We start from the raw sequence: 111689 nt of genomic DNA on the forward strand, positions 1-111689 counted from the left end.
CTGATCCGCCTCGATGCGTACACGGAACGGGTAGCCACCGGCCTCGATCTCAAATGTTTCGCCTGCATACATGTTTCACCTCACCCAATACGTCATGCCGCCAAGTTCCACGGCACACCAGTCCAGACGTGCCACCTCTGCTGCGCGAACCCAGTTAACGCCGGAGAGAACCCAAGGCGTATTACAGTTCTCCTCGGCAAGCGTCCTGATATGACCCACGAACACGCTGTCCTGTACAAGGACTTCGGTTGTCCATGCCCGCGCCAGTACCTTGCACACGTCACAATCCAGTTGCTTGAAAAGCATGAACTCCGACAGCAGCACTTTTTTCTGCTCGTCGCAGTTGGCGGCATCAAGCGCCCTGAGCGCCGCGTCAAGCTTGACTAACTGTGCCCTGACGTCTTCACCCGTGATATAGCAATCTGTTTTCTCTAACAACATTGTTCGCACTCAAAATTACAAAGATCGAAAAAATCACACCCTGTGATTTCCATCGAACATGTCGATGGTGTAGCGGCAGCGTGGCGTCGTCGGCACAAAACCCGGCTCAAGCGCCACACGTTTTTCCTCGCGCAACTCATCCGCGCGCCACTCCAGACGCTTCCAGTCCACACAGTCCGAGTACGCCCGCGCAATGTCCTCGTCCATCCGTGTGCACAACACCGCGTCCCAATCCTCCATGCCCTGCTGCTTCATCACCGCCAGCAGCAGCGTTCCCAGCTCGTTGTGGTCCCAATCCTTCAGGGGCTTGGCCTTCCAGTCGTCCAGGTCGTTCGGGTAGAACGAAATGAATCCCGAGCACGACGTATGGCGCACGCGGATCATGTCCGCCAGTACGGCACCGTCCACGCGGTGATACAGCTCGCGCACGCTTGACCGGTTGATGTATGCAAAGATGCGGTCGGTTTCGAAGTTGTACTCGCGCGGGCTGACCATCTTCTCGAATGCGAGACCGCGCAGCGTGAAGTCCGCTTCCTCGGTGAACCAGTTGTCGAACGCATCGACATACGCATGGGCAATGGCAGCGTGTGCCTTGCCGTAGTCGGCACACTCGTTCAGCAGTTCGCAGAACGCAGAACGCAGTCTGATCGAGCCGCAGTTCGAGCGGCACGCATTCTTCCGCTTCGCGCTCGGTCAGGTTTTCGGCCTCAAGCTTCTCCACGCCGTCCAGTGCATCGTCGTACCACGACTCATAGAAGCCGCCGAACGGCAACTGGATGATGGTCTTTCGCTTGCTCATCACTCGCCTCCGTAGTTGTTCACCAGATACTGCTGCGCCGCATCCTCCGTCCTGTGGTGCGTCCAGCCCGTACAGTCCATGTAGCTCGGCGCGCTCATGCGGGCCAGCCAGCCGTCGCAGCGGTCAATCGTGACGCCGCCATACAGGGGCGAACCTTCGAGAAAATCCGTGAGTTCCGCCACGCTTCGCACCTCGCCACAGACGGATACCGGCACAACCTCCATGCCGCACGTCGTCTCAATCTCGAAGTAACCACCGTGATAAATCTGCGGCTTCATGAAGGATTCCTGAAAATCTGCATTAAATTCCTCCGCGCTCATGTGCTGCCCCTTACCAGAATTGAATTTCCGCGCCGTCCAGCTTGTGGATACGGCACTGCTCCGTAACCCACGCTTCAACCTGCTCAATCGTCCAGTCGCGTGGTTGCGGCTCGCGGCAATAGTCCAGGCCCTTGAGCTTGAACACCACCTGCCACTTCGCGGTCCTGCGCCATTCGGCTGTGAGGTCTGCCTCGTCAAAGCGTCGGGTGATGACGGGTCCTTGTGCGTCGTCCAACGACTGTGTAGCCCGCTCGTGAACCGCCCGTGCATTTGCGATGGTCTGCGGATTCGCGATGGCGTCGTCATGCCAGTCGTCCAGGGCGAGCATGTCCCCAAGCGCGCCTGACAGATCCGAAATCAGGACACGCTGCCCGCGCTGTTTCTCGTCCAGCCGATCGAGCTTCTCTGCCAGCGCCAGCAATTCCTTCTCTGCCTGTCTGCGGCCTTCGTCGGTTCCATCGACCAGCACAGCCATGAGCGCACGCATGGCGTGCTTCCAGTCGATCCTGATCTGTATGGCTTCCATAAATCACACCCCATGATTTTTTAAAGTGACTTGTTACCTGCAAGCTGCCGCACGACGCCTTCGGCCTGTGCCACGGACAACCCGGACAGATGAAGCGCGACACGATCCTCAGACTGCACATCCACCATCAGCGCCACGCGCCGCTCACCCATGAGCAGGCTGATAAAACGCTTCGGGCCGCGCACCATCGGCTCGCTCCCGCACGCTGTCACCAGGCGCTCCAGCGTGTCATCCTGCTTTGGCGCGCGCAGCGCCACGCGCACCAGCTTGAGCGATTGCAGGTAAGGCGGGAGCAGCCGTTCGCGTATCTGCTGCACGATGTCATCCGCCGATGCCTCACACCCGGCCATGAGTGCATAGAAGCGATGCACACCCGCCAGTTCGGCCACCTCGTCATACGGCATGGGCCATTCGCCGTTGCGGGCATGGAACGGAAAGACGCCATACACCGCAACGACGACCAGCCCCTGTTCCTCGAACTGCTGTAATTCCAGATGTGCGTCCATATCAACCTTCCGCAGCGAGAGAAGGAACACCGGCTTCGACGGTGAGGCGGTACTGCCGAACTCCAGTTCGCCTTCCAGTCCCGATGCAATCTCACGTACCTTCGTTTCAAACCCTGCGTTCATGACGTTCTCCAGAGAAAATCACACCCTGTGATTTTTCAGAATGCCCGCAGCCAGCAACGCATGCGGCCACCAGCGCCGTGCGCGTTCGTTGGCGGGATGCAGCGAACAGTTACGGAACTCACCCGTGCGGAAATTGCGCTCGGCATAGCTCGTAATCCAGCGGGGCACACCACGACTCTCGCTCGGCTCGGCCCCGCAATAGTTGTCCTTCAGCCACCGGACCAGCTCACGGAAGCCGAACGGCTCGGCGTCCAGGTCGATACCGCGTTCCGCCGCGTCGCCCAGCTCGGCGCTTTCATCCGTGACGATTTCATACGTCTCGGTGAATTTCATCGGCCATGCGTTACGCTCCCATCGCGGCGTTTTTGTGGTGATAGGGGCGTTCGCGTTTTACGGGTTCGCCCGTCACGCGCGCCATGGCCGCCGATGTTGAGCGCGCGGCAAAGCCCTGCCAGTAGTCCTCAGTCAGCACACCCGAAATGACCGGCACGCAATCGAAATCGCGGTCGAGTGGGGGGCGACAATGACTACGTCCGGTGTTGCGACATTCATCTTGGCCGGTAGTGAGGAGTCGGAGGCGGCGTAGCCGCCGGAGACGACGAACTGCCGGCGGCGCCGGATCGGCGAGGCTTAGGATGGCTGACTGAACCTAAAAAGAGGCGGTCAGCCCATGTCTGGAAGCCGCATCACCGACCAGCAGGTCCGCCTCTACATGAACCATCGCAAACACCATCCACAGAAGCTCGCTGCGGCGAAGTCAGGCATGAGCGAGCGCACGGCGCGGCGTGTCGAACACGAAGCCGGACTACCGTCACAGCAGCCCCGGCGCTACTGGCGCTCGCGCCCTGATCCGTTCGCCGGTGTCTGGGAGAGCGAAGTGGTCCCATTGCTACGCGCTGCGCCAAAGCTGAAGGCGATCACCCTGTTGCGCAAATTGCAGGAGGACCATCCCGAGCGCTTTCCGGACAGCATGCGGCGCACGTTTGAGCGACATGTCAGCCAGTGGCGCGCGCTCGAAGGCCCGAACCAGGAAGTGTTCTTCCCTCAAACGTATCAGCCAGGCGCGCGAGGCCTGTCGGACTTCACGCACATGGACAAGTTGTGCGTAACGATTGGCGGCGTCCCGTTTGACCATCTGCTGTATCACTTTGTGCTGGCGTTCTCGCGCTGGGAGTACGCCAGCGTGGTCGATGGCGGGGAGAGCTTCCTGGCCCTCGCGACCGGCTTGCAGAACGCGCTGTGGCAGGCCGGCGGTTGCCCCCGGGAACATCGCTCCGACAGCCTGTCGGCGGCCTTCAGAAACCTGCAGGAAGAGCAAGACTTCACGGTTCGCTATGCAGCGCTGCTCGAGCATTACGGGATGGAAGGCACGCGCAACAACCGTGGCATGGGTCATGAGTATGGTGTGGTAAAAAAAATGTCGCGGTGCCTCTTAATGACCCTGTATTGCCTGTCAGGTTGACGCGTCTATGGCGACATAATTTCAGGCTGATACTGATATTCCACTGATCAACATTGGGGGAATATCATGTTTGAGACTCTCTTTACGCGTCCGCATGTTCTTGCTGCCCACACGCTCGCACCCTGCGTGGAATCCAGGAAACGCTTCCTCGTACATTGTCAGGAACTGGGTTATCCGCCTAAGTCGATCCGCAAGATCGCGTGGGTCCTGCTGGTTTTTTCGCAGAGCATGGATCTGTCCCGCCCGCGGTTAATAACGCACGAGGAAATCGCGTTTGCGGTTGACCACCGGATTCGTCTCGTTCGAAGTGAGCGCACGAACGAGTCCCGCAGCTCGCGGCTTCTGTTCATCCATACCGCCACGGCCTGGCTGTGTTTTCTGGGGCGTCTGGAGGAACGGCATCCCACGAGAGAACCATTTGTTTGCTATGTCGAACACTACGTCGATTTCATGCGCGACCAGCGAGGACTCTCTCCTGCTACGATTTCAAACTGTCGTGATGAGATCGGTCATTTTTCTGGCGATGGTCTGCCGCCCTGACAGGGCAATTGATGCTCTCACTATCCACGACGTCGACACCTACCTCGCGTACCAGGGCAACCATGGCTGGTCCAGAGTGTCATTGCACGCGCTTGCGAGCACGCTGCGCAATTTCTTCCGGTATGCAGAAGGACAAGGCTGGGCCACCAACGTTGCGTGCGGCATTGAAGCACCCGTGGTGTATAGGGAGGAGGGTTTGCCGCTCGGGCCAGATTGGGATGACGTGCAAAGATTCGTCGCCAGTTTTGTCGGCGACAGTGCGATCGATCTACGCAACCGTGCGATGATCATGCTGCTGGTTGTCTACGGACTGAGGCGCGGCGAGGTGGTACTGCTCCGTCTGGAGGATATAGACTGGTGCGGCGAGATCCTTCATGTCCATCGTCCCAAGCAGCGTTGCACACAGCAATATCCGCTGGTGGCAACAGTTGGGAATGCCATTCTGCGTTACTTGAAGGAGGCGCGTCCACGAAGCGCTCATCGTGAGCTGTTCCTGTCGGTTGAGGCGCCGATCCGACCGTTGTCACCTGCGCGCGTAAGCGACATTGTCCGATCGCGTCTCGCAGTGCTTGGCATCGACATCCCGCGGCGTGGCGCACATTGCCTGAGGCATGCCAATGCCCGGCACTTACTCGATGCTGGTTTTGCCCTGAAGGAGATCGGCGATCATCTCGGCCATCGCAGCGCTTCGTCGACGAGAACCTATGCGAAGGTTGACCTGAGCGGACTGAGGCGTGTGGCCGAAATCGATCTGGGGAGTTTGCTATGACGCTCTCCGAAGTTGTCGCCCAATACGTGAGCCACAAACGGGCGTTGGGCATGCGCTTTGATTCCGAAGCGGCCACGCTTGCCTCATTCTGCCGCCGGGTTGATGGCAACATTGATGTGACGTCGGTCACGCTCAGGCATGTACATGACTTCCTGACTGGCAACAGGCCGCTGACTAACCATTGGCGCAAGAGAAGGTCGGTACTTGACTGCCTGTTTCGTTTTGCCCTCTCGCGTGGGCATGTCTCGGCTTCTCCACTTTCTCCCTACAGTCCGGAATTGCCGCCACCGCTGATACCCTATATCTATTCGCAGCAGGAATTAAAGCACCTGCTCGACGTGGCTCCGGCGGCATGCAGTCCATACGGTCTGCTGGATGCATATGTTTTGCGTGCACTCATTCTGATTCTGTATGGCGCTTGCCTGCGCCATGGCGAAGCCTTGCGGCTAACCATGCAGGACGTCAATCTCGACGAAGCCGTCCTGCATGTGCACGAGAGCAAATTCTATAAATCGAGGCTGGTTCCGCTAGGCGCAGATCTGAATAGTGCGATGCGAACCTATGCCCGGCAACGCAACCAGAGATTTGGGCAGGCACCGGCTGCGCCGTTCTTCTGTTTCCGCGATGGTCGCCCTGTGACCCAGAAAGCTGTGTGCAAGGCCTTTCAGCGACAGCGCGCCCTGGCAAACATCCAACGCGAAGGCTGTGCGTCCTGCCAGCCGAGGCTGCATGATTTGCGGCACTCAGGCGCAGTGCACCGGCTAATCGCCTGGTATCGCGGTGGCGTGGAGTTGCAACTGTTGTTACCGCAACTGGCCACCTATCTCGGCCACATCGATCTCGCGAGCACCCAGCGCTACCTCACTCTGACGCCCGAGTTGCTGAATGAAGCGGGCACGCGCTTTGAAACTTACTTCCTTGAGGTGCATCATGAATAACTCATCTCTGCTGGGTCCGTGGATCCGGCGGTTCCTGATCGAGTATCTGGTGGGCGAACGTAACCTTGCCATCAATACGCAAAAAAGTTACCGCGACATGCTCATGCTGTTGCTTCCGTATCTGGCCGCCAAGGTCGACAAACGGATCGACCGCCTGAGCGTTGATGATCTCTCCGCGCAAATGGTCCGCCTGTTCCTGACGCACATGGAAGAACAGCGCCACTGTATGGTCAGCACACGAAATCAGCGGCTCGGCGGCATCCATGCGCTGGCTCGTTTCATCGGCGAACATGCACCGGAATACGTCGAATGGTGGGCACAGATTCATCTGATTCCCGTCAAGAGAACCAGTCGGCCGGAGATCAGCTACCTTAGCAGGCAGGAAATGGACGCCCTGCTCGCAGCCTCTGACATGAATACAGCACAGGGGCAGCGCGAACATGCGTTACTGCTCTTCATGTTTAATTCAGGAGCGCGTGCAAGCGAAGCCGCGCAGCTCAGGATTGGCGACATTGACTGGCACACGCGTTCGGCCAGCATCGTCGGCAAGGGGAACAAACATCGCCGCTGCCCGCTCTGGAAATCCACAATCGAGGCGTTGCGCTCACAGACTGAAGGCAGGGCCGCCGCCGAACCTGTGTTCCTCAACCGGTTCCACCAGACGATGACGCGCTCCGGCATTCATGCTCTGGTGAAGCGCTGCGCTATTCGTGCTGCAGCCAGCGCGCCGTCACTCGCCGGCAAGAATGTGCACCCACATGTGATTCGGCATACAACCGCTTCGCTACTACTGCAGGCCGGTGTCGACATCAATACGATACGCGGCTGGCTTGGGCACGTGTCGTTGGAGACGACCAACATCTATGCCGAGATCAACCTGGAAACAAAGGCGCGGGCGCTGGCGACATGCGAAGTGCAAGGCAATGCCGAAGTACAAAAACAATGGCGTGATCAGCCCGACCTGATGGCCTTCCTCCGCACCCTGTAGCCGAATAATATGTGCTGTTCGATTTCCGCAAAGACGCTGCCTTGGCCTCGTTGGTTATCGACCAGCACATTTTTTTTACCACACCATACTCGTTTTTATGGGCTCGAGCCCATAATCACGAGAATGGCAGCGTCGAATCCTCGCATCGCTATCTGAAGGATCAGGTCGATCAGGCACTGGAGTTGCGCGGTCACCGCGATTTCGCGGACCGGGCCGCGTACGACGAGTTCGTGCGCGGAGTGGTGATGCGCCGCAACCGGCGCAATGCTGCAGCGTTCCAGATCGAGCGCGAACACCTGCTGGATCTGCCTGAGCACCGCACCACCGACTTCGCCGAGGAAGAGGCACGCGTGACACGCTGCGGCACGTTCACCGTACGTTGTGTCCTGTACAGCGCCCCGTCGCGGCTGATCGGTCATCGCCTGAAGGTACGCCTCTACAGTGACCGGCTCGATTGCTATCTGTCCGGCGCGCTCGTGCACAGCACGGCAAGAGCCACGCGCACGAGCAAACGGCGCGGTCGCGGCATCGACTACCGGCACTTCATCGATTCGCTCAAACGCAAGCCGCAGGCCTTCAGGGGCCTCGCGTTCCGTGACGATCTGTTTCCGCGTGAAGCCTACCGCCGCACTTGGGAGCGCCTGGAGGAGGCGCTGACGCCGCGCCGCGCATGCAAGACCATGGTGGGCCTGCTTGAGCTGGCAGGAAACCACGGCGTCGAGGCGCAACTGGCGCTGAGGCTCGATGCATTGCTCGAACTCGGTGAACTGCCCGATCTGAAGGCGTTGTTCGATGAGTTCCTGCCGCCCCTGCTCATGGATGGCGCGTACTTCTCCGTGTGGGACGAATTCAAACGCAATCTCGGCGGCATCCTCCTGCTCGCGATCGGCGCAGTCGCCTTCACGACGCTGGCGGTCGGCCTCGTCGCACATTGGGTTGTCCCCGCCTTGCCGTGGGGCGCATGCTTCGCGCTCGGCGCGATCGTCTCGCCACCTGACGCGGTCGCCGCCAAGGCGGTGCTGGAGCGCGTCGCGCTGCCGCGCCGGCTGATGGTGCTCCTCGAAGGCGAGAGCCTGCTCAACGACGCCGCCGGCATCGTGCTGTTCCGCTTCGCGGTCGCGGCGGCATTGACCGGCACCTTCAGCGCGCAACACGCGATCGGACGCTTTGCGGTGCTTGGACTGGGCGGCGTCGCGATTGGCGTCGCGGTCGGCTTCGCAGTCGTGAAACTGCTGCGCTTTCTCGATGACGCTTACCTGATCATCACCGCGGCCACGCTCTCCGCCTGGGTCAGCTATATCGTCGGCGACGCGCTCGACATGTCCGGCGTCATCGCTACCGTCAGTTGCGGGATGGTGCTCGGCTGGCATCAGCACGAAATCTTTTCGGCCTCGGTACGCATGCGCGGCATGGCCTTCTGGCAGGTCATCATCTTTCTGATGGAAGCGCTGGTCTTCATTCTGATTGGATTGTCGCTGCGCGGCGTGATCGTGCGGCTAGGCGGTGTCGGCGATACTTTGAGCGCATTGGCGCCTGCTATCGGCGCCGTGATCGCAGCCGTTGTGCTGTCGCGCTTCGCGTGGGTGTTTGCCGTCGAATCGTTGAACGGATTGCTGTGCAAGCTGACACGACGCGCGGGTGGTGCGCCTGACTGGCGCTCGGCCACGGTGACGAGTTGGGCCGGAATGCGCGGCGTGGTGACGCTTGCCATTGCGCTTTCGTTACCCGAGGCGATGCCCGGGCGCGATCTGATTCTGGTCGCGTCGTTCGCGGTCATTCTCGTGACCGTGCTGGGACAGGGGATCACGATTGGTCCGTTGATTCGCTGGGTGAAGCCGGATGACACCTCGGAGCACAACGCCGAGCATCTGACGGAGCCGCAGGCCTGGGCACGGCTCGAGGCGGCGCAGTTTGTCGCGATTCAGCCATTGGTGCATGGCCCGGACGGGAGCGTGATTCATCCACGATTGCTCGAGCAATATAGCTATCGTGCACGCATTACCGAGGAGTATCAAAGCGAAGCCGCTTTTCCTCCCGATGCCCGCAACGCGCATTATGACGTCGTGTTGGGCGCCGTCTCTGCGGGACGTGCGGAGTTGTTGCGGATGCATCGGGCGGGGTTGATTCATGATGAATTGCTGACACTTCTCGAGCGTGATCTGGATTTGCAGGAGATCACGGCTTTACATGGGAGAGGGTGATGGTTTTGCCTTTGGCGGCGGCATTATTTGGTTTGCCTTCGGTGTTGGTTTTTTTCTTAGCGGCCTATTGGCGTTCCTCCTGCTGATTGCCTACGGCGTTTGGTGTCTCTTTTCTTATTGGTTTATTAGCGTTCCCCCTGTGCGGGGGGCACCTACTTTTCTTTGCCTGCCGCAAAGAAAAGTAGGCAAAAGAAAGCGGCTCCAACCGCCAACATTTAAGTGTATTAGCCTGGACTTGATCTGACAGGTAGTCGGGGAAGCGAAGCAAAAACTGAGTTAGTGAGGGATCAGTTTCTCCCTGGCTAGTTCGAGTGAATCGAGGAAGGTGCGCATGGGCGTCTTGCCATAGCACCATCGCCCCTGATGTTCGCGCTCATTGTTGTACTGGTCAAGCCATGCGTCCAGATCGGTCTGCAGGGCAGCGATCGTGTCATAGATCTTCCTGCGGAAGGCGATGCGGTAGAACTCGTTGAGCATGGTCTTGTGAAGCCGCTCGACGATACCATTGGTTTGTGGAGAACGGGCTTTGGTACGGGTATGGTCGATGTTCTCCACAGCCAGATAAAGCTCGTATTCATGGTGTTCCGGGTTGCCACAATACTCGGTGCCGCGGTCTGTTAGCACCCGTGCGAGCGGGATGCCGTAGCTGTCGAAGAACGGTACGACGCGATCGTTGAGCAGGTCGGCGGCTGGCAGCGGCGTCTTACGGTCATAGAGCTTTGCAAATGCCACCTTCGAGTAGGTATCGACAAAGGTCTGCTGATAGACGCGGCCCACGCCCTTGAGCGTGCCGACGTAGAACGTGTCCTGGGCGCCACAGTAGCCGGGGCATTCGGATTCGAATTCCCCATGTGTTTCCTTTTCCAGCTTGGCGCGCTCGAGCGCTGCCAGCTGCGATTCAGTCAGCACCAGTCCTTCCTGGGCGGATTTGGCCTCCAGCGCCTTGAGACGCTTGTTCATGGTCTGGAGGTCATGACGCAACCAGACGCCGCGTACACCCTGTGGCGACACGCTCAGGGCATGGCGTTTGAGCACTTCATTAGCGATACGGATCTGGCCGTAGGCGGGCAGTTCCAGCGACAGTTCGAGCACGGCGGCCTCGACCTGCGGATCCACGCGGTTCTTTGGCACCGGGCGATGGCGGGAGATTTCCTGCAGGGCCGCTTCACCGCCCTTATCGTACAGTTCCTTGAATCGGTAGAAGCTGTCGCGCGAATAACCCATTACACGGCAGGCCTGACTGACGTTGCCCAGTTGCCGGGCCAACTCCAGCATCCCGACCTTGACGCGGATGACTTTCTGTTCCTGAGTCATGGTGGACTCCTTGCGGTTCGCCGCGCGCGTTGACGCTTCGGGCTACGCCCTTCGCGACCACGCGCAACAGCACGAGAAACCGACCACTGTCAGATTTAGTCTAGTTCACTACAATTTAAGCGACTCCCCTGGCTTGGAGGGGATCGTGGCCCCGTAGAGATTGAGCCTGCGCACATCCCCGCGTGAGTGACCAGGCCGTCATGCTTCCGGCGGCGCTGCGCGCGCCGCGGCGGTACTTCATCAAACCGTCCGCCGGGTTCCAAAATTCTCGGTGTGTTTCGACGCCTCGCCGAGGCGAAGCCGATGGCCCCCACCGCGCACAAACGAAGCCCCCGGTTTCCCTGGCAGACCCATCCGCGACGCACGTAGTGTGGAGTGGGAGCGGATGACGGCTGTGTCACAGGCGGTTACCGGCTGCGGCGTGATCCGTTTATCGCACCACAATCCCCTCCAAGCCAGGAGACCCGCTTAAATGTTGGCGGTTTGAGCCGCTTTCTTTTGCCTACTTTTCTTTGCGGCGGCAAAGAAAAGTAGGTGCCCCCCCGCACAGGGGGAACACTAATAAACCAGTAAGAAAACAAGGAAAGGCCAACGCCGTAGGCACACAGCAAATAGTGCCACCGCCAAAGGCAAAAAAACGATCACCCTTTCACCACATCCCTCTCCCTCAACCCCGCCGGCAGGCCCCAAATCACGATGACGCCACAAACCAGAGTCATTACCCCAATCGCATACAAAGCCGGCGTCGTGCTGCCGGTCAAATCCCTGATTCGCCCCACCATAACGGGGCTAACAATCCCCCCAAGTTGCCCGAGCGTATTGATCAAGGCAATCCCACCAGCCGCGCCGGCGCCCGTGACAAGCTTCGGCGGCAACGCCCAGAACGCCGGAATCGAAGCTACCACGCCCGCGCCCATCACAGCCAGCGCGACGACCAACAACGTCGTCTGCTTGTCGAAGAACCCAGCAGCAAAAAATCCAACCGACGCCATCATCAGCAACCCGAATACAAACTTGCGCCGCTCGCCAGTCGCGTCCGACAACCGCCCCACCACCACCATGCAAATCGCGCCGCACACATAAGGCACCGCCGTCAGCAATCCAATCACCGTTGGATTGTGCGTCCCCGCCACGCGAATCAAATGCGGCGCCCAGAAATTCAACCCGTACGACGCCACCTGAATCAGAAAGTACACGAGCCCCAGCGTCAAAAATCCCGGTGTCCTGATCGCGCCCAGCAACGAATGCCCCGTGCCCGGATGACGGCTTTGCTGCGCTATCTGTGCCGACAGGTACGTCTTCTCCGACGACGACAACCAGTCAGCATCTTCAATGCGGTCCTTCAACACCTTCAGCACGAGAAGTCCCAGCACGATGCACGGTAACCCACCGAGCAAAAACAGCCAGTGCCATCCAGGCATGCCAAGCACACCGTTCATATGCCCAATCACCAGACCGGCAAGCGGCGCACCGACCAGACCCGAAAACGCAGACGCCAGAAACAGCATCGACGTAATGCGTCCGCGATAGCTCGGTGGAAACCACAACGTCAGGTAATACAGCACGCCCGGCGCAAAGCCGGCTTCCATCGCGCCGATCAGAAAGCGCAAGCCGTAAAACTGCCATTCGTTGTTGACGAACACCATGGCCGCCGTCGCCAGCCCCCAGGAAATCATGATCCGTGCAATCCAGCGACGCGCGCCGACCTTGTACAGAAACAGATTGCTCGGTACTTCGAACAATACGTAGCCGATCACGAACAGGCTCGCTCCGAGACCATAGGCGGTATCGGACAGCCCAAGATCGCTCTGCAACTGGAACTTCGCGAAGCTGATGTTGATGCGATCAAAAAATGCGAACAGATAGCAGATCATGATCAGCGGCATCAACCGCCACGCGACTTTGCGGATGATTGCCGCGGCGTCGTGTCCGCCAAACTCACGGCTGCCGGTTGCGACTGCGCCCAGGTCACTCATGCTTGTCTCCAATGCCGGCTTCGGCCATGCCGTCCGGTCGTTTAATCGATTAAGGAAAAGTCAGATCTGCAGAACGTATTCAGGCACGGGATGCAGGTCGCAATTGCGGCCCGACTTCGCCAGTTGTCCCGGCACGTCGTGGCCAAGTAACGCAGGCAACGTGCGCGACAACGCAAGCAGCTTTTCCAGCTCGACCGCTGTCGGAATGCCCATCTCGTCGCACATATTGACGAGGTCTTCCGTGCAGATGTTGCCGGACGCCCCCGGTGCGAACGGGCAGCCGCCAAGGCCTCCGAGCGCGGCATCGAAGCGGCGTGCGCCGGCTTCATAAGCGGCCAGCACATTGGCGAGGCCGAGGCCGCGCGTGTTGTGAAAGTGAAGCGTCAGCGCGGCTGCGGGCAGGCGTTCGAGCACCCGCGTGACGAGCCGCGCGACCTGGCGCGGATTCGCCATGCCGGTCGTATCGGCCAGCGTAATACCCTCAATGCCCATCTCGCGATACGTATCGACAATCCCAATCACGCGGTCTTCGTCGATCGTCCCTTCGAACGGGCAGCCGAACGCCGTCGCCACAGAGGCGTTGAGCAGGACGCCCGAATCCTTCACATGCCGCACGATGTCGCCGAATGCAATCAACGAAGATTCGCAACTCATCCGCATGTTGGCGCGGTTGTGCGTCTGGCTCGCCGACATCACCAGGTTCAGTTCATCGGCCCGCGAGGCCAGCGCGCGCTCAGCGCCCTTCAGGTTCGGCACCAGCGCAACGTAAATCACGCCCGGATGACGCTCGATCTGCTGGAACACCGCTTCGCCGTCGCGCAACGCCGGAATCGCTTTCGGCGAAACGAACGAGCCCGCCTCGATGCGTGTAAAGCCCGCAGTCGAGAGCGCGTTGATCAGCGCGATCTTGTCGGCGGTGTCCACCCACGTGGGTTCGATCTGCAGGCCGTCGCGCGGCGCGACTTCCTGCACGATCAGCCTGTCGAAGTTCGTCTGGCTCAGGTTCATTGCACGGCTCCTTCGCGGCGCAGCCGCTCGATATCTTCACTGGCGAAACCCAGTTCGCTCAGCACGCTGCCGGTATGCTCGCCCAGCGCGGGTCCTTGCCAGCGTACTTCGCCGGGTGTATCGGACAGCTTCGGGACGATGCCAGGCATCTTCACCGACGCACCGCCCGGCAGTTCCGCCTGCAACAACATCTCGCGCGCCTGGTAGTGCGGATCGGTGACGATATCGGCAACGGAATAGATGCGCCCCGCGGGCACCTCGGCGCGTTCGAGCGCGGCCAGCACGTCTTCGGTGGAATGGTGCGAGGTCCATGCGGCAATCGCCTGATCGAGCATCGCGCAGTGCTTCACGCGACCGTCGTTGCGAGCGAGGGCGGGGTCGTCGGCGAGATCCGCGCGGCCGATCAATTGCATGAGGCGCTTGAAAATCGGATCGCTATTGCCGGCAATCACGACGTAGCCGTCGTCTTCCGTCGGATAGGTGTTCGATGGCGCGATGCCCGGCAGCGCGCCGCCGCTACGCTCGCGCACATGGCCGAGCAGATCGTATTCGGGTACGAGGCTCTCCATCAGATTGAAAACGCTCTCGACCAGCGAGACATCGACCACCTGCCCTTCGCCCTGTCCCGTTTTCACGCGCAACAGCGACATCAAGGCGCCGATCACACCGTGCAACGACGCAAGCGAATCGCCAAGGCTCACACCGACGCGCGCCGGTGCGCCGTCCACCTCCCCGGTCGTATAGCGGATGCCGCCCATCGCCTCGCCGATCGCGCCGAAGCCCGGACGATCGCGATACGGACCTGACTGACCGTAGCCGGAGATGCGGACCATCGTCAGTTTCGGGTTGATCGCATGCAACGTCTCCCAGCCGAGGCCGAGCTTTTCGAGCGCGCCGGGGCGGAGATTTTCGATCACGACATCGGCGTCGGCCGCGAGCCGTTTAACGATGTCCACCCCATCGGCCGACTTCAGATTCACGCAGATGGATTTCTTGTTACGCGACTGGAGATACCACCAGAGTGACGTGCCCTCGTGCAGCTTGCGCCATTTACGAAGGGGATCGCCGGTCTCGGGGGCTTCGATCTTGATGACCTCCGCCCCGAATTCGGCCATGAGGCGCGCGGCGAACGGCGCGGCGATAAGGGTTCCGATCTCGACGACGCGAATACCCTGAAGGGGTCCACTCATGATGCTGTCTCCGAAGCTGGTTTCGTGTTGAGAGACAGCTTAGAAGCGGCACTGCGGTGGCGTCCAACCGCAATCCGGCAACGACCGTTCGCGAACGGCGAACGCTCAGGCGCCGGCCGCAGCCGGCACGCTTTCCGACGCCTCGATCGAGCGAAGGTGATCGAACAGCAGACGGCTCACCGGCGACAATGCGTCGATATCGCGCACCACCAGCAGCAGACTGCGCTCAGACCAGTCGTCTTCCAGTGCAACACCGGCGAGGCCGAGCGGGCGGCCCATCAACTCATACACCTTGCGTGGCAGGACACCGACGCCCATGCCGGCCTGCACCATCCGGCAAACGGCGTCGAATCCCGGCACATGGATGCGCAGGCGCAAGGGCTTGCCAGCCTGGCGCGCGGCCATATGCGTGCGCGCGTTGATCGAGCTGGCGGAATGGAGGCCGACGTGGTCGCCGTCGAGCGTTTCCGCGAAGGCGACGCTGGCGCGCCCGGCCAGCGGATGATCGTCGCGCGTGACGAGCACGAGCGAATCGTGCCGATAGTGCGCAACGTGCAGGTCGCGGGTGTCGGCGTCGCCGGAACAGATGCCGAGATCGGCAAGACTGTCGTCGACCGCTTCCACCACGCCGCCGCTTGGCCGCTCCTCAAGATCGAGTTTCACGCGCTCGTTCTGCAATTGAAACGCGCGCAGGTCTTCAGGAAGAAATTCGACGATCGCCGACAGGTTGGCCATCATCCGCACATAACCGCGCACGCCGCTCGCATGGCCGGCCAGTTCGATGCCGATGTTTTCGATGTCCCGCATCACCCGGCGCGCGTGATGCAGCAACGTTTCGCCGGCGGGCGTCAACGTCATGCCGCGCGCGTTGCGCTGGAACAGCGTGGCGCCGACGGCCTGTTCGAGTTCAAGCAAACGCTTGCTCGCCGCCGATACGGCGATCGCCTCGCGCTCGGCGGCACGCGTGAGCGTGCCCTCTTCGTAGACGGCGAGGAAGAGCTGGAGCGTGGTGAGGTCGAGTCTTCGCAGGAGGTTTTTGATTACCATGGCCGGGCGCCGCGTGGTTGTGCGATGTGCCTATTCTGACGCGTGACGCGAAAAATAGCTGCGGCGCCCGGCCAATGGCGCGCGTCCTGGGTCAGTCAGGGTCGACTGATAGCGTGTTTTGGTATGCTGGTTCGCCATGCATTTCTAGCGGCCGATTCACCTCATCGTCAGAGGAAATTCATTTAATGCCTACCGTCGCAATCGCGATCTTTCCGGGCGTGCAGGCGCTCGATGTGGCCGGTCCGGTCGATGTGTTTGCCGAAGCAAACCGCTTCATTGCGCCGCCAGAGCGCTACGGTGTCACGCTGCTCAGCGCGGAGCACGGTCCGCTGCGCGCTTCCAATGGCATGGCGCTGATCGCGGACGACACCTTCGAACAGGCGCGCGGCCCTTTCGATCTGGCGCTGATCGCGGGCGGTCCGGCATTGCCCGAGGCTGCGCCCGACGCGCGATTGGTGGAATGGCTCACGAACGTCGCCGCGCAGTGCGGGCGCTATGGCTCGATCTGCACCGGCGCCTTCGCGCTCGGCCACGCCGGCCTGCTCGATGGGCGCAACGTCACGACTCACTGGCAACACGCGGCGCAACTGGCCACGCAATTCCCGCAAGCGCGCGTCGATTTCGACCGGATCTATCTGCGTGACGGCAAGCTCGTCACGTCCGCGGGCGTTACTGCAGGCATCGACCTCTCGCTTGCGCTGGTGGCGGAAGACCACGGACCGCATACGGCGCTTGCCGTCGCCAAACGGCTGGTCGTGTTCGCACAGCGGCAAGGCGGCCAGTCGCAGTTCAGTCCCTACCTGACCGCGCCCGCCGACGACACCTCGCCGGTCGCCAAAGTCCAGGCGCACGTCATGGAGCGGATCCGCGAACGCTTCACCGTCAAGCAGCTGGCGGATGTGGCGGGAATGAGCGCGCGCAACTTCGCGCGCGTCTTCGTGCAGGAGACCTCCGTCACGCCACACGAGTTCATCGAACGCGCACGGGTCGACGCCGCGCGCAAGTGGCTCGAAAGCAGCGATGCGGTGCTCAAGGCGATTGCTTACGACTGCGGCTTCGGTTCCGCGGACCAGATGCGTATCGTGTTCACGAGACGCATCGGCGCGACACCGACGCAGTATCGCGAACGTTTTCGCTCGACGTGAAAAGGGCGCGCGAGCGGGTACCGCTGCGGGCATGAAACATTGCGTGAGAAAATGGCGCTCTTTCCCCAGCCACGGATCACCACGACATGACCTCCTCTTCCCCGATCCGCGCGATCGTCACCGGCCATAACCGCGGCCTCGGCGAGGCGCTCGCCGAGCAACTGCTTGCGCGCAACGTTGCAGTGCTGGGCTTGTCCCGTTCGCGTCACGCCACGCTCAAGCAGCGCTTTCCGGCGTTGCTCGAAGAAATCGAACTGGAGCTCGCCGACCCGGCAAGCGTCGCGCAATGGGTGGCGAGCGATGCACTGCGCAGCTTTGTCAGTGGCGCACAGAGCGTCCTGCTGATCAATAACGCGGGCATGGTGCAGCCCATCGGTCCGATCGAAGGACAGAGCGCCGCTGACATCGCGGCCGCCGTGAGTTTGAATGTGGCCACGCCCCTCATGCTCGCGAGCGCGCTCGCTGCAGCGAGCGCCGATGCGAGCGATCGGCGCATCGTCCATATTTCGAGCGGCGCGGCCCGCAATGCATACCCTGGCTGGAGCATCTACTGCGCGACCAAAGCTGCGCTCGATCATCACGCGCGCGCCGTGGCGCTCGATACGAATCGCGCACTGCGAATCTGCAGTCTCGCGCCGGGTGTCATCGATACGAATATGCAGGCGGAGATTCGCGGCAGTGGTGAAGAACAGTTCCCGCTGCGCGAGAAATTCGAAGACCTCAAACGCAATGGTCAGCTTGCGACGCCAGCGCAATGCGCCACCCAGTTGCTCGACTACGCCTTTAGCGATGCGTTTGGCCAAACGCCCGTGGCCGACATTCGCGAGGTCGCGAAACAGGCCTGAACTGCGCGCTCTATGCTCCCGTAAAACCTCACCTTTCGGCTGACGTGCCGGGAATTCACACGCCGGGTGCCGCCATTGAGCCGCGCCCGGCGGCTTCAATCTCGCCGTGCGGCGCGAACACATCGCTTAAACGTGAGATGAAACAGCGTGCGCGGCACGGTCGCACAATACACAGACCGGCTCCCGCAAAACCTCACCTTTGGCCCGATGCCGTCGAGGTCCGGCGGGCATTGAGTATCCGATAGCTCCCGAAAAGTCTCACCTTTCACGTCTGGGGGCAGGCCGCAAAGGCATGCTGGGCGGGGTGCCGATGGTTCAGAACGGGCTACTCCCGCAAACCCTCACCTTTCGATGGGCTCGGGTAATCTGCATACCCAGGTAAGAGACGGTGCGGGAATTGGCGTCGGAATGACGGCAAGGTGAAGCGAAATGATCGGGCCGACGCACGTATTCGTTCGCACGCGGGCTCCCGAAAATGCTCACCTTTACGAGGATGATCGCAGGATATCGCTCGTACCGGGAAATCAAATAGCCCGGTACGTATGCATCAAAACCGCAAAAGCAGCGGCGGAAACGAGCCCTTGCGGCCGGCTCCCGAAAAACCTCACCTTTGCCGGAAACCGCTTGCGGCCGGCGCTTAGCTCGCCAGCTTGCGGAACGTTTCCAGTACCGCGTCGCCCTTGAACGGCTTGACGATCCAGCCTTTGACACCGGCCGCCTTGCCGCGCTCTTTCATCGCCGGGCTGCTTTCGGTGGTCAGCATGATGACGTTGACGGTCTTGTTCGCGAGTTCGCCGCGGATCTTCTCGACCATCGTCAGGCCGTCCATATTCGGCATGTTGACGTCGCTGATCACCAGCTTGATGCCAGGGCTCGCCTTCAGTTTCGCGAGACCGTCCTTGCCATCCACAGCCGTGTCGACGTCCAGACCGTTCTTCTTCAGAAAGCCGGCGACTTCGTCGCGTACCGTGCTCGAATCATCCACCACCAGAATTTTTGACATGTTTTTTCCTATGACACCATTCAGAACAACTCCAGCTCGCCGCTGGTTTCTTCGATGACACTCGTGTCCGCCACGAAATCGATCGGTGCGTGGGCGCAGACGCAAACGGTCGCGGCCAGCTGCACCGACGTGCCGAGCGTGATCGAATACGACGACAGCAGCGCCGGCTTCAACTCTTTCAGATGCGGCAGACAGCGAGCGCTCAGCACGTAAGGCGTCGACATGCCCAGGTCCGGAAAATAGCGCAGCAGTTCCTGGTTCATCGCGCCGCAACACAGATTGCAGATTTCCAGAAAGGCTTCCTGGAACGGCCGCTCATCGTCGTCTTTCAGATAGTAGGCACGCGTGCTGTCGTTTTCGTCGAAGTGAAGGATCAGCAGCAGCCTGAACAGAATCGACGAGATGGTCAGCACGACGACCTGAGTGTCTCTGGTTGCGCCCGCGCCGGCGTTGGCATCGGCGAGCGGCACGATCTCGCACGAGTCGCCTGAATCCAATGGCAAACGCGCCTGTGCCGCCTTGCGGAAAATGCGCTCGAAGCTTTCCTTCGCGTGGACCGTGATCACGTGCGGCCCCTAGTGCAGTTTCGAGTGAAACTGATTGGCTAGCGACTCCACGCTGCTCAGCGACGCCGCGATCATCTTGCCGCCAGCCTGGATGTCCTGGAAGGTCGAGGTCGTGGTTAGATCGTTGCGGTGCAGGCTGTCGCGATAGCTCTTCGACAACTCTTCGGAGCGCGCGGCCAGCGCGCGCACCTCGCTCGCCACCACCGCGAAACCGCGTCCGGCCGGACCCGCGCGCGCTGCTTCAATCGAGGCGTTCAGCGAGACGATCACCACATGCCGAACAATCGACGACAGCTCCTGGTTCTTCGCATGCATGTCGTGGTTCTGCGTCATGAGCGAGATCATCTGCTCGTGCCAACGCTCGAAGGTCGCACCGAGGCTCTTCAGGCGCGCGGCTTCGCCGGCGAGCTGTTGCGCCTGATGCGCCCACTGATCCTTGTCCTCGGTCGCCGCTTTCAGTGCGGCGCGAAGTTCGTCCGCGGCGGCTTCCTGCTGCGCGAGCTGCTCACGCAGTTGCGCGAGCGATGCGTCCCGTTCCTGCGCCACTTGCGCGTGTTCGCTCATCGCTTCGCTGTGAGCCGCCTGCTGCGCGGCCAATGCCTCGATCCGGGCATCGGCTTCGGCGCGTAGCCGTGCCGTCATCTTCGCGCTCTGCAGTTTGTGCGCAACAAAAGCCAACAGCGCGGTCACCGCGCTGCCTGCCACCACTGCCAATCCATACTGTTGAATCACAACCCATCCTTCCGAAGTCCACCGCGAGGCCTGTCAGTCCGCGCTTAATTTGCCATTGTGTCGAGTTGCAATTCGCCCGCATCGCCGCGCGCCTCGACACCGAGCGTATCGACCGCGACGCTATCCGGCAGGCAGACGATGGTCTGAAACTGGCGGAATGGCGCGCCCTTGTGATCGTCGGTAAAGCGCAGTTCGATGCTGCCGTGTTCGCGCCTGAGAAAATCGCGCACTGCGTCCATGCCGACGCCGCGACCCGACACTTCCGTGACCGTTTCCGCGGTCGAAAAACCCGGCCGGAAGATAAACTCGGCAATGGCTTCGTCGCTGAGAGATTCGTCGCTGCCGATCCAGCCACGCTCCGCGGCGATATCGCGAATCCGTTCCAGCGCGAGGCCGCGGCCATCGTCGCTCAGCGTGATCTGCAGCGCACCGCTGTCCACGCCTACTTCGATATCGATCGTGCCGGCCCCGGTCTTGCCGTGCACGCTGCGTGCCTGTGCGGTCTCGATGCCGTGGTCGATCGAATTGCGCAGCAGATGCACGAACACATTGCTCAAGGCGACTCCCGCCTGCCCGCGCAACCGGTAGCCGTTGTCGTCGATACGAACGTGGGGCGCTTCCTTGCCAAGTTCTTGCGCGAGCGACGGCAGCGAATCGAGCACGCCTGACAGTGCGTCGCGCACGCTTTCGCTACCCAACGCCAGCAAGGACTTGCGCAGCGCATGGCGCATGGACTGCAATTCGCCCAGTTCGCCCGCGTTGGTCCTATCCAGCATGCTCAGGGTCTGCTGAATGTGCTCCTTTTCGACCGTCACGTAGCGGCCGGTCTCGCCCGTCTGGTTTGCGCGGTGTTTCGTCTTGCGGCCGAGGCTCTGTTCGTTGATCTTCGCGTAGCTCTCGATCGCCTCGCGCACGCGCGTCAACTCCTGCATCAGATGGTCCTGATCCCACGAGCGATCGGCGTCGGGTTGGCGCAGCTCGTGATAGCTCTGTTCAGTTTCGTGGACCACGTTGGTCAGATGCTGCAGGTTATAGGTTCGCGCGTTGCCCTTGATCGTGTGCATGTTGCGGAACAATTCAGCGATCGCCGCGTGATCGGCTTCCGAATGCTTGCGAATGATCCGCTCGTTCTCGCTGACAAAGCCTGCCGAGCTTTCGATGAAGTGATGGAACTTCTCTTCGCTGACCGCAAGAATTTCGCCGATCATATCGAGGCGGCGGCGCTGTTCGCTGGCTTCGGCTGCGAGCTTGCGCAGTTCCGTGACGTCGCGCACGCACAGCATCAGGCGCACGACGGTGTCGCTTTCGTCGGTGATCGCCGACCAGCTCAGGTCGAGAATTTTCACGCGGCCATCGGGCATGCGCTTTGAAATCTCGCCCACCAGCAGATGCTGATTGAAGGCGAAGTTGATGCAGTCTTCGCCCAGACATGCGTGGGCTGCCGCATCGATTTGCGAGAGGACATCCGAGCCGAGATCGGTCTCCGAGAACACCAGATCCATCAGACCGCGCCCGGCGATGTCCTTCGTTTCGAAGATATCTTCCAGATAGGCCGAGTATTCCGCGTGAATCACCGCGCCGTCGATGACGGTCAGAATGCCTTGCTGCATGTTCTGCAGCATTGCCTGGATGTCGGCGGTTTTCTGTTTGAGCTGCGCCGAGCTTTCCTGAATCTTTTCGATCATGCCGTTGAAGGCGACGATCGAATGGCCGATCTCATCGAGCCGGCCCACGGGTACGCGGCGCGTGAAGTCCTGGCTCGACGCGATCTCGCTCATCATCGCCTGCATGCGGCTGAGCGGCCGGGTGATCTGGCGATAGAGGAGCGCGCCGATCGAGGTCAGCAGAATGATGGCGATACCGGTGACGGCGGCGATGGCTGTTGTAGTGGTGGCGAGTGTGGCGTTCAGCGTGCTGATCGCCTCGTCTTTCTCGCGGTTCTTCTCGACGCGCAGGGTTTCGACGATGCCTTCGAGTTCGTCGCGATACTGTGCGACGTTGGCGAACAGATAGGCCTGGGCGAGTTCATTCTTGCCGGCGGCTTTCATTTTCGCCGTCTCGGCGATGGCGGAGAAGTAGTTTTCGAGGCTGTCGTTGGCCTGGGAGACGAGGCCCTTCTGGGCATGGCTTGCGGCGTCTTTGGCTTGCAGCGCGAGGGCCTGCTGCAGGGAGAGCTTTTTCTTCTTCAGCTCGTCTTGTGCCTGGGCGACCATGTTGTCGTCCGGCGCGTAGACCAGCGTCATGGTGGCTAGTTGTACGTCTTTGACCTGTGACACGAGGTCGGCGGAAGCGAGCGCGCTGGGGACGACGCCTTCGGTTACCTTTCGGACTTCGGCCGCGCTACCACGCGTTTGGTAGACGGCGTAGCCGCCGATTGCCGATAAGGCGACGAACATCAAGACAACCAATAGCGTAATGCGATGACGGATGGTCATTTGTTACCCCCGAGGGTGTGGCCTGGCGGCCCTCGTGGTGGGGTCGCTGTTTTTTTTACCGCGGTGCGGTGGTCTGTTCTGTTGTGCTGCGTTTTGTGGCTGGTCGTGCCCGCAGTGGTCGGGATTGTTGCTCACGCATGTTACTGACGGATGACGGTTTGGGTTTTTTGGTTTTGGGGGTGTTGGGATGTTTTGCCTACGGCGTTGGGGTTTGCTTGGGCTGTTTTGCCTACGGCGTTGGCCTTTCCTTGTTTTCTTATTGGTTTATTAGCGTTCCCCCTGTGCGGGGGGGCACCTACTTTTCTTTGCCGCCGCAAAGAAAAGTAGGCAAAAGAAAGCGGCTCAAATGAACTGACCCCGCAAAGTTGGACAGTTTGCGTTCAGGTTTGAGAGGGCTGGGTTCTGTACATCACAGGACTCAGCCCGTTTAGTTTCAGCTTGATGCGTGTGTGGTTGTAGTAGTGAATGTATTGTCTGATGCCAGCCTTCAACTCGTCGATACTTTCAAACCTGCTCAGCCGGAAGAACTCCGCCTTGAGCGTGCCAAAGAAGCTTTCCATTGCCGCATTGTCGTAGCAGTTTGCCTTGCGCGACATGCTCTGCGTCAGGCCGTGTTGATCCAGCAGCCGTCGATAAGCAGGCATCTGGTACTGCCAGCCTTGGTCCGAATGCAGCAGCGGGGTCTCCTGAGGACCAAGCTTTGCCAGCGCTTTTTTCAGCATGCCGCTGACCAGATCGAAGACCGGTCGCGTGTTCATCTGATAAGCCACGATCTCGCCGTTATACAGATCCATGACCGGTGACAGATACAGCTTCTGCCCCAGCACGTTGAACTCCGTCACGTCCGTCACCCACTTCTGATTGGGCTGCTGTGCGCTGAACTCGCGGTTTAACAGGTTCGGCGCAATACGCCCGACTTCGCCGCGCCATGAGCGGTATTTCTTTGCGCGCACCAGCGATTTCAGTTTCAGTTGTCCCATCAGACGTTGCACCGTCTTGTGGTTCACGCTCTGGCCCGCCTGCCGGATCGCCGCCGTGATGCGCCGGTAGCCATAACGGCCCTTGTGGCGTTCATACACAGTCTTGATGCGGGTTTTGAGGTCCTTGTGCCGCTCACCGGCATCCGGCACGCTCAACTGGTAGTAGAACGTGCTGCGCGCCAGACCCGCTGCCTTGAGCAAAGCGGGCATCGGATGGTGCTGCCGGAGCTCCTGCACTATTTGCGCTTTTTCTTTTGCGCGCCCTGCTTCTTCGCCTGAAGCAGGGCATCGAGCTTTTTTAGATAGGCCACCTCCGCGCGCAGGTACTCGTTTTCCTTGAGCAACTGCTCACGCGTGCGCTTATCTGGCGCACTGACTTCGGTTGGCTTTTCAGGAACTGGCTGGGTCATTGTTTTGCGGCGCCCTCGTGGACGAGGCGCCAGTGCGTCGATACCGCCATCATGATACCGGCGTTCCCATTGCGCTATGCAGCCCGGACTGCGGATGTCGAACACCGCAGCCACCTGCCGGTATGGCAAATTCTTCTGCCACATGTGCATGAGTACCGACATCCTGAACTGCGCGTCATAGTGACTGAATTTCTTGCGCAGTCCGTCCCGTCCATGTTGCTCGTAGGCCGCAATCCAGAGCTGCAAAACCGAGCGGCTCACTCCGTACCGCTTTGCAAGTACCTCGACACCAGCCGAACCGGTCACGTACTGCTTCACCAGTTTCAGCTTTAACTGCTCACTGTACTTGGCCATGAAAAACACCCCAAAGGTTGGATCGGTGTCCAACTTTTGGGGTGCAGTTCAAAACCGCCAACATTTAAGTGGGTCCCCTGGCTTGGAGGGGCTGGTGGTCCGATTAACGGATCACACCTCGGTCCATAACGGTCTGTGACACAGCCGTCATCCGCTCCCACTCCGCACTACGTGCGTCGCGGATGGGTCTGCCAGGGAAACCGAGCGCTTCGGTTGCGCTCGGTGGGGGCCATCGGCTTCGCCTCGGCGAGGCGTCGAAACACACCGAGAATTTTGGAACCCGGCGGACGGTTTGATGAAGTACCGCGTCGGCGCGCGCAGCGCCGCCGGAAGCATGACGGCCTGGTCACTCACGCGGGGATGTGCGCAGGGTCAATCTCTACGGGGCCACGATCCCCTCCAAGCCAGGGGAGCCGCTTAAATGTTGGCGGTTGGAGCCGCTTTCTTTTGCCTACTTTTCTTTGCGGCAGGCGCCCCGAAGGAAGTCCACTTGGTGGGCAAAGAAAAGTAGGTGCCCCCCCGCACAGGGGGAACGCTAATAAACCAATAAGAAAAGAGACACCAAACGCCGTAGGCAATCAGCAGGAGGAACGCCAATAGGCCGCTAAGAAAAAAACCACCGCCGCAGGCAAAACAGCAGGAAAAACGGGAGGCCCTCCTGATCTCCCGAATCTCCTCACCATTAAATCTGCAGTGCGTCGACAGGTAGCACTATTTTCACCACACCCGCTCCCGAATATTCTCACCTAACGACTATTCAACTGATTTTTTGCCCACGGCCCAACATCCATATCAACTCACAAAACCGGTCTGTCGACGCGCCGACCGCGCCGAACGCACCGTACAGCTGTACATCGAGTAACGACCTCATCTCACATCGGTACACAACACGGTGAGGCCCCGATCGATCAACGCGTCACCATCAACAGCGATGGCAGACTGCCTGGAAATCCTCACCTTATTGTCGGTGCGCATTCTCCGTGACCATTACTCACCTCCTGGAATGCCTCACCTTTCATGGGTCGAACTCCTGGAACGCCTCACCTTTGCGTGCTTTTCTCTCGTCAACGGCGCGGTTCAGCTCCTGGAACAGCTCACCACTCTCCTGCAGAGCACCATCTCCTGGAATTCCTCACCATCCTGGAATGGCTCACCTTTGACAGGTGCGCTTTGCCCTCAGACCTAAAACGACTGAATCGATCGACAACCGCCCAATCGCCGTTGGCGGGTTAATCCCGGGGCCGCTGTCGAGGATAGGTCTGGGAATGACCGTTGCTCGCGTTGGGTGTGTGAAAACGCGCCGATCGCCTACACTAAATCAATCCAGTCACCGGCCGGTACATGATGTTTTCCCGTCTCGCGAGGTATCAACCATGACCACACCGTGCATTATTTCCGTCGCTATCACCGGTTCGCTGCCGCGCAAGAAAGACAATCAGGCGGTGCCGATCAGCGCGGACGAACAGATCGAATCCACCCAGGCGGCGTTCGAAGCCGGCGCGACGCTCGTGCATCTGCACGTGCGCAACGACGACGAGACGCCAACCTCGGATCCGGAGCGGTTTGCACGCGTCCTGGAAGGGATCCGCAAACACGCACCGGGAATCATCACGCAGGTGTCCACCGGCGGTCGCTCGGGCGCGGGCCGTGAACGCGGCGGCATGCTGTCGTTGCGACCGGACATGGCGTCGCTCGCATCCGGTTCGGTCAATTTTCCCACCCGCGTCTACGAGAACTCGCCGGATCTGATCGAGTGGCTCGCGGCAGAAATGAAAACCTACGGCATCAAGCCCGAGATCGAGGCATTCGATCTGTCGATGATTTTCCAGGCCGTTGCAATGCAGCAAGCCGGCAAGATCGTCGGTCCGCTACACATCCAATTTGTCATGGGCATCAAAAACGCCATGCCGGTGGACCGCGAAGTGTTCGAGTTCTATGTGCGCACACTGCACCGGCTCGCGCCCGACGCCACCTGGACCGGCGCGGGCATCGGACGCGATCAGCTCACGCTGGTGCGCTGGTCGCTCGAACTCGGCGGTCACTGTCGAACGGGTCTCGAGGACAATGTGCGACTCGACAAAAACACGCTCGCACCGTCCAACGCCGCGCTCGTGCAACAGGTCGCTGAACTTTGCCAGGAACATGGGCGTACCGTCGCAACGCCGGCGCAGGCTCGTGCGCTGTTGGGGCTAGCCGCGCACTAGTCGTCGAGTGTGAGGCGAGAAGGTGAGACGCCAACCGTTTTGGCGTCTCACCTTCATACCTGTCTGCTTTAATCGTTACTGAATATCTGTCGTTGCTCGATGCGGATATCGACCGGCGTGAGCGCCGCGCCCTCGCACGGCCCGTCGATGCACACGCCGTCCTCGAAGCGAAACATCGCGCTGTGGTGCGCGCACATCAGCAATTCGGCGTCGTAGGCCCAGAACGTGTTCGGCTCATAGTTCAGGGGAATCGAGAAATGCGGGCACACGTTGCGGTACGCCCACGCGTCTTCGCCACGGCGCAGAACCACGATGCCTGGTGCGCCGGCCTGGTCGGCGGGGATTTCAAGCGCGCCGCCGTCGGGAATGTCGTCGAGCGTGCAGAGAAAGCCCTGGCGGGGTTCGGGACTGGCCGCGTTCATTGCCTCGCCTCCTCATGCCTGCCGAGTGGACAGCACGAAGTCGCGCTGCACTTCGTAGAACGGACTCGGCAAATGCCACTCTTTGGCCGCGGCCGCGTCATGGTTCGGCACGTAGTCGATCACGAGCGACGGCTTCGAGCCGAACACCGCGTCGGAGTGCACATAGGGATCGCCCTCGGAGTAAAGCGCGGTGGTCAACGTCTCGTAGCCGGGTGCCACGATCAGGAAATGGATGTGGGCAGGCCGCATCGGATGGCGACCGGTCGCGGTCAGCATCCGTCCGACCGGGCCGTCGGTCGGAATCGGATAGCTGGTCGGTTTGATGGTCCTGAACGCGTATTCGCCGTTCGGCCCCGAGCGGAATTTACCGCGCAGGTTGCTCTCGGGCTGATCGGGGTCCTGGCCTTCGTACATGCCGTTATTCGCCGTCTCCCACACCTCGATCAATGCGCCTGCCACCGGCGTGCCGCGCTCGTCGACGAGGCGGCCATGAATTAGCGTCGGCTCGCCTTCGGTACGCGCGATGTTGGCGCCGAATTCTTCATCCTTGGCGCCTTCGCGATAGAACGGGCCGAGCAGGCTGCTCTCGGTGGTGACACCACCGCGTCCCTGATTGATCGCATCAACCATGATCGACAGGCCGAGTGTGTCCGATAGGAGAATGAACTCCTGGCGAATGCCCTGGCACATCTTGCCGGTGGCGGTCAGGAACTCGATGCCGCGAAGCCATTCGTCGCCGGTCAATTCGACTTCGTTGGCGAATGCATGCAGGTGTTTGACCAGCGCGGTCATGATCTGCTTCAGGCGCGGATCGGTGCAATCGGCAAACGTGTTGAGCACGTTTTGCGTTAGTGGATGAATGGTTGAGTTGTTCATGGCCGGCCTCATGCGCGGTGTGCCGCCGAGGGCGCGTCGAGCGAATCGGTCGCGCCGTCTGGCGAATGTTGTTGAGACGGGCCGGCGTCGCGAAACACGACGCGCCGGCCCACTGGGAATAATTGCAAGCCGTAGCGGTGCGATACGAAGCCCCACAGGCCTTGCGGAAAGAACATCGTCACGACGATCGCCAGCGCGCCGAGGCCGATCAGATACCAGGTGCCGAAATCGGACAGAAAGCGGTTCAGCAGGAAGAAAATCAACGCGCCGACGATCGGTCCTTCGAGCGTGCCCAGACCGCCGATCATCACGATAAAAATGCCGAACGCGCTCCAGTTCACCGAGAACGCGGCGTCGGGCGAAATGCGCAGATTGCCGACGAAGTACAGGCCGCCCGCCAACGCGGTACCGCACGCCGACACCAGATAGACGATCAGGCGCGCACGCTTCACATCGACGCCCTGGCTGCTCGCCGCCACCGCGTTGTCGCGCATCGCGGTCAGCGCGAGACCGGCTTTCGAGCGCAGAAACAGATACAACAGTCCGATCGCCGCCGCGACGATGGCGAGCGCAAGCCACAGCGTCAGCGATTCGCGCAGCGCACGCGGCACGTCCTGCAATGCGGTCAGGCTGGTGCCCGAACCGCCGCCGAGTACCGACACGTTCGCCACCGTCAGCCGGAACACCTCCGCGATCACCCAGGTGCCGATCGCGAAGTAGCCGCCTTCGAGCCGGAACGCCACCATCGAGACCGGAATCGCCACCGCGGTCGCAATCACTGCCGCAATCGGCACCGCGATGAAGGGCGAGATCCCGCAATAGTTCGCGAGAATCAGCATGCCGTAGCCGCCGATGCCGAAAAATGCCTGCTGGCCGATCGACACCATCCCGCCATAGCCCGCCAGCAGGTTCCACATCAACGCGAATACCAGGTAGGACGCCAGTTGCACGAAGTCGCGCATGGCATCGCGTCCGGCCCACCATGGCGCGCTCGCCACCGCCAGCGCAACAATCAACAGCACGATCACCGCCACGCGGCTCGCACGGGTCGCGCGCCGCACCTCGAAGCCCGCTGCGGGCTGATTCAAAAGCGTTGTCATGTCGAAGCCTCTATGCGGTTTTCGGCAGCAGGCCCTGCGGCCGCGCCACCAGCACGCCGAGAAACACCACGTGGCCGAGCCAGATGCCCCAGCCGGGGTCGAAGTAAAAGCCCACCTGCTGCGCAATGCCGAGCGCCATGCCGCCAACGAAGGTGCCCCAGAAAGACCCCATTCCGCCGATGATCACCGCCTCGAACGCATACAGAAGCAGTGCGGGGCCATCGCTCGGCGACACTGCCGTGCGCATCGAATAGAGTGCCGCGGCTACCGCGATCAGCACGAAGGCGATGCCCATCGCCAGCGCATAGGTGCGGCGATACGAGACGCCCATCAGTTGCACGATCTCGCGATCGTCCGAGGTGGCGCGAAACGCGCGGCCGAGCGGCGTGCGACCGAACAGCCACTGCATCGCGAAGGCGAGTGCCACCGTCGCCACCAGTGTGACGAGCGGCAGATAGCCGAGCGTGATGCCGTCCGCGAGCGTGATGCTCCGCGATTCGAAACTGCCGGTGGCGATCGAACGCGGGTCCGCGGAAAACACCTGCTGCAGCACGTTCTGGATCACGATCGACAGGCCGAACGTGACGATCAGCGACGGCAACGGATCACGGCTACTGACGCGATTGAGCAGCACGAACTGCACGGCGTAACCGGCTCCGAACGCAATCACGAGCAACAGCACGAGCGCGACAGCGAGCGGCAGATGAGCGAAGCTCGTCAATGCGAACAACACGAAGACCAGCAGCACGATGAAGTCGCCATGCGCGGTATTGGTGAGCCGCATCACGCCGAACACCAGTGACTGGCCCATCGCGAAGAGCCCATAAAGCGCGCCCAACAGCACGCCCTGCACGATGAGATTGATGAACGTGTTCATGCGACTGCTCCAAAATAGGCCTGCGTGATCGCCTCGTCCGACACCTCGGCCGACACGCCCGTCAGCGACACGCGCCCTTCCTGCAAGCAATAGAAACGCGACGACACGCGGCGTGCCAGTTGCACGTCCTGTTCGACGACGATCGCGCTCATGCCATGCGCGACGATCGCGGGCAAGGCCGCGTAAATCTCGCGGACGATCACTGGCGCGAGGCCGAGCGAGAGTTCGTCGCACATCAGCAGATCGGGGTTGCTCATCAGCGCGCGGCCGATCGCCACCATCTGCTGCTGACCGCCCGACAATGCCGTGGCCGCGTGATGACGGCGCGTCTGTAACGCCGGAAACAGCGCATAGACGCTTTGCAGATTCCAGCGTCCTGGCCGCTTGCTGAAGGCGCCGAGCAGCAGGTTTTCTTCGACGGTCAAACTCGCGAACAGACGCCGCCCTTCCGGCACCAGTGCAATGCCCTTGCCGACGATGCTCGCAGCCGCCGCACCGCCGATCGGCTCGTTGCGATAAAGAATTTGCTCGGCGGTGCGGGGGCGCAACAGGCCCGCCACCGATTTCAGAAAGGTCGACTTCCCCGCGCCGTTCGACCCGATCAGCGCGATCACCTCGCCCGGCGCCACGGTCACGTCGATGCCGAATAGCGCCTGAAAGTCACCGTAAAACGCGCTCAGCGCGCGTGTCTCCAACAATGCCGACATGGTCAAGCCTCCAGTCCGAGATACACGCGCCGCACTTCGGGGTCGTCCATCACAGCGGCGGGCAAGCCCTCCGCGAGCCGCTTGCCGAAGTTGATGACCAGCAGACGATCGGCCACCGCGAGCAGCGCATGCACGACATGTTCGATCCACACGATCGTCACGCCACGCTCCTTGACGCGGCGAATCTCGTCGACGAGTGCGTGCGTTTCGGGCTCGGTAAGGCCGCCGGCGATCTCATCGAGCAGCAGCAGTTGCGGCTGCGTCGCGAGCGCGCGGGCCAGTTCGAGGCGCTTGCGGTCGAGCAATCCCAGCGTGCCGGCCAACTGATTGGCGCGGGCTTTGAGGCCGGTGCGTTCGAGCACGTCGATGCAAACGTCGTACGCAGCGTGCTCGTTCAGTTCACCGCCGAAGGTCGCGCCGACCAGCAGGTTTTCGAACACCGTCATTCCGCCAAACGGCCGCGGCACCTGATACGAGCGGCCGATCCCCGCCACGCACCGGCGATGGGGCGGCAGGTGATTCACGTCCGCGCCGTCGAATTCGACGCTGCCCTGATCGGGCCGCACGTCGCCGCTGACGAGGTTGAACAACGTGGTCTTGCCCGCGCCGTTCGGGCCGAGGATGCCGTACGTTTCGCCGCGTTCGACCGCAAAGCTGATGTCGTCGGTCACCTGCAGCGCGCCATAGCGCTTCGATACGCCGGTTAGTCTGAGCACTGGGTTCATCACTGCTCTCCGCGTTGAATTCAGGCGATCAGCTTGAGCGGGCCGGACAGCGGCACGCCCGGCGCGAGCTGGTTGTTGACGATGGCGAGGTCGAAGGGATGCTTCTGCCCCGATCCTTGTGCACGGCGCCATTGCCCGCCCACCAGCGGTGTCTTCGCGACGTTCTTCACCGGACCGCCGCCCCAGGCGACGTGACCGACCAGCGTATCGAGCTTCGTCGACGCCACCGCGTCACGGATGGCCTCGTTCGAGTCGACGTCTTTCGCGCGCTTGAGGGAATCGACGGCGATTTCGAACAGCGCGTGGGCAAAGCCGATCGGTTGGGTCCATTGCTTCGAGGTGACGCGCTCGTAGTCGTCGGCGACTTGCCGCGCGCTTTGCCCCGTCAACGACGACTTGAACGGATGCGACGGCGACCACCACACTTCGGTGGACAGTCCATCGCCGAGATCGCCGAGTGCTTCGATCGAGGTCGGAAACAGCAGCGCCTTGCCGATCGAAATGACTTTGGGTTTCAGACCTTGCTGACGCGCCTGAACGAGGAAGTTCTTTGCATCGGGCGGGATCACGACGCCGGTGACGATCTGCGCGTTCGACTGCTTGAACGACGAAATCTGCGCGGAGAAGTCCTGCGTCATGCTCTGGAAGCGGCCCGGGTCCTTCAGCGTGAAGCCCTTTTGGGCGAGCACCGGCGGAAAGCCGAGCTTCGCGTCGCCCCATGCGTTGCCGTCGCCATCGTTAGGGAACAGGCCGCCGACGCTGTGATTGGTCTGCACCGACTGCCACATCCCGGTGTAGACGGCGATCACATCCTCCAGTCCCCAGAAGAAGTGATAGGTGAAGCGGAATCCCTTCTTCGGATCGCCCTTTCTGCCGAAGAACCACGGCTGCCACGGCACCACCGTGGACACGCACGGCATCTCGTTCAGCTCACATGCATCGCTGACGGGATTAGCAGTCTCCGGCGTACCGGACACCAGCATGATGTCGACCTTGTCCTTCAGGATCAGATCATTGGCGACTTCACCGGCGCGATTCGGATTCGATTGGCTGTCCTTGACGACAATCGACACGGGATACGTTTTGCCGCCGATCACGATGCCGTTTTTCAGCGCCGCCTGCATCTGCTGGATCGTGAAGCGATCCGCTTCGCCGAACGGCGCGAGCGGTCCGGTTTGCGGCGATACGTAGCCGATTTTCAGCGTGCGCGAGCCGGCAGCGAAGACGAACGGCGAAAACGCCGAAGTCGATGCGGCGAGCGCACCGCCTGCCGCGAGGCTGACGAAGCGGCGGCGCCTCGCATCGAAAGAATGTGAGTCCATGGTTGTCTCCGGAATGTATTTATAGGTGTGAGGTGCCGCGCTAATCAGGTCGTCGCCCGTCGAAGGCGGCTTCGAGCAGCGCGCGTAGCGGTATTCGTTCGACTGGCCGCGGATTCCAGTAAGGGTTCTTCAATGCGAGATCGAGTGCGACATCGAGATCCGCTTCGGTCAGGCCGATGTCTTTCAGCGCAGTCGGCGCACCGTGATCGCGAGCGAGATCGAAGACGGCTTGCGCGGCATCGTCGGCGTGCAATGCGCGAGCGATGCGTTTCATCGCATCGGGCGCAGCCTCGCGGTTATAGGCGAGCACATGCGGCAGTACGATCGTGTGCGTCTGCGCGTGCGGCAGATTGAAGGTACCGCCGAGCGTATGGCATAGCTTGTGATGCAGCGCCATGCCAACGCTCCCGAGCACCCCGCCGCACAGCCATGCGCCATACAGGCAGTCGCCACGGGCTGCAAGATCGTCCGGTTGCCGCATCACGTGAGGCAAGCCTTGACCGAGCGCGCGGATACCCTCCTCCGCCATCAACGTGATGATCGGATTCGTGTCCTGTGCGTAGAGTCCTTCCGCTGCGTGGGCGATTGCGTTGATCCCGCTCGTCAATGACAAGGCGGGCGGCAGCGACGTGGTCAACGCCGGGTCGTAGATCACCGTCTTCGGCAGCACGCGCAGATCGCGGCCGGTCTTTTTGACACCGCCCTCGGTGAGGCCGTAAATCGGCGTCATCTCCGAGCCCGCGTAAGTGGTCGGAATCGCGATGATCGGCAGCGAGGTTTCGAGCGCAATCGCCTTGCCGAGTCCGGTCGTGGAACCGCCGCCTAGCGCGATCGCGCAATCGGCGCCAAGCTGTTTGGCAAAGTCACGCGCCGCACGAGCGGTTTCGACCGGCACATGCATCACGGCTTCTGCATAGACGCCAGCCGCTCGCGAGCCCAGGCTTGCAGCCAGCGCCTCGGCCTGGGTGCGCTGTTGCGGCGTGGACAGCACGATCGCCCGTGTCGCGCCGAGCAAATCGATCTCACGATCGAGCTGGTCGAGACTGCCCGCGCCGAAAATCACGCGCGACGGCAGGCCGTTGTAGATGAACGGTTCCATGGCGGTTCAGCGCGGGTAGTAAGGCGGGATCTGCGCATCGACGTTGACCCAGACCGACTTGGGCTGCGTGTATTCGCGCATCGCTTCGAATCCCATTTCGCGGCCGTAGCCGCTCGCTCCAACGCCGCCAAATGGGGACGCGGGGCTCACGCGCTTGTAGCAGTTGATCCACACCATGCCGGCGCGAATCTCGCGCGCCACGAGATGCGCGCGTTGCAGATCGCGCGTCCAGAGACCTGCGCCGAGACCGTACTCGGTGCCGTTCGCGATCGCGAGCGCTTCCTCGTCGGTGCGGAACTTCGTGACGGTCATGAACGGACCGAACACCTCTTCCTGCGACACCCGATGTTCCGGCAATGCTTCGACGATGGTCGGCTCGACATAGCAGCCGTTTGCCAGCGCGGCATTGTCCGGCGCCTTGCCGCCTGCCAGCACGCGGCCGCCCTGTTCGCGCGCGACATCGACGAACGAGAGCACGCGGTCGCGATGCTGACGCGAGGTGAGCGGCCCCATCTCGGTCGACGGATCGAGCGGATCACCGATCTTGATCGTGCGGCTCAGCGCAACGAACTTCTCGAGCACTTCGTCGGCGATCGACTCATGCACGATCATCCGCGAGCCGGCGATGCACGCCTGCCCCTGGTTATGAAAGATCGCGAACGCGGACCCTTGCACGACGGCATCGATATTCGCGTCGCCGAATACGATGTTCGCGCCCTTGCCGCCGAGTTCGAGTTGCACCTTCTTCAGGTTGCCGCTCGACGCCTGCACGATCTTGCGGCCCACCGCGGTCGAACCGGTGAAGGCGACCTTGCTGATCTCCGGATGCTCGGCGATGTACTGACCGGCCACATGTCCCAACCCCGGCAGAATATTGACGACACCGTCCGGAAAACCCACTTCCGCCATCAGCTCGGCAATCGCGAGACTCGACAGCGGTGTGAGTTCGGCGGGCTTCATGATCACGCAGTTACCTGCGGCGAGCGCGGGCGCCATCTTCCAGCTCGTGAACATCAGCGGGAAATTCCACGGCACCACCTGGCCGACGATGCCAACCGGCTCGCGCGTGAGGTAGTTCAGGAAGCCCTGCTCGACTGGAATCACCGAGCCTTCGAACTTGTCGGCCATGCCGCCGAAATAGCGGAACGTGGCCGCGGTGCGCGGCACGTCGAGGTTGCGCGTATCGCGAATCGGGTGGCCCGTATCCAGCGATTCGAGGCGCGCGAGGCGGTCGGCATTCGCTTCGATTGCGTCGGCGAGTTTGAGCAGCAGGCGCCCCCGCTCCATCGCGGCGAGATTGCTCCACTTCGGAAAGGCCGCCTTCGCCGCCGCGACGGCGCGATCGACATCGGCGGGGCCCGCCATCGCGACATCGGCGATCACCGAGTTGTCGTGCGGATTGAGGGAGGCGAGTGTTTCGCCGTTTGCAGCCGGTACAAAGCGGCCGCCGATGAAGAGTTGCGTTTGCATGTCAGTCCTGTGCAAGTAAAACCTGGACGCGACATCCCCCGCGGCGCCAGCGGTCTGGCGCCGTTCGATCGACGATCGGAGGGAAGGCCGGAAAATTACATCTGGATCGGATACGGCGGCAGTTCACCGCTTTCGTAGCGCTTCGGCAGATCGGGAGTGGTGTTCTCCCACACCAGCAGCATCGAACGCTTCTGCGAGTAGCCCTTGTGGCGGATGTCAGCCGGCATGGCGGCGATATCGCCCGCGTTCATCGTGATGCGTGCGCGCGGCTCGCCGCTGTCTTTGTCGGCGACGTCCCAGATGATCTGGTCGGACAATTGCAGGAACCACTCGACGCGGTCATTGCCATGGAACACCGGCAGCACGAATTCCTCAGTGGTCGGGCAGAACAGGCTTTGCTGACACACTGACGTGACCGACGGATTCCACGTCACGTCCGAGCGCGACAGGTACTTGAAGAGGCTGAACGCGTGCAGCGCGCCTTCAAAGCCGGGCTCCGCGTGAATCTCCGGTTCGTCCTGGCCGACGTCGGCAAACTGGCGATTGACCGGCAAATCGTCGCGCAACGGCGAGTCGCCTTCGAGGCCCGGCATGCGCCTGGTGGCGATCCGCGTGCGCTCGATCGCGGCAATGTTGTCGCCGTGCTTGGTGCCGAACGCGGAGCCGGTTTCTTCCGGCGCTGCGAACGGGTCGAAGCCTTCGTTGACCCAGTCTTTCAGGATCGCCTTGAAGGTCGCCATGATGAGCGGCGTGTCGAACTGCTGTGTATGGTCGATGCCCGCTTCCCTGAAGCTGGCGTTGTACGCGCCGGCGTACATGTCGACCTTGCCGTAGTGATTGCGCGTGCCGATCACTTCGTCGAAGTTGACCCAGCCGTAGAAGAAGCCCCACGCCACGTCGCGCATCATTGCGCGCAGGAAGTCGTCGGCATGCATCTGGTGCGAGCGGGTCTGGCCTTTGGCCGGCCACCTGACGGTGGCGAAATAAGCGTCGCGGCTGAATTCGAAATCACCGAGGCTGAAGGTGCGATAACCGGTCACCGCGTCGGCTTCGCTCGCGGTGATGTTTTGCAGGGTGCTGGCTTTGTCCATGATGGGCTCCAGAAGGATCGATCGTGTAGAGGGATTCAGTGGATGCAGATGTCGGCCCACTTCTCGACCGAATTGCGTCCGAGGATCGTCTGCACGAGCAGCACGCCCTTCGTCCTTGCTTCAAAGCGATACGCGGCGCCTGCGGGCAGCAGTGCCTGATGGCCGCGGCGCAGCCGCACATAGCCCATCGACTGGCCCGAGGGCTGGCCTTCGAGCCGCACGCTGCCTTCGGTCTGCGCGTCGACCAGCGGGCCGTCCGACGGCTTGATGAAATAGATGTCGATCTCGCCGTCCAACGCAACCGCGAATTCATCGTGCGACGCAGCAAACCACGGCGACGAACCTTCCGCGCGCAGCGTCTCGATCACGTACTTGAGGTTCTTGCCGACCACGACTTTCTCGTAAGGCTCGGCGCGGCTCGCTACGTCGAACACGTTCGACATCGCGTAATGCTCCGGTTTGCCCTTGATGATTTCGATGGAGCCTTTCCGAAAGTTGTCCAGGCTGCCGAACCAGGTTTGTTGCATGTCTGCCTCCAGTTGATCGACGAATGCGTTGCTTGCATCGAAGATTAAGTGGCAGCAGGCGCTACAGCAATGTTCTGAGGGTCGGAAAACGCGAACACTCGGTGCTTCGAATTCCCGCCAGGGAAACTACCTGGTGGCGAACCCTCGCGGGCTCGGGCGGGTGGACCTCAGTCTTCGGACAGTTCCTCGCCGACGCTCTTCGTCTCGTCGTCCGGCGGCGCAATGCCGAGCGCCCTGTCCCACTGGGGCTCGCGCAGATAGCGCGAGCGCAGGAAGTCGACGAAGGCCTTGACCTTGGTGGTGGAGCGGTGCGAGGCAGGATAGACCGCCGACAGCCACAACGGCGGGGCCGCGTACTCCGGCAGTACGCGTTCGAGACGCCGTTCGAGCAGATCGGCGGCGGCGACCATTGTCGGCAGATAGACGACGCCCGCGCCGGCTCGCGCGAATTCCAGCAACAGATGCACGCTATTGGTTTTGAGCACCGGATTCAGCGCGATTTCGAAGCACTCGTTGCCGCGCATCAACGGCCACTTGTCGCCCCACGGGTAGTACGAATAACGGGCAAAATCGTGCCGCAGCAAATCGAGCGGCGTCTCGATCAGGGGTTCTTCCTTCAGATAACCGGGCGCCGCACACAGCACGCCGCGCACCGGAAAAAGACGCCGCTCGACCAGCAGGTTCGACGCCGGCGGATAGATCTGCAAGGCCAGATCGAAGCCTTCCTGGACCGGATCGATGACCCGGTCGTTGACGGTCACGACGAACTCCACGCGCGGATATGCGGCGCGGAATTCGATCAGCGTCTGCGAAAAATGGCCAAGCGCGAAGCCCGGCAAAACATGGATATTGAGCGTGCCCGCGAGGGCCTGGGGATCGCCGCGCGAACGGCCCGACAGGTCGTGAACCTTGTTGACCAGTTCGGCGCACTCGCGGTAGTACGTTTCGCCGAGCTCCGACAGGCGCACCGCCCGCGTTGAACGATGAAACAACGGCACGCCGAAATGGTCTTCGAGCTGCTTGACGCGCGAAGTCACCACCGATTTGGCGACGCCCAACTGGCGCGCGGCGCCAGCAAAGCTCTGCGCTTCCGCGGCCCGCACGAAGGCTTCCATCGACGTGAAAATATCCATGGCTTTTCCTGGGGTCTCCTGATCCGAAGCCGGTTGTACTGGCTAGTGTAGCCGCTTCGGCCGGTCGCTGTGCCGGCGGTCCGGGCGGTCAGCGTCGATCGTGGCCACCCGTGCCGTCAGCCGAAGCGTTCCCGAAAAGTCTCACCTAGCCGGGGTGGCGACAGAACCGCCAACGTGACAAACAACGGCCGCGAAATCTGGTGTACGAAGAACATTCCGAACCATTCGTTAGGATGGCTATAATTTTTTATTTTCGTACTCACGAAACGCCGAACCAGAAGGGCGTGGACTAGACATAGTGCCGTGATTACCCGCGTGAATCAGGCGTACCAAGCGAGAGCGAAACACGCTGCCCCGTGCGATCCGATTCGGCGATCTGATCCATCAGCTCATGCATGCGAACCGCGTCGGCGAAAGTGGGCGCGAGCGTCGAACCCGTCTCGACATCACGCGCATGGGCGGAGTACAGGTTCGCCAGTTCGAGAACGCTCGCCCCGAGTTCATTTGGCGGCAGCCATTCATATTCCGCCGGAATGGCCAGTGCGGTCAGCGGCTGGCCGTCACCCCGAGCGATTTCGATGCGGTTGAACGCGTCGCCGAAACTGGTGGAGTTCGAGATTTTCAGGTCGCCCTTGCTGCCTGTGATGTCCAACTGCACGCCGAAGTTATTGCGCTTTCCCGCTTCAAGATGAACCGTCAGCACAGCACCGTTGGCGAAAGTCCCTGCCAGCACGACCTGGTCGGCGTTGGTGTGCGGCAGCGTTTCACCGGTTTCTACCAGCGTGACTTCCTTGAACTGATTGACCGTCAGTGCCGACAAGCTCTGCGGATAGCCAACCATCGTCGTAAACAAGGCGTCGAGGAAATGGCCACCGTAGATCGAAAGCAGGCTGGAGAAGTTCTCTTCGGGAATCGTGTAGTAAAGCGAAGCAGGTCGTTCCCGCTGGAAGTACTCCACACTCACGTGCAGACGCACCGAGCGTATTTCGCCAATCTCGCCTTGCTCCAGCAGATCACGCACATAACGGTAGCCCGGATTGAGGCGCCGTTGCAGACCGACGATGGTGCGCACGCCCGCCTTGCCGGCCAGGTCAAGCAACTCCCGGGACAATGCTGTGCTGGGCGTCAGGGGCCATTCGCAGTAGACGTCCTTACCTGCCTGGATGGCCGCGCGGATGCCCTCCTCGTGCTGGAACGCAGGCGTCAATACGAGCACGAGATCCACTTCCGGATGCGATACCAGTTCCTGCAGCGAGTTGGCCGCGTATTTGAATCCATGACGCGCGACCAGCGATGCCGCCTTTTCAGCGCTGCGGCTATACACCGCCGTCAACTCATATTCCGGCAGCAGTTTTAGCGAAGGCAGGTGCCCATATTCCGACCAATGGCCCAGCCCGACGATGCCCACTCTGATTTTGCCGGAGCCTTTAGGGTGCCTGACGATACTGTTCACAAGAACTCTTCAGTTTGACGCTGTGCAGCGTATCTGCGCAGCGACAGGGCAATACTAGAGTTCAGGAGACTGGAGATAAACAGGCTGAGATTCCGATCATTTCGGACACTTCAGTCCTATGTGCGCAGAGCGGCAACCTGCCCGCGCTAGATTTGCAAATGCTGGCTGACGTAGTCGATGAAAACACGCAGTTTCGGCGACGCGTACCGGCTTGTCGGCCACAGGATCCAGAAGGTGACGGTCTGATCGATGAAATCGTCGAGTACGATCTGTAACGCGCCGCTCGCCAGTGCGTCGCGCACGAGGAAGGTCGGCAGGAAGGCAATGCCCCTGTTCTGAAGCGCCAGAAAGCCCAGCACTTCAATGGTGTTGGCAACGAACGATTGCGGCAACTCCGGCTCCGCTTCCGACGCGCCGAGCTGAAACGGCCATCGCTCCAGCTTGCCGCTGACGGGAAATTTATGCAGCAGACAGGCGTATCGAACGAGTTCGGAAGGATGCGCGGGTACGCCATGCTGCTCGAGATAACCGGGCGAAGCGACCAGCACCTGTCCGCATGATCCGAGGCGCCGCGACACCAGCCTCGAATCGTGCTGCTCGCCGGTGCGTATGACCGCATCGAAGCCTTCTTCGATGATGTCCACCATGCGATCGGAGAAATCGACGTCGAGTTCGATGTCCGGGTACTGCAACATGAAGCCGTCGAGCGCCGGCATGATCAGCCCCGATAGTTGCGGCGTGCTGATCCGCAGCCTGCCGCGCGGCGTTCCAGCGGCATCGGACAATTCGGCTTCCGCCGCTTCGACTTCGCCGAGAATGCGCCGGCACCGCTCGAGGAACAACGCGCCTTCGGCCGTCAACGTGATGCTGCGCGTGCTGCGGTGAAAGAGCCGCACGCCCAGCCGCTCCTCGGTGCGCGCAATGCTTTTTCCGACAGCTGAAGAAGATACGCCGAGCAGGCGTCCCGCTTCGGTAAAGCTGCGCGTTTCCGCCACCTGCACAAACACCGCAATGCCGCTGAGGCTGTCCATTACCGGGCCCCGAGGCGTGGATCGACCCGCATGCCACTGTTGCGGCTGGATACGGCGGCCGGATCGTACGCGTGCAACAGCTTCAGCGATGGCAGATGCGCGTATTGCGGCCACCAACCGCCCCCAATCGCGCCCACCGTGATCTTTCCCTGCGCCTGTTGGGACGCGGCGTTCCGGTTCTCCATGTACGACCTCCACGTGCTTAGATTGGCGATCCCGAGTTGCCCGTGCCGACATTGCGGACTTTTTTGTCCTGGATATTCGGAACCTTAGCCCATTTTTCTTATGTCGGTACGTCCATACACTGCTTCTCAAGGTCGAAAGCCCGCTGTTGATCAGAGATCACCGGCCACTCAATCTCGGGAAAATCATGTCCAAACTTCATTCCGTAGTCAAAGTCGGTCCTTACGAATTTAGCCATCGCGTAGTGCTGGCGCCGCTCACCCGTATGCGCGCCGAAGAAGGCGCCAGGCCCGGTCCGTTGATGGCCGAGTACTATGCCCAGCGCACGTCGGAAGGCGGTTTCCTGATCGGCGAAGCCACCATCGCCGCGCCGAACGGCAACGGTTACCTCGGTGCACCCGGCCTCTACGACGACGGCCAGATCGCCGGCTGGAAGCAGGTGACGGACGCCGTGCACGCGAAGGGCGGCCGCATCTTCCTGCAGCTTTATCATGCCGGGCGCCAGTCCAACAGCCAGTTGCAGCCGGGCGACGCCGAGCCGGTCGCACCGTCGGCAGTGCCGCATGGCGGCGTCGCCTACACCGAAGCCGGCTGGATTCCGAACACGCCGAGCCGCGCGCTGACCATCGACGAGATCACCGGTCTGGTGGAAAGTTTCCGCACGGCCGCCCTTCGCGGCAAGGAAGCCGGCTTCGACGGCGTGGAACTGCACGCCGCCAATGGCTACCTGTTCGATCAGTTCCTGCAGGACGGCAGCAACAAGCGCACCGATATCTACGGCGGCTCGTTCGAAAACCGCGCCCGTTTCCTGATGGAAGCCACGCAGGCCGTCATCTCGGTGTGGGGCAGCGACCGCGTCGCCGTGCGTCTTGGCCCTAGCGGCACCTGGGGCGACATGTCGGACAGCAATCCGGAAGGTCTCTTCAGCTACGTCGCGCAGGAGCTGGCCAAACTGAATCTGGCCTACCTGCATCTGATCGAGCCGCGCGTTTTGGGTAACGTCGACGACGACAGCAAGGACCCGAACCCGGTCGCAGCGCAACTGATCCGCAAGCACTACAAGGGCACGCTGATTGCCGCTGGCGGCTTCAAGGGCCACACAGCCGAAGCCATCCTGCAGGCAGGCGACGCCGACCTCGTTGCATTCGGGCGCGACTTCATCGCCAACCCCGATCTGCCCGAACGCCTGCGCTTGCAGCTGCCGCTGAATCCCTACGACCGCCCCACGTTCTTCGGCGGCACCGACGTCGGCTATACCGACTATCCGTTCCATAGCACCGAAACGGTCGCTGCGTAAGCGGAGCACACGATGAACTCCACAAACCAGCCCGGTTCCCTCGCGCCGCTTTACTGGCTGGCGCTAGGGACATTCGCAGTCGGCACCGAGAGCTTCATGATTGCCGGCCTGTTGCCCGACATTGCCACGGACCTGCATACCAGCATTGTCGCGACGGGCCAGCTGGTCACGGTGTTTGCGTTGGCCTACGCACTCAGTTCGCCGGTCCTGACGGCGCTAACCGGTGCGTTCCACCGGCGCACGCTGATGATCCTGTCGCTCTGCGCGTTCACGGTAGCGAACCTCATCGCGTGGGGCGCCCAGAATTATTGGGAGTTGATGGCGGCCCGCATCCTGCTCGCCGCGGCCGCCGGTCTGTATGTTCCTGGGGCCAATGCGCTGGCCGGTGCGATCGCCGGTCCGGAACGGCGCGGCACGGCGCGGCACGGCGCTCGCCATCGTCAACGGCGGCATCACGATTGCGGTTGCCTTCGGCGTGCCGTTGGGTGCGTTGGTGGGTGACCGGCTCGGCTGGCGCATGACCTTTGCGGGCGTCGCCGCGCTGTCCGCTGCGGCTACGGTCGGCCTGCTGCTCGGTCTGCCGCGCAACATCGGCGCAGGCTTGCCGGTTGCCACGCTGCGCGAGCGCATTCAGGTCGCTCGACAACCGGTCATCCTGATGACCTTGCTCGTCACCACGCTGTGGGCGACAGGCGCCTATACGATCTACACGTACCTCGCGCTGTTCGTTGCCAGGACCACGCTGTTGCACGGCGCGCAAATTGGCTACGTGCTGTTCACCTGGGGTGTTGCGGCAGCCGTCGGCGTGTTCATCGGCGGCAAGGCAGTAGATCGCCTCGGGCCCCGGCGCGTGATCATCCCCTGCCTGAGCGTGTCGATCCTCGCGTTCTCGCTGCTGTCGGCAAGCGCGCACTGGCTGCCGAAAACCGTGGCACTGGTCCCCGTCCTGATCGGCGTGGTGGCGTGGGGCATTGCTCACTGGTCTTTCTACCCTGCGCAGCAAGCAGGACTCATCGACCTCGCTGGCCTGCGCGGAACGCCCATTGCCCTGTCGCTGAACGCTTCGTTCATGTATCTCGGCTTTTCTTTAGGTGCCGCGCTCGGTTCCCTGACCTTGAGTGCCAGCTCGGTGACCAACCTTGGCTGGACCGCCGCTGCGTGCGAAGTCGCGGCGCTGATCCTGAGCGCAAGCATCGGCAAGCATCTGGTACGGGTGCAAAAAGGCGCAGTCACTGCCGCATAAGGTCTCACCTGCACTCCCTCCGGCCCGGCGGGGAGTGCCCAGCAACCTTGGCCGGCCTCACATAAGCAGGAAGGGTGAACATGAACATCGCACACCGTACTTTCAAAATTGGCGGAGACACGGAAATCCGGCGGCTCGGATTTGGCGCGATGCGAATCACTGGCCCGGGCATCTGGGGCGCGCCCACCGACCGGGCGGAAGCCATTCGCGTCCTGCGTCGCCTACCCGAACTCGATGTGACTTTCATCGACACGGCAGACTCGTATGGGCCGAACGTTTCAGAAGAATTGATCCGCGAAGCGCTGCATCCCTATGGCGCCGACGTGCTGGTAGCGACCAAGGCGGGACTGGCACGCACAGGTCCCAACCAGTGGATACCGCGGGGCCGGCCGGAGTACCTGATTCAGCAGGCCCACGGCAGCCTGGAGCGGCTTGGCATCGAACAGATCGGTCTGTGGCAGTTGCATCGCATCGACCCCTCGGTGCCGCGGGATGAGCAGTTCGGCGCCGTGCGGCACCTGATCGATAGCGGCGTGGTGCGCCACGCCGGCCTGAGTGAGGTGTCGGTGTGCGACATCAAGGCTGCATTGAAATATTTCAAGGTGGCAACAGTGCAAAACCGCTTCAACCTGGGTGACCGCGGCAGCGAAGACGTACTCGACTACTGCACCGTCCACGGGATTGGCTTCATCCCGTGGTTTCCATTGGCTGCCGGGGAGCTGACCCGTCCCGGTTCGCTTCTCGACACCATCGCGCGCAACCATCAGGCGAGCGTCGGGCAGATCGCCCTCGCGTGGCTATTGCAGCGCAGCCCGGTGATCCTGCCGATACCGGGGACCTCCAGGGTCACGCACCTGGAAGAGAACGTGGCGGCTAGCGCAATCATCTTGTCCGACCGTGAATTCTGCGAGCTGGATCGCGCCACCTCCCAACGGCATCAGCGCTAGTCACCGCTGCGCCAAACCCATTCGACACTCACCAAGGTTTCACGATGACCCAACTCTTCTCGCCGCTTCAACTCGGCCCTTACACATTGAATCACCGCGTGGTGCACGCGCCGACTACGCGCCTTCGTGCCAACCGCGACGACAGTCCGAGCGACATGATGCTCGAGTACTACACGCAACGCGCTTCCGCCGGCGGCCTGATCATCACGGAATCGACACACGTGTCTTACGACAGCCGTGGCTACCTCGGTGCGCCTGGGATCTACGAAGACTCCCATATCCCGGGCTGGAGGAAGATCGCGGACGCCGTTCACGCGAAGGGCGGGCGCATCTTCATGCAGTTGGGGCACGATGGACGCCAGTCGCACGTCGACCTGACAGGCGGAGCGGCACCGATCGCACCATCAGAGGTGCCGTTCGAAGGTGAGGCGTTGACGCACAAGGGCTGGGTGCCGGTCTCGATGCACCGCGCGATCGATATCGCCGAAATCCAGACCGTAATCGGGTACTACCGCAGGAGCGCGGAACGCGCGCTGGCCGCCGGCCTCGATGGGGTTGAACTGCACTCGGCCAATGGCTATCTGGCTGACACATTCCTGCAGGACGGCACCAACAAGCGGACGGATGCCTACGGCGGCACCATCGAAAAACGCACACGCTTCCTGATCGAAGTGGTCAGCGCCCTTGTATCAGTGTGGGGGGCAAACCGTGTGGGCGTGCGCTTATCGCCAAGCGGACAGTGGGGTTCAATATCCGACTCGAATCCCGAAGCGACCTTTACCTATGCAGCCGAGCAATTGAACCGGTTTGGCCTCGCCTATCTGCACGTTATCGAGCCACGCGTCAAAGGCGTTGAAACGCTGGACGAGCATCAGATGCCCGTGGCGTCCGCGCTCCTGCGCAAGGCTTTCGACGGCCCGATCATTGCCGCCGGCGGCTTCAACGGCGACAGCGCGGAAGAAATCCTGCACAAGGGAGATGCCGACCTGGTCGCATTTGGCCGGTACTTCACATCGAATCCCGACCTGCCACGCCGGCTGCAACATAAGCTCCCCCTGACCCAATACGATCGCTCGACTTTCTGGGGAGGCACACATGTCCGTTACATCGACTATCCGACCTATGGTCACGAGGTCCTGACGATCGACGAATTTTTGAAAGCCGTCGCGACCACCTGACTGTCATATCCAGAACGCTACATTTGTATGTATAACTTCGGATGGCGCCCTGCTATTCTGTTTTAATTGCACGCTGCCCTATCCGCGGACGGCGAATTTCCTGATCGAGCGTCGTCATGAGATCGTCAGGCCTCAGGGTGCGCAGGTTCAGCTCGGCGGCTCAGGAGCGCGCGTTCCGGATGGACTACGCGCGGCGCTTCTTCGGACAGCGCAGGCTCGCCATCACAATCTTCACCGCGTTGTGGGTCGTGTTTTCGATCCGCGACTTCTCCCGGTTAAACGTACTCGATCCCGCCCATCTGCACCACAACGAGCTCATTCTCCTGAGAGTCGCCGGAGCAATCGGAATGACGCTTCCCGTGCTGTTCTGGACCCCGCGCGCACTCGATGAACGTTGGGCCGTCGGGCTGCTCAGTGTCTGGACGATCAGTTGCTGGTTCACCACCCTGAGAATGCTGCAGTTCTATCCGGGCGACCTTGGCTGGCGGGAAGTTTATCCGGTGCTGATGTTTTCCCTTTTCGTGATATTCATGGCCTTTCGGCTTCGGGTGATCACGGCGGCCTCGCTAATCGGGATATGCATCGTCAGCTATCTGATCATGCTTTATTTCAAACCCGTCAGCGGGAGTGTCGAACTGCGCGTGGAGTCGGTGGCTGCGCACGCCACGATGCTGCCGTTGATGTCTGTCGTCGGCGTGCTGCTCAGCATTCCCCTGGAACGTGCCGCGAGGCGCGAATTCATATACCGGCGCACCTTGCGCGCGGCCAAAGCACGCGTCGAAGCGGCGTCGCGCGCGGTCAACGAGCAGAACAGACGCATGCAGGAGCTCGTCAGGGAGAAAGAGCGATTCTTTTCATCGGCGTATCACGACATCCAGCAACCTCTCGCCGCAATCAACCTTTTCATCCGAAGCGCCCGGACGAGGATCAGGGACGGATACGCCGTGGATCGCGAGCTCGATGTCATCGAGGAGACCGCGTCCGACATCCTCGACATGTTCAAGGACATTCAGGACTACAGCGAGCTGGGCTCATACGTTCCCCATGTCGTACCGGTCGATACCCACGCTCTATTGACCGAGGTCTTCGAGCAATACCGGGAGACAGCCCGATTGCGCGGCATCGATCTAAGAATCGCGGGGCGTCGAGGGTACCCGCCGTCCATCGAGACCGATCGATCTCTCTTCAAGCGGTCCGTATCGAATCTCGTATCGAACGCGATCAAGAACACGTCATCGGGTGGCGTTGTGCTTGGCTGGGTGCAACTGAATGAACGGCTGCGCGTCGACGTATGGGATACCGGCATCGGCATTGCGCCCGCCCATCGGGACGCGATCTTCTCCGAGTACTATCAGATCAACAATCCGGGGCGCGACCGTTCGAAAGGGCTGGGACTGGGGCTGTCGATTGTGCATCGTGCGATCCATATTCTGCCGGGACACGGCATGAGTTTCGCCTCCGTGGAAGGCCGCGGATCGCGCTTTTCCCTTTACGCGACGGTTTCGGCATCAACCCCGGCCGTGGGGGCAAATGCTCAGGATGGCGACGTCTACATGCCCGATCTCACTGGCACGTTCATGCTCCTGTGCGACGATGAACCTACCGTCCTCGAAGGCCTGAGGCGTCTTTTCTCAAGCGCGGGCGCGCTCGTGTACGCCGCCGAGTCGATGGCTGGATTCGAAGCCATCCTTGCCGATGACGGCCGCATTCCCGATCTCATCGTCGCCGACATCCGTCTGCGCGAAGGAGCCACCGGCAAGGAGGTTGCGAATCAGATCAGGTGTCATTTCGCGTGGGCGGGCGTTATTCCCGTCGCATTTATCACCGGCGAGCTGCTGTCCGATCACGTCCTTCGCGACTTCCCCGAGCCGTTCGTGCTATTGCGCAAGTCCTCCGCCCCGAAGGACCTGCTGGCGGAGATCAGCCGGTACGTGACCGCTCAGCGGAAGATGAATCTCGATCTCGCGAACGGTCAGTGACTGAAAGCGTCCCGAGCGCGGTGGTCCTTCTGGTACGCCTGATTCGTCTAATGATGGGCGAAAACCGCCACTTTTCACGCGATACCAGATAGCTCAGCCGCCACTGTGTACTATCTGACCTGAAGACACCGGACGATCACTACCGATTTAGCCATCGTCCGATGCGTAATTGCAGCGCGCCTCGAAAGCGGTTCTGGGAGACGATGGAATGCGCGTACTGATCGTCGACGACCATGAACTGTTCAGAGCCGGATTGGCGCTTCTGCTGACGGAGCTCTTTCCGAACATCGAGTTGCTGCACGCGAGCACATTGTTGCAGGGGTTGAATCATGCGCTTTGCGAGCTCCTGAACATCGTTTTTCTCGATCTCGACCTGCCCGATGGCCACGGTTGCGACGCCCTTGCCGAATTGAAGGAGTCGCGACCGTCGTTACCGGTGATCGTGATATCGGCCGATGAGCGAGTGGAAACCATCAGTCGATGCATCCAGCTTCGCGCCATGGGATACGTGCCCAAATCGTCGCCGCCTGAAGCGCTTCGTGCGGCGATAAGCGCGGTGCTCGCCGGGGGCGTGTTCCTGCCCGCCTCCAGCATCGCCAGCCTCAGTCGTGATATGGACACTGACAAGGCTCCGGCACATGGACCTGAGGATAGACAGCCGCGCGTTGAATCGGAAACGAGCAATGCATCCGAGCTGGGACTCACACCGAGAGAGTTCGAAACGTTGGCGTGGCTGGTGCGCGGACTTCCGTCCAAGGCTATTGCCCTGAGAATGGGGCTCGAGGACATTACGGTACGGAAATACGTCAGTCATCTGCTCGCGCATTTCAATCTGCGGCGCCGTACGGAACTCATCGTCATGCTGGCGAATAGAGGGATCAGGCTCGGCGTCCCGCCGGTCACGGATCCGGCGCTCGACCGAAGCCTGCCGGCTGCTGGGGAACAAGCAGCCGACTGACTTCAGCCAGCGGGCTTTCCACAGCGCGATAAAAACAGAACAACAGGTCGCCATCCCTACCATCAGCCACAAATGTATCAGCGACGTGACGTACGCTCGCCCCGCGCCTGGACAGTTCAGGAAGGAGCGCCGGCGGGAGGCGAGTATCCGGCATGTCACCGGAACCAGACGGTGACAGTGCATACATCTTTCGCCGACGATTGCTGCCCACCGCCTACGCATGTGCGTTGCAACGGCGCTTCGCCTGACCAAGAATGAATAGGACAGCAACGCTGAGGGGCATTCGTCGAATGTACCCAGAGCGGTTGGTCGTCGTGATGAGCTGAACCGGCCTTGGCTCGTGCGAAACGCGAATAACGAATCGCATGAATGGAAAACTCAACGTAGATAAAGGAACCAACATGAAATCACCACTGATAGTCGCATCCGCTGTCGTGCTGTTTGTCATGGCTGGTGTTGCGCATTCGCAAGATACACCGCAAGCCTCTCAACCCGCCCCGCAAGAAAACGCCGCAACACAAGCCTCTGACCCGAGTGCAGGGATGGAAGCATACGGCGGCACGCCCGACACAAGGGTACAAGGCGGTGCGAAACATGCCAGACCGTGCCGGATGGATCCTCAATGCAACGTTTTTTTCGGAGGGAGCTAACAAAGACCTGACGGCGCGCGAGCCATAACTGGAAAGCGCCCGATGCCCGTATCGCGAAGTGGACGAAATCACTGGTCCGGCTTACCGAGTTCGCTGTCACTCTTTCAGGTGGCGCCTCCTGATAGGGGAGGTGCCTCGACACGCGAGAGGCGCGACGTCTTCAAGAGCAAGCGGAATGGGCGTCATAACGAGCATTCGGGAGTTCGGCGTCGCTAACGCAACCCGTTGATGACGAAAAGGTGAAGAAATGAAAGTGCAACCCTCGGCTGTAACCGTCGTGCTGTTCCTGCTCACCGCGGCCGGCGCTGCCGACGCTCAGGAAATGCAACCGTCAGACGTCGCTAGCCACTCATCCAGTCAGCAGCCAATAAATTCATCGCAGCGGGCGATGCCAATGGACGGCGACAGTGCATGGGACTATGGAGCTCAACCGGGCGGACGCAATGGTTACGGCAAAACCCGAGACGGCCAACCATGCGTGGTGGGCCTGTCGTGCGATATCTATCAGGGTAGTTAACCTGGGTGGCTGTGTCGCGATAAGCCAACTCGCTATCTGAAACGACCGATACGTTCGATAAAACAGATGCTGAATGGGGTCGAGAGTATGAGGGAACCGATCGAGGAAGTTGCCGTCCGACTGCTCGACACCGCGATTGTCTCCTGGAAGTCCTCACCATCCTGGAAGCGCTCACCTATCCGCGAAGCTTCTAGAACTTAACCTTCACCTGAAACCCGATCGTGAAAGGCAGATTGTCCGAAGGAATCGGCGGGATCACAATGATGTTCGCGCCCACACGCTTATATTCGACCATCACGATCGGCGCGACCACCGGCCCGATCGTATGATTGCGGCCCAAACCCCAGTTGCCGTAGTTGTAGCCCGAGATAATTCCGCCAATCGCCGCGATCCGCACGATGCCCCAGTGCGCGAACTCCGGCGCCCAGACCCCGCCGCCATAGTACGAAGGGCGCCGCAACGAGTTGCGAAAGCCGCCGGCGGTTAGTGCCCATTGGTTGTTGAGCCAGCATTCGACGCCGAGCCCCGGATTGAACTGTTCGAAATGCGTGTCTGGTTCGGGGTCGATGTGATACGAACCGAGCATGGCATCGACCCATATACCGCCCTGACACCAATCGGCAGCATGCGCCGACGCCGCCGCGGCGAGGCTCGCGACGAGCGCCAGCGCGCTGTGCCGAATAGTCTTTTTTATCTGCCGAAAATGCATGGGTTCTCCGTCACCGGTCGAGCGGCGGTGTCATCAATGTTCTGGGTAGGCCTGCTGGCCGTCCGTCGCGCACTGTACCTCAACCCGCACACACGATGTGGAGGACACGCTCGGAAGCCCGGGTACAGCACGTGCCCGGCGGCGCAAAACACGACAATAACGGAGAACCGATGGCAGAGCGGTGAACGCGCGGCGCGGCGTTCACCCTGAACCTTAGAGCCCGAGGTCGGAGAGTCCCGGATGATCGTCGGGGCGGCGGCCAAGTGGCCAGTGATACAGACGATCGGCTTCGCGAATCGGCAGGTCATTGATGCTGGCGTGACGGTAGGCCATCAAGCCGTGCTCGTTGAATTCCCAGTTTTCGTTGCCGTAAGAGCGGAACCAGTTGTTCGAATCGTCATGCCATTCATACGCAAAGCGCACAGCGATGCGATTGTCCGTGAATGCCCAAAGCTCCTTGATCAATCGGTAATCGAGTTCCCGCGTCCATTTGCGGCGCAACAGTCCAACCACCTCCGCGCGGCCACGCACGAATTCAGCGCGGTTGCGCCATACGCTGTCCAGCGTATAAGCGAGCGACACGCGTTCTGGGTCGCGCGTATTCCAGCCGTCTTCCGCGCCACGCACTTTCTGGATGGCAGTTTCACGTGTGAACGGCGGAAGCGGAGGGCGGGTTTCGATCGGGTCGGCCATGATGGCTCCTCTGTCAGGGTGCGGCGCGCCGGGATGACGGTCGCATGCTTCGGGGTTTGCTTGCTGGTTGGTTCGATTCGCCTGCTTCGTCTGATTCGCCGCCGAACTCGGTGCCGAGCAAAGCTTCGGCAGCGGCGCGCGCGTCGAGTGCGGCATCGGCCTCGCCGCTCACCAGCGCCACCGCGATTGCGCCGTCCAGCAGAATCAGCCATTGACGCGCCAGGCGCGCGACGCCGCGAACCTCCATGCCGGACTCCGCGGCGAATTCGTCACATTGCATCCGCACGAAGGCGAGCAGGCGTTCCTTGTGCTCACGCGCGACAATCCGGATCGGGTCTTCCGCAGAGGCAATCTCACCCGCCGCGTTCAGAAACGCACAACCGTGAAAATCGTCTGACGCGAACCATTCACGCAACACGTCGAACATGCCAACCAGGCGCTTGTCCGCGGTCTTGCCCTGCCGCAACGTGCCCGCGATAAACCACTTCATCCAGCGCTCGTCCCGCCGCTCGAGTGCGGCGACAACCAGTGCGTCCTTCGATTCGAAATGCGTGTAAAAGCTTTTGCGCGCCGTACCGGACTGTTTAACGATCGCGTCGACGCCAGTCGCGTGGATGCCGCCGGCATAGATCAACGCCTCGGCGGCGTCCAGCAGCCGGTCGCGCGCGCTGATCGGCGCAACGGATTCAGTTTCAGTTTGCGTAGACATGAACGGATGGTAGAACGATCATTCTCCATCGTCAAGTTTGATGCGCTTTTGCGAGCGGGGCACGCGAACTGCTATCGTGACGAAGATCGGTCAACCGGGACGAATTTCATGGGTACCTCTACTGTCCGCACAACGTTGGCGCGCACATTGCTTGGCGCGCTGCTGCTGATATCCGCTGCCTGCACGCCTGTGCAAGTACTTACGCATACGGTCACCCAGAACGAAGCGCGCGTGCCGCCCGGGCGCTATGACCTCGACCATGACCATTGCAGCATCACGTTCGATATCGATCACTTCAAGTATTCGCGCTTCACGATGCGCTTTGACCGCAGGCAGGGACAGCTCGACTGGCGCGAGGGCGGGATGGACACGAGTTCGGTGTCGATCACGATCGACGCCGCGAGCATTGATACGAACGTGCCGTTGCTCGACAAAATGGTGAAAAGCTCGAGCATGCTCGATGTCGAGCGTTATCCGGAGTTGCGTTTCGTCAGCACGCGCTTTGAGCGCACCGGCGAATCGCGCGGCACCTTGACCGGCGATCTGACGATTCACGGCGTCACGCAACCGGTCACGCTGGACGTGACCTTCAACGGTTTCGGTCCCGATCCGCTCACGAAAAAAGATACGCTTGGCTTTTCCGCGGAGGGCCATTTCAGCCGCTCGAAGTTCGGCCTATCGACGTGGTATCCGGCCGTCGGCGACGATATTCATGTCCGCATTCAGGCCGAGTTCGATAAAACGCCCGCAGGCGCGTGAGCACGATGCGGGCGTTTCGTTTGGAATGCGAAGGTTGAGCGTGTTTGCACAACCTGTTTGCGTTGCTTACGCGGCGGTCCAGTCGAGAATCACCTTGCCGCTTTCGCCCGATAACATCGTGGCAAAGGCCTGCTGATAATCGTCGACCTTGAAATGGTGCGTGAGGATCGGCGACAGATCTAGGCCGCTTTGCAGCATCGCGACCATCTTGTACCAGGTCTCGAACATCTCGCGGCCATAAATACCCTTGATTTCAAGGCCTTTAAAGATCACCTGGGTCCAGTCGATCGCAGTTTGAGCCGGCGGAATGCCAAGCAGGGCGATCTTGCCGCCATGGTTCATCGCTTCAAGCATGCTGGTGAAAGCGCTCGGCACGCCGGACATTTCCAGGCCGACGTCAAAACCTTCCGTCATGTGCAGATCGGCCATCACATCGCGCAATGATTCACGTGAGACGTTGACCGCACGCGTTGCGCCCATCTTGCGCGCGAGTGCGAGACGATAGTCGTTCACATCGGTAATTACGACGTTGCGCGCGCCAACGTGTTTCGCAATCGCCACCGCCATGATGCCGATCGGCCCGGCGCCGGTAATCAGCACGTCCTCGCCGACCAGATTGAACGACAGCGCGGTATGCGTAGCATTGCCGAACGGGTCAAAGATCGCGGCGAGATCGTCGGAAATTTCAGGCGGAATCTTGAATGCGTTAAAGGCGGGAATCACCAGATACTCGGCGAACGCCCCTTCGCGATTCACGCCCACTCCGACCGTATTGCGGCACAGATGCCGGCGCCCCGCGCGACAGTTGCGACAGAAACCGCACGTGATGTGCCCCTCGCCCGACACGCGATCGCCGATCGCAAAGCCGCGGACTTCCTGCCCCATTTCGACGATCTCGCCCACGTACTCGTGGCCGACATGCATCGGCACGGGAATCGTCTTTTGCGCCCAATCGTCCCATTTCCAGATGTGAATATCGGTGCCGCAAATCGCGGTGCGCGTGATGCGGATCATCACGTCGTTATGGCCGACTTCGGGCTTCTTCACATCGGTGAGCGTGAGGCCCGGTGCGCGTTCGAGTTTTGCCAGTGCTTTCATGTGCGCCTCCGGTTCAGATAATGCCAAGTTGACGGCCCACGCGTGCGAATGCATCCACCGCGCGGTCGATCTGTTCGGACGTGTGCGCGGCACTCATCTGCGTGCGGATGCGCGCGCGGCCTTTGGGCACCACCGGGAACGAAAAGCCGATCACGTAGACGCCTTCTTTCAGGAGCGCGTCGGCCATGTTCGATGCCAGTTGCGCGTCGCCGAGCATGACCGGGATGATGGGATGTTCGCCGGGCACCAGCGTAAAGCCGAGCGCGCTCATTGCACGGCGGAAATGCGCGCCGTTTTCACGCACGCGCGAGCGCAGTTGCGCGCCTTCGTCGCTCGCCAGCAATTCGAGTACTTTCAGCGAAGCGGCGGCGATGCTGGGTGTCAGCGTGTTTGAGAACAGATAGGGGCGCGAGCGTTGGCGCAGCAGATCGACGACCTCCTGGCGCGCAGCGACATAGCCGCCCGATGCGCCACCCAGCGCTTTGCCCAGCGTACCGGTAATGATGTCGACACGCGACAGCACGCCGCAATGCTCCGGCGTGCCGCGCCCATGTTCGCCGACAAAGCCGACCGCGTGCGAGTCGTCGACCATCACCAGCGCGCCGTAGCGGTCGGCGAGATCGCAGATGCCTGCAAGGTTGGCGATGATGCCGTCCATCGAGAACACGCCATCCGTTGCGATCAGTTTGAAGCGTGCGCCGGCCGCCTCGGCTTCTTTCAGTTTTGCTTCCAGGTCGGCGAGGTCGTTGTTCTTGTAGCGAAAGCGCTTCGCTTTCGACAGCCGCACGCCGTCGATGATGCTCGCGTGATTCAGTTCGTCGCTGATGATCGCGTCGTTTTCGTCGAGCAGCGTTTCGAACAGGCCGCCGTTCGCGTCGAAACAACTGGAGTAGAGAATGCAATCGTCGGTTTGCAGAAACGCAGCGAGCGCTTTTTCGAGCTCTTTGTGCACCGTCTGCGTGCCGCAAATAAAGCGCACCGACGCCATGCCGAAACCGTCGTTATCCAGTCCCTGCTTCGCCGCATCGATCAGACGTTCGTCATTGGCAAGGCCCAGATAGTTATTCGCGCAGAAGTTCAGCACGTCCGCGCCGTTCGCGAGACGCACGTCAGCCGACTGCGGGCTGGCGATCACGCGCTCGTTCTTGTAGAAACCGTCGGCGCGGATCTGCTCGAGTGTGCCGCGCAGATGGGCAAGGTAAAGGTCACGCATGAACCAGACTCCTGAATGGGTAGTAGCGCCCGCGGCCAGCGCGCTGCGGCATTTGCGGCGACGGGGCGGCCTGTTATAGTCGACTGTCAGTTTTATCGGATATTTTCGTTTTTCCGAACTAAAATCCGGTATGTCGAACAACTCTAAACGATAGGTCAGTAAATGGCAAGTTCGGGGACCCGCCGCGCGGCCGCCAGCGCGACACCCACTTCCGTCCCGGCAATCGCTGCGCCACCGCGCGTGGGCGAGCAGATTCAGCGTCTGCGCGCAGAGCGGCGCATGACGCTCGACGATCTGTCGCGCGCAGCTGGCGTGTCGAAATCGATGCTCTCGGAAATCGAACGCGACAAGGCGAATCCCACCATCGCGGTCGCCTGGCGGCTGACTAACGCGCTCGGCGTGAGCCTCGATTCGCTGTTCGCACCTCAGAAGGCGCCCGAGGCGATCGCGGTGTCCGGTCCGCACGACATTCCGACGTTGAGCGGGCACGACGCAAAATATCAGTTGCGTGTGTGGGGGCCAATCGAGCTGGCCGGCAAGTTCGAGTGGTATGAGTTGACGCTGCAAGCGGGTGGGGCGCTGGTGTCGAATGCGCACGAACCCGGCACGCGTGAGCATCTGACCGTGTTGCAGGGATCAATCGAAATCGAAGCGGCGGGCACGACCCGGCGGCTCAAGGCCGCGGACACGGCGCGGTATGTGGCCGATGAGCCGCACGCGATCCGCAACGCCGGCAAAAGCGAGGCAAAAGCGCTGCTTGTGGTGATACACGGCTGAGTTCCGGGCGCACCGTCAGCGAAGTTTGGCGCTCTTTTGGGCACGGTCGGCCGTTCGGCCGAGGTTGCACTCGACACTGTATATTTGTACAGTATAGGGCATCGACTGGAGCCGATAATGAACGACCTGACGACCCGCCATGCCGACCATGATCTGGCCGCGCTGCGCTTCCAAACCGCCGCGCGCGATCTCGAACACATCGTGCGCAATATTGCAGCGCGCTACATCGTGCAGCAGGTTCCGCTCAGCTGGCGATTGCTACACGCCATCGAAGCCGAGGCCTTGGCGGATCTCGGCTTTGCCAGCCGTCACGACGCGCTGATGCTCGGTCTGTTTCAACGGCCGTCTGATTTGCCTTATCCCGAAACAGACGAAGCGGTGGATTTCGGCACATCCACGGCGCTACCGGCAGTATTCGCGTTTGCAGTTTCCGCTTACGAGGAAGCGGCACGCCGCGCCGCGCAACCGGCTTCTGACGCTGCTCCGCTAAAACGCGCGAGGGCGTGGGGCGGCTGAAGGAGCTGTTTTCATTTGGTTGCGACCTACAATGTGCGCAACTAACGGAAGGATAGTCTATGTCGCCTCCTCACCTGCTCGACCCCGTCCCACGCCCTGCGCCATCTACCGATCTCTTCGACCAGGAACGCGAAGACTGGCGTCGCGACCCGCAAATCGCTTTCGACGCCTGGCTGGCCAAGCAGCATTTCAGGCATTCGTCGGCGTCGGTTTATCAAGCTCAGTGGGGGCTTTTCCTCGACTGGCTCGCTCTACGCCATAAAAGTCTGGTCACGGTCGATACGCGGGCGATCGCTGAATTCGTCGCCGGTCTGGCCATACGAAAACCTCAACGTGTCAGGTATTTGCGCCTGATTGAACGCGTACTGGACCACGTGCGCGAGATCGAATCGGCATCCACCAATCCGGCGCGCTTCATTGCTCAGGATGGGGAAGCCGCATGGCGAAACGCCCGCGATAACGAGCCAACAGGTTTTCTCAACCACGCTGAACGCGCCGCGCTGATCGCTCATCTGTTTTCGCCATTGACGAATTTATCCGCGGCGCAGCGCTGGAGGGAGCGACGCGATCGCGCGTTGATCGCGGTATTTCTTGGCGGCGGATTAAAGACGGGCGAAGCGGCAGGACTTACGGTTAGTTGCGTGACTGCCGGCTCGCCGTGGGTCACGATCGAGTCGGCGAATCCAATGCTGACTCGTCGCACCCGACTCACGCCATTCGCCGTCGCCATTCTCGATGCATGGCTTGCCGAACGGCGCCTGTCCGAACTGGCCGGCAATCTGGTGTTCCCCGCATCACCCTCGGGACGGCCGATGCACAAGGCGACCATGTTGCGCGCGGTCGACTCGCTGGTCGACGCCGCGGGGATAGCCGCGTCGAGAACATCGCGCGCAAGTCCGCAAACGCTGCGCAACACTTTTGCGGCAGATCTATTTGAAAGCGGGGTTGAGGCGGAACTGGTCGGGCAGTGGCTGGGATTTGTACAGGCAGTGTCCGCTAACCGTCTGCATCGCGCATGGCAAACATGGATGGATCAGCAGGAAATGCCCATCGTCGACGAGCCCGATCCTGCCGCTCCGCCGCTGCCGGCACCCAGACGGGACGGGCGTTCGACGAGAAAAGCGGGAGCGGATGAGTCCTGAAAACGCTCACGCTCGCGGTCCCGAATTTCCTCACCTTTAGCAATTTTTCCTCTATTGCACCCGCGTCGGCCCGTCACGCCGACGCCGTTATCGATCCGTTCGATAAAAACCGGCTAACCGCTTCCAGCCGTGATTCGCCGGGCCCCGACGAATGGTCGCATTCCGGACACTGCAACTCAAAGCGGTGATCGACCTGAGATAACTCCGGCTCACCTTCCTCACATTTTGGGCAGCGCAGTGGCAGCGTGACATGGCCATCCACAGTCGTGCCGAGCGTCCTCAACTCGTGGTTGGTAAGGCGACCTGCTTCGACTAGCGAACATAAAAGGCTCGCGACCGCCGGGTCGATCCCTTGTTGTCCGCGCAGGACGGCGATTTCTTTCGTCAACGCGTCGAGTTCGTCCGATTGATCGCGCAGTTGCGCGTCGAGCCGGTCACCGCGAGCCTTGGCCGTAGCGATCTGCTGAATAAACTCGAATTCCTTGCGACTTGCGTCGCGCACACCCGACTGATAGGTGGCGGCCATGCTACGCAGTGAGTCGAGCTCGACCAGCATCGGCTTGACGCGCCGCTCTGCTTCGGCGACCGCGTCTTTGATCTGTTGCGCATAGTGCTCGGTGCTCTGGCGTAATTCGACATGCAAGCTGTCGATCCGGTCGCGAAGCGTTGCGTTGGTTGCTTGCTCGGTATCGAGGCGTTGGCGAATGGCTTCATTTTCGTGCTCGAGCCGCCGGACCGTTGCCTGCAAGCCTTCCTGGTGAGCAGTCCCATGCGTGGTGGTACTGGATAACTGAGTTTCGAGCGCACGAACACGTTCCCACGCGACTTCCGCCCGCAGTTCGCTGCGCCGTACGGCTTCTTCCGACGCATCCCGACGAATGTCAGCTTCTCGCGCACATTGGTTGGCTTCAGCAATTTGCGCGCGGACTTCTTCGCGCTCATCGTCGAGCGTTGAACGGGCCTGCGCAACGGCTTCCTCGAATAGTGCGCCAAGAAGCTCGCCGGCTCTGTCCTCCAGCGCTTTCGGAATGGCGCCTGCGCCGACCTTGACGCGCGACACACTCCGGATGCGTTCCCAGAAGTTGTCGATGTCCTTTGGTATATCGCTCGCGCTACCTGTTTGAGTCAGGTCGCGAACGGTAGCCATTGACGGACGAATTCCCAGATCGAAAAAAAGTCGCTTGCATGCATGCAGGGAGAGTTCCTGACGCCGTGCTCCGTTTGCCCGCAGCGATTCAAGCTCGTCGCGGATGGCTTGCCGTTCCTGATCCAGATTCATAAATACCTCGATGTCGCTCGAATTGGATTGATCATAACAATTTACGTACCAATCATTACGTATTTGTGTGTTACCAGTCCGTTGGAGCGAATGAGTAAGTTCTGAGGCTCCCGCTAGCCCGGTATACCGTGGCCGCCCGGGTTTTTCCGTGAAACAAAACGAAGAATAGCCAATAAGTCATTGTAATGAAACAGATTCCAGCTGTTTTTTGCAGATCGAGCACTGTTTCACGCTCTGCTTACTGTGGGCTGAGGGGGTGGAGGTCTTTGTCCGAAGGACACGCGGGGCAAAGTCTAGAGAGTAATAAAAGTAAACACCTTTGAACCCATGTTAAAAACGTTAACGCCACGGCAAACCCTTACCAGAAGGGGTTCCCAGCCCGGTAAGGTGAAGCTTTACGGGAGAAGTGGTGAGGGCTTGCGGGAGGGTTAAGTGATGAGGTTCGGGGACGTCGGTGAGCGGGTCCGGGACCGAACGTGAGCGGGTTCAGGAGACACCCCCAAAATGCAGTTTTGCGAAAGGTGAGGTTTTGCGGGACCTGGCCGCCCGGGATCGCCCGGTAGCGCTCGAAGACGGGGCCGGAGCGCGGCTGCGTCTGAGGTGAGCGCTTTCGGGACTGTCGTGGCCCCCTATTTTTGGCCTTATTTTGGCCTCTCAAACCCCATTGGTGAGTCAAGACGGGAGAAAACGCGAACCGAAGGTGAGACTTTTCGGGGAAGTGATGTGATTTTTGCCTTAAATCTGGGCATTCAGGTGCCTAAGGTGAGGTTTTGCGGGAGCCGCGACGTGTTTTGACCGGGATTCTTCTCAATGACGTGCACGGACCTGGCGATGACCGTGATCAAAGGTGAGCTAATTCGGGAGGTATGGTTTGGGACGGAACATCGTGCCGTCAATCGTGCAGTTTTGGCCAGAGGTGAGGTTTTTCGGGAGCGTTTTTGAGCGCTGACGATCGCAAAGGTGAGGAAATGCAGGACCAAAATCGCCGGAACGGGCGGGAAAGGCCCTACAGACCTTGTCGGACGCGTTCCGATTTCTCTGCTCCTGGATTCGAAGGGTGAGGTTTTTCGGGACCTTTGCCACGACACCTGGAAATGCCATGTTTCATGAAGACGCTGCTTAAGGTGAGGAAATGCGGGAGACTGACGCCTGGGAGGCCTGCTGGGAATCGGTTATAAGCCGATGAAATCATTGAATAATTTTGATGCGCTGCGCAAAGGTGAGGCTTTTCGGGAGTTCTGTTCCGGACATGGCCGCAGCGGCGTTTAGGCGTAAAGGTGAGGTTTTACGGGACTAGTTAGAGGTGCTTTTTTCGGTCCCCGGGTCGGAATGCCGCGTCGTTCCAAGTGCTCGGCGCGCACTAAGGTGAGCTTTTTCGGGGGAGTCTGCGGCAACTCGGCGCTGGCGTACCGGCTAAGAGCGAAAAGGGGATGCCTTAATTCGAATCCTGTCACCTGGTGGATACGATGCTGCGGCAGCTGTCGCTACGTTCGAGGGCGGATGTATCGCTATGGTTTGGGTCACGTTCCGCTCAATGGATAGCACGCCGGCCCCCGTTTGTGCTGCGCTGTCTGCGCCGTCCCGTAGGGGGTCAGGTGGCGCCGGCCCGTGAGCGGCCGCCCCCCATGCCGGCGTTGGGGCTTGGTGGGCAAGCCGAACCGCTAGGTGAGCAGGGGATGGCATCCGTAACAATCGAGCCGGGATGCATTTCGGCGGGGCGGCGCCGGATTGCCGACTTCGTTAGTCCCCTCCCCTATCGTCCGGGAACAGACTGGGTGCTTCCGTCCCGGGTTGGAAGGAGTGAGCGCCCCCCGTCACATTCACGCGGTCGAAATCCATCAGAATTTTTTGAGGTGAGATGATTCGGGATCGAATCGCTTCGGTTCACGGCCGGTCCGGAATGGACCGGGGTTTCGGGATGCCGCGACCTGCAAGGATGGCCCGAACCTGGCGCGAAATCGGTGAGGTGAGGCTTTTCGGGAGTCGCTCGAGGTGAGTCGCTCCTCGTAAACTCACTTCACCGGGAACGGTGAGACCCACGCTATAGACGTGCATCACCGCAGTCGGTATGCTCTCGCCAAATCCCTCCTCGACCAGACGCATGGCCACGAAGCGCGCGAAGAAGACCGATGTAGTGAGCCCGAGCTCGGCCGAATTGCGCAAGGCCGTCGAGGCGATCGCCATCCAGCCCAAGAGTGGCAAGATCACGCTCCTCACCCGCAAGCTGTTCAACGTGCTCCTCGCCGTCGCCCAGCAAGCGGACGAGTCCGGCGACACTTACCGGGCGTTGCTATCGGACATCGTCGCCAATTCGGCGTTCGATTCGAACGACACCGCGCTCGTGAAAGAGCACTTGCGGCGCATGGTCTCGGTGCAGGTCGAATGGAGTACCGGCACGTCCAGCCAGAAGCCGGGCCGGAAATGGGGTATTTCCACGCTGATCGCCGATGCGGAAATTCTCGAAGACCCTACCACCCGTCGTGTCTGGGTCGAATTTTCGTTCGCGCCAAAGATCAAGAAGAAGCTGCTCGATCCGGTTCAGTACGCACGCCTGAGTCTGCAGTTCCAGAGCCAGTTGCGCAGTAGTGCGGGTCTCGCGCTTTACGAGATTTGCGTGCGCTACCTGACCAACCCGAGTCATCTGACCATGCGCGAGTCGTGGGAATGGTGGCGGCCTATCCTCTCCGGCACGCCGGATACGGAAGCGGGCGACGAAGCGAAGCGCGAGTACAAATACTTCAAGCGTGATTACCTGCGCCCGGCCATCGCCGAGGTGAATGCTGTCACCAACATCTTCGTCGAATTGATCGAACACCGGGAAGGACGGCGTGTCGCCGAAATCCAGTTCCGCGTGACCGAGCGCAAGCAACCGATGCTTGCGCTGGATGAGCATCCGAATGTGTTTGACAGCACGCTGGTCGACCGCATGGTGAAGATCGGCATTCCGCTGAAGGAAGCACAAACGCTGTATGCCGATAGCGAAGAAAATCGGATTCGCGCTGCGTTGCAAATGACCGAGCAACGCATGCGCAGCACGTCGTTGCCGCCGGTGCGCAGTGCGCCGGCGCTGTTCAAGGACGCGCTGAAGAAAGGTTATGCGCCGCCGGTCGAGACATTGCCGTCTGCGGGTGGTGGCAAGGCGGCGGTGGCTGCGCCGGCCGACGACCTGAAGGCGCGCCTGCTCGGCGAGTATTCGGCATATCGCCGCAAGGAAGCGCGCGAACTCTACGACGAGCAAGGTGAGTCAGAGCGGGAGATTGCGCGGCAGTCGTTTGAAGAAGACGAACTGCCGGATCTCGGCACGCACATGCGGGACGACTGGCGTCGTCGTGGGCTGGATTCGAAAATTGTCGAAACGGCGTTTTTCGACTGGCTGGCTCGCAAGACCTGGGGCGAACCCACTGATGGCGACCTGCTCGCCTTCACGCTGAGCCAATCGCGCGCGGCGTGATGCTACGTGAGACGGCGGCGGCCCCCAGCCGCCGTCCCCTGCACTGCGCTTACTTCAGCATCTTTTCAATCTGGCGAAGAATATCGTCACGCTTTTCGCGCGTGAGGCCCTTCAGGCGCAGTTCGATCCGGTCGTCGCCATATGATTTCAGATCGCCAACCGAGACACCCCCAAGCTTGATTTCCAGACGCTGTGCATAGCGTTGCCGCCCGGCCGGTTTGGTGCTTTCCTGTGCGCTTGCCCTGCCCTTCACGATGTCCGCGACTTGCCGCGTACTCAGATCGTCCGACAGAATCTTGTTGATCAGACGCAGCGTTGCGTCGGCGCCGCGGGCCGTGTGATAACGACCTACCTGATACGCCATGTTCGAACCGAAGCGATCGGGTCGCGCGACCATCTCATGCATGACGGCTTCAGGCAACTTGGCGATCGACAAGGCTACAGCGACGGTCGACTCGTCCAGTCCGAGATGCTCGGCGAGCTCTTTCTGGCTCTGAAAGTGCCGGTCCTCGAGAAAGCGTTTCCAGACGACCGCATTGTCGAATACCGTCTGCGAGTCGCGCTGGACGTTGAGGTCGTAGCCGAGCTTGTAGCTCTGAATGCCGATCGGCAGATCGATAACGATCGCCTTCACCGACTCCTTGTTCGCTTCCTTGAGCGCCCGGACGCGACGGCCACCGTCGCTGACGAAGTAGGTGCCGGGATTGTCGTAATCGGGAATGACGTGAATCGCCTGCTGCTGTCCCTGCTTGGCAAGGTTGACGGCCAGTTCGGCGATCGACGATTTCAGATAGAAATGCCTGGGGTTGAAGGGGCTCGGCTTGATCGTCTTCAGGGCGAGCTCGATCACCTGGCCCGGCCGATAACCTTGCTCGATACGCCATGTGCGATAGGCGCTCGATTCGTTAGCTGCGTCAACCGGGTCCGCTTCTGCCAGAGCGAGTGACGCGACCGAGTGGATTGTCTGGGGCGGCGCATCGCTATTTTTCGCGCCGTTCTTAACCAAACCGTCGATCGCATTCAGGCGATCGAGAGCGGTCCGTTTTTCGCTGCTGGTCGTATCAGGACGTGCTTGAAAGCCTTTGGCGAATTGGGAGGGTTTCATTCAGGGTCCTTTATGCGCATAAATTCACGGAAGCAGGGCGGCGATCTCGTTGGCGCACGCCCGTATTTCGATGGCGGCAAGTTTGGCGCCGCGATCGTTCATCTGAAGCACTGTCTGTCCCAACGCCATCGCCTGCTTATATGCTTCGCGCGTCGGAATCTGGGTTTTGAGCAACGGGAAGCCGAGTTCTTCCAATGCGCGCTTCAACTCGCGCGTCAGCATCCGCTTCTCTTCTGTCTTATTGAGCAGAAAGACTGAGCGCAGGTCTTCGTTCATGACCTGGGCTTGCTGGACGAGCTTCACCAATCCCACGCTTGACCAATAGTCGGCAGGCGATGACGACGTCGGAATGACGGCGACGCTCGCTGCGAGCAGCACGACGCCGGATACTTTCTCGGTGATGGAGGGCGGGCAGTCTACGACGATGATGTCGTAGTCCGCGACAAACTTCTTGATCTCGCGATGGATCTGGCTGCCGGCCTCAGAGAGATTAACGACTGGAAACGGGATGCCGGATTCGCTGTCCGATGATGCACTGGCCCAGTGGATCAGTGTGTTTTGACCATCTGCGTCTACGACGAGGACGCGTTTGCCTTTCTCATGGAATGCAGCGCCGAGGTGCATCGCGATGGTGCTCTTCCCGACCCCGCCCTTCTGCTGAGTTACCGCGATGATTTCTGCTGCCAATCTTCACCTCCTCTTTTTAGACGCAAATGGATTTTACCTGGATGAATTCGCATTTCAATGTTTTTGTGTAAACGCGAGAAGAAATCGCCATTCGGGATAGGTTTATGCGCATAAAGGGTGCGCGCGCAACGGATGACCACGGAGGACGGGTGAAGTGGAGGGCTTTGAGCCTTCATCAACAGAAGCGGCGTGGAAGAGCCTGCTAGTCGAATGCGCGGACAGTGCGCGGACCTTTATGCGCATAAAGTCCTTCCGGCTCCCGCTGCAGATTGTCGGATGAAGGGAAATTTGAAGTGGCGAGGTGAGACGCCACTGTGGCAGAGAGGAGGTGAGTTTGCGATGACGGTTGCAAGCGATACCCGCAGCCGTCACTGCGCAAGTCTCTTGGGTGTGCTCGATATTGGTGGGACCATGGCGCCGCTCGAATCTAAGCCCTTGCTGTCGCGGCGATCGAGACGCACTTTATGCGCATAAACCAGCGCAGCTCGCAGCGCCAAATACCGCCTTCTGACGGCGCCTGCCGTGCCCGATCCTAATTCGCCGATGCAGCGTACGTGGCTACTGATGTCACCGACCAGTTGCCGCCTGTACAAGAGTCAGGAGACACGCATGCGCGCTGAAGCAGCGTCGGCAAACAAGGGTGGAAAACATAACCAACAAGCCGGCCGTGACCGGTGAGTATGTGTAACGTTGCGCTCCACCACTACAAGCCAGGTCGCCACATTACAAGGGGCGCACGCCAGGAGCACCACCCTATCAACCCCGTCCCTCTGACACCCGCTAAAATCCACCACGAACACCCATCCAGCAACCGACCCAGCCAAGCCAGATATAACCCACCATGATCACCATCTACCACAACGCCCGTTGTTCAAAATCGCGCGCTGCATGCGAGCTCATCGCCAACACCTATAACAGCGCCAACGAACCTACGGAAATTGTCGACTACCTGCAGCAGCCTCCCACCGTCGCGCAACTGAAACAGCTCAATGCGCAATTAGGCTGCACGGTGCGCGAGATGATCCGCGACACGGAAGCCGAGTACAAGGATCTCCAACTCGCGGACCCTGCTTTGAGCGACGCTCAGTTATACGAAGCGTTAGCGGCGCACCCCATTCTTTTGCAACGCCCCATCGTCGTGCGCAACGGCCGAGCGGTGATCGGCCGCCCGCCGGAAAATGTCGGGGCGCTGTTTGTCTAGGCGTCGAAACAGTGCGGTGTGGCCGCTTTACGCCTTGGCCGTCAGCACCGCGTCTTTCGTCACAATCTTCGTCGGAATGATGCGCAGCTCGTTGAACGTGTCGGCGATACGTTGTTGTTCCGCCAGCACATTCGCATCGACCGGTTTGTAGATGTGCTCGTAATGCCGCAAGCCTGCCTCGATCACGCCTGCATCCAGCCCCTGAATCGGTGCAAGCTGCGCGGCTGCCTCGCTGTAGTGGCCGCGTATCCAGGCGCCTTCCTTGCCCACTTCGTCCATCACGATCGCGATCACGTCGCCATTTTGCTGCGCGAACGGCCGCGCGCTCAGGAAAAACTGGTGGTGGCTCACGATGCCGCTGGCGTCAGCGAGCAGGCGCGCATTCGACTGCCGTTTCGCCGCTTCGAGGAACGGATCCCAGATGGCCCACGCGTCGATCGCACCGCGTTCGAACGCCGCGCGCGCATCGGCGGGCGCCAGAAAGACCGGCTGGATGTCGCTGTATTTCACGCCGCCCTTCTGTAACGCCGCGACCAGGAACCAGTGAACGTCGGAGCCTTTATTAAAGGCAATTTTCTTACCCTTTAGATCGGCAAGCGTTTTGATCGGCGCATCCTGATGGACGAGAATGCCCTCTGCGTGCGGCGTCGGAATTTCATACGCGGCGTAGACGAAGTTTGCGCCGGCTGCCTGCGCGAACACCGGCGGCGCTTCGCCGACATAGCCGAAGTCGATCGCGCCGACATTCAGGCCTTCGAGCAACTGCGGTCCAGCCGGAAACTCGGTCCACTTGACTGTGATGCCGAGCGGCGCGAGCCGCTTTTCGAGCGTGCCGTGAGCCTTTAGCAGCACCAACGTACTGGCCGCTTTCTGGTAGCCGATCCGGAATTCTTTGGCGCGAGCGCCCGCGGCGAAAACAGACGACGAGACGAGAGGCAAAGCGGCGGTGGCCAGCGAGGCGCCCATGCCGGCGATAAACGCACGACGCGAGAGCAGCGAATGATGGGACATAAAAGTGCTCAATAAAAAGACGGCCGCAAAACGGACCGATTGCCTCCGACAATAATTCGTCTGCTAGCCTGGACGAACCGATAAATTCGCATAAGCAAATCACGCCGAAAGAAACCGACCCAAACAAGGCTCGACGCGTCATCCTTCGCTTCACGGTCCACCATGGCCCCGATTTACGCAACCGGCGCGCCACATCCGCAGCCGCCGCTACAATCGGCGTCATCCGCGCGCCGCAGCGGCTGCGTCAATCGACAAAAGGGACATCGTGCATCTGACGACAACACTCACGCCGTGGTCATCCCACGACACCCAATTGATCCTGTCGTGCGTGCTCGGGCTCGCATTGATCATCGTTTTCATCAGCGTGCTGAAGCTCGCACCGTTCCTGTCGATTCTGGTCGGCACGTTCGCCGCTGGTTTTGCAGCCGGTCTGCCGCTCGAGGCCGTGGCCAGCGCGTTCAGCAAAGGCGCTGGCGCGCTGCTCGGCGACGTCGGCATCATCATCGCGCTGGGGGCCATGCTGGGCGCGCTGATGGCCGAGTCGGGCGCGGCCGACCGGCTCGTCTCCACGATCCTCAGACACTCCACGCCCCGCACGCTCCCGTGGATGATGGCGCTGGTGGCGATCATCATCGGCTTGCCGCTCTTCTTCGAAGTCGGTCTCGTGATGATGGTGCCGATCATCTTTGTGATGGCGCGCCGCTCGCAGCAACCGATTCTGCGTATCGCGATTCCCGCGCTGGCCGGCATGACCACCCTGCACGCGCTGCTGCCGCCGCATCCGGGTCCGTTGATCGCAGTGAGCGCGCTGCACGCCGATCTTGGTCTCACGCTCGGCCTCGGCCTGATCGTCGCGATTCCGGCGGTGATTCTCGCGGGCCCGCTGTACGGCATCTGGCTGTCCAGGCGGATGCACGTGGTCGAACCGGAAGAAATGGGCAAGCTTTTCAGCGCGCAGCCAGACACCGCGGAGCCGCCGGGCTTCGCGATTTCGCTGATCACGATTCTGTTGCCGGTTGTGCTGATGCTGGGTCGAACCATCGCCAAGCTTTTGCTTAAGCCAGAGACTTTCCTGTTCGACGCGCTGGATTTTCTGGGCGAGCCACTGATCGCGCTCGGCCTCACCGTCCTGTTCGCCGTGGTGGCGCTGGGATGGTCGCGCGGCATGGCACGCGATCGGGTCGGCGGCATTCTGCGCAAAAGCCTGCCGCCGATCGCCGCGCTCCTGCTGACCATCGGCGCCGGTGGCGGTCTCAAGCAGGCGCTCGTGGTCGCCGGCATCAGCACGACGATCGGCAAGATTGCCGTAGGTGCGCATATGCCGTTGATCTTGCTGGCCTGGCTGATCGCCGTCGCGCTGCGGCAGGCCACCGGCTCGGCGACGGTCGCCACCACCACGACCGCCGGCATCGTCGCGCCGGTCGTGGCGGGCCTCAGCACCACGCACAATTCGCTGATGGCGCTCGCGATCGGGGCCGGCTCGGTGTTCTTCTGCCACGTGAACGATGCGGGCTTCTGGATGGTGCGCGAGTACTTCGGGTTGCAGTTGAAACAGACGGTGTGGGTGTGGTCGGTGCTGCAAACGATTGTCTCCGTCGTCGGCCTCGCGTTGACGTTCGTTTTGTGGACCGTGCTGACGTGATGGCGACGCGTGAAGCGAGCGTCGTTCGTGGCAGGAATTGATGCATGGCTGTCCATTCCGCCTGACCCATACGACTTACACTGCCTCGGCACATGCAAGGTGCGAGTCCGCACCTTGCTGCCCCTGTCAACGCGGAGCCGCTTCGGAGCTACTTATGCTTGAACTCAGACCGTCCTGCGAAGGGTGCGGCAAATCACTGCCGCCGAATGCGGCTGACGCAATGATCTGCACATACGAATGCACCTTCTGTGAAGTGTGTGCGCTCAGCACGCTGCGCAATGTGTGCCCGAATTGCGGCGGCAATTTCCAGCATCGGCCGATCCGAACGCGCGCGCAGTTGGTAAAGCACCCGGCGCGTACCGAACCGCACCCCGTCGCCATCGATGAAGCGTCGCACGCGGGCTTCTTCGAGCGGTATCGGAACACCCCGCCCGGCGAGCGCTAGGCGATTGCCGGTCAGTCGTCTCCGCCGGCCGCGCCCGGCGTCGCTATCCCGCTCACCGTATGCGCGGCGACGCGGAGCAATCGGATCTGCTTGCGGTAGTTGCGGCAGCCGCTGCAGATCGGCAAATGCAGCCGGATCGCGACCCATTCGCCGGTCGTCAACGAGCGGTCGAGTGCGTCGGACAACAGACGCGTGATGTTTTTACACTTCCCCATTCGCATCCTCTCTCGATAAGCCCTTCTCGCTCAGGCAAGTGCGCAGGCGCAGCCGCGCGCGATAGATCAGCACGCTGCAATGATTGGCGGTCATCTGTAGTTCCGCGCAGATTGCCTCGGTATCGAGATCGAGGAATTCGCGCATCATGAACACGCGCCCGATATGTTCCGGCAGATGTTCCAGGCACATTTCGAACAAGGTCCAGAACTGCTGCTGACGCAGCGCGGTTTCCGGCGTTGGCCAGGGTTGCGGCTTGGTCTCGCGCGACCAGTGGCCGTTGTCCTTGAACAACTCGCGATCGAGCAGCGCCTCGCCGTCGAGTTCCGATTCGAGTGCCGACAGGTTCACAGTGCGCTGACGGGCACGCAAGGTATCGACGAGCTTGTGCCGCAGGATGCCGAACACCCACGTCTTGTGCTCCGATTGCGCGGCGAACCGGTCTGCCTGCGTCCATGCGGCGGCGAGCGCTTCCTGGACTGCGTCTTCGGCGGCTGCGGCATCGCGCAGTTGCAGGCGCGCGAAGCGCACCAGGTCGCGCCGCAGTTGGGTCAGATAGACCGGGTCGTCGAGCGCCGGCCTGCCTACTTGCACCATGGCACGCTCCGTCGTCGCGCCCGCGGCTGTCGCCGGTTGTCTGTTGAATCGTTGTGGTTCATGAGCGGGTATTTTTCCTCGCGCCACGTAGGGACGCGTGCGCCATTTTCCCGCACGTCCCTGTGCAAACGAATCGGTATTGAACATGTGCCCGCCAGTAAGCGCTGACCTGATGAACTTAGTCGCGCCGTAACGGGATTTATGACAGCGAAATACATTATTGCGCAAATTGAAAGCGACGCCTCGGGTTAACCGTGAGACCAGGCATATGCGCCAGACCCCGCGCCAGTAAAGCTTCTAGCCCGCACGGATCACATCGCGCGATTCTTTCAGTATTTGAAAAAATATCTTCCCGTCTTCGGCATTTTTAGCCGGGCACTGAATCGCTATTCTCCAGTCCATCGATCACCCCTGATCGCGAACCGAACGCTGAAGAGGAGTAGCACCATGAAACGCATTCTTTCCGCCCTGATCGCTTCTGTCGCCCTGTTTGCCGCCGCCTCGGGCGCAGCCCATGCTGCTGCTCCGGCACAATGCAACGGCCCGGCGTCGTACTGCAACGTGTTTTTCGGAAACTGATTAGCTGGCGCGCGCGGCCGGACAGTGTCCGGCGCATGTCCGCCGCCGAAAGAGTTTCTCGACGTAAAAAGGGCGCCCATCGCGGCGCCCTTTTTACATTCAGACTCAACCATGCCGCGCTTGCCGCAAACAGGCGTGGGCCCTTCACAGCAATGCCAAGGGTAATCGCAACGTCCACAGCCCAGAGCGCGGCACATCATAAGCGGGAGTACGAAATAACTGCCACGCGTGCGGCGCACAAATCCGCCTGATCCTCACGGTACTAACGTGTTACAGTGAGTCAATAGCTTGCAGTTCTCCTGCGCGCCCCGCGCAGTCCCTGACGCGCAAACAGCCGCTCTTCACAGCACCCTGGCTCACACGGGGTCCCTTCCTTCTACTTAGCTTTGCGGTGTCATCGGCTCGGCGCTTCTATAGCGGCCGCCGTTCGCGCGCATTGTCGATTGACGATTGACACACTGCTTTCGCAAAAGCTGCGCGATTCGCCCGGCGCTCTGTTGAAGCCACGGCAACACGCTGCAGGCGAAAGCCTTCACCGGAGACGACCATCATGAGCATGACCATCAGAAGCTACCGGGGCCTTGAAATTTATCCGCTGGTGTATCCACACGAACCGCGCGGTATCGACGGCGCGCGTCATTACGATGCGGGATTCGATGCCGCCGTGCGGATCTGCCGGCGCGGCACCGACGACACCTTGACCAGCAGTCGCGTATTTCGCGTGCCGAGCCGTTCGCCATTCGGCGCGGCGGGCGACGCGCGTATTGCGTCGGCCAGTTATGCTGAGCAAGTCATCGATGGCATGGTGGCCGGCCAGTCCATCGCTGGTCTCTGATGCGCACATCGATGGCAGGCTCAGTTTCCAGGCGCCCGCAGGGCGCGAATCCCCAAACCGCTACCGGGCGGGCGAACTATCAGGTGGCAGTGTCGTCGCGCCGTACGTCGGGCGGTACGGTGGTGCCGACGTTGAAGGTGGTGCGTTTGAACGACGAGCGGGTGATTTACCCGTTCCAGGGGCATGCGGACATGCCCTTCTTTGAGAGTGCGGATGCCGCCCAGGCGTTCGCCGAGACGTACGGCTGGCAACTGGTGGACGGCGACATTGCCGTGCCGGAATAACGGGAGCTCAGGTGGCCACCGCGTCACTCAGACGCGTGGCTGAATCCTCCTAAGAGTGAATTTCCGCCACTGAAGCGCCTGCGTGTTTTAGCCCCACTTGCTTCAGGCAATCGGGTGCCGGGCAGCTGGATTCGGATCCGACCCGATATCTAAAGCAGCCGTTTGCCTCAAATCGTCCTAGACCGAAAGCATGCTTGATTGACAAGGCAAAAGTACCAGTTATCCACAAGGTTATTCAGGAAATCTGTGGATAACTTTGGGTGCTACCGGGTTATCCACCGGTGGCGACGCCGCCAGTTTCCCGCCAGCGCTCAAGCTGGACGCCACGCCGGTGTCGTTTGGACCAGACGCCGGCGCGGTCACCCTTTTTACACGTGGTGATGCCCTGTCACCCGTTCCCAGCCGTGACGTACAGCCAGCTTGAAACGCTCCCAGGTGCTGTCCGGCGAGGTGCTTTCCCAATGGCGGCGCGCTTCCGGCTCGACTTCGTCCCACGGGCGGTCGCGGTAACGCTCGTCATGTGCGATCTCGGCGCCGTAACGGTAAGCCGGCACATAGTCTTCATAGCGCGCATCTCCGGCCGCGTACTCGCCGTCGTAATGGCTGCGGAAATCTTCCTCATATTCCAGATACTCGTTCGGCATCTGTCCGCCGAGGCCTGCGGTCGGTTGACCGGTTTCGGAGACGACTTCCGAAGGCTGCATGATGGCGCCTGAGCCCGGCACCGCACCGGCCGCAATCGCGCTGCGGCCCGCGTCGCCGACCAGCGGGTCGCTCACCGGGTCGTTGAGCGGGTCGCTGATTGGGCGTTCGGACAGCGGCGGCGGGACGAACGGCTCCGCGTCGGTGCCTCGCATTGGAGAGGTATAGAGCGGATCGACCGGATCAGCCAGGTTGGCCGCTGCGGTTGTGGCAGGCCGCGTCGTTGTGCTCGACGTGCGGGGCGACCCGGTCGTCATTGCGCCGATCCCCAGTTCATCGAGCACTGAATGGTCGCGGCTCTCAGGTTGCATGTCCCAGTCAGGCGAGCGCTCGCCGATGTCGGTTGCGCCCAGTCTGGTTAAGGTATTGCGCGCGAGTTCCGCGTGCGATTCGCTGGCTGCGTTGACACACATCAGTATCGCGCCCCGGCGCACGGCTTCGGTATAGCGAGCCGTTTCCGGCGCGCGTGGACCGGTGGCGAACAGACTCGAAAGAAAGCGTTCGATATTCGCCAGCACACCTGAACCGGCTACTTCTTCGGTCGCCGAACCCACGGACGGTTCCGGATTCGCCTGCAACTCAATCGTTTCGCGCGCGAAACCGGTCTGCACAAGCGTGTCGCGAGCGGCTTCTGCTTGAGAATAGGTGTCGAATAAACCAATCACGGTGTGTCGCATGGCTGCCTCCCGACGTATTTTGGCGGATTGGACGGCGCGGGAACGCGCCGCCCCCTCCCGTCCGAGCCGCAACGATCATGCCGGGGTGAGCCCGAACGCATCCACGTCTGTGTGCGCCTCGTTATGCGGGTGCGGGTGGGTTGGCCACGCGAAAGGCGCGGCGTGCCGGCACCGCGGCCGCCGCGCTTTTACAACGGATGGTAAATCGAGGGGCATCGGCGAGACCGTGCCTCACTCCGCCGGATGGGCGGCCGCCTGCGCCAGATCGCGCTGGATCGTCTGCAGGAGCTTCTCCAGCACGTCGATATCGAAGGGTTTGGACAGCACGCGCACATCCACGTGACGCGCGCGGTCTAGCTCTTCTGCGTAGCCAGTGACCAGGATGACCGGCAGCCTCGTGTCGAAGGCCTGTACCGCTTCGGCGAGATCGATGCCGTTCGTCGTGCCAGGCATGTGGATGTCCGAGATGACCAGATCGAACGGCAGCGGCTCGCCCGTGCGAGCCTGGTTGGCATGGGCGTCGTCGAACAGACGCAGTGCGGTATCGGCATTGAAGACGCAGGTGACCTGGTGGCCCATCATCTGTAGCAGGGCTTCGGTACCGGCGGCGACTTCGTCGTTGTCTTCAACCAGCAGAATCCGCAAGCCGTGCGGCGTGACGGTTTCCTCGACACCCGGTTCGGCTGGCCGTTCGGCCTCGGCGGGGGTCGTCGCGCGCGGCAAATAGAGACGCACCGAAGTACCCGCGCCGATTGCGCTGTCGATCGCGGCCAGTCCGCCCGAGCGCTCGCAGAAGGCGAACACCTGCGGCAGCCCGAGCCCGGTGCCCATACCCTTGGGCTTGGTGGTGAACAGCGGCTCGAAGGCCCGGGCAAGCACTTCAGGCGGCATGCCGCCGCCGGTGTCTTCGAGCGATAACTGCACGAAGTCGCCCGTGAGCGGAAAGCCGTCCTCGTGACGGAAATGGATATTCGCAGCGCGCACGGTGAAGCGGCCGCCGTTGGGCATCGCATCGCGCGCATTCACGGCGAGGTTGATCAGCGCCAGTTCGAACTCCGCCACATCGACACGCATCGGCCAGATCTCGACGCCGATATCCATCACCAGCGAAATCTTCGCGCCAAGCGACGCCCGCAGCAGTTCGCGGCAGGCCGGCAGCCAGCGCTCCAGCGCCAGCGTTTCGTTGCGCAGCGGCTGCTTGCGTGCGACGCCGAGCAATTGCCGCGTGAGCGACTGGCCGCTCTTGAGCGCCCGCTCGATCGCCGCCAGTTCGCGGTCGAGCCCCGGCGTGCCCCGCCGCCGCGCGATCTGCACATTGGCCGAGACGATCATCAGCAGGTTGTTGAAATCGTGCGCGACGCTGCCGACCAGATTGCCGAGCGCTTCCATCTTGCGCGACTGACGGTAGGCGGATTCGATCGAGCGGCGCATTGATGCTTCGGATTGCCAGCGCTCCCACGCTTCCTCTTCGGCGCCCAGGCGCCGCAGCGACAGCCAGATCACCCCCCACAACACGATCGACGGCGTGAACATCGACAGGATCAGCACGCTGAGGCGGCGGTACCAGCCGGCCCAGATCGCCTCCGTGCGGTAGCCGCACGACACGTACACCGGATAGGAGCCGACGCGCCGGAATGCGAGGATCAGGTTGTCGCCGTCGATATCCGAGCGCATCTTCAGGACGCCTGCGCGCCGGCCTTGCGCAATGGCCTCGGCGAATGGCGTGTGCGGCGCGATGGTCACCGGCTCGCGCGGGGTGCGCGGATAGTGCGCGAGGATCGCGCCATCCGTGCGGATCAGGCTCATGGTCATCGGCGTGTTGTCATTGCCGCCGAGCAACTCGCGGTAAAACGCGCTGAAATAGCTGGGCCGCAGCGCGACCGAGACGACCCCGGCGAACGAGCCGTCGGCGGCGCGCCGCTCGACGCCCGTGTTGAACACCTGTTCTCCGACCACATGCCCGGTCATGACCTTCGACACGTGTTCGAGGCTTTTGCCGTCGCGAATGCCGTTGAAATCGTCGCGCCCGGCAATCGACACCACCGGCGCCGGATAGAAGCGGCTGCTGGCCAGCAGGACCCCGTCGCTGCCGAAGATCGAGACGGCGGCCACTTGCGGGTAGCCACCGCCCATGGTGCGCAGCTTCTCGTGAATCGTGGCTTCGCCCGCGCGAATGCCGTTGTCGTCCAGGCCCTGCGTCAATTCGACGATACGCGCGTCGAGCGTCTCGTTCATGTCGAACACTTTTAGTGCGTGTTCTTCCGCGACCCGCACCGTGCGCAGCGTGATATCCGTGGCGTCGGCTTCGCGTGCGCGCAAATCGCTGACGGCCATTGCCGCCACATAGACGCACGGCAAAACGATGGCCGCGATCAGCAGCGCGATCAGCGTCATGCGCCGAACGTGGAAATTCTGTTCCGGCACGGCAGGAAACGAAGCCTCCTCCTGCCGGCTAGCGGAAAGGCGGCTCGTTCGAGGCGGGTCGAACCGGTCTGGTGTCATGGTCAATCAACGCTACGGTGGTCAGGATGAAAAAACTGAAGGTGGCATGATACGAGAGCATAGGGTCGTACCGGCATGAGTCGTTGCCCCGGCGATTCGCCGGCGAGTGAATTGTCTGCTGTTTGAATCAGTGACGAATCGAGAAGCGCAAACGTACACAAAAGTATAAATACAAAACAAGCTCGCCAGTAGCTATGCGAATATGTTCAAAATTGCCATTCGACAGGAAAATCTCTTTAAGGGAAGTGACCTTGGCGAGTTGCCTTTCCGCCGGTTTACTTCGAAAATCAACCTCATGACAAATAATGCGTCCGCCATGTTCGGACGCATCTGCCGCGAGGGCCGCCAGATAACGCGCACAACGCGTGATGGAAGGCGTTCGCGGGAACATGCGCGGCAAGGGGACCAAGCCCGATCCAGGACACCGCGCGGCTTCATCTACGGGGTAGGCTTCGAACATGCCGGTCATAGCCGTCGTCCACCGTGCGCGCACGCATCCATGCCTGCCCACCGGTTCCGCCAAAAGCGCCTCGCCGCGCGCGCTCCTCGCTCGTGTGCACTCCGCACTTCCGCAAGCTTCCGCCCATTTTGCCGTCGGTCGACAGACCTCGCGCTAAAACCGCGCTAAAGAATCGCCTCTCACCGCCGTTAACGCGTTAGAACTCATTCCGTTTTCCGACCCGCCCATGTCTTTGCCCATTGTGATCGCCGATGATTCGTTGCTTGCCCGCAAGGTGCTCACCAGGGCATTGCCGCCGGACTGGGATGTCGACGTGACCTACGCTTCGAACGGGCGTGAAGCGCTCGATCTGTATCGCGCAGGTAAAGCGTCGGTGATGTTCCTCGACCTGACCATGCCGGACATGACCGGCTATCAGGTGCTGGAAGCATTGCAGCACGAGGACCTGAACACCTTCGTCATTGTCGTCTCCGCCGATGTTCAGCCGATGGCCCAGACGCGCGTGCGCGCGCTTGGCGCCGTCGCGTTCATCGCCAAGCCCGTCACGCCAGAGGCGGTACTTCCCATCCTCAAGGAGTACGGGTTGTATGTCTGAGCCAGTCCTGAATGAAGACCAGCGCGACGCGCTGCAGGAGGTCGCCAATCTGGCGATGGGCCAAGCCGCGACCCGCCTCGCGCGCCTGCTCGATGCGTTCATCGAACTTTCGGTGCCGCGCGTCAAGGTGGTGGCCGTTAGCGACGCGGCGCGGACGCTGCGCGAGATGACGGGGATCGAAGACACGGTGAGCGCGGTCCGGCAGGGGTTTCGCTCCGATATCAAGGGCGAGGCGCTGGTCATCTGCCGCAGCGACAGCATCAAGCAACTGTGTTCGCTGGTCAGCGATCCCTATGCGCGATCGAGCTACGAAGCGGTGAGCCAGAGGGAACTCGTATTCGACGTGGCCAACGTGCTGACAGGTGCGTGCGTTTCATGCGTTCTCGACCAGCTCGGCCGCACGCCGATTTTCTCGCCGCCTGGCCTGCTGGGCGAAGCGATGACGCTCGACGAGGTATTCCAGCCCGGCGTGCTGCAGTGGGAAGTCGCGCTGCTGGTCGAAGTGAATTTCACGCTCGAGGACCAGAGCTTCCGCGCGCATCTCGTGATGCTGATGGCCGAGGAGTCGATCCGTCACATGAGCGAAGCGCTCGACGCGCTGTTGTCCAGCCTATGAACGTGTCCGCGAGTTCGTTGAGCGATCTGGTGATCGAACGTGTCGGTTTCGGCATTTTCGTGCTCGATCGCGAGATGAACGTGCTGATGTGGAACCGATTCATGCAGGACCATAGCGGTTTGTCGCCGGAACAGGTGGTCGGCAAATCCTTGTTTGCGCACTTTCCGGAACTGCCGCGCGTGTGGCTCGCGCGCAAGATCGAAAGCGTGTTCCAGCTCGGCAGTTTCGCGTTCAGTTCGTGGGAACAGCGCCCCTATCTGTTCAAATTCGATCACGACCGGCCGATTACCGGCGGCGTCGATTTCATGCAGCAGGACTGCACGTTCATGCCGCTGACGCGCGATCGCGAAGTGGTGGCCGTGTGCGTAACCATTTCGGACGTCACGCATGTCAGCATCGTGCAGCGCGAGCGCGAAGATGCGGTCGCCAAACTGCAGGAATACGCGGACCGCGACGGTCTGACGGGCATCGCCAACCGCCGTTTCTTCGAGGTGCGTCTGCGCGACGAGTACACGCGCTGGCAGCGCTACGGCGGCGAAATGTCCTTGCTGCTGTTCGATCTCGATCACTTCAAGAAGATCAACGACCAGTTCGGCCACGGCGTCGGCGATACCGTATTGCGCGTGATGGCGCAGCGGGTCTCGGCGGTGCTGCGGGCGCAGGATACCTTCGGGCGGTTTGGCGGCGAGGAATTCGCCTTGCTGCTGCCCTGTACGCCGATCGACGACGCGATGCGCGTCGCGGAAAAAATCCGCTGCACGATCGCCGATACGCCGGTCGAAGTGCAGGGCACGAGCGTGCCGGTGACGGCGAGCGTCGGCGGCGCAGCCGCGCGCGTGGGCGTGCCGGCGTATGACGTGCTCATCAACGAAGCCGATGCGGCGCTCTACAGCGCAAAGCGGCAGGGACGCAACCGCTCGGTGGCGTTTATCTAGCCAGACGCGGCCTGTTCCGGCGGCGGCGCGGGGCTTGCGCTGTGTCGTATGCCCCGTCCGCAGTCACGTTCCCGACGTCCTTCCGGCCCCTTATTCGCCTGCGAAACTGCGTCATCTCACAAACGTTGTTATACTTTTCGCCGTTTCCGGCATCCCAGCCGGGTATTTCGCGCGCGTCCGGGCGCGCGGCCGCCTGCCTTGCAGGCAGGCATAAAACTTCTTGAACGCCTTTCAGCAGGCGCCTCCAGCGGAGATCGTCTTGGCTGTTTCCAATCTTGTCGTGGACGATACTGAAATCGACGCCGCTGCCGCCACCTCGGGCAGCTCGTTTTATCTCGCGATGCGCATCCTGCCGGCCGCGCAGCGCGACGCGATGTATCAGGTCTACGCCTTCTGCCGCGCCGTCGACGATATCGCCGACAGCGACCTGCCGCGCGCCGAACGCGCCGCCGCGCTCGAGCGCTGGCGTGCCGACATTGACGCGTGCTATGCCGGCGCGCCGCGCGCTTCGTTGCGCGCGCTGACGCGGCACATCCACACGTTTCATCTGCAGCGCGAAGATTTTCACGCGATGATCGACGGCATGGCGATGGACGCCGCCGAGGACATCTGCGCGCCCGACGAAGCCACGCTCGACCTGTACTGCGACCGTGTCGCGAGTGCGGCGGGCCGTCTATCGGTGAGGATATTCGGGATGCAGGAGGAGCCTGGCCGGTTGCTTGCGCACCATCTCGGCCGCGCGCTGCAACTGACCAACATCCTGCGCGATATCGACGAAGACGCCGGTATCAACCGTTGCTATCTCCCGCACGAATTGCTGGCGCGCGAAGGCATCGCGGTGACGAGCCCGACGCAGATCGCCGACGATCCGTCGCTGCCGCGCGTGTGCGCGACGCTCGCCGCACGTGCCAAGGAGCACTTCGCCGCTTCCGACGCGATCATGGACCGCGAGCCGCGCAATCATGTGCGTGCGCCGCGCATCATGTCAGGCGTGTATCGCGTGCTGCTCGAGCGCACGCTCGAGCGCGGCTTCGATATTCCGCGCACGAAGGTCAGCAAGCCGAAACTGCGCATGCTGTGGATCGTCGCGCGTTACGCGCTCTTCTGAGCTGATGCAAAAGCTCGTACATGTGATCGGCGCAGGCCTCGCCGGTCTCGCCGCTGCTGTGCAGTTGCAGCGGCGCGGCGCGCAAGTCGTGCTGCATGAAGCGTTGCCCCAGGCGGGCGGCCGTTGCCGCTCGTACTACGACGCCACGCTGGGCGCGACTATCGACAGCGGCAACCATATGCTGCTGTCGGGCAACGTCGCGGCGCTCAATTACGTGCGCGCGATCGGCGCCTCCGACGAACTCGTCGGCCCGGCCCAGCCCGACTATCCGTTCGTCGATCTGGCGACGCGCGCCCGCTGGACCGTGCGGATGTCGCCGGGCCGCCTGCCGTGGTGGATTTTCGACCAGAACGCGCGCGTACCCAACACCGGCCCGGCCGACTATCTGGCGCTGGCGCCGCTACTGTTCGCCAAACCCGGGCGTAGCGTTGCGCAGACCATGCGCTGCAACGGCGCGTTGTGGGACCGCCTGCTGCGGCCGCTGTTTCTCGCGATGCTGAACGTCGAGCCGCGCGAAGCGTCCGCGGAACTGACGGGCGCGATGGTCAGGGAGACCCTGTTCGCCGGCGGCCTCGCGTGCCGGCCGCTGGTGGCGCGCCATGGTGTGGGCAGCGCCTTTGTCGACCCTGCGCTGCGCCTGTTGCAGCATGGTGGCGCGGCGATCCGGCTGGGCTCGCGTTTGCAGGACATGATGTTTGCCGCGCCGGGTACGGGCCCCAGCCGCATCTCGGCACTGAATTTCGCCGACGAACACGTCACCATTGAAGCGAACCAGGCCGTGATCCTCGCGGTGCCGCCGGAGATCGCCCAGACGCTCGTGCCTGGCTTGCGGGCGCCGAATCGCTTCGCGACAACGGTAAATGTGCATTTCGCGGTCGAGCCGCCGTTTGGTTTGCCGCCCGTCACGGGACTGCTCAATGCGACGGCGCAGTGGCTGTTCGCGTTCGAAGGGCGTCTGTCGGTGACAATCAGCGGTGCGGAGCGCCTGCTCGACCAGCCGCACGCGGAACTGGCGAAAACCGTCTGGGCCGAGGTGGCTCAAGCCGCCAGTTTGCCGCTCGAGCCGATGCCGACCTGGCAAGTCACAATGGAAAAACGCGCAACGTTTGCCGCGTTGCCGGATCAGGAGACGCTGCGCCCCGGCACGCGTACTCGCTGGAACAACCTGATGCTCGCGGGCGACTGGACGGCCACCGGTCTGCCCGCGACGATTGAAGGCGCGATCCGCTCCGGCCAGAAGGCCGCGGATACGTTGCTGAATCAACCGATGGAACGCCGATGAACGATTTATCTCAAGCCCGGCAACTGGATGCCGTCCTGCCTGAAGTCGCCGACCCCGCGCTGAACGCGCCGGCGGTGGCGCCGCAAGCGTCCGCCGAGCCGCTCGACGCCGCGATCACGCGCGCGACCGATGCGATTCTCGCCGCGCAGAAACCGGACGGTCACTGGGTCTACGAACTCGAAGCCGACGCGACGATTCCCGCCGAATACGTGCTGCTGGTCCACTATCTCGGCGAAACGCCGAACGTGGAACTGGAGCAGAAAATCGCGCGCTACCTGCGCCGTATCCAGCTGGATGACGGCGGCTGGCCGCTCTTCACCGACGGCGCCATCGACATCAGCGCCAGCGTGAAGGCGTACTTCGCGCTAAAGATGATCGGCGACCCGGAAGATGCCGAGCACATGGTCCGCGCGCGCGAGGCGATCCTCGCCAACGGCGGCGCGGAAACGGTGAATGTGTTCACGCGGATTCTGCTCGCGCTGTTCGGCGTGGTGTCGTGGCGCGCGGTGCCGATGATGCCGGTCGAAATCATGCTGCTGCCGATGTGGTTCCCGTTCCACCTCTCGAAGGTGTCGTACTGGGCGCGTACCGTGATCGTGCCGCTGCTGGTGCTGAACGCGAAGCGGCCGGTCGCGCGCAATCCGCGCCGCGTGCGCATCGACGAGCTGTTCCGTGGCGCACCTGTCAATACCGGCATGCGTGAGCGGGCACCGCATCAGCATCTCGGCTGGTTCCGCTTCTTCCGTGGCGTGGACGTGGTCCTGCGCGCGATCGACGGCCTGTTGCCGAAGGCGACGCGCGAACGTTCGGTGCGCGAAGCGGTGCGGTTTGTCGATGAACGGCTGAACGGCGAAGACGGCCTCGGCGCGATTTTCCCGGCGATGGCCAACTCGGTCATGATGTATGACGTGCTGGGCTATCCCGCCGATCATCCGAATCGCGCGATTGCCCGGCAGTCGATCGAAAAGCTCCTCGTCATCAAGGATGACGAAGCATATTGCCAACCGTGCCTGTCGCCGGTGTGGGATACGTCGCTGGTGGCGCACGCGTTGCTCGAGACCGGCGAGGCGCATGCCGAGCAGGCCGCCGAGCGCGGACTGGCGTGGCTGCGTCCGCTGCAGATTCTCGACGTGCGCGGTGACTGGATCTCGCGTCGCGCGAATGTACGGCCTGGCGGCTGGGCGTTCCAGTACAACAACGCGCACTATCCGGACGTCGACGATACGGCGGTGGTGGTGATGGCCATGCATCGATCGGCGGCGCTCACGCAATCGGATGTCGATCGTGAAGCCATTGCGCGCGCGCGCGAATGGGTGGTCGGCATGCAGAGCAGCGACGGCGGCTGGGGCGCGTTCGAGCCGGAAAACACCCAGTACTACCTGAACAACATTCCGTTCTCCGATCACGGCGCGTTGCTCGATCCGCCGACCGCGGACGTGTCGGGCCGTTGTCTGTCGATGCTCGCGCAGCTCGGCGAACTGCCGCGGGGCAGCGAGCCGGCGCAGCGTGCCTTCGACTACATGCTGAAGGAGCAGGAACCGGATGGCAGCTGGTACGGCCGCTGGGGCCTGAACTACATCTACGGCACGTGGACCGCGCTGTGTTCGCTGAACGCCGCGGGCATGCCGCACGACGATCCGCGCATCAAGCGTGCTGCGCAATGGCTGCTGTCGATCCAGAACGACGACGGCGGCTGGGGCGAGGGCGGCGAGAGCTACAAGCTCGACTACCGTGGCTACGAACGTGCGCCGAGCACGGCGTCGCAGACCGCATGGGCGTTGATGGGGCTGATGGCGGCGGGCGAGGTGAATCACGAGGCGGTCGCGCGTGGTGTGGCGTACCTGCAGCACGAACAGCGCGAGCATGGCCTGTGGGACGAAACGCGCTTTACGGCGACTGGCTTCCCGCGGGTGTTCTATCTGCGCTATCACGGCTATCGCAAGTTCTTCCCGCTGTGGGCGCTGGCGCGCTTCCGTCATCTGAAACGCAACGGGCTGACGCGCGTCGCGGTCGGGATGTAATCGATGCCGCTTTCGACGAGGCCGCTCGCGGGAGCCGGCCGTAGCGCCTTGCCGGTGATCGTGGTGACGGGTATGGCGTTCGAAGCGCGCATCGCGCGCGGCGAGGGCGTCGAGGTGGTCTATGCCGCGCGGGCCGATTTGCTGGAGCGCGCGTTGAGCGCTGCGGTCGCGCACGGCTGCTCGGGAATCGTGAGCTTTGGGACCGCGGGGGGTTTGGCGCCGGATCTGGCGCCGGGCACGGTGATCGTGGCGGATGCGGTGGAGGGGCCGTTAGGGATAGGGCGGTTCCAGACCGATCGGCCGTGGGCTGACAGGCTGGTGGGGGCGCTTGCCAGTGGGCCGTTGGGGGCACGTCTGCGGCGCGGTGTTGTGGCTGGCGTTAAGGCACCTTTGGTCACCGCGGAAGACAAGCGCGCGCTGCACCGTGCGACCGGTGCGCTGGCTGTGGATATGGAATCGCATATCGCCGGGGCCACCGCCGCCGCGTGTGGCGTGCCGTTCGCCGTGTGCCGGGCGATTGTCGATCCGGCCTGGCGGACGCTGCCTCCCGCGGCTACGGCGGGCCTGCGGGATGATGGCACGACGGCGCTCGTGCCGATTTTGCGCGAGTTGTTGCGGGAGCCTTCGCAGCTTGGAGCGCTGGTTCAGGTCGCTTTCGATGCGCGGGCGGCGCGGGGGGCGTTGGTGCTGGCGCGGCGTGCTATTGGGGACGGTTTTTTTTGTTCTTAGTGGGTTTTTCTTTGCTTAGTGGTTTATTAGTGTTGCCCCTGTGCGGGGCGGCACCTACTTTTCTTTGCCCGCCGCAAAGAAAAGTAGGCAAAAGAAAGCGGCTCACACCGCTAGTTCTTAAGCGGGTCCCCTGGCTTGGAGGGGATCGTGGCTCCGTAGAGATTGAGCCTGCGCACCTTCTGGCCTGAGTGACCACCGTCATGCTTCCGGCGGCGCTGCGCGCGCCGAGGCGGTACTTCTTGGTTGGCGTTGCTCGTGGTCGTACTTCGTCTGCGCTCGCATGCCTTGCTGACTTCTAGACTTCTGTCGCTGAGCTAACTCGCAGATCACATGGCTCGGCGCGGTCGTGGCCGCTCCGGCGGCGCTGCGCGCGCCGGGCTCGGTCGCGCTTATTGGGCCGCTGGGGCGGGTTCCGGCTGCTTGGTGCCTGTTGGGGCGGGTTGCGGCGGCGTTGGTGCTGGCGTGCCCGGCGCGGCGGACGGTGACGCCGCCGGGGACCCGGTTGCGCCGCTCGCCGGCGCGTCGCCAGGGTCGGCATAATTCGGGACGCCCGCCGGCGCGCCGGTGGCGCTTCCGGAGGCGGCGTTCGGGGCTTCTGCTGCGTCGCCAGGGACGGCGTAGTTCGGTAAGGCCGCAGGTGCACCCGCGGCGGCCCCCGCGGGAGGCGTCGTGGACGCGCCGGAGCTGTCCTCGTCGTCGTAGTTCGGCAACGGTGCGGCCTTGTCGGCACCGCGCAAACGTGCACGGCGCTGCTGGGTGTAGGCGTCGCGTACGAAGGAGTATTTGTCCAGCGCGGCTTGTTGCAGCAGGTCCGTCGCCCCCAGCAGGTCGGAGCGCACGCTGATGAACTGCAGCAACCACAGCGGATTGCGAACCGCCGGCTCGAAGTAATTCAGCGGGTTGACGCGCACGTCCACAATCAGACCCATGCTGTCACGCACCGTGCTCGGGCCGAATAGCGGCAACACCAGATATGGCCCCGACGGCACGCCCCAATGGCCGAGCGTCAGGCCGAAGTCCTGGTGGTGCTTCGGCAGGCCAGCCGGCGTGGCCCAGTCGATCAGGCCGCCCAGACCGAAGGTCGAGTTGAACGCGAAGCGCACCAGGTCTTCGGTTGCATCAGTGATCTTCAGTTGCAGCAGGTCATTGGCGAAGTTGCTCACATCGCCGAGATTCGAAAAGAAGTTGCTCACCGCCGTACGCAACGGCTGCGGCGTCACCTTCTGATAACCCTTGGCGACCGGGATCGCGACGTAGCGGTCAAGGCCGTCGTTGAAGTTGAAGATCACCCGGTTCGCCGGTTCGAACGGGTCGCCCGGTTTGCGGTCGGGACCGGTCGCGCAGCCAGCCATCAACCCAGTGGCGACGAGCGCCAGCGCGGTGGTTCGCAGCTTCATCTTAAATTCCTTCTTTCTTCGCGCGACGTGGGCGCGGCTTGCCCATCAACACCGGTTGAAATACCACTGCGCCGACCAGCGTGCAAAACAGCGACAGCGCCAACAGGCGTCCCATGCTCGACGTCCCCGGATGATGCGACAACCACAGGCTGCCGAATGCCGTTGCCGTGGTCGCCGCACTAAATAGCACGGCGTGCGTGAGACTCGACTGCAACAGGCCGGTCTGGCCGTTGCGCCACGCCATCACGAAGTAAATCTTGAACGCCACGCCGACCCCAAGCATAAGCGGTAACGCGATGATATTCGCGAAGTTCAGTGGCATGCCGAACACAACACACAACTCAAGCGTCACCAGCGCCGACACCAGCAGCGGAACCAGTGTCCGCAGCACGTCGCCGATGCGGCGCAGCGCAAGCCACAGCAGGATCGCGATGGTCAGCAGCGACCAGCAGGCGGCCTGCAGGAACGCCTTGATGATCGTGTCGGCGGAATGCAGGATCGAAATCGGCCCGCCAATCGCCCCCGGCTCCGCCTTTTTCACGGCATGGGCGAAGCGGGCGAGCGCGGCGTCGTCGTTCGGATCGGCGCCGGGCTTGATCTTCGGCGCGATGTCGACCAGCGCGCGGCCATCCTTGGAAAGCCAACTTTCGGAGATATCCTTCGGCAGGTTGTCGCGCGTGATCTCGGTCGGCTGCAACAGATCCGCCAGTTGCTTCAGCGCAATGCGCAACGTCTCGGACATCGCGGTTTCGGCACGGTCGCGCGTGGCGGCGTCAGCAGCGGCCAGTTTTTGCAGCGTGGCCGAAAGATGGGTTGCTTCGGCGGCGCCCGGGCCCGGATGATCCTCGGCGGCAAGGGCGAGCTGGTTCGACGCGCGCTTGAGCGCGGCGACCCGCACGGCGTCCGTGACTGGCGGCGAAGGTTGTTGGGTCAGCGCCGGCAACAGTTGCTGCGCCGCACTCGCGATCAGCATCAGCTTTTGCTGTTGCTCAGCTGGAATGAACGTATTGAGCGTCGTGACGCGGCCCACTTCCGGCAGCGTGCGCAGATGGGCGGCCATCTTGTCCGCGGCGGCCAGCGAGGGCGCCAGCACATGCACGTTGTTGACCGCTGCTTCCGGCGAATCCTTCAGCGACAGCAGCGTCGCCATGGATTCCGTATGCGGATCCTTCAGGTGCAGCGGGTTGAAATCGAAGCGCAAATGCGTGAGCAAAGGCGTGGCGCCGATCACGACGATGAGCGTGCCGATCAGAACCGGCTTGCGATGCTGATCGAGGAAATCGTCGACGGGGGCGAGTTGCTTGAAACCCGGCGAGGCGGCTTCGCCCGGCGGGTTGAAGATTTTCAGCAGCGCCGGCAGCAGCGTCATGTTGGTGAAATACGCGACGAACATGCCGACGCCGGCGATCTTGCCCAACTCCGACACGCCGCGATACGCCGTCGGCAGGAACGAGAAGAAGCTCTCCGCGACCGCGACCGCGGCAAGCGTTAGCGGCACGCCGATGCTATGCGCCGTGTGCACGAGCGCAGCGGAGAGGCGGTCGTCGCGATTGCGCTCCTCGCGATATTTGACGCCGAACTGCACGCCGAAATCGACCCCGAGCCCGACGAACAGCACCATGAAGGCAACCGAAATCATGTTGAGCGCGCCCACCATCATCAGCCCGAGCGCGGCAGTGATCGCGAGGCCGACGAACAGCGTGATGAACACCGCGACGATCATGCGGCCCGAACGCAGCGCGAGCCACAGGATCGCCAGCACGACGATGACGGTGCCGATGCCGTTGAGCGCCGCGCCGTCCCTGACGGAGGCGAATTCTTCGTCGGCGAGCGGCTGTTGGCCGGTCAGACGGATCGTGGCGCCGTAGCGCGTATCCAGATGCAGCGCGGCTGCCGCGGCGCGGATCGCTCGTGAACCGTTGGCGCCGGGCTGCAGCGCGCCGTAGTTCACAACCGGTTGCACGGTGATGAACGCGCGTGCCGGCTCGGTACTGGCGCTCTTGTCGACCAGCGCGCGCCACGAAAACGCTGCCGGCTGCCCGGCCAGCACGCGATCGAGCGTGGTTGCGCTTCGCGACAAAAGGCGGCTCATGTCGGCGAGCTTGACCTGACCGAGTTGCAGCGGCAGCAGCAGGCTGGTGGTGAGCGTGCCGGCGAGGCCGGTCAGGCTCGGATCGTGGGCGAGGGCGTTGACGAGCGGGCGGGACTGGACGAGTTGCGAGGTCGTGGAGAGGACTTCGTCCGTTGACGGGAACAATAGGCCGTTGTGTTCGAAGAACGGGCCGCCGGCGGGTTGCGTGACCGCGACGAACTCTGGATGGTCGGCGCTCAGGGTGGCGGTCAGGGCATTGGCGGCCGCGTCGGCGAATTCCGGGGCGCGTGCCTCGACCACGACCAGCACGGTATCGCCGCGCTGCGGAAAGGCCTCGTCTAGTGCATGATCGAGCGACGACCATTCCTTGTCGGCTTCGACGAGACGGCTGATATCCGTGTTGATCTTGAAGTGATGGGCAACATAAAAGCCGCTCAGGATCGCGAGGATGAGCGAGACGGCGACGACCTGTAGCGGACGCCGCACCGAAAAGGCGACGAGACGGACGATAGATGACTTCAGCATGTAGGCGGAGGGAGCCTTATCACGGATGGTGTTTTTGACGAAAGTGCACAAGTATACAGAGCCAGAGCGATCTGGCTCGTGTTTGGTAGCAAGCACGGCTCCCGCTCGGGGCCGGAATGGGAACACAATATCGGTATACTGGTCTATCCTGCTTTCGCCACGGGTTTTCGGGCCTGCTGGCGCTTACTACTCACAGGTCTCGGCGAGCGTATGAAACGTTATTTGTCTGCTTTTCTGGCTGCGGCGGTGGTGTCCACTGCTGCTTATGCGCAAAGCGCGCCTGATGCGGTTGTGAAGAGTGCCGTTGAAGGCACGGTTGCCGCGATGAAGGCGGATCCGCAGGCGCGTGGTGGCGATATGGGCAAAATTACCCAACTCGTCGAAACGCGCTTCGTGCCCGCAACGGATTTTCAGCGAACTACGCGAATTGCGGTTGGCAAGGCGTGGAGTACCGCCACGCCGGAGCAGCAGAAGCAGTTGTACGAGCAGTTTACGCTTCTGCTGGTGCGGACTTACGCGTCTTCGTTGTCGCAGTTGCGGGATCAGGACGTGAAGTTCAACTTCCTACCGGTGAATGTGCCTGCCGGCGCCAAGGATGTGGTTGTGCAGTCGCACGTTATTAGCAATGGCGGCGATGACGCTATTGATTATCGGCTCACGAAAGGAGCCTCCGGCTGGAAGGTGTATGACATCAATATGATGGGGGCCTGGTTGATTCAGGTTTATCAGACGCAGTTTGCTGATCAGCTTTCCAAAGGTGGAGTTGATGGATTGATTAAGTTTTTGACTGCGCATAATGCTAGAGGCGCAGGGTAGGGTTTTGGTTTTGCCTTTGGCGGCGGCATTTCCTTGTGCCTGCGGCGTTGGCCTTTCCTTGTTTTCTTATTGGTCTATTAGTGTCGCCCCTGTGCGGGGCAGGCACCTACTTTTCTTTGCCGCCGCAAAGAAAAGTAGGCAAAAGAAAGCGGCTCAAACCGCTAATTCTTAAGCGGGTCTCCTGGCTTGGAGGGTGTAGTGGCTCCGTAGAGATTGGGCCTGCGCACCTTCCCGCCTGAGTGACCAGGCCGTCATGCTTCCGGCGGCGCTGCGCGCGCCGGGGCGGTACTTCACAAAACCACCTGTGTTTTCGGCGCCTCGCCGAGGCGAAGCCGATGGCTCCCACCGCGCACAAACGGAGCGCCCGGTTTCCCAGGCAGACCCGTCCGCGACGCACGCAGTGCGGAGTGGGAGCGGATGACGGCTGTGTCACAGACCGTTATGGACCGAGGTGTGATCCGTTAATCGGACCACCGACCCCTCCAAGCCAGGGGACCCACTTAAGAGTTGGCGGTTTGAGCCGCTTTCTTTTGCCTACTTTTCTTTGCGGCGGCAAAGAAAAGTAGGTGCCGCCCCGCACAGGGGCGACGCTAATAAACCAATAAGAATGCAAGGAAAGGCCAAAAAAGCCAGAACCAGGAAAATGCCCGCCGCCAAAGGCAAAAAAAAGGCGCGCTAGCCCAAAAGGCCACCGCGCTTTCCAAAAACCTGCAGGGTAAAGGGGCAAGCAAAAGCCCCTTTAAAAACAAACCTTAATGCGCAGAAGCAGTCTGCACTTTCTTACCCTTTCCAGCACGCCCAATCTCTTCAAGCTTGATCTCGACATGTCGAGAAAAAACGTACTCAGCGGGACGCTGCTTATCCAGAGGAATATCCTTGGTAAAAGCACCCGAAGTCTTAGGCCCACGAAGGCTGACCTTCAGCGCCTTCAACGGATGCGCGACGGTATCCATCACCGCGGTCGCTTCAAACCCGCAGTGCACCATGCAGTCAGCGCACTTCTCATAGTTACCCGTACCGTAGTTATCCCAGTTCGTGGTTTCCATCAGTTCCTTGAAGGTCTTCACATACCCTTCGCCGACCAGATAGCACGGCTTCTGCCAGCCGAACACAGTACGCGCCGGATTGCCCCAAGGCGTGCACTCGTACGTCTGATTGCCGGCCAGGAAGTCGAGGAACATCGCCGACTGGCTGAACGACCAGTTCTTGCCATTGTTGCCGCGCTTGAAAATCTCACGGAACAAATGCTTGGTCTTGTCGCGGTTCAGGAAGTGCTGCTGATCCGGCGCGCGCTCATACGCATAACCCGGCGAAACAGTAATACCGTCCACACCCATCGGGCCCAGCGTGTCGAAGAACGCAGCAACGCGTTCCGGCACCGCGTCGTTGAACAACGTGCAGTTGATGTTCACGCGGAAACCACGGCGCTTCGCTTCCTTGATGGCGGCGACAGCCTTGTCGTACACGCCTTCCTGCGACACCGAGTGATCGTGCGCCTGCTGATCGCCGTCCAGGTGAACCGACCAGACGAAATACGGATTCGGCTCGTAGTCGTCCATCTTCTTTTCCATCAGCAACGCATTCGTGCACAAATACACGAACTTCTTGCGCGCGATGATGCCCTTCACGATCTGCGGCATTTCCTTGTGCAACAGCGGCTCGCCGCCTGCAATCGAAACGACCGGTGCGCCGCATTCGTCGACTGCGCCCAGGCATTCCGCGAGCGACAGACGCTGATTCAGGATGGGATCCGGATAATCGATCTTGCCGCAGCCATTGCAGGCAAGATTGCAGCGGAACAGCGGCTCCAGCATCAAGGCGAGCGGATAGCGCTTGTTGCGCGAAAGGTGCTGACGCATGATGTATGCGCCAACCCGGACTTTCTGTAGCAGCGGAATAGACAAGACGTCCTCCTTAAACTTCGCGTGCAGCGAGTGGTTGCATCAGTTTCGATGGCAACTTGAATTCGACTTTCTCTTCACGGCCCGCCATCGTCGTGACATCGACAGGCCCCAATGCGCGCAGCGCATCGATTACGTTCTTCACCATCTCTTCAGGCGCCGAAGCACCCGCCGTGATGCCGACGGTCTGCACACCCGCAAACCACTCCGGCTTCACTTCCGAACCGTCGGCGACGAGATAACTCGCCACGCCGCTTTCGCTGCCGATCTCGCGCAGCCGGTTCGAGTTCGAACTGTTGGTTGCGCCCACCACCAGCAGCACCTCGACCTCTTTGCTCAGTTCGCGCACCGCCGCCTGGCGGTTTTGCGTCGCATAGCAGATGTCGCGCGTATCGGGACCGACAATGTCGCTAAAACGGCGCAGCAGGGCGTCGATGATGCCCCGCGTGTCGTCGACCGACAGCGTGGTCTGCGTGACGTACGCAAGCGGCGTATCGAGGGGCAGATCAAGATGCGCGACTTCCGCTTCGCTCTGGACCAGCAGGACCGGACCCGGAATCTGGCCGATCGTGCCTTCCACCTCCGGATGCCCGGCGTGGCCGATCAGGATCAGCGTGCGGCCCGCGCCCACGTACTGACGCCCTTGCACGTGAACCTTGGTGACGAGCGGGCAGGTCGCGTCGAGCACGTCGAGACCACGCTGCTCCGCGTCGCGTTCGACGGTTTGCGCCACACCATGTGCGCTGAAAATCGCCACGGCGCCTTGCGGGACTTCGTCGAGCTCCTCGACAAAGCGCGCGCCTTTTTGGCGCAAATTATCGACCACGTGGCGATTGTGGACGATTTCATGGCGCACATACACGGGCGCGCCGTGTTGCTGTAACGCGCGATCGACAATCTCGATCGCACGTACAACGCCCGCACAAAAGCCGCGGGGTTGAGCAAGGATGACTCGCATAAGTTGGCGAACTCCGACTGACGCGGGTTTCGAAGAAGTCGGTAAATATGACTTTATCGCCGCGACCATCTATTTAGTTGACGTCTTGAGCCCCGGCGTCAAGCCGGTACAGCAAAACCAAACGCGCATTCTAACGCTATCACGCCTGCTTTGCTTCGGGCGCGCCGCTGAGGTGTTGGACCGGCGCCTCAACCGCCGGCTTACCGTGCGTGCCGCGTACGGCCGCACCCGGCAATGATTACACGCTGCACCGCTTTAGCGGAACCCTTAAACTACGTGGTCCTGCGGCATACGTTTGCGGCCGCATTACAGAATGGTTTCGAGGCTCGCTGGATGGACGTCGATCAATACGAAAATTTTCCGGTCGCGAGCGTGTTGCTGCCAAAGGCGCTGCGCGCGCCTATCGGCATTATCTATCAGGTTGTCCGAACCGCCAGCGACATCGCCGATGAAGGCGACTGGAGCCGGGCGGAGCGGCACGCGCGCCTCGCCGACTTCCGCGCTGGCCTCGACGCGGTGGCGCAGCAGCGCGCGGCGCCGGTCCACCCGCTGCTGTTCGGCAAGCTCGCGGGTGTGATCGCGCAGTACAAGCTGCCGCTCGCGCCATTCTACGATCTGCTCGTCGCGTGCGATCAGGACATCGAATCGCGGCGTTTCGCGGACCGAAGCGCGCTGCTCGACTATTGCCGCCATTCGGCAAATCCGGTCGGGCATCTGATGCTGCATCTGCTGGGCGCCGCCACGCCGGTGAATCTGGCGGACGCCGACGCGATCTGCACGGCCTCGCAGTTGATCAGCTTCTGGCAGGACGTCGCCGCAGATGGAAAAAAGGACCGCGTGTACCTGCCGCTTGCGGATCTGCAGCGATTTAACGTGACCGAAGCGCAGATCGCCAAGGGCGTCGTCAACACGGGCTGGCGGGCGCTGATGGCCCACGAAGTGTCGTTCGTGCGCGAGCTGCTGGTACGCGGCGCGCCGCTCGCGCTGCGCATTCAGGGACGACTGGGAATCGAGCTATGCGGCGCCGTACAAGGCGGCCTGCGCATTCTCGAGCGGATCGAGAAGGCCGGCTACGACGTATTTCGCGAGCGGCCGGTGCTCAACAGTTATGACTGGTGCGTGGTGGCGTTGCGCACTCTGGCTATGTGTCTGTCGCGGCGCGTCGGCGCGCAAACGCGTTCAATCGAGGGTAATGCTTAATGGCGGTGGTTCTGTTTCTTCTTTCGTGTCTCTCCCTGCTGATCTGGTGTGTGTTGCTGTTCGCGCGCGGCGGCTTCTGGCGGGCGCGTCCCGCCACGCCGCTCACGCTGGCGTCGCGTGAAACATGGCCGGCCGTCGCCGCCGTTGTGCCGGCCCGCAATGAAGTGGACGTGATTGCCGAGGCGGTCACCACCCTGCTTCAGCAGGACTATCCGGGCGAGTTCCACGTGATCGTCGTCGACGACCACAGCACCGACGGCACCGCCGACGCCGCCCGCGCCGCGGCGCTACAGCTGCAATGTCCCGACCGTCTGACGGTCCTCACCGCCAAGCCGCTGCCTGCGGGTTGGTCCGGCAAGGTGTGGGCGCAGTCGCAGGGCATCGAGGCCGTGCGCACACTCGGCTTGCCTGCCGATTTCCTGCTGCTGACCGATGCCGACATCGGCCATCCCGCCGACGCCGTCGCGCAGCTCGTCGCCCGCGCGGACGCTGAAAAACGCGACCTGGTCTCGCTGATGGTCCGTCTGCGCTGCGATTCGTTCTGGGAAAAGGCGCTGATTCCGGCTTTTGTGTTCTTCTTCGCCAAGCTGTATCCGTTCACGTGGGTCAACAACCCGCGCAACCGCACGGCGGCGGCGGCAGGCGGCTGCATGCTGGTTCGCCGGAGCGCGCTCGAGGAAGCAGGCGGTATCGAGTCGATTCGCGCCGAACTGATCGACGATTGCAGTCTCGCCGCGCGTATCAAGCATCGCGGCACGGGGCGTCACGCGATCCGTCTGGATGTGGCGGCGCGCAGCGTGTCGCTGCGTCCGTACGACAACTGGCGCGAAATCTGGAACATGATCGCGCGCACCGCCTTTACGCAGCTTCATTATTCGCCGCTGCTGCTGGCGGGCACGCTTGCCGGCATGACGATCATCTACCTGATGCCGCCGGTTGCCGCGCTGGTGCTCGGTCCGATGGGCTGGCCCGCATGGCTCGCCTGGGCCGCCATGTGTTGCGCCTATGCGCCAATGCTCAGTTATTACCGCCGCTCGCCGCTATGGGCGCCGTTTTTGCCGCTAATCGCGTTGTTTTATGTCGGCGCGACGTTTGCCTCCGCGGTGCGCTATTGGCGCGGCAAGGGCGGCCAGTGGAAAGCGCGCGTCCAGGCGCCGGTTCAGGAACGCTGATCCTGCAGCCCCGGGAAATCGTAGGATAAAAAAACGGCGCTCCCAGGCGCCGTTTTTTTACATCAGCCCTTGGTAAGCAACATGTATAGCTGAATCACCATGTCGGGCGAGAAGGTGAACGGCACCCAGCCATGACCCGTGTGGCGCATGACCAGCAGACGGTCGCCATTCGACTGTTTCTGCACCGCCATGACCGGATTCTTGGTCGACACGAAGCGCCAGCCTGGCGGGATGCCCGGAGGCGGTTCCGGCGTCATCGAGGCGCGCGCATTCGACAGTTCTTCGATCAGCCTGCCAATCTGGTCCGGACGCAGAGCGACCGTCTGGCCACCGATCGTCATCGTGATCTCGTTTTGCGCCGGGCGATTGATTTCGAGCGTTGGCGCAACGGGAGCGGCTGGTTCTTCGACGGGTGCCGGCGCGTGTTCCGCAATTGCCGCCGCCTCAGGCGCTTCTTGCGCGCCGGATGCGGACGCAACCTGCTCCGCCAACGCGTGCTGCGTGGCGGTTGCTGCGGGTGTCTCGGGGATGTTTTCGGCCTGCGGGGCCACGACAGCCTGAATGAGCTGATCGACGCCCATTTCCAGCGCGCCGAGCTGTTCGTGAAGATTCATGCGAGGTTTCTCTGGTAAGACCCACGATTTTACCTGCTGCGGGTAGGCTTTTACCTGTCGCAAACACAGTGACGTTGTAACAAAGTGCGTGCAAGCGGTGCTCGAACCTCCGGCTACGGCTTGCACGGCCCGACTGCGGCATCCGCATCAGGACTTCAGATACCCCGCCTGGCGAAACCAGTCGAGCGCGTCGCTCAAACCTTCGCGATACGGCCGCGCGCGATAGCCGAGCTCGCGCTCCGCCTTCGCCGAAGTGAAATACATCTTGTTCTTCGACATTTTCAGGCCGTCGACGGTCACGAACGGTTCGCGTTTCGTGATCTTGGCGACCGCTTCCGCGCCCATGGCGAGTGGATACAGCGGCCAGCGCGGCAAACTTAGCGTCGGTGCCTTGCGGCCGGTCAGCGCGGCGATGTCCGCGAGCATCTGTTGCAGCGGCAGATTTTCGCCGCCGAGAATATAGCGCTCGCCGATTTTGCCGCGCTCCAGCGCGAGAAAATGGCCGGCCGCCACGTCGTCCACGTGCACGAGGTTCAACCCCGTGTCGACGAATGCGGGAATCTTGCCGAGCGCCGCTTCGACGATGATGCGCCCGGTCGGCGTCGGCTTGACGTCGCGCGGGCCGATCGGTGTCGACGGATTGACGATCACGGCGGGCAGGCCGTCCTGGGCGATCATGCGCTCCACCGCGCGCTCGGCCAGCACCTTGCTGCGTTTGTACACGCCGATCGCCTGGTCGGCCTTGAGTGGCGAGGTTTCGTCGGCGGACTGGCCGGAACTGGTCACTTTCAGCGTCGCCACGCTGCTCGTGTAGACAATGCGTTCGACGCCTTCCTTCAAGGCCGCGCGCATGGTCGCCTCGGTGCCTTCGAGGTTCGAGCGTTCGATTTCGCTGGGGTCCGGCGCCCACAACCGATAGTCAGCGGCGACGTGCAACAGATAGCGCACGCCGCGCAGCGCGTTGCGCATCGACGCTTCGTCGCGCATATCGCCGACCACGATTTCCGCGTCGAGCGCCTCGACGTTTTGCCGCGAACTGGTGGCGCGTACCAGCACCCGTACCCTGAACCCCTTCTGCTGCGCGATGCGCGCCACCGACGAGCCGACAAAGCCGGATGCGCCGGTCACGAGCACGAGATCGCGATTCTGTTCGGTCATTCTCTGTTTCCATTCCCCGCGTGACAGTCGACGGATTGTACGTGGCGCGCGTGCCGCGTGTCCTGCCGCGCGTCCCGAACGCGGCAGGAAGTCAGGCGCGGCCGAGCAATCTCGGCGCGAGGCGACTAGAATGCCGGCTTGAAAGATTGCGTGGAGAGGACGGCATGGCCCCGGATCTGGATCAGCGGATCGAAACGTATTACGTGCGGGTGCGCGGCACCGTGCAAGGCGTCGGCTTTCGGCACGCCACGGTGCGGCAGGCGCACGCGCTCGGTATCAAGGGATGGGTTGCGAACCTCGAAGACGGTTCGGTCGAAGCCATCCTGCAGGGCTCGGCCAACCAGGTCGACCGGATGCTGTCGTGGCTGCGCCACGGGCCGCCGGCGGCGCGGGTGACCGAGGTGGCCGGCGAAGAGCGCGCAACCGAAAAGCGTTACGAGCGCTTCGAGCAGCATTGAGGGGACTTATCGCGCCACCAGCAGGCTCTCCGCGAAACCCCATTCGTTTTCGATCCATTGATGGCTGCACACGAAGCCGGCGTCGTCGGCGATCGCGGGCATCTCTTCGGCGCGATATTTGTGGCTGCTTTCCGTCCAGATCGTTTCGCCTTCCTCGAGCGTGATCGTCAGTTGCGCGGCGCCCACATGCGCCGTAATGTTCCGCTTCGCGCGCAGATGCATTTCGATGCTGCGCGCGTCCGGATTGAAGCGCGCAACGTGCTGGAACGCGTCGAGCGGAAAGTCGCCATCGAGTTCGCGATTGATGCGCGCGAGCAGGTTCAGATTGAACGACGCGGTCACGCCGACCGCATCGTCGTACGCGGCCACCAGCACCGGTGTCGGCTTGATCAGATCCGTGCCGAGCAGCAGCGCGTCGCCGGGCGTGAGCATGTTGCGGATCTCGCGCAGAAAACGCGTGGCCGCCAGTCTGCCGAAGTTACCGATCGTACTGCCCAGAAACAGCACAAGTAACCGTTCGTCCGACGCGCGGTTCTTGCTCACCTCGGCAAGACCCGCAAGGTAATCGCGTTCATAACCGACAATCGAAATCCGCTCGATGTCGCCGAGTTCGCGTCTGCACAACTGCAATGCGCTGCGCGAAATTTCAATCGGGCAGTAAGAAGTGGGGCGCTTTTTACACAGCGCTTCCAGAATACGTCGCGTTTTACGGCCGCTGCCGCTGCCGAGTTCGGCGACGGTCACGTCGTGCGGCAGGTGCGCGACGATGTCCGCGGCGTGTTTCGTGAGCAGGCGCTCTTCAGCGCGGGTCACGCCGTATTCGGGCAGCACAGTGATCACTTCGAACAACGCCGAGCCGACTTCGTCATACAGATACTTCGACGGCAGCTCTTTCTGCGGGGTGTGGGTGAGTCCGGCGCGTACGTCGGCGGCAAAGGCGGAACGGAACTGATCGGGCGATGCGTCGTGCGATAGGGCTGGCTGGGTCATGCTGGCTCCAGTAGTCACATTCGTTGAACGGGGTTGCAGGCCGGACGGCGGTATGCGCGGCAAAAAACAGACGTATGCCGCAAGAAAGAAGGGGCGCGCGGTCCGGTTGGACCGCCGTGTTGCCGGCCTGGCGCACGGATGCTGCAGACGACGGTTGCAGACGACGGTTGCAAACGATGCCAGAAGACTTCGCAGCAAGATTCGCGCTTGGGCAGTTCAGCGCGAAGTTGAGGCATTGTTGCCTGCCGCGCGCGAGGTCGCGGCACTGTTGCCAGCCGCGCGTGAAGCTTATGTTCTAGTGCATTGGCGCGCGATGCGCACGGAATAAATGCTGCCTGGCGAGTGAAACCCTCGCGGCCCTTCGGCGAGCAACCGTCTAGAATGCCGGCTTGCGTCGAAACCAGGACGACATGCAGCGCTTGATCCGCACTGCCCGCTTGCGAGATACCACTTCCCATGACAACGATTCAAGCCGCGCGGCAGGATGCTGCGCCGCACACACCTGCATCACAAGCTGACATGCTTGCGCAACGGGCCGCGCAATGAACCAGTATGACCCAAAGCGCGGTATTGCGCTGTCGGTGGGCGCGTCCGCGATGTTTGCTTTACTGTCCGCTTACGCGAAACTGCTGACGCCGTTGAGCGGCCTCGACATTTTCGCGTGGCGCGTCATCTGGACCGTGCCCGGCGCGCTGCTGCTGATTGGCCTGCGCAAACGCCTGCCGATTCTCCGGCAGCTCGTTTACCGTATGGTGACGGAGCCGAAGCTGGGCGCGGCGATGATCGTGAGCGCGACACTGCTAGGCGTACAACTGTGGCTGTTTCTATGGGCACCGCTGCATGGCCGCATGCTCGAGGTGTCGCTCGGCTATTTCCTGCTGCCACTGGTGATGGTGCTGGTGGGCCGCTTCTACTACCACGAGCGACTCGACGGTTTGCAATGGGTCGCTGTCGTTTGCGCGGCGCTCGGGGTTGGGCATGAGCTCTGGATGACCGGCGCATTCTCGTGGCCGACCTTGCTCGTGGCACTTTGCTATCCGCCGTATTTCGTGTTGCGTCGCCGTATCAACCAGGATTCACTGGCGATGTTCACAGTGGAAATGTCGCTGCTGCTGCCGGTGGCGATCGTGTGCGTACTCAGCAGCGCATCGTTGCCGATGATCGCGGGACGTGCCGACATGTGGTTCCTGCTGTTGCCAGGACTCGGTGCGCTCAGCACTGTCTCGCTGGCGTCGTATCTGAAGTCGAGCCGCTTATTGCCGATCGCATTGTTCGGCATACTCGGCTATGTCGAGCCGGTGTTGCTGGTGCTGGTCTCGGTCACGCTGCTCGGCGAAACGTTGCGCGCCTCGCAACTGGCCACCTATATTCCGATCTGGATCGCGGTGGCGTTGACCGCGCTACATGGCGTGCGTCTTGTTCGGCTTGCGCCGCGCTGAGCCGCTTTTTAGGCCGCATTAAGCCGCGTTGAGCATTGGCCGGTCAATCAGGCAAATGGTTTCAGCGATGCGCGGCCGCGCGGTCGGCGTTGATACGCGTTGGGCCGACGCGCGCTTCGATCGCTTCGCGCAACGCAGGCCGCAAGCCGAACCCGAACAGCGCCTCGGCGAGCACGAAGAGCGGGCCGATCACCAGGCCCATCACGTCATCGACAAAGGCGGGTTTGCGATGCTCGTACGCGACGTGGCCAATGAACTGGAACACCCAGCCGACCAGAAAGAGGCCGATGCCGGTGGCCAGCCAGGCCAGTGTGGACTGAGCCGCTAGCCACTGTCCGCACGCGACGCACAACACCGACACTAGCGCCATCATCGCGCCGAGCGGCACATCGAGAATAAGGTAATAGACGGTAGCGACGGCGAACAACACCCACGCGGGCGATAGCGCAAACGGCAGCGCACCGTAAGCGAAAGCCGGACGGCTCAACAGCACCGCCAGCGCGAGCACGATCATCGGAATCCCGATGAAATGCGTGGCGATATTGCGCCGGTCGCGATGGTAGGCCGCGTATTGCGTTAGTTGTTCCGTCAGCGTTCTCATGGATGCCGCTCCTCCGTCAAAGTCAGCATAATCGCGGGCAGCGGATTTTGAAACCATCGGGTAGCCGACAATCGGGCACGGATGCCGTCCTATGAGTGCGCGTTTTTCATCGAATGAGCTTGCCGTGCTGCTTGAGCGCAGCGCGTGGTTTCGCTCGGCGCCTGCCGCCATGCGGGCGCAGTTGCTCGAAACCGGGCGCGTCGAGCGCCTCGCCGCAGGGCAACGGCTCTTCACGCGTGGCGATTCCGACGACGGCCTCTACTGCGTGCTCGACGGCCTTGTGAGAATCGGCGCAGCCAGTGCGGCCGGCAAGGAAGCGCTGCTCGCGGTGATCGAACCGGTTAACTGGTTCGGCGAGATCGCGCTGTTCGACAACCGGCCGCGAACCCACGACGCGTATGCCGAACGCGATTCCGAACTGTTTCATGTGCCGCGCGCCGCACTCGCCGCGCTACTCGAACGGATGCCTGAGTATTGGCATGTATTCGGTTTGCTGCTGACGCAAAAGCTGCGTCTTGCTTTCGATGCGATCGAAGAGGCCGCGTTGCTGCCCGCTGCGCAGCGCGTGGCGCGCAGGCTGTTGCTGATGGCGGGCGGCTACGGCGAAGCCGGCGCGTTGCGGCGCGTACTCAGGGTGCCGCAGGAAGATCTCGCGATGATGCTGGCTTTGTCGAGGCAAACAATCAATCAGGTACTCAAGCAGTTCGAGACGCAGGGCGCGTTGAAACTCGGCTACGCGGAGATTGAAATTGCCGATGCGCACAGGCTCAGCGCGCTAGCCGGTTTGAATCCGGCTTCGGACTGATCGCTTCGAATCTTTATAAGCATTTTACGGCGCACCCCTATTTCTTTGGCGATTCGCTACACCAAGCCCGGTAAGGTCGATGTACCCGGTCAGGAAGCGAGAAATATGCATCGAAATAGCGCTTTGGATGGTGTGCAGGTACAACGAAAAACAAGACTTCGCGCTGCGGCTGGCATGAGGATGCTGCTTGCTGCAACGGCCTTCTCGCTTGCCGGCGTAGCGCATGCGGACGACGCAATGCCGGCACCGGCCGCATCCATTGAAGCGAGTAGTGCCCAATCAGAAACGGGCTTGCCGGCTCTCAGCGATATCACCGCCGTGTTGCGCGCGCAATTTCGCGTGGCGCCATCGGACTCCACCCGGATCGCACGCGCGGTACTGATTGAAGCCGACCGTCATGCGATCTCGCCGGTCCTGCTGCTGGCCGTCATGTCGGTCGAATCGAGCTTCGATCGCTACGCGGTCAGCATTGCAGGCGCGCGCGGCCTCATGCAGATTTTGCCTGCCGCCCATCCGCAATTGATCGCGGGCGTCACCGACTTGTCCGATCCCGCGATCAACGTGCGGATAGGCTCGACGATTCTGCGCAGCTACCTTGATGCGAGCGGTGGCGATCTTCAAGCCGCATTGCTGCGTTACAGCGGCGGAGGTCGCGGCTACGCGCGGCGTGTAGTGTTGCGCATGCAACGATTCGATGCGAGCTTGCGCGGCGAATGATCACTCACTCGCAGCGCAAGCGTCGACGCCAACTTCAACGTTAGCTCATTGCCCCGGCGAACTCCGCGCGCAGATCCTGCAACCTGTCGCGTGCGGTACTCAGGCGTTCGACGAGTTGTGCTGATGCACGCGTGATCGGCATGCGTGTCTCGTCGGTGAGTACATGGTCGAAGGCCAGCAGCGCTTTGATCGCGGCGGGATTGGGCGCGGCGAAGAGCAGACGCAACACCGGCAGCAGGCTGGCGAACAGATTGCGCGCCTCCATATCGCGGTGGGTCCGGATCATTTCCTGCACGGCGACGAGGAGATCCGCGCAGACGTGAGCGCTTGCCAGAATGCCACCCGCTCCACCGTGGTTCAGGCAGTCGTCCAATACTTCGTCAGTGCCGCACAGTACGTTGATCGGCAGTCCACGCAGCTTGGTGAAATGTTCTTTCACGCACTCCTTGATTGCGACGATGTTGCTGCATTCGAGCAGACGCGCGACCGTGTCGGGCGCAATCGCCACGCCGGTGCGATGCGGCACGTCGTACAGAACGATCGGCCGTTCGGTCGCATGCGCGACCTGTTCGAAGTGCCATTGCACGCCGGCCTGATCCGGGCACACATACGACGGCGCGGATACCAGATAGCCGGCGCAGTCCCAGCGCTCGTACCGTTGAATATCGCGCAGTACGTCGCGCGTATCTGAGCCGCCGACGCCGATCAGCATCGGCAGACGTGAGCCGATCACATCCGTGAGCGCCTGCAATACGGCGAGACGTTCGGATTCCTGTAATAAAGCGGCTTCGCCCGTTGTACTCAAGGCGACAAAACCGCTGATATCGGTGTGCAGATAATATTCGGCGAGGCGTTGCAAGGCGTCGATATCGACTTCGCCATTGCGCAGCGGTGTAACGATGGGCAACCAGATACCGGAGAACATGATTAGCGCGCCTTTGCGACGGCATTGCGTCGCGTAAGCGGTCCAATCAGCGCCTGTGGAAGTGTCGAGATCAGGGTGTGCAGCGTGAAGTCGAGGTCGTCTGGTGCGATGTCGAGTTGCACGCGAACCTCGTCGCGAACCGTCTCTGTACCGACAACGTACACGCCAAGCGGCGAGTGGAACAGCGTACGGAGTTGGGCGCCAGAGTCTTCTTTCGACAGGTGAGGCAACGTGACCATCAAGCGGGCACGCGCCGCAGGGAAGGGGATGACATTGTTGCGTTGGACCGGCGCGCTGGGCGCCTGTGCTGCGAAGTTGTCTATTGTTTGCGTGAGTGCCATGTGACGCGGCGTTCATTGACGCCATGGTTGGTCGAGACAGTACGAGAGTAGACTTCCGCAGGTAAACGAAGTGCAAAAATTAAGGTGTCAGGTGAAAAAATAGTGCGCTTCACAAGATTGCAATGAGCGGCGTACAAAAAGGTGTGCATAAAAAGGCGCGCATAAAAAAAGGCGAGTCATCAGACTCGCCCTCCCTGAACGGCACGGTTCGGCTTCGATTAACACCACATGCCTGGCCGGTGCGTGCCGAAACCAGACACGTGTTATTGCGTTTTGGTCGTGTCGGTTTTTGCGCCGTCGGTTTTTACCGGGGCATTGCTGGCCTCTTTCGCGCTCCCCGTGTTGGTCTTCTCAGCGCCTGCTTCGACAGCGCTCTTCTTCTTGCTGGCCTGATGGGGCTTTACCGTGTGCTTGGTAGAAGTCTTCTTCACGTGCGCTTTCGTCGTGGCTTTCGTCGGCGCCTTCGTCGTGGCCGTGCCGCTATCGGTGCCGGTTTGCACGGCCGTGCTCGCCTTCAGATTCGCCTGGCCGGCAGGCTGCGTTTGCGCGGGTTGCGCGCTCGAGGGTGCGGCCGTTTGTGCGAAAGCGGTCGACACGAGCAGAGCGGAAGCGAGAGCGGCGAAAAGCGTCTTCATGGTTTAACTCCTGGTTTAACCGGTTGATTCTTGTGTCGCGGCTGAAATGTTTCAGCGCTGCTGGTTTAACGTTGGCCGGATGACAGGAGTTGACGATGCTCTGGTGACAAAACGTAACGGCTGAAACAAGTCGGGGTCCTGAGCGGTTTGTCTTGTTTCAAGACCGTGGCGGTTATGGAGAGGCCGGGCGTTACGTGTCTGGAAATGAAGCGCATGGGGAATGCGCGGTGACAGCGGTGACAGCGGTGAAAGCGGTGAAAGCGGTGAAAAGTCACCGCCTTGCCTGAATGCGTTATTGAAACGGGTTCTGTACGACGCCGGGCTTCGCGTTCGGTTCGTCTTTCACCTTCGCGGGCAGATTCGCTTGTGCCTGCAATGCGCTCACGACCGCGTCGATGGCTTCCTTCAGCGCGAGCGCCGCTTTCAGCCCGCGCTGGTCTTGCGTCAGCTCCAGCGTGCCGGACACCACCACGCGTGTCGTGCCGTTGCTCACCGTGAGGGCATCGCCCTGAATGTTGAGTACGTCGTCGTCGTTCGAATAGGGTTTAAACACCTTTCAGTCCTCCCGGTCGCTGGTCTTTGAGGTTCTCCGGAATACCCGGAAAACGGAAGCCCGATACTGCTTCGAGTTCGTGAATCGTCCTGATGTCGTAACGATTGGTCGAGACGTTGTCCACCATCACTGCAAACGCCATCTGCCTCGACGGCACATAGACGACTTTAAACAATTGCGTCGGCACGAAGACGCGCGTCGGCCCGATGGTCTGCAACTGCTGGCCGCTGAAAACCGGTCCGGTGATCACATAGGTATCGCCGTACGACACCGCGATTTTGCGTACCGAAGTTTCGATGTGCGCCCACAAACGCTGGTTGTTTTCACGATTTTGCGGCACCACGTTGGCGAGCGAAAACGATTGTGCCATTGCTTCCTGATTCCAGCGATTGCCTGCCGGACTCATATGGCCGCGATCGAAGCCGCTGCGTTTGTAGTCTGCCAGCGTGGCGCCTTCGCCGTCGGGCAAACGCGCGTCCTCGAAGAATTTGTTGGTGCGCACCATGTCTTTGGCGGCTTCGATGTGATCGCGCGTCAGATACTCGGCGGACCACAGCGGACCGTGCGTGATACCGGAATGCAGTACCGCGAAATCGTTATAGCAAAGCAGGCGCGTTTTCGGCGCCATCTTCTGATTGGTCAGCACCGGCCATTGCGCATTCGGTGCGAACTGCGTACAGGAAGGCGCTGCGCTCGCGTGGGCCGCGACGGTGAACAGCAGACAGGCAAACCACTTCTTCATGAGTCAGTCAGTCAAGGAATTGGGGGCGCGCAAGTATAACGTTGCACGCCCGGAACGAGCGACATGAAAGACCGGAAAAATGGATGGCGAGTTGACTCTGCTTGGCGGTAAAAATGACTTATCCGCGAGGATGGTGCAAGATACGGCCGGCAAAAAAAAGGGGCCGCCTTGCGGCGACCCTAATGCGTGGAATGTGTACTCTACGTACGCAAACTTAAGAACAACTTAAGCGTGCCAGAAGGGCGATGCCGATTTGATGTGGCGAACGGACGCGCGCAGCGAACCCGCCGCGCGTAGAGGGCGGCTCGGGTAACAGGTCATTCGGTCGCGGCGGGCTAATTCCCGAACACGCTGTGTTCGGCGCGGACTGTTTGCCGGTCGACGGCTTGCAAGCGCCAGAAGCCGCTTGTGGGCGCGCGTGTTGGCATGGCGGTCCAGGCGGCGTCGCCTTGTGCCGAACTGACGCGCTGTTTGCGGTCGACATGCAAGCCGCGCAACGTGCAGACTGGCGCGTCCGTGCTGGGTGCACAGAGCGTGGTCACACCGTTCTCGTCGCGTAGTTCGCCCCATGGGGGCAAATCGATCCCTTGATGCGCTTCTCTCGACCACCGGTGTTCTTCGGTGTCGAGCCAGAGCACGGCGTAATCATGGCTAACGGTCGGATCGGAACCGTTGATGAGGATAGTCAGGCGCATGGGAGTCCCGTACAAAATGCGAAGTGTCGTTACATCAGTCTAGGTGGCGGTGCGTGTTATGCAAGCCCAAAGGTACGACGATCCGGCACGAAAAAGACCTGCGTACGATGTATTCGGTTGTACGATAAGCGCGTCCTGATGGCGTTCGCGGGGGTGTCTCATGCTGCGTCGATTTGCGCTGTTTGCGGTGATGACGGGAGGGCTGGGCGCGATAGCGGCGCCGGGTGTCGCTGCGGACAGTGCGCCGTTTGCGCCGCCGGCGCCGGTTGTGTATGTTGCCGACTTCGATCTCGACGTGGCCAACGTGACGCCCGATAGCGGTCCGGGCCAGCGCGTGCGGCGTCTGCGTGGGTTGCTGCCGAGCGGTCCGGGGCCGATGGGGCACGATGCGAATCCGCAGGATCACGCGCGGGACATTGTGAACGAGATGGCTGAAGCGGTGACGGCGGATCTGCGCAAGAGTGGCGTTGATGCGCGGCGCAGTGTGGCTGGGGAGGTGTTGCCGAATACGGGCTGGCAAGTGCGGGGGGTGTTTCTGAGTGTCGATGACGGCAATCGACTCAGGCGCGCGATGGTGGGGATGGGTGCCGGGCAGAATGACATCCAGGTGGCGGTGTCATGCGATAGTCTTGCGGCGCCTGATTTGGCGCCGCTTTATCAGAGTGTCGAGGAGGGCGAGAGTAAGGGGAAGCCCGGGGCGGTGATCAAGTTGAATCCTTATGTGATCGCAGCGAAGTTCGTGATGGCGAGTGGGGATGAGAAGAAGACGATCCAGAAAACCGCTCAGCAAATTGCAGATGCTGTTGTGGCCAAGCTTAAGGGCTTGGCGAAGTGAACATGGGTTTTTTTTCGCGTAGCGGTGGTTGGTTTTTTTTGCTTTTGGCGGCGGCATTTTCCTGTGCCTGCTGCGTTGGCCTTTTCTTGTTTTCTTATTGGTTTATTGGCAAAAGAAAGCGGCTCAAACCGCCAACTCTTAAGCGGCTCCCTTGGCTTGGAGGGGATCGTGGCCCCGTAGAGATTGAGCCTGCGCACCTCCCCGCGTGAGTGACCAGGCTGTCATGCTTCCGGCGGCGCTGCGCGCGCCGATGCGGTACTTCATCAAACCACCCGCAGGATTTTGCGCACGCGGTTTCCTCGACGCGGCGGCTCGCAGCCGGAGGGGCGAGCGCGACTTGCTGCGTTCAGTCCTGGCGCCAGCACATCCAAAACCACCCGTTTGTCCTGGCGCCTCGCCGAGGCGAAGCCGATGGCCCCCGCTGCGCGCAACCGAAGCACCCGGTTTCCCTGGCAGACCCGTCCGCGACGCACGCAGTGCGGAGTGGGAGCGGATGACGGCTGTGTCACAGACCCTCATGGACCGAGGTGTGATCCGTTTATCGCACCACAATCCCCTCCAAGCCAGGGGACCCACTTAAGAAGTGGCGGTGTGAGCCGCTTTCTTTTGCCTACTTTTCTTTGCGGCGGCGCCCCGAAGGAAGTCCACTTGGTGGGCAAAGAAAAGTAGGTGCCCCCCGCACAGGGGGAACGCTAATAAACCAATAAGAAAACAAGGAAAGGCCAACGCCGCCGGCAAAAGGAAATGCCGCCGCCAAAGGCAAAAACCCCCAACCACCGCTACGCGGAAAAAAGACCTAAACCAACTCAAGAGCCCCACTCAAATCCCCAATCGGCGCTAGCCCATTCAAAGCAAAAGCCCGATCTCTAGCCACAACCCCATCAAGCGGCGCCAGCCCATAAACCCGACTAATCAACCGCAAAATCGAATTAGTGTCATACACCGTATGATCAACAAACCCCTTCTTCGCCAGCGGCGAAATCACCAGTGCGGGAATCCGCGACCCCGGCCCCCAACGGTCGCCTTTGGGCGGTGCAACCGGATCCCACCAGCCGCCGTTCTCGTCGACGGTAACAATCACGACCGTATTGCTCCACTGCGGACCACGTTGAATATGCTCCACCACATTGGCAATGTGACGATCCCCCGACGCAACATCCGCATACCCGGCATGCATGTTGAGGTCGCCCTGCGGCTTGTAGAAGGTGACGGCCGGCAGGCGCCCCGCATCGATATCGGCGATCAACCGGTTGGTGGACGCGTCGTCCCCCAGTCCCGCATCGCGTAGATACCTGCTCCGCGCCGCAGTACCAGGCGCGTAATTGATGAAATAGTTGAACGGCTGATGGTGATACTGGAAATCGGGCACGGCGCCGGTGTCCTGATGCTCCAACGCGTATTGCCATGCGCCGCTGTACCACGCCCAATCCACGCCCTTGTCCGTCAGGCGGTCACCGATCGTCGCGAAGTTTTGCGGCGGCAACACGCGCGGATTCGACAGGTCGGCAAACGCCGGATTGCCGCCTTCGGCCGGACGAACATTGCTCGGCTGATAAGGCGGCGCCATCGTGTTGACGGCGTAACCATCGGCGGTAAATGCGCCATCGTTGACGAACTTCGGCGGGCCATCGAGCGCGGAGGCAGGCGAGTCCGCGGCCTGTTTGAGCCGCGTGCCAGTCGGGTCGTCCCCTTCGATCACCGACACCATCTTCTTCGCCGGACTGTTGTGCACGTCGGGATAGAACGGCGCCTGCGCCGAAATCAGGAAGATGTGGTTCAGCCACGAGCCGCCAAACGCGGCCATGAAAAAGTTGTCGCACAGCGTGTACTGCTGGGCGAGATTCCATAGACGCAAACTGTCGGCCGAGTTGCGATAGTGACCCATCACCAGGCCGCCGGAGTCGCCCCACGCGGCAAACTGGTTGTTGCGCCCGGCGTTGATCTGCATCTGGTTCTGATAGAAGCGATGCACCAGATCGCGCGTAATCACGCCGTTGGGCAACGGCGCGCCGTGCGCGTCGGTAAGGTGGAACGGCTGGTTGCGCAGGCCGGCAATCTCCTTCTCGGCAATCATGTAGCGCTTGCCGTCCACTTCCTGCGCCTGCGGCACGAGGCCGCCCCAGATTTTCGGCAGCTGCGGCAGCGCCGTCTTGCCGTCGCGGTCGAGCTGGAGGTAGCGCTCAGCGCTCACCGCATCGAGTGGATGCTGGACGCCCGGGAAATTGCCGTACAGGTTCGCAAAGCTGCGGTTCTCGGCGTAGATCACCACGATATGTTTGACCTGATCGCGCAAGGCCGCATCGAGCCGTAGATCGGCGGCGCTGCGCGGTGCCGCACCGCTCGCGGTGCTTTGCTCGGTCGAGCAACCGGTTAGCGCGAGTCCGAAACCGACGGCGGCGAGCCCGGTCAGGACACGGCGGCGCTCGGGATCGTCGGGGGCATCGTTGGGGTTCGGCGGCAGGGTGGAGTCGTTGTCTGTCATCGGTCGGCTTCTAAGTTAGCTTCCAAGTCAGCGTGACGGGCGCTTCACAGGCTCAAACTGCCGCTCGGGGCGGCATGCGCGCGGCACCGGGTTCAGAGTCGAGGGGGCCGGACGGTTCCGGCACAACTAAGGTAATCGTCGTTTCACGCGCCAACTATTGTGCGTCGAGTCGATGGCGAATAGAAGCCAATGTCTCGCATCGACGGGATGTCGCCTCTGCGTCGCGTAACCGTCAACGGTCAATTCGAGTTCGTCGAACGTCCGCCGATGGCAGGTGGCATGCGCGCCGGAGCCGTCCGCGAATTCGACGATAGCCGCGGCCACGAGGGCCGGCTCGGGCAGGTGCGCGATATGCACTGCGCAGCCCGGATAAAGATGTGAATCGGCAACCTGGATCTGGACGGATTCGGACATGAGCGTGGCCTCCGGACGCCTGGCGGGAGCCAACGCACGGCGGTGAGACCGCGCGCGATGGACCGCACCAAAGGATAGCACCGCGTGAATCGATGGCGGTGGCGCAGATGGCCGCATGCTTCGCGCTATCATGCTGATCTGTACCCGATGAACAGCAGAAACGGCAGCCAAGATGGCAAAAGAAGATCAGACAGGAGCGGGACGCAAGCAGGCGAGGCCACGCGGTGCGGCGGTCCCGGCTTCGCAGGACGATGCGGCGTTGTCCCATGCGGAAGGCGCTGATTCCGCTGATTCCACCGATGAAGAGAGCGCCGGCGGATCGACCTACCTCGTGCCGGGGCTGGAGCGCGGCCTGCGCATCCTCGCCGAATTCAGCGCGCGCGAGCCGATTCTGGGCGCGCCGGAATTGTCCAAGCGCATTGGCATCCCGCGCACTACCACATTCCGTTTATTGCAGACGCTGGAAGCGCTCGGTTTTCTCGAACGCGTCAACGGTGACCGCTATTTCCGCCTGAGCGTGGCGGTGCTGCGACTCGGTTTCGAGTACCTCAGCTCGCTTGAACTCACGGATGTCGGCACGCCGATTCTCGAGCGCCTGCGCGACACCACCGGGCTGAGCACGCATCTGCTGATCCGCGATCAGCGCGACGTGGTGTTCGTGGCCAAGGCGCAGACGCATGAGCCGATGTTCAGTTCGGTGAAAGTGCATGTGGGCACACGCTTGCCCGCGCACGCCACCGTGCATGGCCAGGTGTTGATGGGCGATCTGAGTTTCGAGGAATTGCGTCAGCTGTATCCGGAGCCGCAACTCGAGCGTTTCACCGAACGCACGCCGGCTACTGTCGAAGAACTGTATGGACGAGTCCGCGAAAGCGCGGCGCTCGGTTACGCGCTGAGCGAAGCGTCGTTCGAGCGGGGCATTTCCGTCGTAAGCGCGCCGGTGCGCGACCAGAGCGGCAAGATCGCGGCCGCGCTGACCGTCACCATTCCGCGCTCGGATATCGGCGAGGCCGAAGAACGCGAGCCGCTCATCATTGCGGTTTGCCAGGCGGCGCTCGAATTGTCGGAACGCCTCAGCTACCGTCCGCGGCCGGATGATCCGACCGCGGCGCAGGCACGTCGCAAATCCGTCGCGGCGAACTGATTTCGCGTGAGTCAACGTTCAACGGCCCGGCTGTCTGCACAGTCGGGCCGTTCGCCTTATATCGCCGCCACCCTTCGCATCAGAACGAGTGATGAATACCGGTCAGGACAATCGTCTGGTTCCGGCCACTCGACACACCCGCCGTAAAGAACGCGGCATCCGTATTGGAACCCGCGCGCTCGTAGAGCGCATTGACGTACAACTGCGTCGACTTCGACAGCGCATAGATATCGCCGATCTCGAACTGGGTCCAGCGATGACCCGCCAACGTCGTCGTCGCGGCGCCGCCGGCGACGCTGTTGAACGGCGTGAACTGATAGTTCGCGCCAGCGTCGTAGCTTTGATACGTATTCGAATGACCAGCCGATTCCAGTTTCACACGCGTGTACAGGCCATGCACCAGCAGCTTGCCGAACTGGTATGACGCGCCCGCGCCCATATTTTCGACCTTGTCGGCGGTGTAGTTTGCCGCTGCCACACCCTGGAAGTTCGTGATGCCCGTGGTGACGATCGACGGCGTACGGTCGTGCTCGTTCGCATAGGTCGCGCCGGCCTTGAACGGACCGTTCGCATAGGTAAGCGCAAAGCTCAAGGTCTTGCCGGTCGAGAAGTTGGTCGTATTGCCAAGCCCCATCATCGCGCCGAACGAGAAGCCGGCGAAGCTCGCTGAACGGAACTTCACCGAGTTGTCGAACGGCACCACGCCCGTATCGGCGAGTTCGTCGATATTGCCCGGGTGGAACGCGTACCAACTCGCGGCCAGATAAGCCGTGCTCAACGGACCCAGCACGTCGAAGCTGAACGGCGTTTGATGGCCAAGCGTCACCGTACCGATCTGGTCCGAGCTCAGCCCGACATATGCCTGGCGATTGAACAGCGTGCCGGCCTTGGCGAAGGCACCGGTAGTCGTATAGAAGCCGTTTTCCAACTGGAAGACAGTCTTCAAACCACCACCCAGATCCTCAACGCCTCTCAGGCCCCAGCGGTCCGGCTGCGTGTTGCCCTGTTCCTCGATCCACTTCGCATGGCCTCCCGCATTGCTGATATACGCGATACCGGCATCCAGGCTGCCGTATAGCGTCACACTGCTCTGCGCCCATGCGCCAGTTGTTGCGCAGATTGCCGTCAAGCCGGCTGCAATGATGTGCTTCACCGTTGGTTCTCCTGATCACACGACGGAAAGCTCACGCCGACTCCGTCATCCCTGATCCGTACTTTGGGTTGATGCAGCTTTGGGTTTATGCGCCAAAACTGCTACGCTTTATGTTCCACCTATGGGCGTTTGTATCGCCTATGGAAAAGTATAGTGATTCCGGGCGTGATCAAAATAACTTTTCGGACCCCGTACAAACCCGCATGAGGATGACGGTATTTGTCTGAGAATTTCGCTAAAACTCAAGCGGGATAAGGCTCACGGGCGACCGCAGCGATTCACGCCGGTTCCCGCAAAGCTGTCTTCTGAACACCACGGTCGGTGTTTTCCCCTACCGACTCAGATTTTTATTTTCTCTGCTCGAAGCCACTCCTATAATTATCCATATACGAACCACTGTTCCTTGTATGGAACATAAGGCTTCAGGAGAAGGCGAGAAATGACTGAACAATGGCGCTGCGCCGGCCATGCCGGCGATCTGTCCGAAGACGCGCCGATCGAGTTCAAGCTCGACGGCACCGAAATCGGCATCTACAAGGTGGGCGATGCGCTGTACGCGCTGGAAAACGTCTGCCCCCATGCGTACGCGTTGCTGACGCAGGGCTTTGTCGACGGCGACACCGTCGAATGCCCGCTGCACGAAGCCGTGTTCCATATCCCGACTGGCAAATGCCTGAAAGAACCCGGCGGCCGCGACCTGAAGAGGTACTCGGTACGTCTCGCCGGTGAAGAAATCCAGATCAAGGTGGAATGACATGCGAGAGCAATCCGTGAACTTCAATCCCTTCCTGAAGCCGTGGCTCGCGCCGCAGCCGAATAACGTCGCCGGCAAGGGCGTGATCGAGAAGCCGGGTGAGACCGAAAACTTCATCTGGCAAAACCGCAAGGCCGAGCCGACCCAATACGAAAACGACTTTGGCGATGCGCTCGAACAGGTCTTCGAAGCGGGCGCCGTGGAGTTGCAGGAAGTCGTCGACGGTTTGAACCGCGTGGGCTTCCGGACCCCGGAAGGCAATGCGTGGGACGCCGGGCGTCTCGCCGCCGAATTCCGCCTGCTCGCCGAATAAGCGCGCATTCCCGAACACGTTTCATCGCTTTCGTATCCGGAGTCTCTCCATGACGTCCCCCAATACAACGACTCAAGGCGCGGCCGACCCGATCCAGTCCTATCTGAACCGTGGCCTGCGCAACTACTGGTATCCCGTCGCACCGAGCTGGCAAGTCGGCGACGCGCCGGTCGGCATCACGCGCCTGGGCGACCAGATCGTCCTGTGGCGCGACAAGGAAGGCAAAGTCCGCGCGCTCGAAGACCGCTGCCCGCACCGCGGCGCGCGTCTGTCGCTCGGCTGGAATCTCGGCGGTAGCGTCGCCTGCTGGTATCACGGCATCGAGATCGACGGCGGCGGCACGGTCACCAAGGTGCCGGCTGTGTCGAACTGTCCGCTCGAAGGGCAGAAGTGCGTGAAGTCGTATCCGGTCGAAGAGCACGCCGGCGCGATCTTCCTGTGGTTCGGCGACGAAGCGCACAAGGAACCGACTCCGCTCGTGCTGCCGGAAGAACTGGTCGGCGAGGAATACGCGAGCTTCCTGTGCATGTCGCACTGGAAGTGCAACTACCAGTACGCGATCGACAACGTGATGGACCCGATGCACGGCGCGTACCTGCACGCCACGTCCCACTCGATGGCGGAAGGCGACAAGCAGGCCGATATGCGCGTACGCAAGACCGAAACCGGTCTGATGTTCGAAAAGGTCGGCCAGCGCGATGTGAACTTCGACTGGGTCGAGCTCGGCGAAACCGGCACCTTGTGGATGCGGCTCGCGATTCCGTACAAGAAGAAGTTCGGTCCGGGCGGCAACTTCGGGATCATTGGCTTTGCTACGCCGGTGGACGGCGACAACTGCCAGGTTTACTTCTGGCGCACTCGCAAGGTGTCGGGCTGGCAGCGCGACGCATGGCGCTTCCTGTACCGCAACCGCCTGGAAGCGCTGCATTGGGCGGTGCTCGAGCAAGACCGCTACGTGCTGGAAAGCATGGCGCCGAATGCGCGGGATCACGAATTCCTCTATCAGCACGACGTCGGCATGACGCGTGTGCGCCGCATGTTCCGTCAGCGCGCGCAACAGCACTTCGCCGATCTGGACGCGTATCGCGCTCAGGCTGATAACGCCACGCCGGCAACGGCCGCTGCAGGTCACAGCCATGCATAACGAAGCGCTCGCGGCTCTTCAAGGCCGGCGTGTCCTCGTAACGGGCGGCGCGCGTGGGCTCGGCGCGGCCTTCGTCCGCTCATTGGTGCAGGCAGGCGCGCAAGTGGTGTTCGGCGACGTATTGCACAACGAAGGGCGCACGCTTGCTGCGTCTCTCGTCGAGCAGGGTCATGCGGTCACGTATCTGCCGCTCGATCTCGTCGACCCCGCCAGCATCCAGCAGTTCACCGGGCAGGCCGCAACGCAGCTCGGCGGCCTCGACGCGCTGATCAACAACGCGGCGATCACCAACTCCGGCGGCAAGTTTGCCGATGAGTTGTCTGTCGATACGTGGGACGCCGTGATGAACGTCAATGTGCGCGGCACCTGGCTGATGAGCGCGGCGGCGCTGCCTTATCTGCGCGACTCGGGCCGCGGCAGCATCGTCAACATCGCATCGGACACGGCGATGTGGGGCGCGCCGAAACTGCTTGCGTATGTCGCGAGCAAGGGCGCGGTGATCTCGATGACACGCTCGCTGGCGCGCGAATTCGGTGC

At 61.6% G+C, this 111689-nt stretch carries 110 protein-coding genes and 3 pseudogenes (2 of these 113 cut by a window edge); 50 read left to right on the forward strand and 63 right to left on the reverse strand.

Annotated features, from left to right (window positions below):
- The 7 genes from PQR27_RS32435 to PQR27_RS32465 all read right to left on the reverse strand — a co-directional run.
- Positions 1 to 72, reverse strand: the start of a protein-coding gene (locus PQR27_RS32435; protein WP_408527642.1) for a hypothetical protein. Its footprint begins 564 nt before the window's first position; only the first 72 of its 636 coding nucleotides appear in the window; it begins with the start codon at positions 70 to 72; its stop codon lies beyond the left edge, outside the window.
- Between the two features lie 3 nt (positions 73 to 75).
- Positions 76 to 441, reverse strand: a complete 366-nt coding sequence (locus tag PQR27_RS32440; protein WP_408527643.1) for a hypothetical protein — start codon at positions 439 to 441, stop codon at positions 76 to 78.
- Positions 442 to 474: 33 nt separating this feature from the next.
- Positions 475 to 936, reverse strand: a complete 462-nt coding sequence (locus tag PQR27_RS32445; protein WP_408527644.1) for a hypothetical protein — start codon at positions 934 to 936, stop codon at positions 475 to 477.
- A gap of 303 nt (positions 937 to 1239) precedes the next feature.
- Positions 1240 to 1560 (reverse strand): hypothetical protein, encoded by a 321-nt coding sequence (locus PQR27_RS32450; RefSeq protein WP_408527645.1) that lies wholly within the window; start codon positions 1558 to 1560, stop codon positions 1240 to 1242.
- 10 nt (positions 1561 to 1570) lie between these two features.
- Positions 1571 to 2047 carry a hypothetical protein gene (locus tag PQR27_RS32455; protein WP_408527646.1) on the reverse strand — a complete coding sequence of 159 codons (477 nt, stop codon included), beginning with the start codon at positions 2045 to 2047 and terminating at the stop codon, positions 1571 to 1573.
- A gap of 59 nt (positions 2048 to 2106) precedes the next feature.
- Entirely contained in the window at positions 2107 to 2715 is a 609-nt protein-coding gene (locus PQR27_RS32460) for a hypothetical protein (RefSeq protein WP_408527647.1), read from the reverse strand.
- Between the two features lie 18 nt (positions 2716 to 2733).
- Entirely contained in the window at positions 2734 to 3048 is a 315-nt protein-coding gene (locus PQR27_RS32465) for a hypothetical protein (RefSeq protein WP_408527648.1), read from the reverse strand.
- A 337-nt stretch (positions 3049 to 3385) separates the two neighbouring features.
- Between PQR27_RS32465 and istA the strand changes: the two are divergent.
- The 8 genes and pseudogenes from istA to PQR27_RS32505 all read left to right on the forward strand — a co-directional run.
- Positions 3386 to 4147, forward strand: a pseudogene (gene istA / locus PQR27_RS32470) (IS21 family transposase); the annotation flags it as partial.
- A gap of 96 nt (positions 4148 to 4243) precedes the next feature.
- On the forward strand, positions 4244 to 4717 hold the full coding sequence (locus tag PQR27_RS32475) for a hypothetical protein (RefSeq protein ID WP_408527649.1): 474 nt from the start codon (positions 4244 to 4246) through the stop codon (positions 4715 to 4717).
- Entirely contained in the window at positions 4677 to 5486 is an 810-nt protein-coding gene (locus PQR27_RS32480; RefSeq protein ID WP_408527650.1) for a tyrosine-type recombinase/integrase, read from the forward strand. The genes PQR27_RS32475 and PQR27_RS32480 overlap by 41 nt, the downstream gene beginning before the upstream one ends.
- Positions 5483 to 6424: a tyrosine-type recombinase/integrase gene (locus PQR27_RS32485; RefSeq protein ID WP_408522924.1), complete on the forward strand. Its 942-nt coding sequence runs from the start codon at positions 5483 to 5485 to the stop codon at positions 6422 to 6424. Before PQR27_RS32480 ends, PQR27_RS32485 begins: the two co-directional genes overlap by 4 nt.
- Positions 6417 to 7412 carry a tyrosine-type recombinase/integrase gene (locus PQR27_RS32490; protein WP_063500947.1) on the forward strand — a complete coding sequence of 332 codons (996 nt, stop codon included), beginning with the start codon at positions 6417 to 6419 and terminating at the stop codon, positions 7410 to 7412. Before PQR27_RS32485 ends, PQR27_RS32490 begins: the two co-directional genes overlap by 8 nt.
- 245 nt (positions 7413 to 7657) lie before the next feature.
- Positions 7658 to 7906, forward strand: a pseudogene (locus PQR27_RS32495) (Mu transposase domain-containing protein); the annotation flags it as partial.
- Between the two features lie 276 nt (positions 7907 to 8182).
- Positions 8183 to 9613 (forward strand): annotated as a pseudogene (locus PQR27_RS32500) (Na+/H+ antiporter); the annotation flags it as partial.
- On the forward strand, positions 9600 to 9857 hold the full coding sequence (locus PQR27_RS32505) for a hypothetical protein (protein WP_408527651.1): 258 nt from the start codon (positions 9600 to 9602) through the stop codon (positions 9855 to 9857). The pseudogene PQR27_RS32500 and the gene PQR27_RS32505, both read left to right, overlap by 14 nt.
- Before the next feature lie 32 nt (positions 9858 to 9889).
- Here the strand turns inward: PQR27_RS32505 and PQR27_RS32510 are convergent, their stop codons facing one another.
- From PQR27_RS32510 to PQR27_RS32530, 5 genes are all read right to left on the reverse strand, one after another.
- The gene (locus PQR27_RS32510) at positions 9890 to 10927 is read right to left on the reverse strand and encodes an IS481 family transposase (RefSeq protein WP_459251665.1); all 1038 of its coding nucleotides are present in this window, start codon (positions 10925 to 10927) and stop codon (positions 9890 to 9892) included.
- A gap of 641 nt (positions 10928 to 11568) precedes the next feature.
- Positions 11569 to 12903, reverse strand: a complete 1335-nt coding sequence (locus PQR27_RS32515) for an MFS transporter (RefSeq protein ID WP_408527652.1) — start codon at positions 12901 to 12903, stop codon at positions 11569 to 11571.
- 60 nt (positions 12904 to 12963) lie between these two features.
- Entirely contained in the window at positions 12964 to 13911 is a 948-nt protein-coding gene (locus PQR27_RS32520) for a hydroxymethylglutaryl-CoA lyase (protein ID WP_408527653.1), read from the reverse strand.
- Positions 13908 to 15101, reverse strand: coding sequence for a CaiB/BaiF CoA transferase family protein (locus PQR27_RS32525; RefSeq protein WP_408527654.1), 1194 nt, complete (start codon positions 15099 to 15101; stop codon positions 13908 to 13910). Before PQR27_RS32525 ends, PQR27_RS32520 begins: the two co-directional genes overlap by 4 nt.
- Before the next feature lie 105 nt (positions 15102 to 15206).
- Complete coding sequence (locus PQR27_RS32530) at positions 15207 to 16148, reverse strand: LysR family transcriptional regulator (protein ID WP_408527655.1); 942 nt, start codon at positions 16146 to 16148, stop codon at positions 15207 to 15209.
- Between the two features lie 185 nt (positions 16149 to 16333).
- Here PQR27_RS32530 and PQR27_RS32535 point away from each other — a divergent pair, with 185 nt between their 5' ends.
- Together PQR27_RS32535 and PQR27_RS32540 are read left to right on the forward strand one after the other, a co-directional pair.
- On the forward strand, positions 16334 to 17293 hold the full coding sequence (locus PQR27_RS32535) for a GlxA family transcriptional regulator (RefSeq protein ID WP_408527656.1): 960 nt from the start codon (positions 16334 to 16336) through the stop codon (positions 17291 to 17293).
- A gap of 86 nt (positions 17294 to 17379) precedes the next feature.
- Positions 17380 to 18138, forward strand: a complete 759-nt coding sequence (locus tag PQR27_RS32540; RefSeq protein ID WP_408527657.1) for an SDR family oxidoreductase — start codon at positions 17380 to 17382, stop codon at positions 18136 to 18138.
- A gap of 637 nt (positions 18139 to 18775) precedes the next feature.
- Here PQR27_RS32540 and PQR27_RS32545 read toward each other — a convergent pair.
- The 5 genes from PQR27_RS32545 to PQR27_RS32565 all read right to left on the reverse strand — a co-directional run bounded on the left by PQR27_RS32545 (position 18776) and on the right by PQR27_RS32565 (position 24618).
- Complete coding sequence (locus PQR27_RS32545; RefSeq protein ID WP_007178665.1) at positions 18776 to 19141, reverse strand: response regulator; 366 nt, start codon at positions 19139 to 19141, stop codon at positions 18776 to 18778.
- Positions 19142 to 19161: 20 nt separating this feature from the next.
- Positions 19162 to 19707, reverse strand: coding sequence for a hypothetical protein (locus tag PQR27_RS32550; protein WP_408527658.1), 546 nt, complete (start codon positions 19705 to 19707; stop codon positions 19162 to 19164).
- A 9-nt stretch (positions 19708 to 19716) separates the two neighbouring features.
- Positions 19717 to 20439 carry a methyl-accepting chemotaxis protein gene (locus PQR27_RS32555; protein WP_408527659.1) on the reverse strand — a complete coding sequence of 241 codons (723 nt, stop codon included), beginning with the start codon at positions 20437 to 20439 and terminating at the stop codon, positions 19717 to 19719.
- A 44-nt stretch (positions 20440 to 20483) separates the two neighbouring features.
- Positions 20484 to 22874, reverse strand: a complete 2391-nt coding sequence (locus tag PQR27_RS32560) for an ATP-binding protein (protein WP_408527660.1) — start codon at positions 22872 to 22874, stop codon at positions 20484 to 20486.
- A gap of 380 nt (positions 22875 to 23254) precedes the next feature.
- Positions 23255 to 24618 (reverse strand): IS3 family transposase gene (locus PQR27_RS32565; RefSeq protein WP_408522330.1). Its coding sequence is split into 2 segments (ribosomal slippage): positions 23255 to 24156 and positions 24156 to 24618, totalling 1365 coding nucleotides; the frame shifts between segments, so codons are not numbered across the junction.
- A 1373-nt stretch (positions 24619 to 25991) separates the two neighbouring features.
- On the opposite strand from PQR27_RS32565, the gene PQR27_RS32570 reads away from it, so the two are divergent.
- Positions 25992 to 26822 (forward strand): 3-oxoadipate:acetyl-CoA acetyltransferase, encoded by an 831-nt coding sequence (locus tag PQR27_RS32570; RefSeq protein WP_408527661.1) that lies wholly within the window; start codon positions 25992 to 25994, stop codon positions 26820 to 26822.
- 68 nt (positions 26823 to 26890) lie between these two features.
- Here the strand turns inward: PQR27_RS32570 and PQR27_RS32575 are convergent, their stop codons facing one another.
- The 15 genes from PQR27_RS32575 to PQR27_RS32645 form a co-directional block, all read right to left on the reverse strand.
- Complete coding sequence (locus PQR27_RS32575) at positions 26891 to 27244, reverse strand: Rieske (2Fe-2S) protein (protein WP_408527662.1); 354 nt, start codon at positions 27242 to 27244, stop codon at positions 26891 to 26893.
- Between the two features lie 12 nt (positions 27245 to 27256).
- The gene (locus tag PQR27_RS32580; RefSeq protein ID WP_408527663.1) at positions 27257 to 28132 is read right to left on the reverse strand and encodes an intradiol ring-cleavage dioxygenase; all 876 of its coding nucleotides are present in this window, start codon (positions 28130 to 28132) and stop codon (positions 27257 to 27259) included.
- On the reverse strand, positions 28129 to 29220 hold the full coding sequence (locus PQR27_RS32585) for a branched-chain amino acid ABC transporter permease (protein WP_408527664.1): 1092 nt from the start codon (positions 29218 to 29220) through the stop codon (positions 28129 to 28131). Before PQR27_RS32585 ends, PQR27_RS32580 begins: the two co-directional genes overlap by 4 nt.
- Before the next feature lie 10 nt (positions 29221 to 29230).
- On the reverse strand, positions 29231 to 30097 hold the full coding sequence (locus PQR27_RS32590) for a branched-chain amino acid ABC transporter permease (protein ID WP_408527665.1): 867 nt from the start codon (positions 30095 to 30097) through the stop codon (positions 29231 to 29233).
- Entirely contained in the window at positions 30094 to 30804 is a 711-nt protein-coding gene (locus PQR27_RS32595; protein ID WP_408527666.1) for an ABC transporter ATP-binding protein, read from the reverse strand. The genes PQR27_RS32590 and PQR27_RS32595 overlap by 4 nt, the downstream gene beginning before the upstream one ends.
- Before the next feature lie 2 nt (positions 30805 to 30806).
- Positions 30807 to 31529 carry an ABC transporter ATP-binding protein gene (locus PQR27_RS32600; protein WP_408527667.1) on the reverse strand — a complete coding sequence of 241 codons (723 nt, stop codon included), beginning with the start codon at positions 31527 to 31529 and terminating at the stop codon, positions 30807 to 30809.
- Positions 31530 to 31549: 20 nt separating this feature from the next.
- Entirely contained in the window at positions 31550 to 32851 is a 1302-nt protein-coding gene (locus PQR27_RS32605) for an ABC transporter substrate-binding protein (protein WP_408527668.1), read from the reverse strand.
- Positions 32852 to 32891: 40 nt separating this feature from the next.
- Positions 32892 to 33950, reverse strand: coding sequence for a maleylacetate reductase (locus PQR27_RS32610; RefSeq protein ID WP_408527669.1), 1059 nt, complete (start codon positions 33948 to 33950; stop codon positions 32892 to 32894).
- 6 nt (positions 33951 to 33956) lie between these two features.
- Positions 33957 to 35420 (reverse strand): aldehyde dehydrogenase family protein, encoded by a 1464-nt coding sequence (locus tag PQR27_RS32615; protein ID WP_408527670.1) that lies wholly within the window; start codon positions 35418 to 35420, stop codon positions 33957 to 33959.
- 95 nt (positions 35421 to 35515) lie between these two features.
- Positions 35516 to 36511 (reverse strand): hydroxyquinol 1,2-dioxygenase, encoded by a 996-nt coding sequence (locus tag PQR27_RS32620; RefSeq protein WP_408527671.1) that lies wholly within the window; start codon positions 36509 to 36511, stop codon positions 35516 to 35518.
- A 35-nt stretch (positions 36512 to 36546) separates the two neighbouring features.
- Positions 36547 to 37038, reverse strand: coding sequence for a cupin domain-containing protein (locus PQR27_RS32625; protein WP_408527672.1), 492 nt, complete (start codon positions 37036 to 37038; stop codon positions 36547 to 36549).
- Positions 37039 to 37205: 167 nt separating this feature from the next.
- Positions 37206 to 38171 (reverse strand): LysR family transcriptional regulator, encoded by a 966-nt coding sequence (locus PQR27_RS32630; protein ID WP_408527673.1) that lies wholly within the window; start codon positions 38169 to 38171, stop codon positions 37206 to 37208.
- 307 nt (positions 38172 to 38478) lie between these two features.
- A complete protein-coding gene (locus PQR27_RS32635; protein WP_408527674.1) occupies positions 38479 to 39624 on the reverse strand; it encodes a Gfo/Idh/MocA family protein in 1146 nt (381 codons plus the stop codon).
- Positions 39625 to 39770: 146 nt separating this feature from the next.
- Complete coding sequence (locus PQR27_RS32640; protein WP_408527675.1) at positions 39771 to 40655, reverse strand: LysR family transcriptional regulator; 885 nt, start codon at positions 40653 to 40655, stop codon at positions 39771 to 39773.
- Positions 40655 to 40840 (reverse strand): hypothetical protein, encoded by a 186-nt coding sequence (locus PQR27_RS32645; protein ID WP_408527676.1) that lies wholly within the window; start codon positions 40838 to 40840, stop codon positions 40655 to 40657. Before PQR27_RS32645 ends, PQR27_RS32640 begins: the two co-directional genes overlap by 1 nt.
- A 185-nt stretch (positions 40841 to 41025) precedes the next feature.
- On the opposite strand from PQR27_RS32645, the gene PQR27_RS32650 reads away from it, so the two are divergent.
- The 8 genes from PQR27_RS32650 (at position 41026) to PQR27_RS32685 (ending at position 49607) form a co-directional block, all read left to right on the forward strand.
- Positions 41026 to 42135 carry an alkene reductase gene (locus PQR27_RS32650; protein ID WP_408527677.1) on the forward strand — a complete coding sequence of 370 codons (1110 nt, stop codon included), beginning with the start codon at positions 41026 to 41028 and terminating at the stop codon, positions 42133 to 42135.
- A 12-nt stretch (positions 42136 to 42147) separates the two neighbouring features.
- Positions 42148 to 42636 (forward strand): MFS transporter, encoded by a 489-nt coding sequence (locus tag PQR27_RS32655; protein ID WP_408527678.1) that lies wholly within the window; start codon positions 42148 to 42150, stop codon positions 42634 to 42636.
- Positions 42521 to 43378: an MFS transporter gene (locus tag PQR27_RS32660; RefSeq protein ID WP_408527679.1), complete on the forward strand. Its 858-nt coding sequence runs from the start codon at positions 42521 to 42523 to the stop codon at positions 43376 to 43378. Before PQR27_RS32655 ends, PQR27_RS32660 begins: the two co-directional genes overlap by 116 nt.
- Before the next feature lie 80 nt (positions 43379 to 43458).
- A complete protein-coding gene (locus PQR27_RS32665; RefSeq protein ID WP_408527680.1) occupies positions 43459 to 44325 on the forward strand; it encodes an aldo/keto reductase in 867 nt (288 codons plus the stop codon).
- Between the two features lie 44 nt (positions 44326 to 44369).
- Positions 44370 to 45503 carry an alkene reductase gene (locus PQR27_RS32670; RefSeq protein WP_408527681.1) on the forward strand — a complete coding sequence of 378 codons (1134 nt, stop codon included), beginning with the start codon at positions 44370 to 44372 and terminating at the stop codon, positions 45501 to 45503.
- A 116-nt stretch (positions 45504 to 45619) separates the two neighbouring features.
- Complete coding sequence (locus tag PQR27_RS32675) at positions 45620 to 47482, forward strand: hybrid sensor histidine kinase/response regulator (protein ID WP_408527682.1); 1863 nt, start codon at positions 45620 to 45622, stop codon at positions 47480 to 47482.
- 208 nt (positions 47483 to 47690) lie between these two features.
- The gene (locus tag PQR27_RS32680) at positions 47691 to 48440 is read left to right on the forward strand and encodes a response regulator (protein WP_408527683.1); all 750 of its coding nucleotides are present in this window, start codon (positions 47691 to 47693) and stop codon (positions 48438 to 48440) included.
- Between the two features lie 897 nt (positions 48441 to 49337).
- Complete coding sequence (locus PQR27_RS32685) at positions 49338 to 49607, forward strand: hypothetical protein (protein WP_408527684.1); 270 nt, start codon at positions 49338 to 49340, stop codon at positions 49605 to 49607.
- A gap of 190 nt (positions 49608 to 49797) precedes the next feature.
- Here PQR27_RS32685 and PQR27_RS32690 read toward each other — a convergent pair whose 3' ends face one another.
- From PQR27_RS32690 to PQR27_RS32700, 3 genes are all read right to left on the reverse strand, one after another.
- On the reverse strand, positions 49798 to 50316 hold the full coding sequence (locus PQR27_RS32690) for a hypothetical protein (protein ID WP_408527685.1): 519 nt from the start codon (positions 50314 to 50316) through the stop codon (positions 49798 to 49800).
- A 213-nt stretch (positions 50317 to 50529) separates the two neighbouring features.
- The gene (locus tag PQR27_RS32695; RefSeq protein WP_408527686.1) at positions 50530 to 51009 is read right to left on the reverse strand and encodes a nuclear transport factor 2 family protein; all 480 of its coding nucleotides are present in this window, start codon (positions 51007 to 51009) and stop codon (positions 50530 to 50532) included.
- 13 nt (positions 51010 to 51022) lie between these two features.
- Entirely contained in the window at positions 51023 to 51718 is a 696-nt protein-coding gene (locus PQR27_RS32700) for a TetR/AcrR family transcriptional regulator (RefSeq protein WP_408527687.1), read from the reverse strand.
- A gap of 108 nt (positions 51719 to 51826) precedes the next feature.
- Between PQR27_RS32700 and PQR27_RS32705 the strand changes: the two genes are divergently transcribed.
- A complete protein-coding gene (locus PQR27_RS32705; protein ID WP_408527688.1) occupies positions 51827 to 52477 on the forward strand; it encodes a YceI family protein in 651 nt (216 codons plus the stop codon).
- Positions 52478 to 52543: 66 nt separating this feature from the next.
- Here PQR27_RS32705 and tdh read toward each other — a convergent pair whose 3' ends face one another.
- Together tdh and kbl are read right to left on the reverse strand one after the other, a co-directional pair.
- Positions 52544 to 53575 carry an L-threonine 3-dehydrogenase, zinc-binding type gene (tdh, locus tag PQR27_RS32710; RefSeq protein ID WP_408527689.1) on the reverse strand — a complete coding sequence of 344 codons (1032 nt, stop codon included), beginning with the start codon at positions 53573 to 53575 and terminating at the stop codon, positions 52544 to 52546.
- A 13-nt stretch (positions 53576 to 53588) separates the two neighbouring features.
- Entirely contained in the window at positions 53589 to 54788 is a 1200-nt protein-coding gene (gene kbl, locus PQR27_RS32715; protein ID WP_408527690.1) for a glycine C-acetyltransferase, read from the reverse strand.
- A 162-nt stretch (positions 54789 to 54950) separates the two neighbouring features.
- Between kbl and PQR27_RS32720 the strand changes: the two genes are divergently transcribed.
- From PQR27_RS32720 to PQR27_RS32730, 3 genes are all read left to right on the forward strand, one after another.
- Entirely contained in the window at positions 54951 to 55565 is a 615-nt protein-coding gene (locus PQR27_RS32720) for a helix-turn-helix domain-containing protein (protein WP_408527691.1), read from the forward strand.
- Positions 55566 to 55682: 117 nt separating this feature from the next.
- Entirely contained in the window at positions 55683 to 56081 is a 399-nt protein-coding gene (locus tag PQR27_RS32725; protein ID WP_408527692.1) for a DUF2471 family protein, read from the forward strand.
- A 59-nt stretch (positions 56082 to 56140) separates the two neighbouring features.
- Positions 56141 to 57223 (forward strand): tyrosine-type recombinase/integrase, encoded by a 1083-nt coding sequence (locus tag PQR27_RS32730; RefSeq protein WP_408527693.1) that lies wholly within the window; start codon positions 56141 to 56143, stop codon positions 57221 to 57223.
- Positions 57224 to 57296: 73 nt separating this feature from the next.
- Here PQR27_RS32730 and PQR27_RS32735 read toward each other — a convergent pair whose 3' ends face one another.
- On the reverse strand, positions 57297 to 58502 hold the full coding sequence (locus PQR27_RS32735; RefSeq protein WP_408527694.1) for a DNA-binding protein: 1206 nt from the start codon (positions 58500 to 58502) through the stop codon (positions 57297 to 57299).
- 2101 nt (positions 58503 to 60603) lie between these two features.
- On the opposite strand from PQR27_RS32735, the gene PQR27_RS32740 reads away from it, so the two are divergent.
- On the forward strand, positions 60604 to 61953 hold the full coding sequence (locus PQR27_RS32740) for a replication initiation protein (RefSeq protein ID WP_408527695.1): 1350 nt from the start codon (positions 60604 to 60606) through the stop codon (positions 61951 to 61953).
- 49 nt (positions 61954 to 62002) lie between these two features.
- On the opposite strand, the gene PQR27_RS32745 is transcribed toward PQR27_RS32740, so the two are convergent.
- Together PQR27_RS32745 and parA are read right to left on the reverse strand one after the other, a co-directional pair.
- Complete coding sequence (locus tag PQR27_RS32745) at positions 62003 to 63058, reverse strand: ParB/RepB/Spo0J family partition protein (RefSeq protein WP_408527696.1); 1056 nt, start codon at positions 63056 to 63058, stop codon at positions 62003 to 62005.
- 24 nt (positions 63059 to 63082) lie between these two features.
- On the reverse strand, positions 63083 to 63745 hold the full coding sequence (parA, locus tag PQR27_RS32750) for a ParA family partition ATPase (RefSeq protein ID WP_408527697.1): 663 nt from the start codon (positions 63743 to 63745) through the stop codon (positions 63083 to 63085).
- A gap of 841 nt (positions 63746 to 64586) precedes the next feature.
- Between parA and arsC the strand changes: the two genes are divergently transcribed.
- On the forward strand, positions 64587 to 64946 hold the full coding sequence (gene arsC, locus PQR27_RS32755) for an arsenate reductase (glutaredoxin) (RefSeq protein WP_408527698.1): 360 nt from the start codon (positions 64587 to 64589) through the stop codon (positions 64944 to 64946).
- 27 nt (positions 64947 to 64973) lie between these two features.
- On the opposite strand, the gene PQR27_RS32760 is transcribed toward arsC, so the two are convergent.
- The gene (locus tag PQR27_RS32760; protein ID WP_408527699.1) at positions 64974 to 65957 is read right to left on the reverse strand and encodes a sulfonate ABC transporter substrate-binding protein; all 984 of its coding nucleotides are present in this window, start codon (positions 65955 to 65957) and stop codon (positions 64974 to 64976) included.
- 265 nt (positions 65958 to 66222) lie between these two features.
- Between PQR27_RS32760 and PQR27_RS32765 the strand changes: the two genes are divergently transcribed.
- Together PQR27_RS32765 and PQR27_RS32770 are read left to right on the forward strand one after the other, a co-directional pair.
- Positions 66223 to 67599 carry a GntT/GntP/DsdX family permease gene (locus PQR27_RS32765; protein WP_408527700.1) on the forward strand — a complete coding sequence of 459 codons (1377 nt, stop codon included), beginning with the start codon at positions 66223 to 66225 and terminating at the stop codon, positions 67597 to 67599.
- A gap of 154 nt (positions 67600 to 67753) precedes the next feature.
- Positions 67754 to 68044 (forward strand): DUF1272 domain-containing protein, encoded by a 291-nt coding sequence (locus PQR27_RS32770; RefSeq protein WP_408527701.1) that lies wholly within the window; start codon positions 67754 to 67756, stop codon positions 68042 to 68044.
- Positions 68045 to 68055: 11 nt separating this feature from the next.
- On the opposite strand, the gene PQR27_RS32775 is transcribed toward PQR27_RS32770, so the two are convergent.
- Positions 68056 to 68259, reverse strand: a complete 204-nt coding sequence (locus tag PQR27_RS32775) for a zf-HC2 domain-containing protein (protein ID WP_408527702.1) — start codon at positions 68257 to 68259, stop codon at positions 68056 to 68058.
- Positions 68246 to 68851, reverse strand: coding sequence for an RNA polymerase factor sigma-70 (locus tag PQR27_RS32780; RefSeq protein ID WP_408528374.1), 606 nt, complete (start codon positions 68849 to 68851; stop codon positions 68246 to 68248). The genes PQR27_RS32775 and PQR27_RS32780 overlap by 14 nt, the downstream gene beginning before the upstream one ends.
- 450 nt (positions 68852 to 69301) lie before the next feature.
- On the opposite strand from PQR27_RS32780, the gene PQR27_RS32785 reads away from it, so the two are divergent.
- The 3 genes from PQR27_RS32785 (at position 69302) to PQR27_RS32795 (ending at position 70552) form a co-directional block, all read left to right on the forward strand.
- Entirely contained in the window at positions 69302 to 69433 is a 132-nt protein-coding gene (locus PQR27_RS32785; RefSeq protein WP_257030615.1) for a hypothetical protein, read from the forward strand.
- A gap of 556 nt (positions 69434 to 69989) precedes the next feature.
- Positions 69990 to 70268, forward strand: a complete 279-nt coding sequence (locus tag PQR27_RS32790) for a hypothetical protein (RefSeq protein ID WP_408528375.1) — start codon at positions 69990 to 69992, stop codon at positions 70266 to 70268.
- Between the two features lie 11 nt (positions 70269 to 70279).
- Positions 70280 to 70552, forward strand: coding sequence for a DUF6723 family protein (locus PQR27_RS32795; protein WP_408527703.1), 273 nt, complete (start codon positions 70280 to 70282; stop codon positions 70550 to 70552).
- Between the two features lie 368 nt (positions 70553 to 70920).
- On the opposite strand, the gene PQR27_RS32800 is transcribed toward PQR27_RS32795, so the two are convergent.
- The 3 genes from PQR27_RS32800 to PQR27_RS32810 form a co-directional block, all read right to left on the reverse strand.
- Positions 70921 to 71931 (reverse strand): hypothetical protein, encoded by a 1011-nt coding sequence (locus PQR27_RS32800; RefSeq protein ID WP_408527704.1) that lies wholly within the window; start codon positions 71929 to 71931, stop codon positions 70921 to 70923.
- A 231-nt stretch (positions 71932 to 72162) separates the two neighbouring features.
- Positions 72163 to 74433: a hybrid sensor histidine kinase/response regulator family protein gene (locus PQR27_RS32805; protein ID WP_408527705.1), complete on the reverse strand. Its 2271-nt coding sequence runs from the start codon at positions 74431 to 74433 to the stop codon at positions 72163 to 72165.
- Between the two features lie 127 nt (positions 74434 to 74560).
- The gene (locus PQR27_RS32810) at positions 74561 to 74902 is read right to left on the reverse strand and encodes a hypothetical protein (protein WP_408527706.1); all 342 of its coding nucleotides are present in this window, start codon (positions 74900 to 74902) and stop codon (positions 74561 to 74563) included.
- A gap of 217 nt (positions 74903 to 75119) precedes the next feature.
- On the opposite strand from PQR27_RS32810, the gene PQR27_RS32815 reads away from it, so the two are divergent.
- The 7 genes from PQR27_RS32815 to PQR27_RS32845 all read left to right on the forward strand — a co-directional run bounded on the left by PQR27_RS32815 (position 75120) and on the right by PQR27_RS32845 (position 82179).
- On the forward strand, positions 75120 to 75488 hold the full coding sequence (locus tag PQR27_RS32815; RefSeq protein ID WP_408527707.1) for a response regulator: 369 nt from the start codon (positions 75120 to 75122) through the stop codon (positions 75486 to 75488).
- Positions 75481 to 76104, forward strand: a complete 624-nt coding sequence (locus tag PQR27_RS32820) for a chemotaxis protein CheC (protein ID WP_408527708.1) — start codon at positions 75481 to 75483, stop codon at positions 76102 to 76104. Before PQR27_RS32815 ends, PQR27_RS32820 begins: the two co-directional genes overlap by 8 nt.
- Positions 76101 to 77039: a sensor domain-containing diguanylate cyclase gene (locus tag PQR27_RS32825; protein WP_408527709.1), complete on the forward strand. Its 939-nt coding sequence runs from the start codon at positions 76101 to 76103 to the stop codon at positions 77037 to 77039. Before PQR27_RS32820 ends, PQR27_RS32825 begins: the two co-directional genes overlap by 4 nt.
- A 259-nt stretch (positions 77040 to 77298) precedes the next feature.
- Positions 77299 to 78147, forward strand: coding sequence for a presqualene diphosphate synthase HpnD (hpnD, locus tag PQR27_RS32830; RefSeq protein ID WP_408527710.1), 849 nt, complete (start codon positions 77299 to 77301; stop codon positions 78145 to 78147).
- 4 nt (positions 78148 to 78151) lie between these two features.
- On the forward strand, positions 78152 to 79429 hold the full coding sequence (hpnE, locus tag PQR27_RS32835) for a hydroxysqualene dehydroxylase HpnE (protein WP_408527711.1): 1278 nt from the start codon (positions 78152 to 78154) through the stop codon (positions 79427 to 79429).
- Complete coding sequence (gene shc / locus PQR27_RS32840) at positions 79426 to 81450, forward strand: squalene--hopene cyclase (protein ID WP_408527712.1); 2025 nt, start codon at positions 79426 to 79428, stop codon at positions 81448 to 81450. The genes hpnE and shc overlap by 4 nt, the downstream gene beginning before the upstream one ends.
- 3 nt (positions 81451 to 81453) lie before the next feature.
- Positions 81454 to 82179: a phosphorylase gene (locus PQR27_RS32845; protein ID WP_408527713.1), complete on the forward strand. Its 726-nt coding sequence runs from the start codon at positions 81454 to 81456 to the stop codon at positions 82177 to 82179.
- A 389-nt stretch (positions 82180 to 82568) separates the two neighbouring features.
- On the opposite strand, the gene PQR27_RS32850 is transcribed toward PQR27_RS32845, so the two are convergent.
- Both PQR27_RS32850 and hpnN read right to left on the reverse strand, forming a co-directional pair.
- Entirely contained in the window at positions 82569 to 83576 is a 1008-nt protein-coding gene (locus tag PQR27_RS32850) for an MlaA family lipoprotein (RefSeq protein ID WP_408527714.1), read from the reverse strand.
- Position 83577: 1 nt separating this feature from the next.
- Positions 83578 to 86193, reverse strand: a complete 2616-nt coding sequence (gene hpnN, locus PQR27_RS32855) for a hopanoid transporter HpnN (RefSeq protein ID WP_408527715.1) — start codon at positions 86191 to 86193, stop codon at positions 83578 to 83580.
- 210 nt (positions 86194 to 86403) lie between these two features.
- Here hpnN and PQR27_RS32860 point away from each other — a divergent pair, with 210 nt between their 5' ends.
- Positions 86404 to 87009, forward strand: a complete 606-nt coding sequence (locus tag PQR27_RS32860; protein WP_408527716.1) for an MlaC/ttg2D family ABC transporter substrate-binding protein — start codon at positions 86404 to 86406, stop codon at positions 87007 to 87009.
- A gap of 752 nt (positions 87010 to 87761) precedes the next feature.
- Here PQR27_RS32860 and hpnH read toward each other — a convergent pair.
- Together hpnH and ispH are read right to left on the reverse strand one after the other, a co-directional pair.
- Positions 87762 to 88913, reverse strand: a complete 1152-nt coding sequence (gene hpnH / locus PQR27_RS32865) for an adenosyl-hopene transferase HpnH (protein WP_408527717.1) — start codon at positions 88911 to 88913, stop codon at positions 87762 to 87764.
- Between the two features lie 10 nt (positions 88914 to 88923).
- Entirely contained in the window at positions 88924 to 89868 is a 945-nt protein-coding gene (ispH, locus tag PQR27_RS32870) for a 4-hydroxy-3-methylbut-2-enyl diphosphate reductase (RefSeq protein ID WP_408527718.1), read from the reverse strand.
- Between the two features lie 333 nt (positions 89869 to 90201).
- Between ispH and hpnC the strand changes: the two genes are divergently transcribed.
- Both hpnC and PQR27_RS32880 read left to right on the forward strand, forming a co-directional pair.
- Positions 90202 to 91068 carry a squalene synthase HpnC gene (hpnC, locus tag PQR27_RS32875; RefSeq protein ID WP_408527719.1) on the forward strand — a complete coding sequence of 289 codons (867 nt, stop codon included), beginning with the start codon at positions 90202 to 90204 and terminating at the stop codon, positions 91066 to 91068.
- Entirely contained in the window at positions 91068 to 92240 is a 1173-nt protein-coding gene (locus tag PQR27_RS32880; RefSeq protein WP_408527720.1) for a glycosyltransferase, read from the forward strand. The genes hpnC and PQR27_RS32880 overlap by 1 nt, the downstream gene beginning before the upstream one ends.
- A 62-nt stretch (positions 92241 to 92302) precedes the next feature.
- Here PQR27_RS32880 and PQR27_RS32885 read toward each other — a convergent pair whose 3' ends face one another.
- Together PQR27_RS32885 and hpnA are read right to left on the reverse strand one after the other, a co-directional pair.
- Positions 92303 to 92854 carry a hypothetical protein gene (locus PQR27_RS32885; RefSeq protein ID WP_408527721.1) on the reverse strand — a complete coding sequence of 184 codons (552 nt, stop codon included), beginning with the start codon at positions 92852 to 92854 and terminating at the stop codon, positions 92303 to 92305.
- A 147-nt stretch (positions 92855 to 93001) separates the two neighbouring features.
- Positions 93002 to 94012 carry a hopanoid-associated sugar epimerase gene (gene hpnA, locus PQR27_RS32890; protein WP_408527722.1) on the reverse strand — a complete coding sequence of 337 codons (1011 nt, stop codon included), beginning with the start codon at positions 94010 to 94012 and terminating at the stop codon, positions 93002 to 93004.
- 164 nt (positions 94013 to 94176) lie between these two features.
- Between hpnA and PQR27_RS32895 the strand changes: the two genes are divergently transcribed.
- A complete protein-coding gene (locus tag PQR27_RS32895) occupies positions 94177 to 94470 on the forward strand; it encodes an acylphosphatase (RefSeq protein ID WP_408527723.1) in 294 nt (97 codons plus the stop codon).
- A 6-nt stretch (positions 94471 to 94476) separates the two neighbouring features.
- Here the strand turns inward: PQR27_RS32895 and egtD are convergent, their stop codons facing one another.
- Positions 94477 to 95460, reverse strand: a complete 984-nt coding sequence (gene egtD / locus PQR27_RS32900; RefSeq protein ID WP_408527724.1) for an L-histidine N(alpha)-methyltransferase — start codon at positions 95458 to 95460, stop codon at positions 94477 to 94479.
- A 542-nt stretch (positions 95461 to 96002) separates the two neighbouring features.
- Here egtD and rarD point away from each other — a divergent pair.
- Complete coding sequence (gene rarD, locus PQR27_RS32905) at positions 96003 to 96899, forward strand: EamA family transporter RarD (RefSeq protein WP_408527725.1); 897 nt, start codon at positions 96003 to 96005, stop codon at positions 96897 to 96899.
- Between the two features lie 61 nt (positions 96900 to 96960).
- On the opposite strand, the gene PQR27_RS32910 is transcribed toward rarD, so the two are convergent.
- Positions 96961 to 97500, reverse strand: coding sequence for an Mpo1 family 2-hydroxy fatty acid dioxygenase (locus tag PQR27_RS32910; protein WP_408527726.1), 540 nt, complete (start codon positions 97498 to 97500; stop codon positions 96961 to 96963).
- Positions 97501 to 97591: 91 nt separating this feature from the next.
- Between PQR27_RS32910 and PQR27_RS32915 the strand changes: the two genes are divergently transcribed.
- Positions 97592 to 98305: a Crp/Fnr family transcriptional regulator gene (locus tag PQR27_RS32915; protein WP_408527727.1), complete on the forward strand. Its 714-nt coding sequence runs from the start codon at positions 97592 to 97594 to the stop codon at positions 98303 to 98305.
- A 174-nt stretch (positions 98306 to 98479) separates the two neighbouring features.
- On the forward strand, positions 98480 to 99022 hold the full coding sequence (locus tag PQR27_RS32920; protein ID WP_408527728.1) for a lytic transglycosylase domain-containing protein: 543 nt from the start codon (positions 98480 to 98482) through the stop codon (positions 99020 to 99022).
- Between the two features lie 40 nt (positions 99023 to 99062).
- Here PQR27_RS32920 and PQR27_RS32925 read toward each other — a convergent pair whose 3' ends face one another.
- The 6 genes from PQR27_RS32925 to PQR27_RS32950 form a co-directional block, all read right to left on the reverse strand.
- Complete coding sequence (locus tag PQR27_RS32925; protein WP_408527729.1) at positions 99063 to 99947, reverse strand: 4-hydroxy-tetrahydrodipicolinate synthase family protein; 885 nt, start codon at positions 99945 to 99947, stop codon at positions 99063 to 99065.
- A 2-nt stretch (positions 99948 to 99949) separates the two neighbouring features.
- The gene (locus PQR27_RS32930; RefSeq protein ID WP_408527730.1) at positions 99950 to 100288 is read right to left on the reverse strand and encodes a hypothetical protein; all 339 of its coding nucleotides are present in this window, start codon (positions 100286 to 100288) and stop codon (positions 99950 to 99952) included.
- Positions 100289 to 100551: 263 nt separating this feature from the next.
- Positions 100552 to 100923 carry a hypothetical protein gene (locus PQR27_RS32935; RefSeq protein WP_408527731.1) on the reverse strand — a complete coding sequence of 124 codons (372 nt, stop codon included), beginning with the start codon at positions 100921 to 100923 and terminating at the stop codon, positions 100552 to 100554.
- A 292-nt stretch (positions 100924 to 101215) separates the two neighbouring features.
- Positions 101216 to 101476 (reverse strand): hypothetical protein, encoded by a 261-nt coding sequence (locus PQR27_RS32940; RefSeq protein WP_408527732.1) that lies wholly within the window; start codon positions 101474 to 101476, stop codon positions 101216 to 101218.
- Positions 101469 to 102218, reverse strand: a complete 750-nt coding sequence (locus tag PQR27_RS32945; protein WP_408527733.1) for a DNA/RNA non-specific endonuclease — start codon at positions 102216 to 102218, stop codon at positions 101469 to 101471. The genes PQR27_RS32940 and PQR27_RS32945 overlap by 8 nt, the downstream gene beginning before the upstream one ends.
- Positions 102219 to 102553: 335 nt before the next feature.
- Positions 102554 to 102913, reverse strand: a complete 360-nt coding sequence (locus PQR27_RS32950) for a DUF3564 domain-containing protein (protein WP_408527734.1) — start codon at positions 102911 to 102913, stop codon at positions 102554 to 102556.
- Positions 102914 to 103073: 160 nt separating this feature from the next.
- Between PQR27_RS32950 and PQR27_RS32955 the strand changes: the two genes are divergently transcribed.
- A complete protein-coding gene (locus PQR27_RS32955; protein ID WP_408527735.1) occupies positions 103074 to 103748 on the forward strand; it encodes a DUF4410 domain-containing protein in 675 nt (224 codons plus the stop codon).
- Between the two features lie 796 nt (positions 103749 to 104544).
- Here the strand turns inward: PQR27_RS32955 and PQR27_RS32960 are convergent.
- Together PQR27_RS32960 and PQR27_RS32965 are read right to left on the reverse strand one after the other, a co-directional pair.
- Complete coding sequence (locus PQR27_RS32960; protein ID WP_408527736.1) at positions 104545 to 106230, reverse strand: acid phosphatase; 1686 nt, start codon at positions 106228 to 106230, stop codon at positions 104545 to 104547.
- Positions 106231 to 106356: 126 nt separating this feature from the next.
- Positions 106357 to 106644, reverse strand: a complete 288-nt coding sequence (locus PQR27_RS32965) for a hypothetical protein (RefSeq protein ID WP_408527737.1) — start codon at positions 106642 to 106644, stop codon at positions 106357 to 106359.
- Positions 106645 to 106816: 172 nt separating this feature from the next.
- Between PQR27_RS32965 and PQR27_RS32970 the strand changes: the two genes are divergently transcribed.
- Positions 106817 to 107788 carry an IclR family transcriptional regulator gene (locus PQR27_RS32970; RefSeq protein ID WP_408527738.1) on the forward strand — a complete coding sequence of 324 codons (972 nt, stop codon included), beginning with the start codon at positions 106817 to 106819 and terminating at the stop codon, positions 107786 to 107788.
- A 79-nt stretch (positions 107789 to 107867) separates the two neighbouring features.
- Here PQR27_RS32970 and PQR27_RS32975 read toward each other — a convergent pair whose 3' ends face one another.
- Complete coding sequence (locus PQR27_RS32975; RefSeq protein WP_408527739.1) at positions 107868 to 108941, reverse strand: porin; 1074 nt, start codon at positions 108939 to 108941, stop codon at positions 107868 to 107870.
- Positions 108942 to 109380: 439 nt separating this feature from the next.
- Here PQR27_RS32975 and PQR27_RS32980 point away from each other — a divergent pair, with 439 nt between their 5' ends.
- The 4 genes in view from PQR27_RS32980 to PQR27_RS32995 are tightly spaced (at most 49 nt apart) and all read left to right on the forward strand, a layout consistent with a single transcriptional unit that may run on beyond the window.
- On the forward strand, positions 109381 to 109695 hold the full coding sequence (locus PQR27_RS32980) for a non-heme iron oxygenase ferredoxin subunit (protein ID WP_408527740.1): 315 nt from the start codon (positions 109381 to 109383) through the stop codon (positions 109693 to 109695).
- A gap of 1 nt (position 109696) precedes the next feature.
- Entirely contained in the window at positions 109697 to 110008 is a 312-nt protein-coding gene (locus tag PQR27_RS32985; protein WP_408527741.1) for a recombinase-like helix-turn-helix domain-containing protein, read from the forward strand.
- Between the two features lie 49 nt (positions 110009 to 110057).
- On the forward strand, positions 110058 to 111152 hold the full coding sequence (locus tag PQR27_RS32990) for an aromatic ring-hydroxylating dioxygenase subunit alpha (protein WP_408527742.1): 1095 nt from the start codon (positions 110058 to 110060) through the stop codon (positions 111150 to 111152).
- Positions 111145 to 111689, forward strand: partial view of an SDR family oxidoreductase gene (locus PQR27_RS32995; protein WP_408527743.1) — the 5' portion only. 223 nt of this gene lie beyond the right edge of the window; the window shows 545 of its 768 coding nt (coding positions 1–545); its start codon is at positions 111145 to 111147; its stop codon lies off the right edge, out of view. The genes PQR27_RS32990 and PQR27_RS32995 overlap by 8 nt, the downstream gene beginning before the upstream one ends.

This window comes from Paraburkholderia fungorum (assembly GCF_046027215.1).
Taxonomy (GTDB): Bacteria; Pseudomonadota; Gammaproteobacteria; order Burkholderiales; family Burkholderiaceae; genus Paraburkholderia; species Paraburkholderia fungorum_D.

Excerpts from the sequence above, each read along its gene's own strand:
- PQR27_RS32800 (WP_408527704.1), bottom strand. The coding sequence starts at position 71,931 with ATGCGACACACCGTGATTGGTTTATTCGACACCTATTCTCAAGCAGAA.
- PQR27_RS32805 (WP_408527705.1), bottom strand. The coding sequence starts at position 74,433 with ATGACACCAGACCGGTTCGACCCGCCTCGAACGAGCCGCCTTTCCGCT.
- PQR27_RS32990 (WP_408527742.1), top strand. The coding sequence starts at position 110,058 with ATGACGTCCCCCAATACAACGACTCAAGGCGCGGCCGACCCGATCCAG.
- PQR27_RS32675 (WP_408527682.1), top strand. The coding sequence starts at position 45,620 with ATGAGATCGTCAGGCCTCAGGGTGCGCAGGTTCAGCTCGGCGGCTCAG.
- PQR27_RS32645 (WP_408527676.1), bottom strand. The coding sequence starts at position 40,840 with ATGGAGAACCGGAACGCCGCGTCCCAACAGGCGCAGGGAAAGATCACG.
- PQR27_RS32745 (WP_408527696.1), bottom strand. The coding sequence starts at position 63,058 with ATGAAACCCTCCCAATTCGCCAAAGGCTTTCAAGCACGTCCTGATACG.
- PQR27_RS32795 (WP_408527703.1), top strand. The coding sequence starts at position 70,280 with ATGGCAGGCTCAGTTTCCAGGCGCCCGCAGGGCGCGAATCCCCAAACC.
- PQR27_RS32790 (WP_408528375.1), top strand. The coding sequence starts at position 69,990 with ATGACCATCAGAAGCTACCGGGGCCTTGAAATTTATCCGCTGGTGTAT.
- PQR27_RS32485 (WP_408522924.1), top strand. The coding sequence starts at position 5,483 with ATGACGCTCTCCGAAGTTGTCGCCCAATACGTGAGCCACAAACGGGCG.
- PQR27_RS32740 (WP_408527695.1), top strand. The coding sequence starts at position 60,604 with ATGGCCACGAAGCGCGCGAAGAAGACCGATGTAGTGAGCCCGAGCTCG.
- PQR27_RS32650 (WP_408527677.1), top strand. The coding sequence starts at position 41,026 with ATGTCCAAACTTCATTCCGTAGTCAAAGTCGGTCCTTACGAATTTAGC.
- PQR27_RS32945 (WP_408527733.1), bottom strand. The coding sequence starts at position 102,218 with ATGAAGAAGTGGTTTGCCTGTCTGCTGTTCACCGTCGCGGCCCACGCG.
- PQR27_RS32655 (WP_408527678.1), top strand. The coding sequence starts at position 42,148 with ATGAACTCCACAAACCAGCCCGGTTCCCTCGCGCCGCTTTACTGGCTG.
- PQR27_RS32605 (WP_408527668.1), bottom strand. The coding sequence starts at position 32,851 with ATGGACTCACATTCTTTCGATGCGAGGCGCCGCCGCTTCGTCAGCCTC.
- hpnA (WP_408527722.1), bottom strand. The coding sequence starts at position 94,012 with ATGACCGAACAGAATCGCGATCTCGTGCTCGTGACCGGCGCATCCGGC.
- PQR27_RS32820 (WP_408527708.1), top strand. The coding sequence starts at position 75,481 with ATGTCTGAGCCAGTCCTGAATGAAGACCAGCGCGACGCGCTGCAGGAG.
- egtD (WP_408527724.1), bottom strand. The coding sequence starts at position 95,460 with ATGACCCAGCCAGCCCTATCGCACGACGCATCGCCCGATCAGTTCCGT.
- PQR27_RS32625 (WP_408527672.1), bottom strand. The coding sequence starts at position 37,038 with ATGCAACAAACCTGGTTCGGCAGCCTGGACAACTTTCGGAAAGGCTCC.
- PQR27_RS32970 (WP_408527738.1), top strand. The coding sequence starts at position 106,817 with ATGGCAAAAGAAGATCAGACAGGAGCGGGACGCAAGCAGGCGAGGCCA.
- hpnC (WP_408527719.1), top strand. The coding sequence starts at position 90,202 with ATGGACGTCGATCAATACGAAAATTTTCCGGTCGCGAGCGTGTTGCTG.
- PQR27_RS32620 (WP_408527671.1), bottom strand. The coding sequence starts at position 36,511 with ATGGACAAAGCCAGCACCCTGCAAAACATCACCGCGAGCGAAGCCGAC.
- PQR27_RS32670 (WP_408527681.1), top strand. The coding sequence starts at position 44,370 with ATGACCCAACTCTTCTCGCCGCTTCAACTCGGCCCTTACACATTGAAT.
- PQR27_RS32580 (WP_408527663.1), bottom strand. The coding sequence starts at position 28,132 with ATGAGGCCGGCCATGAACAACTCAACCATTCATCCACTAACGCAAAAC.
- PQR27_RS32445 (WP_408527644.1), bottom strand. The coding sequence starts at position 936 with ATGGTCAGCCCGCGCGAGTACAACTTCGAAACCGACCGCATCTTTGCA.
- PQR27_RS32920 (WP_408527728.1), top strand. The coding sequence starts at position 98,480 with ATGAGGATGCTGCTTGCTGCAACGGCCTTCTCGCTTGCCGGCGTAGCG.
- PQR27_RS32845 (WP_408527713.1), top strand. The coding sequence starts at position 81,454 with ATGCCGCTTTCGACGAGGCCGCTCGCGGGAGCCGGCCGTAGCGCCTTG.
- arsC (WP_408527698.1), top strand. The coding sequence starts at position 64,587 with ATGATCACCATCTACCACAACGCCCGTTGTTCAAAATCGCGCGCTGCA.
- PQR27_RS32880 (WP_408527720.1), top strand. The coding sequence starts at position 91,068 with ATGGCGGTGGTTCTGTTTCTTCTTTCGTGTCTCTCCCTGCTGATCTGG.
- PQR27_RS32490 (WP_063500947.1), top strand. The coding sequence starts at position 6,417 with ATGAATAACTCATCTCTGCTGGGTCCGTGGATCCGGCGGTTCCTGATC.
- PQR27_RS32730 (WP_408527693.1), top strand. The coding sequence starts at position 56,141 with ATGTCGCCTCCTCACCTGCTCGACCCCGTCCCACGCCCTGCGCCATCT.
- PQR27_RS32450 (WP_408527645.1), bottom strand. The coding sequence starts at position 1,560 with ATGAGCGCGGAGGAATTTAATGCAGATTTTCAGGAATCCTTCATGAAG.
- PQR27_RS32690 (WP_408527685.1), bottom strand. The coding sequence starts at position 50,316 with ATGCATTTTCGGCAGATAAAAAAGACTATTCGGCACAGCGCGCTGGCG.
- PQR27_RS32700 (WP_408527687.1), bottom strand. The coding sequence starts at position 51,718 with ATGTCTACGCAAACTGAAACTGAATCCGTTGCGCCGATCAGCGCGCGC.
- PQR27_RS32600 (WP_408527667.1), bottom strand. The coding sequence starts at position 31,529 with ATGAACCCAGTGCTCAGACTAACCGGCGTATCGAAGCGCTATGGCGCG.
- PQR27_RS32570 (WP_408527661.1), top strand. The coding sequence starts at position 25,992 with ATGACCACACCGTGCATTATTTCCGTCGCTATCACCGGTTCGCTGCCG.
- PQR27_RS32720 (WP_408527691.1), top strand. The coding sequence starts at position 54,951 with ATGGCAAGTTCGGGGACCCGCCGCGCGGCCGCCAGCGCGACACCCACT.
- rarD (WP_408527725.1), top strand. The coding sequence starts at position 96,003 with ATGAACCAGTATGACCCAAAGCGCGGTATTGCGCTGTCGGTGGGCGCG.
- kbl (WP_408527690.1), bottom strand. The coding sequence starts at position 54,788 with ATGCGTGACCTTTACCTTGCCCATCTGCGCGGCACACTCGAGCAGATC.
- PQR27_RS32965 (WP_408527737.1), bottom strand. The coding sequence starts at position 106,644 with ATGTCCGAATCCGTCCAGATCCAGGTTGCCGATTCACATCTTTATCCG.
- ispH (WP_408527718.1), bottom strand. The coding sequence starts at position 89,868 with ATGCGAGTCATCCTTGCTCAACCCCGCGGCTTTTGTGCGGGCGTTGTA.
- PQR27_RS32925 (WP_408527729.1), bottom strand. The coding sequence starts at position 99,947 with ATGTTCTCCGGTATCTGGTTGCCCATCGTTACACCGCTGCGCAATGGC.
- PQR27_RS32910 (WP_408527726.1), bottom strand. The coding sequence starts at position 97,500 with ATGAGAACGCTGACGGAACAACTAACGCAATACGCGGCCTACCATCGC.
- PQR27_RS32460 (WP_408527647.1), bottom strand. The coding sequence starts at position 2,715 with ATGAACGCAGGGTTTGAAACGAAGGTACGTGAGATTGCATCGGGACTG.
- PQR27_RS32525 (WP_408527654.1), bottom strand. The coding sequence starts at position 15,101 with ATGAGTGGACCCCTTCAGGGTATTCGCGTCGTCGAGATCGGAACCCTT.
- PQR27_RS32505 (WP_408527651.1), top strand. The coding sequence starts at position 9,600 with ATGGGAGAGGGTGATGGTTTTGCCTTTGGCGGCGGCATTATTTGGTTT.
- PQR27_RS32895 (WP_408527723.1), top strand. The coding sequence starts at position 94,177 with ATGGCCCCGGATCTGGATCAGCGGATCGAAACGTATTACGTGCGGGTG.
- PQR27_RS32815 (WP_408527707.1), top strand. The coding sequence starts at position 75,120 with ATGTCTTTGCCCATTGTGATCGCCGATGATTCGTTGCTTGCCCGCAAG.
- PQR27_RS32480 (WP_408527650.1), top strand. The coding sequence starts at position 4,677 with ATGAGATCGGTCATTTTTCTGGCGATGGTCTGCCGCCCTGACAGGGCA.
- PQR27_RS32585 (WP_408527664.1), bottom strand. The coding sequence starts at position 29,220 with ATGACAACGCTTTTGAATCAGCCCGCAGCGGGCTTCGAGGTGCGGCGC.
- PQR27_RS32810 (WP_408527706.1), bottom strand. The coding sequence starts at position 74,902 with ATGACCGGCATGTTCGAAGCCTACCCCGTAGATGAAGCCGCGCGGTGT.
- PQR27_RS32935 (WP_408527731.1), bottom strand. The coding sequence starts at position 100,923 with ATGAAGACGCTTTTCGCCGCTCTCGCTTCCGCTCTGCTCGTGTCGACC.
- PQR27_RS32465 (WP_408527648.1), bottom strand. The coding sequence starts at position 3,048 with ATGAAATTCACCGAGACGTATGAAATCGTCACGGATGAAAGCGCCGAG.
- PQR27_RS32680 (WP_408527683.1), top strand. The coding sequence starts at position 47,691 with ATGCGCGTACTGATCGTCGACGACCATGAACTGTTCAGAGCCGGATTG.
- PQR27_RS32535 (WP_408527656.1), top strand. The coding sequence starts at position 16,334 with ATGCCTACCGTCGCAATCGCGATCTTTCCGGGCGTGCAGGCGCTCGAT.
- PQR27_RS32985 (WP_408527741.1), top strand. The coding sequence starts at position 109,697 with ATGCGAGAGCAATCCGTGAACTTCAATCCCTTCCTGAAGCCGTGGCTC.
- PQR27_RS32760 (WP_408527699.1), bottom strand. The coding sequence starts at position 65,957 with ATGTCCCATCATTCGCTGCTCTCGCGTCGTGCGTTTATCGCCGGCATG.
- PQR27_RS32575 (WP_408527662.1), bottom strand. The coding sequence starts at position 27,244 with ATGAACGCGGCCAGTCCCGAACCCCGCCAGGGCTTTCTCTGCACGCTC.
- PQR27_RS32610 (WP_408527669.1), bottom strand. The coding sequence starts at position 33,950 with ATGGAACCGTTCATCTACAACGGCCTGCCGTCGCGCGTGATTTTCGGC.
- PQR27_RS32850 (WP_408527714.1), bottom strand. The coding sequence starts at position 83,576 with ATGAAGCTGCGAACCACCGCGCTGGCGCTCGTCGCCACTGGGTTGATG.
- PQR27_RS32510 (WP_459251665.1), bottom strand. The coding sequence starts at position 10,927 with ATGACTCAGGAACAGAAAGTCATCCGCGTCAAGGTCGGGATGCTGGAG.
- PQR27_RS32615 (WP_408527670.1), bottom strand. The coding sequence starts at position 35,420 with ATGCAAACGCAACTCTTCATCGGCGGCCGCTTTGTACCGGCTGCAAAC.
- hpnN (WP_408527715.1), bottom strand. The coding sequence starts at position 86,193 with ATGCTGAAGTCATCTATCGTCCGTCTCGTCGCCTTTTCGGTGCGGCGT.
- PQR27_RS32630 (WP_408527673.1), bottom strand. The coding sequence starts at position 38,171 with ATGGATATTTTCACGTCGATGGAAGCCTTCGTGCGGGCCGCGGAAGCG.
- PQR27_RS32825 (WP_408527709.1), top strand. The coding sequence starts at position 76,101 with ATGAACGTGTCCGCGAGTTCGTTGAGCGATCTGGTGATCGAACGTGTC.
- PQR27_RS32860 (WP_408527716.1), top strand. The coding sequence starts at position 86,404 with ATGAAACGTTATTTGTCTGCTTTTCTGGCTGCGGCGGTGGTGTCCACT.
- PQR27_RS32530 (WP_408527655.1), bottom strand. The coding sequence starts at position 16,148 with ATGGTAATCAAAAACCTCCTGCGAAGACTCGACCTCACCACGCTCCAG.
- PQR27_RS32540 (WP_408527657.1), top strand. The coding sequence starts at position 17,380 with ATGACCTCCTCTTCCCCGATCCGCGCGATCGTCACCGGCCATAACCGC.
- PQR27_RS32545 (WP_007178665.1), bottom strand. The coding sequence starts at position 19,141 with ATGTCAAAAATTCTGGTGGTGGATGATTCGAGCACGGTACGCGACGAA.
- PQR27_RS32950 (WP_408527734.1), bottom strand. The coding sequence starts at position 102,913 with ATGCGCCTGACTATCCTCATCAACGGTTCCGATCCGACCGTTAGCCAT.
- PQR27_RS32930 (WP_408527730.1), bottom strand. The coding sequence starts at position 100,288 with ATGGCACTCACGCAAACAATAGACAACTTCGCAGCACAGGCGCCCAGC.
- PQR27_RS32885 (WP_408527721.1), bottom strand. The coding sequence starts at position 92,854 with ATGAATCTTCACGAACAGCTCGGCGCGCTGGAAATGGGCGTCGATCAG.
- PQR27_RS32590 (WP_408527665.1), bottom strand. The coding sequence starts at position 30,097 with ATGAACACGTTCATCAATCTCATCGTGCAGGGCGTGCTGTTGGGCGCG.
- PQR27_RS32640 (WP_408527675.1), bottom strand. The coding sequence starts at position 40,655 with ATGGACAGCCTCAGCGGCATTGCGGTGTTTGTGCAGGTGGCGGAAACG.
- hpnE (WP_408527711.1), top strand. The coding sequence starts at position 78,152 with ATGCAAAAGCTCGTACATGTGATCGGCGCAGGCCTCGCCGGTCTCGCC.
- PQR27_RS32775 (WP_408527702.1), bottom strand. The coding sequence starts at position 68,259 with ATGGGGAAGTGTAAAAACATCACGCGTCTGTTGTCCGACGCACTCGAC.
- tdh (WP_408527689.1), bottom strand. The coding sequence starts at position 53,575 with ATGAAAGCACTGGCAAAACTCGAACGCGCACCGGGCCTCACGCTCACC.
- PQR27_RS32915 (WP_408527727.1), top strand. The coding sequence starts at position 97,592 with ATGAGTGCGCGTTTTTCATCGAATGAGCTTGCCGTGCTGCTTGAGCGC.
- PQR27_RS32725 (WP_408527692.1), top strand. The coding sequence starts at position 55,683 with ATGAACGACCTGACGACCCGCCATGCCGACCATGATCTGGCCGCGCTG.
- PQR27_RS32770 (WP_408527701.1), top strand. The coding sequence starts at position 67,754 with ATGCTTGAACTCAGACCGTCCTGCGAAGGGTGCGGCAAATCACTGCCG.
- PQR27_RS32955 (WP_408527735.1), top strand. The coding sequence starts at position 103,074 with ATGCTGCGTCGATTTGCGCTGTTTGCGGTGATGACGGGAGGGCTGGGC.
- PQR27_RS32515 (WP_408527652.1), bottom strand. The coding sequence starts at position 12,903 with ATGAGTGACCTGGGCGCAGTCGCAACCGGCAGCCGTGAGTTTGGCGGA.
- PQR27_RS32560 (WP_408527660.1), bottom strand. The coding sequence starts at position 22,874 with ATGACCATCCGTCATCGCATTACGCTATTGGTTGTCTTGATGTTCGTC.
- PQR27_RS32665 (WP_408527680.1), top strand. The coding sequence starts at position 43,459 with ATGAACATCGCACACCGTACTTTCAAAATTGGCGGAGACACGGAAATC.
- PQR27_RS32685 (WP_408527684.1), top strand. The coding sequence starts at position 49,338 with ATGAAAGTGCAACCCTCGGCTGTAACCGTCGTGCTGTTCCTGCTCACC.
- PQR27_RS32695 (WP_408527686.1), bottom strand. The coding sequence starts at position 51,009 with ATGGCCGACCCGATCGAAACCCGCCCTCCGCTTCCGCCGTTCACACGT.
- PQR27_RS32960 (WP_408527736.1), bottom strand. The coding sequence starts at position 106,230 with ATGACAGACAACGACTCCACCCTGCCGCCGAACCCCAACGATGCCCCC.
- PQR27_RS32785 (WP_257030615.1), top strand. The coding sequence starts at position 69,302 with ATGAAACGCATTCTTTCCGCCCTGATCGCTTCTGTCGCCCTGTTTGCC.
- PQR27_RS32980 (WP_408527740.1), top strand. The coding sequence starts at position 109,381 with ATGACTGAACAATGGCGCTGCGCCGGCCATGCCGGCGATCTGTCCGAA.
- PQR27_RS32440 (WP_408527643.1), bottom strand. The coding sequence starts at position 441 with ATGTTGTTAGAGAAAACAGATTGCTATATCACGGGTGAAGACGTCAGG.
- shc (WP_408527712.1), top strand. The coding sequence starts at position 79,426 with ATGAACGATTTATCTCAAGCCCGGCAACTGGATGCCGTCCTGCCTGAA.
- PQR27_RS32455 (WP_408527646.1), bottom strand. The coding sequence starts at position 2,047 with ATGCGTGCGCTCATGGCTGTGCTGGTCGATGGAACCGACGAAGGCCGC.
- PQR27_RS32705 (WP_408527688.1), top strand. The coding sequence starts at position 51,827 with ATGGGTACCTCTACTGTCCGCACAACGTTGGCGCGCACATTGCTTGGC.
- PQR27_RS32595 (WP_408527666.1), bottom strand. The coding sequence starts at position 30,804 with ATGTCGGCATTGTTGGAGACACGCGCGCTGAGCGCGTTTTACGGTGAC.
- PQR27_RS32735 (WP_408527694.1), bottom strand. The coding sequence starts at position 58,502 with ATGAATCTGGATCAGGAACGGCAAGCCATCCGCGACGAGCTTGAATCG.
- PQR27_RS32475 (WP_408527649.1), top strand. The coding sequence starts at position 4,244 with ATGTTTGAGACTCTCTTTACGCGTCCGCATGTTCTTGCTGCCCACACG.
- PQR27_RS32520 (WP_408527653.1), bottom strand. The coding sequence starts at position 13,911 with ATGAACCTGAGCCAGACGAACTTCGACAGGCTGATCGTGCAGGAAGTC.